This window comes from Amaricoccus sp. B4, from assembly GCF_043226085.1.
In the GTDB taxonomy this organism is placed as follows: domain Bacteria; phylum Pseudomonadota; class Alphaproteobacteria; order Rhodobacterales; family Rhodobacteraceae; genus Amaricoccus.
Genome location: NZ_CP171225.1, coordinates 1162501 through 1274194, shown reverse-complemented (window position 1 = coordinate 1274194; position 111694 = coordinate 1162501). Strand labels below are relative to the sequence as shown.

109 protein-coding genes, 3 tRNA genes, 1 pseudogene and 1 riboswitch (2 of these 114 running past the window's edge) are annotated in these 111694 nt (G+C 68.7%); of the genes and pseudogenes, 66 read left to right on the top strand and 47 right to left on the bottom strand.

Going from position 1 to position 111694, the window contains the following annotated elements:
- Together ACF66B_RS06120 and ACF66B_RS06115 are read left to right on the top strand one after the other, a co-directional pair.
- Positions 1-1264, top strand: partial view of a M10 family metallopeptidase C-terminal domain-containing protein gene (locus ACF66B_RS06120; protein ID WP_111431824.1) — the 3' portion only. 182 nt of this gene lie to the left of the window's left edge; the window shows 1264 of its 1446 coding nt (coding positions 183-1446); its start codon lies beyond the left edge, outside the window; it ends in the stop codon at positions 1262-1264.
- Between the two features lie 311 nt (positions 1265-1575).
- On the top strand, positions 1576-2349 hold the full coding sequence (locus tag ACF66B_RS06115) for an L-iditol 2-dehydrogenase (RefSeq protein WP_111431823.1): 774 nt from the start codon (positions 1576-1578) through the stop codon (positions 2347-2349).
- A 55-nt stretch (positions 2350-2404) separates the two neighbouring features.
- Here the strand turns inward: ACF66B_RS06115 and ACF66B_RS06110 are convergent, their stop codons facing one another.
- Positions 2405-2977, bottom strand: a complete 573-nt coding sequence (locus tag ACF66B_RS06110) for a tyrosine-protein phosphatase (protein WP_392664365.1) — start codon at positions 2975-2977, stop codon at positions 2405-2407.
- A 168-nt stretch (positions 2978-3145) separates the two neighbouring features.
- Here ACF66B_RS06110 and ACF66B_RS06105 point away from each other — a divergent pair, with 168 nt between their 5' ends.
- From ACF66B_RS06105 to ACF66B_RS06095, 3 genes are all read left to right on the top strand, one after another.
- The gene (locus ACF66B_RS06105; protein WP_111431821.1) at positions 3146-3817 is read left to right on the top strand and encodes a response regulator transcription factor; all 672 of its coding nucleotides are present in this window, start codon (positions 3146-3148) and stop codon (positions 3815-3817) included.
- Positions 3817-5223 carry a HAMP domain-containing sensor histidine kinase gene (locus tag ACF66B_RS06100; RefSeq protein WP_111431820.1) on the top strand — a complete coding sequence of 469 codons (1407 nt, stop codon included), beginning with the start codon at positions 3817-3819 and terminating at the stop codon, positions 5221-5223. Before ACF66B_RS06105 ends, ACF66B_RS06100 begins: the two co-directional genes overlap by 1 nt.
- 106 nt (positions 5224-5329) lie before the next feature.
- Positions 5330-5944 (top strand): cytochrome b/b6 domain-containing protein, encoded by a 615-nt coding sequence (locus ACF66B_RS06095; protein WP_162683437.1) that lies wholly within the window; start codon positions 5330-5332, stop codon positions 5942-5944.
- Between the two features lie 100 nt (positions 5945-6044).
- Here ACF66B_RS06095 and ACF66B_RS06090 read toward each other — a convergent pair.
- Positions 6045-6121: transfer RNA gene (locus tag ACF66B_RS06090), tRNA-His, on the bottom strand.
- Between the two features lie 105 nt (positions 6122-6226).
- Between ACF66B_RS06090 and ACF66B_RS06085 the strand changes: the two genes are divergently transcribed.
- The gene (locus tag ACF66B_RS06085; RefSeq protein WP_111431818.1) at positions 6227-6469 is read left to right on the top strand and encodes a DUF6324 family protein; all 243 of its coding nucleotides are present in this window, start codon (positions 6227-6229) and stop codon (positions 6467-6469) included.
- Here ACF66B_RS06085 and ACF66B_RS06080 read toward each other — a convergent pair.
- Positions 6466-6936, bottom strand: coding sequence for an MmcB family DNA repair protein (locus ACF66B_RS06080; protein WP_111431817.1), 471 nt, complete (start codon positions 6934-6936; stop codon positions 6466-6468). The two genes, ACF66B_RS06085 and ACF66B_RS06080, sit on opposite strands and share 4 nt — an antisense overlap.
- Positions 6937-7144: 208 nt before the next feature.
- On the opposite strand from ACF66B_RS06080, the gene ctaD reads away from it, so the two are divergent.
- The 3 genes from ctaD to ACF66B_RS06065 are packed head-to-tail and all read left to right on the top strand — an operon-like array spanning position 7145 to position 10019.
- Positions 7145-8791: a cytochrome c oxidase subunit I gene (gene ctaD, locus ACF66B_RS06075; RefSeq protein ID WP_111431816.1), complete on the top strand. Its 1647-nt coding sequence runs from the start codon at positions 7145-7147 to the stop codon at positions 8789-8791.
- A complete protein-coding gene (locus ACF66B_RS06070; RefSeq protein WP_392664360.1) occupies positions 8788-9399 on the top strand; it encodes a DUF2244 domain-containing protein in 612 nt (203 codons plus the stop codon). Before ctaD ends, ACF66B_RS06070 begins: the two co-directional genes overlap by 4 nt.
- A 59-nt stretch (positions 9400-9458) precedes the next feature.
- Positions 9459-10019, top strand: coding sequence for a hypothetical protein (locus ACF66B_RS06065; RefSeq protein ID WP_162683436.1), 561 nt, complete (start codon positions 9459-9461; stop codon positions 10017-10019).
- A gap of 12 nt (positions 10020-10031) precedes the next feature.
- Here ACF66B_RS06065 and ACF66B_RS06060 read toward each other — a convergent pair whose 3' ends face one another.
- From ACF66B_RS06060 to ACF66B_RS06025, 8 genes are all read right to left on the bottom strand, one after another.
- Positions 10032-12062 carry an EAL domain-containing protein gene (locus ACF66B_RS06060; RefSeq protein ID WP_111431813.1) on the bottom strand — a complete coding sequence of 677 codons (2031 nt, stop codon included), beginning with the start codon at positions 12060-12062 and terminating at the stop codon, positions 10032-10034.
- A 131-nt stretch (positions 12063-12193) separates the two neighbouring features.
- Positions 12194-13135 carry an AEC family transporter gene (locus ACF66B_RS06055; protein ID WP_392664357.1) on the bottom strand — a complete coding sequence of 314 codons (942 nt, stop codon included), beginning with the start codon at positions 13133-13135 and terminating at the stop codon, positions 12194-12196.
- Complete coding sequence (locus ACF66B_RS06050; RefSeq protein ID WP_111431812.1) at positions 13132-13941, bottom strand: MBL fold metallo-hydrolase; 810 nt, start codon at positions 13939-13941, stop codon at positions 13132-13134. Before ACF66B_RS06050 ends, ACF66B_RS06055 begins: the two co-directional genes overlap by 4 nt.
- Entirely contained in the window at positions 13941-14768 is an 828-nt protein-coding gene (locus tag ACF66B_RS06045; protein ID WP_111431811.1) for a TatD family hydrolase, read from the bottom strand. Before ACF66B_RS06045 ends, ACF66B_RS06050 begins: the two co-directional genes overlap by 1 nt.
- A gap of 51 nt (positions 14769-14819) precedes the next feature.
- Positions 14820-15923 carry a DNA polymerase III subunit delta' gene (locus ACF66B_RS06040; RefSeq protein ID WP_111431810.1) on the bottom strand — a complete coding sequence of 368 codons (1104 nt, stop codon included), beginning with the start codon at positions 15921-15923 and terminating at the stop codon, positions 14820-14822.
- Positions 15920-16537 (bottom strand): dTMP kinase, encoded by a 618-nt coding sequence (tmk, locus tag ACF66B_RS06035; protein WP_111431809.1) that lies wholly within the window; start codon positions 16535-16537, stop codon positions 15920-15922. Before tmk ends, ACF66B_RS06040 begins: the two co-directional genes overlap by 4 nt.
- 5 nt (positions 16538-16542) lie before the next feature.
- Positions 16543-17694 (bottom strand): D-alanyl-D-alanine carboxypeptidase family protein, encoded by a 1152-nt coding sequence (locus ACF66B_RS06030; protein ID WP_111431808.1) that lies wholly within the window; start codon positions 17692-17694, stop codon positions 16543-16545.
- 171 nt (positions 17695-17865) lie between these two features.
- A complete protein-coding gene (locus ACF66B_RS06025; protein ID WP_111431807.1) occupies positions 17866-18291 on the bottom strand; it encodes a hypothetical protein in 426 nt (141 codons plus the stop codon).
- A 571-nt stretch (positions 18292-18862) separates the two neighbouring features.
- Here ACF66B_RS06025 and argS point away from each other — a divergent pair.
- From argS to ACF66B_RS05995, 6 genes are all read left to right on the top strand, one after another.
- A complete protein-coding gene (gene argS, locus ACF66B_RS06020; RefSeq protein ID WP_111431806.1) occupies positions 18863-20608 on the top strand; it encodes an arginine--tRNA ligase in 1746 nt (581 codons plus the stop codon).
- Between the two features lie 131 nt (positions 20609-20739).
- On the top strand, positions 20740-21693 hold the full coding sequence (locus ACF66B_RS06015; protein ID WP_111431805.1) for an SPOR domain-containing protein: 954 nt from the start codon (positions 20740-20742) through the stop codon (positions 21691-21693).
- Positions 21693-22706, top strand: coding sequence for a beta-N-acetylhexosaminidase (gene nagZ, locus ACF66B_RS06010; RefSeq protein ID WP_111431804.1), 1014 nt, complete (start codon positions 21693-21695; stop codon positions 22704-22706). The genes ACF66B_RS06015 and nagZ overlap by 1 nt, the downstream gene beginning before the upstream one ends.
- Entirely contained in the window at positions 22672-23493 is an 822-nt protein-coding gene (locus tag ACF66B_RS06005; protein ID WP_111431803.1) for a ScpA family protein, read from the top strand. The genes nagZ and ACF66B_RS06005 overlap by 35 nt, the downstream gene beginning before the upstream one ends.
- Before the next feature lie 68 nt (positions 23494-23561).
- Positions 23562-24155, top strand: coding sequence for an SMC-Scp complex subunit ScpB (gene scpB, locus ACF66B_RS06000; RefSeq protein WP_111431877.1), 594 nt, complete (start codon positions 23562-23564; stop codon positions 24153-24155).
- 22 nt (positions 24156-24177) lie between these two features.
- The gene (locus ACF66B_RS05995; protein ID WP_111431802.1) at positions 24178-24750 is read left to right on the top strand and encodes a GrpB family protein; all 573 of its coding nucleotides are present in this window, start codon (positions 24178-24180) and stop codon (positions 24748-24750) included.
- A gap of 96 nt (positions 24751-24846) precedes the next feature.
- Here ACF66B_RS05995 and ACF66B_RS05990 read toward each other — a convergent pair whose 3' ends face one another.
- Positions 24847-25362, bottom strand: a complete 516-nt coding sequence (locus tag ACF66B_RS05990; protein ID WP_162683435.1) for a hypothetical protein — start codon at positions 25360-25362, stop codon at positions 24847-24849.
- Positions 25363-25477: 115 nt separating this feature from the next.
- On the opposite strand from ACF66B_RS05990, the gene ACF66B_RS05985 reads away from it, so the two are divergent.
- The 3 genes from ACF66B_RS05985 to ACF66B_RS05975 all read left to right on the top strand — a co-directional run bounded on the left by ACF66B_RS05985 (position 25478) and on the right by ACF66B_RS05975 (position 28506).
- Positions 25478-26311 carry an IS5 family transposase gene (locus ACF66B_RS05985; protein ID WP_111432154.1) on the top strand — a complete coding sequence of 278 codons (834 nt, stop codon included), beginning with the start codon at positions 25478-25480 and terminating at the stop codon, positions 26309-26311.
- A gap of 797 nt (positions 26312-27108) precedes the next feature.
- Positions 27109-28335, top strand: a complete 1227-nt coding sequence (locus ACF66B_RS05980; protein WP_111431643.1) for an FAD-dependent monooxygenase — start codon at positions 27109-27111, stop codon at positions 28333-28335.
- Positions 28336-28431: 96 nt separating this feature from the next.
- Positions 28432-28506: transfer RNA gene (locus tag ACF66B_RS05975), tRNA-Phe, on the top strand.
- Between the two features lie 411 nt (positions 28507-28917).
- Here the strand turns inward: ACF66B_RS05975 and ACF66B_RS05970 are convergent.
- From ACF66B_RS05970 to ACF66B_RS05925, 10 genes are all read right to left on the bottom strand, one after another.
- On the bottom strand, positions 28918-29664 hold the full coding sequence (locus tag ACF66B_RS05970; protein ID WP_111431644.1) for a TonB family protein: 747 nt from the start codon (positions 29662-29664) through the stop codon (positions 28918-28920).
- Positions 29661-30038 carry a biopolymer transporter ExbD gene (locus ACF66B_RS05965; protein WP_111431645.1) on the bottom strand — a complete coding sequence of 126 codons (378 nt, stop codon included), beginning with the start codon at positions 30036-30038 and terminating at the stop codon, positions 29661-29663. Before ACF66B_RS05965 ends, ACF66B_RS05970 begins: the two co-directional genes overlap by 4 nt.
- Positions 30035-30430: a biopolymer transporter ExbD gene (locus ACF66B_RS05960; RefSeq protein ID WP_111431646.1), complete on the bottom strand. Its 396-nt coding sequence runs from the start codon at positions 30428-30430 to the stop codon at positions 30035-30037. Before ACF66B_RS05960 ends, ACF66B_RS05965 begins: the two co-directional genes overlap by 4 nt.
- A 12-nt stretch (positions 30431-30442) precedes the next feature.
- On the bottom strand, positions 30443-31120 hold the full coding sequence (locus tag ACF66B_RS05955; protein ID WP_392664346.1) for a MotA/TolQ/ExbB proton channel family protein: 678 nt from the start codon (positions 31118-31120) through the stop codon (positions 30443-30445).
- Between the two features lie 84 nt (positions 31121-31204).
- A complete protein-coding gene (locus tag ACF66B_RS05950; RefSeq protein ID WP_111431648.1) occupies positions 31205-31603 on the bottom strand; it encodes a DUF2237 domain-containing protein in 399 nt (132 codons plus the stop codon).
- A 15-nt stretch (positions 31604-31618) separates the two neighbouring features.
- Complete coding sequence (locus tag ACF66B_RS05945) at positions 31619-32683, bottom strand: lipocalin-like domain-containing protein (protein WP_111431649.1); 1065 nt, start codon at positions 32681-32683, stop codon at positions 31619-31621.
- Positions 32673-35111, bottom strand: coding sequence for an ABC transporter permease (locus ACF66B_RS05940; protein WP_111431650.1), 2439 nt, complete (start codon positions 35109-35111; stop codon positions 32673-32675). The genes ACF66B_RS05945 and ACF66B_RS05940 overlap by 11 nt, the downstream gene beginning before the upstream one ends.
- Positions 35108-35761, bottom strand: a complete 654-nt coding sequence (locus tag ACF66B_RS05935) for an ABC transporter ATP-binding protein (RefSeq protein ID WP_111431651.1) — start codon at positions 35759-35761, stop codon at positions 35108-35110. The genes ACF66B_RS05940 and ACF66B_RS05935 overlap by 4 nt, the downstream gene beginning before the upstream one ends.
- Positions 35762-35946: 185 nt before the next feature.
- Positions 35947-36180, bottom strand: coding sequence for a DUF465 domain-containing protein (locus tag ACF66B_RS05930; RefSeq protein WP_111431652.1), 234 nt, complete (start codon positions 36178-36180; stop codon positions 35947-35949).
- A 105-nt stretch (positions 36181-36285) separates the two neighbouring features.
- Entirely contained in the window at positions 36286-36750 is a 465-nt protein-coding gene (locus ACF66B_RS05925; protein WP_111431653.1) for an Lrp/AsnC family transcriptional regulator, read from the bottom strand.
- Between the two features lie 148 nt (positions 36751-36898).
- On the opposite strand from ACF66B_RS05925, the gene putA reads away from it, so the two are divergent.
- Complete coding sequence (putA, locus tag ACF66B_RS05920) at positions 36899-40534, top strand: bifunctional proline dehydrogenase/L-glutamate gamma-semialdehyde dehydrogenase PutA (RefSeq protein ID WP_111431654.1); 3636 nt, start codon at positions 36899-36901, stop codon at positions 40532-40534.
- Positions 40535-40543: 9 nt separating this feature from the next.
- Entirely contained in the window at positions 40544-41251 is a 708-nt protein-coding gene (locus ACF66B_RS05915) for a rhomboid family intramembrane serine protease (protein ID WP_111431655.1), read from the top strand.
- 48 nt (positions 41252-41299) lie between these two features.
- Here the strand turns inward: ACF66B_RS05915 and ACF66B_RS05910 are convergent, their stop codons facing one another.
- Complete coding sequence (locus ACF66B_RS05910; RefSeq protein WP_162683425.1) at positions 41300-42214, bottom strand: LysR family transcriptional regulator; 915 nt, start codon at positions 42212-42214, stop codon at positions 41300-41302.
- Between the two features lie 101 nt (positions 42215-42315).
- Between ACF66B_RS05910 and ACF66B_RS05905 the strand changes: the two genes are divergently transcribed.
- Entirely contained in the window at positions 42316-42636 is a 321-nt protein-coding gene (locus ACF66B_RS05905) for a nuclear transport factor 2 family protein (RefSeq protein WP_111431657.1), read from the top strand.
- Complete coding sequence (locus ACF66B_RS05900) at positions 42633-43415, top strand: SDR family oxidoreductase (protein WP_392664339.1); 783 nt, start codon at positions 42633-42635, stop codon at positions 43413-43415. Before ACF66B_RS05905 ends, ACF66B_RS05900 begins: the two co-directional genes overlap by 4 nt.
- Before the next feature lie 87 nt (positions 43416-43502).
- Here the strand turns inward: ACF66B_RS05900 and ACF66B_RS05895 are convergent, their stop codons facing one another.
- On the bottom strand, positions 43503-43703 hold the full coding sequence (locus tag ACF66B_RS05895; protein ID WP_111431658.1) for a Stf0 family sulfotransferase: 201 nt from the start codon (positions 43701-43703) through the stop codon (positions 43503-43505).
- Positions 43643-43921 (bottom strand): Stf0 family sulfotransferase, encoded by a 279-nt coding sequence (locus ACF66B_RS05890; RefSeq protein WP_111431716.1) that lies wholly within the window; start codon positions 43919-43921, stop codon positions 43643-43645. Before ACF66B_RS05890 ends, ACF66B_RS05895 begins: the two co-directional genes overlap by 61 nt.
- Positions 43922-44048: 127 nt before the next feature.
- Between ACF66B_RS05890 and ACF66B_RS05885 the strand changes: the two genes are divergently transcribed.
- Entirely contained in the window at positions 44049-44471 is a 423-nt protein-coding gene (locus ACF66B_RS05885) for a VOC family protein (protein ID WP_111431659.1), read from the top strand.
- Positions 44472-44493: 22 nt separating this feature from the next.
- Here the strand turns inward: ACF66B_RS05885 and purD are convergent, their stop codons facing one another.
- Complete coding sequence (purD, locus tag ACF66B_RS05880; protein ID WP_111431660.1) at positions 44494-45741, bottom strand: phosphoribosylamine--glycine ligase; 1248 nt, start codon at positions 45739-45741, stop codon at positions 44494-44496.
- A gap of 131 nt (positions 45742-45872) precedes the next feature.
- Complete coding sequence (locus ACF66B_RS05875; protein WP_111431661.1) at positions 45873-46304, bottom strand: peptidylprolyl isomerase; 432 nt, start codon at positions 46302-46304, stop codon at positions 45873-45875.
- Between the two features lie 222 nt (positions 46305-46526).
- On the opposite strand from ACF66B_RS05875, the gene xseA reads away from it, so the two are divergent.
- Positions 46527-48050 (top strand): exodeoxyribonuclease VII large subunit, encoded by a 1524-nt coding sequence (gene xseA, locus ACF66B_RS05870; RefSeq protein WP_111431662.1) that lies wholly within the window; start codon positions 46527-46529, stop codon positions 48048-48050.
- Positions 48051-48206: 156 nt separating this feature from the next.
- Here xseA and ACF66B_RS05865 read toward each other — a convergent pair whose 3' ends face one another.
- Positions 48207-48728 (bottom strand): isochorismatase family protein, encoded by a 522-nt coding sequence (locus tag ACF66B_RS05865; RefSeq protein WP_111431663.1) that lies wholly within the window; start codon positions 48726-48728, stop codon positions 48207-48209.
- A gap of 110 nt (positions 48729-48838) precedes the next feature.
- Here ACF66B_RS05865 and ACF66B_RS05860 point away from each other — a divergent pair, with 110 nt between their 5' ends.
- The 3 genes and pseudogenes from ACF66B_RS05860 (at position 48839) to ACF66B_RS05850 (ending at position 52297) form a co-directional block, all read left to right on the top strand.
- Complete coding sequence (locus ACF66B_RS05860) at positions 48839-49774, top strand: GlxA family transcriptional regulator (RefSeq protein ID WP_392664332.1); 936 nt, start codon at positions 48839-48841, stop codon at positions 49772-49774.
- Positions 49775-50149: 375 nt separating this feature from the next.
- Positions 50150-51637 (top strand): annotated as a pseudogene (locus ACF66B_RS05855) (arylsulfatase); the annotation flags it as partial.
- Positions 51638-51679: 42 nt separating this feature from the next.
- Complete coding sequence (locus ACF66B_RS05850; protein ID WP_392664817.1) at positions 51680-52297, top strand: LamG-like jellyroll fold domain-containing protein; 618 nt, start codon at positions 51680-51682, stop codon at positions 52295-52297.
- A gap of 182 nt (positions 52298-52479) precedes the next feature.
- Here ACF66B_RS05850 and ACF66B_RS05845 read toward each other — a convergent pair whose 3' ends face one another.
- Together ACF66B_RS05845 and ACF66B_RS05840 are read right to left on the bottom strand one after the other, a co-directional pair.
- Entirely contained in the window at positions 52480-52905 is a 426-nt protein-coding gene (locus ACF66B_RS05845) for a hypothetical protein (protein ID WP_111431664.1), read from the bottom strand.
- Positions 52902-53312, bottom strand: a complete 411-nt coding sequence (locus ACF66B_RS05840) for a metallopeptidase family protein (protein WP_111431665.1) — start codon at positions 53310-53312, stop codon at positions 52902-52904. The genes ACF66B_RS05845 and ACF66B_RS05840 overlap by 4 nt, the downstream gene beginning before the upstream one ends.
- 131 nt (positions 53313-53443) lie before the next feature.
- Between ACF66B_RS05840 and gltX the strand changes: the two genes are divergently transcribed.
- Both gltX and trxC read left to right on the top strand, forming a co-directional pair.
- On the top strand, positions 53444-54760 hold the full coding sequence (gene gltX, locus ACF66B_RS05835; protein ID WP_111431666.1) for a glutamate--tRNA ligase: 1317 nt from the start codon (positions 53444-53446) through the stop codon (positions 54758-54760).
- Positions 54761-54817: 57 nt separating this feature from the next.
- Positions 54818-55270: a thioredoxin TrxC gene (trxC, locus tag ACF66B_RS05830; protein WP_111431667.1), complete on the top strand. Its 453-nt coding sequence runs from the start codon at positions 54818-54820 to the stop codon at positions 55268-55270.
- A 25-nt stretch (positions 55271-55295) separates the two neighbouring features.
- Here trxC and ACF66B_RS05825 read toward each other — a convergent pair whose 3' ends face one another.
- From ACF66B_RS05825 to ACF66B_RS05815, 3 genes are all read right to left on the bottom strand, one after another.
- On the bottom strand, positions 55296-55820 hold the full coding sequence (locus ACF66B_RS05825; RefSeq protein ID WP_111431668.1) for a hypothetical protein: 525 nt from the start codon (positions 55818-55820) through the stop codon (positions 55296-55298).
- A 106-nt stretch (positions 55821-55926) separates the two neighbouring features.
- Entirely contained in the window at positions 55927-56547 is a 621-nt protein-coding gene (locus ACF66B_RS05820; protein WP_111431669.1) for a DsbA family protein, read from the bottom strand.
- A 3-nt stretch (positions 56548-56550) separates the two neighbouring features.
- Complete coding sequence (locus ACF66B_RS05815; protein ID WP_111431670.1) at positions 56551-57096, bottom strand: DUF721 domain-containing protein; 546 nt, start codon at positions 57094-57096, stop codon at positions 56551-56553.
- A gap of 46 nt (positions 57097-57142) precedes the next feature.
- Here ACF66B_RS05815 and mutY point away from each other — a divergent pair, with 46 nt between their 5' ends.
- Positions 57143-58222, top strand: coding sequence for an A/G-specific adenine glycosylase (gene mutY, locus ACF66B_RS05810; RefSeq protein WP_392664327.1), 1080 nt, complete (start codon positions 57143-57145; stop codon positions 58220-58222).
- A gap of 6 nt (positions 58223-58228) precedes the next feature.
- Here the strand turns inward: mutY and ACF66B_RS05805 are convergent, their stop codons facing one another.
- The 5 genes from ACF66B_RS05805 to ACF66B_RS05785 form a co-directional block, all read right to left on the bottom strand.
- On the bottom strand, positions 58229-59185 hold the full coding sequence (locus ACF66B_RS05805) for a bifunctional helix-turn-helix transcriptional regulator/GNAT family N-acetyltransferase (RefSeq protein WP_111431672.1): 957 nt from the start codon (positions 59183-59185) through the stop codon (positions 58229-58231).
- A 524-nt stretch (positions 59186-59709) separates the two neighbouring features.
- Positions 59710-60816, bottom strand: a complete 1107-nt coding sequence (locus ACF66B_RS05800) for a site-specific DNA-methyltransferase (protein ID WP_392664324.1) — start codon at positions 60814-60816, stop codon at positions 59710-59712.
- A gap of 108 nt (positions 60817-60924) precedes the next feature.
- The gene (locus ACF66B_RS05795; RefSeq protein WP_111431674.1) at positions 60925-61551 is read right to left on the bottom strand and encodes a ribonuclease HII; all 627 of its coding nucleotides are present in this window, start codon (positions 61549-61551) and stop codon (positions 60925-60927) included.
- 46 nt (positions 61552-61597) lie between these two features.
- Positions 61598-61673 (bottom strand) — tRNA-Arg (locus ACF66B_RS05790).
- Between the two features lie 307 nt (positions 61674-61980).
- Positions 61981-62421 (bottom strand): VOC family protein, encoded by a 441-nt coding sequence (locus ACF66B_RS05785; protein WP_111431675.1) that lies wholly within the window; start codon positions 62419-62421, stop codon positions 61981-61983.
- A 54-nt stretch (positions 62422-62475) separates the two neighbouring features.
- On the opposite strand from ACF66B_RS05785, the gene ACF66B_RS05780 reads away from it, so the two are divergent.
- Positions 62476-63075, top strand: a complete 600-nt coding sequence (locus tag ACF66B_RS05780; protein ID WP_111431676.1) for a TetR/AcrR family transcriptional regulator — start codon at positions 62476-62478, stop codon at positions 63073-63075.
- Between the two features lie 43 nt (positions 63076-63118).
- On the opposite strand, the gene ACF66B_RS05775 is transcribed toward ACF66B_RS05780, so the two are convergent.
- The 4 genes from ACF66B_RS05775 to ACF66B_RS05760 form a co-directional block, all read right to left on the bottom strand.
- Positions 63119-63769 carry a pyridoxamine 5'-phosphate oxidase family protein gene (locus ACF66B_RS05775; protein ID WP_111431677.1) on the bottom strand — a complete coding sequence of 217 codons (651 nt, stop codon included), beginning with the start codon at positions 63767-63769 and terminating at the stop codon, positions 63119-63121.
- A gap of 264 nt (positions 63770-64033) precedes the next feature.
- Complete coding sequence (locus tag ACF66B_RS05770) at positions 64034-64246, bottom strand: hypothetical protein (protein WP_111431678.1); 213 nt, start codon at positions 64244-64246, stop codon at positions 64034-64036.
- Positions 64243-65031 (bottom strand): DUF2092 domain-containing protein, encoded by a 789-nt coding sequence (locus tag ACF66B_RS05765; RefSeq protein WP_111431679.1) that lies wholly within the window; start codon positions 65029-65031, stop codon positions 64243-64245. Before ACF66B_RS05765 ends, ACF66B_RS05770 begins: the two co-directional genes overlap by 4 nt.
- 196 nt (positions 65032-65227) lie before the next feature.
- Entirely contained in the window at positions 65228-66352 is a 1125-nt protein-coding gene (locus ACF66B_RS05760; RefSeq protein ID WP_111431680.1) for a calcium:proton antiporter, read from the bottom strand.
- A 418-nt stretch (positions 66353-66770) separates the two neighbouring features.
- Between ACF66B_RS05760 and ACF66B_RS05755 the strand changes: the two genes are divergently transcribed.
- The 4 genes from ACF66B_RS05755 (at position 66771) to ACF66B_RS05740 (ending at position 71655) form a co-directional block, all read left to right on the top strand.
- Positions 66771-67028 carry a PepSY domain-containing protein gene (locus ACF66B_RS05755; protein WP_111431681.1) on the top strand — a complete coding sequence of 86 codons (258 nt, stop codon included), beginning with the start codon at positions 66771-66773 and terminating at the stop codon, positions 67026-67028.
- Entirely contained in the window at positions 67021-67569 is a 549-nt protein-coding gene (locus ACF66B_RS05750; RefSeq protein ID WP_111431682.1) for a cytochrome b/b6 domain-containing protein, read from the top strand. Before ACF66B_RS05755 ends, ACF66B_RS05750 begins: the two co-directional genes overlap by 8 nt.
- Before the next feature lie 22 nt (positions 67570-67591).
- Positions 67592-68113, top strand: a complete 522-nt coding sequence (locus tag ACF66B_RS05745; protein WP_111431683.1) for a helix-turn-helix transcriptional regulator — start codon at positions 67592-67594, stop codon at positions 68111-68113.
- 92 nt (positions 68114-68205) lie between these two features.
- Entirely contained in the window at positions 68206-71655 is a 3450-nt protein-coding gene (locus tag ACF66B_RS05740) for a pyruvate carboxylase (RefSeq protein WP_111431684.1), read from the top strand.
- 100 nt (positions 71656-71755) lie between these two features.
- Here ACF66B_RS05740 and ACF66B_RS05735 read toward each other — a convergent pair whose 3' ends face one another.
- Entirely contained in the window at positions 71756-72361 is a 606-nt protein-coding gene (locus ACF66B_RS05735; protein ID WP_111431685.1) for a thermonuclease family protein, read from the bottom strand.
- A 183-nt stretch (positions 72362-72544) separates the two neighbouring features.
- Between ACF66B_RS05735 and ACF66B_RS05730 the strand changes: the two genes are divergently transcribed.
- A complete protein-coding gene (locus ACF66B_RS05730) occupies positions 72545-73672 on the top strand; it encodes a patatin-like phospholipase family protein (RefSeq protein ID WP_392664314.1) in 1128 nt (375 codons plus the stop codon).
- Positions 73673-73698: 26 nt separating this feature from the next.
- Here ACF66B_RS05730 and ACF66B_RS05725 read toward each other — a convergent pair whose 3' ends face one another.
- Together ACF66B_RS05725 and ACF66B_RS05720 are read right to left on the bottom strand one after the other, a co-directional pair.
- Positions 73699-75174 (bottom strand): NAD(P)H-hydrate dehydratase, encoded by a 1476-nt coding sequence (locus tag ACF66B_RS05725; protein WP_392664312.1) that lies wholly within the window; start codon positions 75172-75174, stop codon positions 73699-73701.
- A gap of 1 nt (position 75175) precedes the next feature.
- Positions 75176-76252 (bottom strand): site-2 protease family protein, encoded by a 1077-nt coding sequence (locus ACF66B_RS05720; protein ID WP_111431686.1) that lies wholly within the window; start codon positions 76250-76252, stop codon positions 75176-75178.
- A gap of 213 nt (positions 76253-76465) precedes the next feature.
- Between ACF66B_RS05720 and ACF66B_RS05715 the strand changes: the two genes are divergently transcribed.
- The 27 genes from ACF66B_RS05715 (at position 76466) to ACF66B_RS05585 (ending at position 106124) form a co-directional block, all read left to right on the top strand.
- Entirely contained in the window at positions 76466-79156 is a 2691-nt protein-coding gene (locus ACF66B_RS05715) for a bifunctional acetate--CoA ligase family protein/GNAT family N-acetyltransferase (protein ID WP_111431687.1), read from the top strand.
- 59 nt (positions 79157-79215) lie between these two features.
- Positions 79216-80106, top strand: a complete 891-nt coding sequence (locus tag ACF66B_RS05710) for a cation diffusion facilitator family transporter (RefSeq protein ID WP_111431720.1) — start codon at positions 79216-79218, stop codon at positions 80104-80106.
- A 103-nt stretch (positions 80107-80209) separates the two neighbouring features.
- Entirely contained in the window at positions 80210-81460 is a 1251-nt protein-coding gene (locus ACF66B_RS05705) for a sigma factor (protein ID WP_111431688.1), read from the top strand.
- Positions 81461-81513: 53 nt separating this feature from the next.
- Positions 81514-81601, top strand: a riboswitch (glycine riboswitch).
- A gap of 161 nt (positions 81602-81762) precedes the next feature.
- A complete protein-coding gene (gene gcvT / locus ACF66B_RS05700; protein WP_111431689.1) occupies positions 81763-82893 on the top strand; it encodes a glycine cleavage system aminomethyltransferase GcvT in 1131 nt (376 codons plus the stop codon).
- Positions 82894-82914: 21 nt separating this feature from the next.
- A complete protein-coding gene (gene gcvH / locus ACF66B_RS05695; RefSeq protein ID WP_111431721.1) occupies positions 82915-83274 on the top strand; it encodes a glycine cleavage system protein GcvH in 360 nt (119 codons plus the stop codon).
- Positions 83275-83329: 55 nt separating this feature from the next.
- A complete protein-coding gene (gene gcvP / locus ACF66B_RS05690) occupies positions 83330-86167 on the top strand; it encodes an aminomethyl-transferring glycine dehydrogenase (protein WP_111431690.1) in 2838 nt (945 codons plus the stop codon).
- A gap of 261 nt (positions 86168-86428) precedes the next feature.
- Positions 86429-86794 (top strand): NADH-quinone oxidoreductase subunit A, encoded by a 366-nt coding sequence (locus tag ACF66B_RS05685; RefSeq protein WP_111431691.1) that lies wholly within the window; start codon positions 86429-86431, stop codon positions 86792-86794.
- On the top strand, positions 86785-87399 hold the full coding sequence (locus ACF66B_RS05680) for a NuoB/complex I 20 kDa subunit family protein (RefSeq protein ID WP_392664306.1): 615 nt from the start codon (positions 86785-86787) through the stop codon (positions 87397-87399). The genes ACF66B_RS05685 and ACF66B_RS05680 overlap by 10 nt, the downstream gene beginning before the upstream one ends.
- 17 nt (positions 87400-87416) lie before the next feature.
- Positions 87417-88025 carry an NADH-quinone oxidoreductase subunit C gene (locus ACF66B_RS05675; protein WP_111431693.1) on the top strand — a complete coding sequence of 203 codons (609 nt, stop codon included), beginning with the start codon at positions 87417-87419 and terminating at the stop codon, positions 88023-88025.
- Positions 88022-88210 (top strand): hypothetical protein, encoded by a 189-nt coding sequence (locus ACF66B_RS05670; protein ID WP_111431694.1) that lies wholly within the window; start codon positions 88022-88024, stop codon positions 88208-88210. The genes ACF66B_RS05675 and ACF66B_RS05670 overlap by 4 nt, the downstream gene beginning before the upstream one ends.
- A 3-nt stretch (positions 88211-88213) precedes the next feature.
- Complete coding sequence (locus ACF66B_RS05665) at positions 88214-89425, top strand: NADH-quinone oxidoreductase subunit D (RefSeq protein WP_111431695.1); 1212 nt, start codon at positions 88214-88216, stop codon at positions 89423-89425.
- Positions 89422-89709 carry a hypothetical protein gene (locus tag ACF66B_RS05660; protein WP_162683426.1) on the top strand — a complete coding sequence of 96 codons (288 nt, stop codon included), beginning with the start codon at positions 89422-89424 and terminating at the stop codon, positions 89707-89709. The genes ACF66B_RS05665 and ACF66B_RS05660 overlap by 4 nt, the downstream gene beginning before the upstream one ends.
- Positions 89709-90830 (top strand): NADH-quinone oxidoreductase subunit NuoE, encoded by a 1122-nt coding sequence (gene nuoE, locus ACF66B_RS05655; protein ID WP_111431697.1) that lies wholly within the window; start codon positions 89709-89711, stop codon positions 90828-90830. The genes ACF66B_RS05660 and nuoE overlap by 1 nt, the downstream gene beginning before the upstream one ends.
- Before the next feature lie 116 nt (positions 90831-90946).
- Positions 90947-92242 carry an NADH-quinone oxidoreductase subunit NuoF gene (gene nuoF, locus ACF66B_RS05650; protein WP_111431698.1) on the top strand — a complete coding sequence of 432 codons (1296 nt, stop codon included), beginning with the start codon at positions 90947-90949 and terminating at the stop codon, positions 92240-92242.
- A gap of 163 nt (positions 92243-92405) precedes the next feature.
- Complete coding sequence (locus tag ACF66B_RS05645) at positions 92406-92906, top strand: DUF3291 domain-containing protein (RefSeq protein ID WP_111431699.1); 501 nt, start codon at positions 92406-92408, stop codon at positions 92904-92906.
- A 9-nt stretch (positions 92907-92915) separates the two neighbouring features.
- Positions 92916-93131 (top strand): hypothetical protein, encoded by a 216-nt coding sequence (locus ACF66B_RS05640; protein ID WP_111431700.1) that lies wholly within the window; start codon positions 92916-92918, stop codon positions 93129-93131.
- Between the two features lie 69 nt (positions 93132-93200).
- A complete protein-coding gene (nuoG, locus tag ACF66B_RS05635; protein WP_111431701.1) occupies positions 93201-95216 on the top strand; it encodes an NADH-quinone oxidoreductase subunit NuoG in 2016 nt (671 codons plus the stop codon).
- 3 nt (positions 95217-95219) lie between these two features.
- The gene (gene nuoH, locus ACF66B_RS05630) at positions 95220-96257 is read left to right on the top strand and encodes an NADH-quinone oxidoreductase subunit NuoH (RefSeq protein ID WP_111431722.1); all 1038 of its coding nucleotides are present in this window, start codon (positions 95220-95222) and stop codon (positions 96255-96257) included.
- Between the two features lies 1 nt (position 96258).
- Entirely contained in the window at positions 96259-96750 is a 492-nt protein-coding gene (gene nuoI / locus ACF66B_RS05625) for an NADH-quinone oxidoreductase subunit NuoI (protein WP_111431702.1), read from the top strand.
- A 64-nt stretch (positions 96751-96814) separates the two neighbouring features.
- Entirely contained in the window at positions 96815-97429 is a 615-nt protein-coding gene (locus ACF66B_RS05620; RefSeq protein WP_111431703.1) for an NADH-quinone oxidoreductase subunit J, read from the top strand.
- Complete coding sequence (gene nuoK / locus ACF66B_RS05615) at positions 97426-97731, top strand: NADH-quinone oxidoreductase subunit NuoK (protein ID WP_111431704.1); 306 nt, start codon at positions 97426-97428, stop codon at positions 97729-97731. The genes ACF66B_RS05620 and nuoK overlap by 4 nt, the downstream gene beginning before the upstream one ends.
- A gap of 6 nt (positions 97732-97737) precedes the next feature.
- On the top strand, positions 97738-99867 hold the full coding sequence (nuoL, locus tag ACF66B_RS05610; protein WP_111431705.1) for an NADH-quinone oxidoreductase subunit L: 2130 nt from the start codon (positions 97738-97740) through the stop codon (positions 99865-99867).
- Position 99868: 1 nt separating this feature from the next.
- Entirely contained in the window at positions 99869-101404 is a 1536-nt protein-coding gene (locus ACF66B_RS05605; RefSeq protein ID WP_111431706.1) for an NADH-quinone oxidoreductase subunit M, read from the top strand.
- A gap of 19 nt (positions 101405-101423) precedes the next feature.
- Complete coding sequence (gene nuoN, locus ACF66B_RS05600; protein WP_111431707.1) at positions 101424-102863, top strand: NADH-quinone oxidoreductase subunit NuoN; 1440 nt, start codon at positions 101424-101426, stop codon at positions 102861-102863.
- Positions 102864-102887: 24 nt separating this feature from the next.
- Positions 102888-103685 (top strand): biotin--[acetyl-CoA-carboxylase] ligase, encoded by a 798-nt coding sequence (locus tag ACF66B_RS05595; protein WP_111431708.1) that lies wholly within the window; start codon positions 102888-102890, stop codon positions 103683-103685.
- Positions 103669-104436, top strand: a complete 768-nt coding sequence (locus tag ACF66B_RS05590; protein WP_111431709.1) for a type III pantothenate kinase — start codon at positions 103669-103671, stop codon at positions 104434-104436. The genes ACF66B_RS05595 and ACF66B_RS05590 overlap by 17 nt, the downstream gene beginning before the upstream one ends.
- Positions 104437-104447: 11 nt before the next feature.
- Complete coding sequence (locus ACF66B_RS05585; protein ID WP_111431710.1) at positions 104448-106124, top strand: ribonuclease J; 1677 nt, start codon at positions 104448-104450, stop codon at positions 106122-106124.
- Between the two features lie 100 nt (positions 106125-106224).
- Here the strand turns inward: ACF66B_RS05585 and ACF66B_RS05580 are convergent, their stop codons facing one another.
- Positions 106225-107841, bottom strand: coding sequence for a DEAD/DEAH box helicase (locus ACF66B_RS05580; RefSeq protein ID WP_111431711.1), 1617 nt, complete (start codon positions 107839-107841; stop codon positions 106225-106227).
- A 274-nt stretch (positions 107842-108115) separates the two neighbouring features.
- On the opposite strand from ACF66B_RS05580, the gene ACF66B_RS05575 reads away from it, so the two are divergent.
- The 3 genes from ACF66B_RS05575 (at position 108116) to ACF66B_RS05565 (ending at position 110880) form a co-directional block, all read left to right on the top strand.
- Complete coding sequence (locus tag ACF66B_RS05575; protein WP_162683427.1) at positions 108116-109102, top strand: diacylglycerol kinase family protein; 987 nt, start codon at positions 108116-108118, stop codon at positions 109100-109102.
- The gene (locus ACF66B_RS05570) at positions 109099-109905 is read left to right on the top strand and encodes a metallophosphoesterase (protein ID WP_111431713.1); all 807 of its coding nucleotides are present in this window, start codon (positions 109099-109101) and stop codon (positions 109903-109905) included. The genes ACF66B_RS05575 and ACF66B_RS05570 overlap by 4 nt, the downstream gene beginning before the upstream one ends.
- 183 nt (positions 109906-110088) lie before the next feature.
- Positions 110089-110880, top strand: a complete 792-nt coding sequence (locus ACF66B_RS05565) for a ferredoxin--NADP reductase (protein ID WP_392664294.1) — start codon at positions 110089-110091, stop codon at positions 110878-110880.
- Positions 110881-110949: 69 nt separating this feature from the next.
- Here the strand turns inward: ACF66B_RS05565 and ACF66B_RS05560 are convergent, their stop codons facing one another.
- Positions 110950-111694, bottom strand: the 3' portion of a protein-coding gene (locus tag ACF66B_RS05560) for a cobyric acid synthase (protein ID WP_111431723.1). Its footprint extends 743 nt past the window's final position; the window shows 745 of its 1488 coding nt (coding positions 744-1488); its start codon lies beyond the right edge, outside the window; its stop codon occupies positions 110950-110952.

Sequence of the window (111694 nt, the reverse complement as noted above, 5' to 3'; positions counted from 1 at the left end):
CGAAGCCTGGGAGCGCGTGGCGCAGGTGGACTTCGAGTTCGTCGATCCCCCCGGTCGCACGGCTGCATTCCGGATCGAGATCGGCCCGCGGGAGAACTTCGAGTATCTGGACGACGATACCATCGCGTTTCAGGAGACGCCCTCCCTGCTCGGCTACACCTATCCGGGGCAGGTTTTCGGCGGCTACATTCGCGACAGCTTTGGCTGGAGCGAAGCGGGAACGCGGCCGGGCGGCTATGGCTTTCTAGTGATTCTTCACGAGCTTGGGCACGGCCTGGGCCTTGCGCATCCATTTGACAGTGGCCCGAGCGGGGAGTCCGGCGTTCTTGGCGAAACCTGGGAGATCTCCTCCGCTGCCACGGTGATGGCCTATGCAGACTGGGACTTCGATCCGCGAACCGGCTATCTCGACCTTCGGGCGACATGGGATCGCGCCGGGCCGCCGCCGCAGGATTTCGGACAGTTCCTCACGCCTGATCCGCTCGATATCGCGGCGATACAGCATCTTTATGGCGCCAATACCGCAGGTGCCGTGGCCGATGGTGATGGCGACGGGCGGGCCGAGGATATCTACTGGCTTCCGGCCGTGGACGGGCCCGGCGTGGGCTGGGCGACGCTCTGGGATACCGGCGGCATCGACTGGATCCGGTATTCCGGGCCGCTCGACTGCCAGATCTCGCTCGCGCCCTTCGTCTTCGATCAAGGCGCCGTCCGGATCGGCGGGATCAGCCAGGTCCGGGGCGTTCACGGCGGCTTCATGATTGCCGACGACTTCACCAAGGTACTGTGGCGGGATCAGGAAGGCTTTCGCGGCGTTCTGATCGAGAATGCAGCCGGGGGGAGCGGCGCCGACGGGATCGAGGGCAACAGCATGGCGAACCGTCTGTTCGGCGGTGCGGGGCCGGACGGGGTTTTCGGGCGCGGCGGCGCGGATGCGCTGTTCGGCGGGCGGGGCAACGATGTGCTGGAAGGCGGGCGCGGCCGCGACAGGCTCGACGGCGGGCTGGGCCGCGACCTGCTGACCGGCGGGCACGGGAGCGACCTCTTCGTGTTTTCCTCCGGATCGGGGACGGACCGAATCGCCGATTTCGGCGAGGGGGACCGGATCGATCTCCGGCGCCATGCGGAGGCCACGAGCGTCGAGGCGGTGCTGGCCGCGGCCCGGGACACGGCGGGCGGGGTGCGTCTCGCCCTCGGGGAGGATCGGCTTTTCCTCGACGGGATCGGGCTCGAGGCGCTCGGCGCGGAGGATTTCCTGCTCTGATGGCGGCTGCGGTGCGCGAAGGTGGTCCGGCAGGCCGAGAGGGCCGTGCAATCATCTCGCGCATGGAGTTATCCTGAACCGGACTGAGGGCCGGGCGGCCGGTGCCGCCGCAGCAGGGGCTGCGCTGCAAGGAATGCCGCAATCCGGTCCTTCAGCGCCGGAGGGGGAGGAAATGGAGCGTCGGAAGATCCGCCTTGCGGAAATCCTTGTCCTATGGCCGGCGCGCTCGCGCTCGACCATGGCGATGCGCTCCGGCTCACCCTCTCCGCCGACAGCTTCCACCGTTTCAAAGAAGAAGGACTGCGTATCCAATGAAACGCCTTGACGGAAAATCCACGCTCGTCACCGGTGCCGCCCGCGGCCTCGGAAAGGCCTTCGCCGCGCGTTATGTCGCCGAAGGTGCCACGGTCGCGATCGGCGATATCAATTTCGAGGCCGCAGAGGCCGCCGCTGCCGAGATCGGCGACGGCGCCTATGCCGTGAAAATCGACGTTGCGCGGCAGGAGAGCATAGATGCCGCCATCGCCGCGGTGGTCGAGAAGGCGGGCAAGCTCGACATCCTCATCAACAATGCAGCCCTTTTCGATGCCGACAACATCGTCGACATCACGCGCGAGAGCTATGACCGGCTCTATGCCGTCAATGTTGGCGGCACGCTCTTCACGATGCAGGCGGCGGCGCGGCAGATGATCGCGCAGGGCCACGGTGGCAAGATCATCAACATGGCGAGCCAGGCCGGGCGGCGCGGCGAGAGCCTCGTTGCGGTCTACTGTTCGACCAAGGCGGCGGTGATCTCGCTTACCCAGTCGGCCGGGCTCAACCTCATCCAGCACGGTATCAACGTGAACGCCATCGCGCCGGGCGTGGTGGATGGGGAGCACTGGGATCATGTGGACGCGATGTTTGCGAGGCTCGAGGGCAAGGCACCGGGCCAGAAGAAGGCCGAGGTCGCCGCGGGCGTGCCCTTCGGGCGCTTCGCGAAGCCCGAGGATCTTACCGGCATGGCGGTTTTCCTCGCGAGCAGCGAGGCCGACTACATCCTCGCGCAGACCTACAATGTCGATGGCGGCCAGTGGATGAGCTGAGAAGCCGGGCACGGGGCCGCAGCTCTCTCGCAACCCGGCCCCCGGCTGGCCTTTCTCAACTCCCCTCGAAGCCGAGCGAGGCTTCGAGCCGTTCCCAGGTCTGGTCCATCGGCCAGGCCTGCGAGAACGGCAGTGCGACATGGCCGAAGCGGAAGGAGAGCTGCGCTTCCGCGGTTTCCTCGTCATCGCCGTCGATCGCGGCGAGATAGAGCGCGGCCGCGAGCCCCGTGCGGTCGGACCCCGCGTGGCAGTGGATCAGGATCGGCTTCGGCAGGCTCCGCATCAGCGCGACCAGCTCGGCCAGCCGCTCGGGCGGGGGCACCGCGCTTGCCGACATGGCGAAATCGGCATGGACCGGGCCCTTCTGCCGGGCCATCGCCGTCTCGGCAATCCACCAGTCTTCGGTCTCGCTGCGTCCGCGCAGGTTCAGGATGCTCGCGATGCGCTCGCGGTCGATCACCCTGGCAAGCTGGTCGGGGGCAAGCTGCGCAGAGCGGTAGAGCTCACCCCGGCGGACCTCGTGCACATTGCCGGTGACCTGGAGCCAGGCGGCCCAGCCGAGGGCAGCGACAAGCAGGGCGGCAAGGCCGGTGCCCGCAAGGGCCAGTCTCCAACGCAATCGCTTCACTTGCCTACACTCCCCGGCGGAACCGGGAGCGGCCCCGCGCCAGCCCATAGCGCAGGTGCCGCGCCGCTGCACTTTACAAATCGGCAAGGTTCCGGACAGGCAGACATTGCTTCATCTTGCCGTAAGCTGCGGCGGGCAGGCTGGTGCGAGGCGCCGAGGAGGGCAGACGTGAAGATACTTGTGGTGGAGGATGACCCGGAGACCGGGGACTATCTGCGCAAGGGGTTGCTTGGCGAGGGCCATGCCGTCGATCTCGTTGCCGAGGGGCGCGAGGCGCTGGCGCAGGCGACGCTGCACGGCTACGAGCTCATCATTCTCGACCGGATGATGCCGGGGCTCGACGGGCTCTCGATCCTCCGCGCGCTGCGGGCGGCGCAGATCCGCACGCCGGTGATCCTGCTCACCGCGATGGGGAACGTCGAGGACCGTGTCGCGGGGCTCCGGGCGGGGGCGGACGACTACATGGTCAAGCCCTTCGCCTTCGTCGAGCTGCTGGCGCGGATGGACACGATCTCGCGCCGGCCGGTGCTGAAGGAGGAGGTGACGCAGCTGACGGTTGGCGATCTCACGCTCGATCTGCTCGCCCGCGAGGCCTGGCGCGAGGGGCGTCGGATCGAGCTCCAGCCGCGGGAATTCCTGCTCCTGCGCCACTTCATGGAGCGCCCCGGACGGGTGCAGACCCGGACGATCCTGCTCGAGGCGGTCTGGGGCATCCATTTCGATCCCAGGACCAGCGTGGTCGAGACCCATATCAGCCGGCTCCGGAGCAAGATCGACAAGCCCTTCGCCAAGGCCCATCTCCAGACGCTCCATGGCGTCGGCTACGTGTTTCAGCCGTGATGCGCGCCCGCGGCCGCGCGCTCTCGTCCTCCACGCGCTTCGCGCTCGCCGTCTCCGTCGTCTTCATCGCGACGGCAATTCTCATGGGCGCGGTGATCTATATCCAGCAGTCCTCCGAGGAGAAGCTGCGGCTCCAGCGCGATGTCGAGCGCACTGTCGAGGGGCTGAGCGTGATGGCGGGGCAGGACGACCTCGAGGATCTGCACTACCAGCTCGCCGCCGAGGTCGCGGCGTCGCAGGACGGCGAGGTTCTGGTGGCCTTCATCGACGCCGCCACCGGCCGGCGGGAGGGCAATTTCGAGCCGAAGGAGCCCTTCACCGGACCGCGCGAGCTGCGCCCCGGGGTGGATTTCTCCAGTCCGCATGTCGCGGCAGGGAAGGAAGACGAGCGCTACTTCGCCTATGGGCGCCGGGTGCCGCGCGGCTGGCTGATGGCGGCGCGTGACGACCGGGTGCTCGACGAGAACCGCGCGATCCTCTTCCGCAACCTCGCCACCGGCCTCAGCCTCGCCATCGCGCTGTCTGCGGGGCTCGCGCTCTGGATCGCCTGGCGCAACGACGCGCGCATCGCCCGGATGGAGACGGTGCTTCAGGCGGTGGGGGATGGCGATCCCTCGCTCCGGATCCGCGAGCAGGGCGATGACGATCTCGCCCGGCTGGCCCGCCGGGTGGATGCAACGCTCGACCGGCTCGAAACCGGGGTTGCGGCGCTGCGCCAGGTGACGACCGATGTCGCCCATGACCTGCGGGCGCCGCTCGCCCGCCTGCGCCTGCGCCTCGAGCCGCTCGCGCTCGGGCCGGAGCTGCCCGACGCCGCGCGGCGGGAGATCGGCGATGCGCTCGACGATCTCGACGGCATCTCGGCGAGCTTCGATGCGATCCTCCGGCTTTCCCGGATGCAGGCGGGCATGGTCGAGCCGCACCGGGAGCCGGTCGATCTCGGCGAGCTTGCCGCAGGGCTTCACGAGATGCTCCTGCCGGTGGCGGAGGATCTCGGCGACACGCTCTGCCTCGCAGCGCCGGCGGCGCCGGTCGTCGTGCAGGGCGATCACATGCTGCTCCAGCAGGCGGTGACGAACCTCGTCGAGAATGCGCTCCGGCATTGCCCGGCCCCGGCGCGGATCGAGATCGCGGTGTCCGGCGGGCCGGGTGGGGCGGAGATTTCCGTCCGCGACGACGGGCCGGGCATCCCCGAGGACCAGCGCCACAGGGTGCTCGAGCGCTTCGTGCGGCTCGACCAGAGCCGGCATACGCCGGGCTCGGGGCTGGGGCTCGCGCTCGTCGCGGCGATCGCCGGGCTCCATGACGCCGATCTGCGGCTGGAGGATGCCCGGCCCGGGCTGCGGGCGCGGCTGGTCTTTCCACCGGGAGACGCGCGGCGCGCGAGGGATCTTACGGATTTGTAAGAGCGCCCGAAGGTATTCGGGGGATCGTGGCCCCATATCTTGCGGCAGGCCCGCTTTTGCGCCGGGCACCCCTGTTGTCCCGCCCTTTCCGGAAGGATCACGCACCATGACCGCCTACGCCGACGCCACGACTGCCGAGACCGCTTCGCGCCACACGCGGGTAACGCGGCTTGTCCACATGGGCCTTGCCATCACCATCATCATCCAGCTCGCGACGAGCCTCGTGATGTCGGGGCCGGGCGAGACGCGGCCGGGGGATGCGCTCTTCCAGCTCCACCGGCTGAGCGGTTTCGGCGCGGCGTTCTTCGCGCTGATGTTCTGGCTCGTGCTCCTGCTCCGCCAGCGCGGCACCGCGATCGGCGCGCTCTTTCCCTGGCTCTCGGGGCCGCGGCTCCGGGCGCTGCGCGAGGATGTGGTGGTGCATGTCCGCTCCGCGATGCGCTTCCGCCTGCCGGAGTACGAGCCGGGCTCGCCGCTTGCCTCGGCCGTCCATGGGCTCGGCCTCATGCTGATGAGCGCGATGGCCGGCAGCGGGCTCATCTATGCCATCCAGGTCTGGGCCGGGCAGTCGGCCGAGCCGGACGGGATGTGGGTGATGCAGATCCATTTCGCGCTGGCAAACCTCGTCTGGGTCTACCTTATCGGCCATGCGGGCCTCGGCCTTATCCATCACTACATGCGCACGATGCGCCTGTCGGAAATGTGGTCGTTCCGGGGCTGAGCCGAGGCGCGACGCGGTTGCATCCCGAGGGTGCGGCCGCCTGCGTCGCAAGCGACTCGGGAGGGGCCTGTCTGTCGCCTGGCTGAAATGTCTGGAAGCGTGGTACCGACGCCCCGGCTCGAACGGGGGACCCCCAGATCCACAATCTGGTGCTCTAACCTACTGAGCTACGTCGGCTCCGGCGCACCCGATAGCGGGCATGAACCGCAAATGCAAGTCCCACTTGCCTCTCATGGGCCAGTTTCTCTAGAACAACTCGGCACCGAGCAGAGGAATCCTTCCATGGGCATCGACCGCGAAAGCGACATCGCCGCCAGTCTCCAGATCGGGCCGACATCGCTCGGCATGGTTCGGCTCTATATCGAGACCGATCAGGTCGAACTGCCGCTCGACTTCGATCCCGACGAGGCGGAGGAAATCGCCGAGGAATTCCTTGCCGCCGCCCGACGCGCCCGCGCCATGGCGGCCGAAGGCAAGGGGCAGGCGCCGAAGCCCGGCACCGGCAAGGGCGGCAAGAAGCGCTAGAGCTGCACCGCGGCGGGAAGGCCGGGGTCGGTGAGGCCCTGAAGCCGTGCGGCTGCGGTGCGGGCGAAGCGCTGGGTGAGCGCCTTGCGCCGGGCGCCCGCGAGCGGTGTCGTTTCCGGCCAGCGGGCGATCTCGGCGTCATAGGCATCGGCGAGGATGAGGCCGGTCTCCTCCGGCAGCAGCTCGACGGGAAAGCTCTCCTCCACCGCCCAGAAGAAGCGGTCGCACCAGGGCAGGTAGCCCTGCCACTTGCGGTCGGTGCGGAAATCCTCGCGGCCCGACTTGCATTCCACGATCCAGACCTCGCCCTTCGGGCCGAGCGCGATCACATCGACCCGGAGCCCCGGCGCGGGCACGAATTCGCAGATCGAGGCGAATCCGTGATGCACGAGATGGCGTTGCACGCCGCGGGCGATTCGCTGGCCCGGCAGCAGTTCGGCGAGGTCGGAGAGGGCCGGGCTGTCCATGTTCCCTATTTGTGCGCATCGCGCCTGTCCGGTCAAGCCGCAGATTGAAATGCCTGCATCTGAATGTATCATCGGCAAGCCGCGACGAAGGTGCTGGTGCACGAGACTTGTAGCCTGCGCCGCGGGAGGCTAGACAGATTCCAAACTAGGACAACCCCGCCTCCCTGGGCGGCGAGGGGCGAACCAACAGGGCTGCGAGGAGACACATATGGCTGATGCCGCCATCCACTCCCATCACGATCATGCGAAGCCGGGCTTCTTCACCCGCTGGTTCATGTCGACGAACCACAAGGACATCGGGATCCTCTATCTCGTGACGGCTGCGATCGTCGGCCTGATCTCGGTGGGCTTCACGATGTACATGCGGCTGGAGCTCATGCATCCGGGCGTGCAGTACATGCTCATCGATGGCGAGCCGAACGGCCATATCTGGAACGTGCTCATCACCGCCCATGGCGTGCTGATGATGTTCTTCGTGGTGATTCCCGCGCTCTTCGGCGGGTTCGGCAACTACTTCATGCCGTTGATGATCGGCGCGCCGGACATGGCCTTCCCGCGCATGAACAACCTGAGCTACTGGCTCTACGTCGCGGGCTGCTCGCTCGCGGTGGTCTCGCTCTTCGTGCCCGGCGGCAACGGCCTCCATGGCTCGGGCGTCGGCTGGGTGCTCTATCCGCCGCTTTCGACCACCGAGTCCGGCATGTCGATGGATTTCGCGATCTTCGCCGTCCATCTCTCGGGCGCCTCCTCGATCCTCGGCGCGATCAACATCATCACCACCTTCCTCAACATGCGCGCCCCGGGCATGACGCTGCACAAGGTGCCGCTCTTCCCGTGGTCGATCATGGTCACCGCGTTCATGATCCTGCTCGCCCTTCCGGTGCTGGCGGGCGCGATCACCATGCTGCTCACCGACCGCAACTTCGGCACCGCCTTCTTCGCGCCGGCCGAGGGTGGGGACCCGATCCTCTACCAGCACATCCTGTGGTTCTTCGGCCACCCGGAAGTCTACATCATCATCGTGCCGGGCTTCGGGATCGTCTCCCATGTGATCTCGACCTTCTCGCGCAAGCCGATCTTCGGCTACCTGCCGATGGTCTATGCGATGATCGCGATCGGCGCGCTCGGCTTCGTGGTCTGGGCCCACCACATGTATACGGTCGGCCTCACCACCACGCAGCAGGCCTACTTCATGCTCGCGACCATGGTGATCGCCGTGCCCACCGGCATCAAGATCTTCAGCTGGATCGCGACGATGTGGGGCGGCTCGGTGGAGTTCAAGACGCCGATGCTCTGGGCGATGGGCTTCCTCTTCCTCTTCACCGTGGGCGGCGTGACCGGCGTCGTGCTCTCCCAGGCCGCCGTCGACCGCGCCTATCACGACACCTACTACGTGGTGGCGCATTTCCACTACGTGATGAGCCTTGGCGCCGTCTTCTGCATCTTCGCGGGCATCTACTACTGGTTCTCGAAGATGACCGGGAAAAGCTATCCGGAATGGGCCGGCAAGGTGCATTTCTGGATGATGTTCATCGGCGCGAACCTCACCTTCTTCCCGCAGCACTTCCTCGGCCGTCAGGGCATGCCGCGGCGCTACATGGACTATCCCGAGCAGTTCGCGCTCTGGAACTACGTCTCGTCCCTCGGCGCCTTCCTCTCCGGGCTCTCGTTCCTCTTCTTCTTCGGGGTGATGTTCTACTCGCTCCGCTACGGCAAGAAGGTGACCGACCCGCAGTACTGGGGCCCGCAGCCCGACGCGACGCTGGAATGGACGCTCTCCAACCCGCCGCCCGAGCACACGTTCGAGACCCTACCGACGCCGGACATGTGGGACCATCGGGACACTGCCCATTGAGCCGCACGCGGATCCCGCGGAACGACACCGGAGAGGCAGGCGCGCAAGCGCCTGCCTCTCTCGATTCCGGCCCCGGAAATTTCGCGGGCCGCCCCTATGCCCGGACCGACGCGCCGGTCTTCCGCATCAGCCTCTGGCCGCACCGTTCGCTCGGGGCCAAGGGAGCCGGCATCGTCATCGCGCTCGCCGCGACGGGCCTCTCCCTGCCGCTCTTCGGGCTTCTGGGCAGCCGCGCGGCCTGGGGGATGCTGCCCTTTCTCGTCGCGGTGCTGCTGGCGCTCTACTGGGCCTTCCGGCGCAGCCATGCCGATGCCCGGCTCTCCGAGGAGCTCTGCCTCTGGCCGGATCTCATCACCGTGGAGCGCCACGAGCCGCGGGGCGGCGTGCGGCGCTGGCATGCGAACCCGTTCTGGGTCGAGATCCGCCTCCGGGACGATGGGCCGATCGAAAAATACCTCACGCTGCGCGGCAACGGCCGCGAGATCGAGGTCGGCGCCTTCCTTGCGCCCTGGGAGCGCGAGGCGCTCTACCGCGACCTGCTCGATGCCTTTGCGCGGGCCCGGGCGCTGGATGCCGGGCCGGCACCCGGACCGGCGGGAAATCGCTGACAGCCGCGATCCGGGTCGTTATAGTCCCGCCGCAGTTGCAGATGCGGGAGATTAACGTCTTGAAAACCTTAACGCTTGCTGTGCTGGCCACCTTGGCCATTCAGGGGCCCGCCCATGCGGATGAATTCACCGATGTGATCGACAGCGCGCTTGCGGCCTATGCCGATGGCGATATCGCCGGGGCGAGCGAGGATCTCGACTATGCCACGAAGATCCTGGCCGAGAAGCGCTCCTCGGCGCTGTCGGGCTTCCTGCCGGAGGCGCTGCCGGGCTGGGAGCGCGAGGATGCCGATGGCGAGGGAATGGGCATGGGCATGGCGATGTTTGGCGGCGGCACCTCGGCGGCGGCGACCTATTCCAATGCCGATGGCGATATCACCATCACGCTGGTGACCGATTCGCCGATGGTGGCGAGCCTCGGCGCGATGTTCTCGGGCCTCTCCGCCGCGGCGGGCGCCAAGCCCCTCCGCATCCAGCGGGTGCAGTTCGTCGACAATGACGGCGAGCTTCAGGGCATCATCGACAACCGGATCCTGGTGACGGTGGGCGGCAGCGCCTCGATCGAGAGCAAGAAGGCCTATCTGGAGGCGATGGATTTCAACGCCATCAAGGACTACTGAGGCGTCCCCGGTCTAGCTCGCCGCCTTCTTCAGGCCCTCCTCTTCGGGCGCGTCGTCGGAAAACGCGCCCGGGCGGCCGATCAGGAAGCCCTGCACCTCGTCGCAGGCTTCGGCGCGGAGCAGCGCGAGCTGCTCCGGTGTCTCGATCCCCTCTGCGAGGACAGGGATGCCGAGGCTCTTGCCGAGCGCCAGAACCGCGCGGACGATCGCCATCGAGCGGGGGTCCAGCGCCAGCTCCTCGACGAACGTGCGGTCGAGCTTGATCTTGTCGAACGGGAAGGTCTTGAGCGTGTCGAGTGAGGAATAGCCGGTGCCGAAATCGTCCAGTGCGATGCTGACGCCGAGCGCCTTGATCTCGCCAATCGCTGCCAGGGACCGAGCCTTGTCGCGGATGATCGCCGTCTCGGTGAGCTCGAGCTCGAGCCGCTCCGGCGGCAGGCCGGTGTCGGCCAGGATCGCGGCCACGACCTGCGGCAGGCGCGGATTGGCGAGCTGGACTGGCGAGAGATTGACCGCGACCTTGTAGGGGATGCGCCAGTGCTTCGCGTCGGTACAGGCGCGCCAGAGCACCCATTCCCCAAGCGGCAGGATGAGACCGTTCGATTCGGCAAGCGGGATGAACTCGGCGGGCGAGATCCGGCCGAGCCGCGGATGGTCCCAGCGCAGCAGCGCCTCGAAGCCCGTGGTCTCGCCGGTGACGATGGATTGCTGCACCTGATAGTGCAGGTCCAGCCCGCCGAATTCCACCGCCCGCCGCAGTTCCGTCATCAGCTCGGACCGGTTGCGCATCGTCTCGCCGAGCGCAGCGTCGTAGATGCGGATGTGTTTGATGGGATCGGTTTTTGCCGCATACATCGCCAGATCCGCGTTGGCGATGAGCGTTTCGCGGCTCTCGGCATGCTGCGGAAAGAGCGCCACGCCAATGCTGGCACCGACCGAGACACTGGTCGCCGCGAGCACGATCGGCGCCATGACGCGGTCGCGCAGGATCTCGAGGAAGCGGTGCAGCTCGGCCTCATGCTCGAAGGCGAGAACTGCGTAGAACTCGTCACCGCCGGTCCGGGCGACATAGCCCGCCGGCCGCAGATGCTCCGCCAGCCGCCTGCCGATGACGCAGAGCGCTGCATCGCCGGCGGGGTATCCCCAGATATCATTGATTTCCTTCAAGAAAGTCAGGTCTATCCCGATCACTGCAAACTGCCGGCTCCCGGCCTCGGCGATCACGAGGGTGTCGAGATGGTCGTGGAAATCGGCGCGGTTGGGCAGCCCTGTCAGCGGATCGCGCAGCGCCATGCGCCGCATCTCCTCCCGAGTGTGCGCCCGCGCGCGGACATCGATCAGCGCGGTGGAAACCCCGGTTGCGATCACGATCAGGGATGCCGTGAAGATCGTCACCGCCGTCGCCTGAAACGCCGCGTCGCTTGCTCCGTTCTCCATCCCCTCCATCGGGGAGATATGGAGGGCGGACATGCCGAGAAAATGCATCAGAAGTATGGCGAGGATCATCATGACCTCGGCGAGCCACCACGGTTTGCGGCGATGCCGATCCTGTGCCAGGCAAAGCGCCAGTGTGGAGAAGAGCACCGCCGCCAGCAGGGAGGTGGCGAAATCGCGGATGTGCCAGGAGATGGGCCCTTCCACGTGATAAGCCAACATGCCGATGTAGTGCATCGCCGCGAGCCAGAGGCCGAAGGCACCGCCGCCCAGGATTCTACCGGCACCGCCGCGGACCACCATTGTCAACCAGAAGCTCATGCCGCTGCCGACGATCGCCACCAGCAGCGAAACGGCGGTTAGGCCGGCATCAAACGTGACGGGGATGGGCGCCCGGTAGCCAAGCATTGCGACGAAATGCGAAGTCCAGATCGTCGCCCCCGAAATCAGGGCGGCAAGGAGCAGCCATCCGAGAGACTCGGTCTCCGAGGCACGTGCGGCCCGCCGGTATAGCCTGAGGGTGACAAAGGTACCCGTCACCGCCATGATTGAGGCAAGGAGCACGATGTCCAGCTCATGCCCGTGCCTCACGAAATCCACCAGCGTCATGATTGCCCCCGACTGATCCCGGAGCGACCAGTAAGGGTAAACTGTAAAGAAACCGATGAGGAAAAGGGCGGATGTCGCAGATGCGTCGGCGGCAGGGTCGAGGAGGGGCGTGAAGCCGCGTCCCGGCCGGCTCAGATCCCGCCCAGCACGTAGATCCAGGCCGATGCGGTGACGACCGAGACCGCCGTGCCGAGGAGCACCGCACCCGCAGCCTGGGCCTGACCGCGGGCGTATTGCATCGCGAAGACATAGCTGTTGACCCCCGGCGCCATCGCCGCGGTGACGACGAGCGAGCGCATGAAAGGCTCGGAGAGGTCGAAGACCATGGAGCCGAGCGCCCAGGAGATCGCGGGGTGCACGATGATCGAGAGCCCGGCGATCATCGCCGATTCCCCGACCGAGGACTTGAGCTGGTAGCGGGTGAGGATGCCGCCGAGGCCGAAGAGGGCGGCGGGCAGGGCGGAATTGGCCAGCATGTCCACCGCCGTCCAGATCGTCTCGTGCAACTGGATATGGCCGAGGTTCACGACAAAGCCGATGGCGAGGCCGATCATCAGCGCGTTGCGGAACATCGCCTGCATGACCGCGACGCCGGTCTGGGCAAACCCGCGGCCATCGGCACGGGCGAATTCCATCACCGTGATGCCGAGCAGGTAGCAGAAGGGCGCGTGGATCGAGATGATTGCGAAGTTCGGCGCAAGCGAGTCCGTCCCGTAGGCGCGCTCCATGATCGGCAGGCCGAGGAGGGCGGAGTTCGAGAAGAGCGCCCCGAAGCCGACGGCGACGGCCTCGCCCGGCCTGCGGTGGAAGATCGTGCGCGCCCCGAGGATGCCGAGCGCGAAGGCCACGACCGCACCGGTGTAGAACGAGATCAGCAGGCCCGGATCGAAGACCTCGCCGAGATCGACCGTCGCGATCGCCCGGAAGAGCAGGCAGGGCACGGCGAAGCGCAGCGCATAGGCCATGAGCCCGTCGACGCTCGCGATCGGAAACACCTTGAGCCGCGTCGCGAGGTACCCCGCGCCCGCGATCAGGAAGACCGGCAGGACGACGACGAGGATGTTGCCGATCAAAGCTCGATGTCCAGGGCGAGCCCGTCATGCGCGGGGATGACATTCTCCGGGATCTGGCCGCTCAGGATTTCGTGGTCGAGATCGAGGTGGAGATTGGTGAGAACGGCACGCCGGGGCGCGGCCCGCTCGATCCAGGCGAGGCTCTGCTCGAGATGGGCATGCGTCGGGTGCGGCGTGTAGCGCAGCGCATCGAGGATCCAGACATCGAGCCCGGCGAGCATCGCCCAGCTCTCGTGCGGGATCTCGGAGACATCGGGCAGATAGACCACATCACCGACCCGGAAGCCGAGCGCATCGATCCGCCCGTGCTTCACCTGCACCGGGTGAAGCTCCACCGCGCCGCCCGCTCCCTCGATACTGAAGGGGCCGGTGATCTCGTTGAGGTCGAGAATGGGCGGGTAGGCACTGCCCGGCGGCTGGATGAAGGCGTAGCCGAAGCGGTTGAGCAGCGAATCCGAGGTATCGGCATCGGCCCAGACCGGCAGGCGCGAGCCGCGGTTGTAGACGATCATCCGCAGGTCATCGATGCCGTGCACATGATCGGCATGGGCATGGGTGTAGACCGCCGCGTCGAGATGTCCGACGCCCGCATCGAGCAACTGGGCGCGCATGTCCGGCGAGGTGTCGATGAGCACGCGGGTGACGCCCGCCTCCGGCTCCGCGCCGGCGAAGCGCTCGATCAGCAGCGAGCAGCGGCGCCGCCGGTTCTTGGGGTTCGTCGGGTCGCAGGCGCCCCAGAGGCCGCCGAGCCGCGGCACGCCGCCCGAGGAGCCGCAGCCGAGGATGGTGAACCGGATCCGCGCCATCAGACCGCACTCCCTGCGTCAGCCATCGCCGCCGCGGCGGCCTTTGCCGCCTTGGGGAAGAGGCGGTCGAAATTCGCCGAGGTGAGGGCCGCGAACGCGGCGTAGTCCATCTCGAGATGCGCGGCCATCGCGCGGGCGGTGTCGGCGGTATAGGCGGGCTCGTTGCGGCGTCCGCGATGCGGAACGGGCGCGAGATAGGGGCTGTCGGTCTCGACCAGCAGCCGGTCGCGGGGGGCCGCGGCGAAGATGTCGCGGATCTCGCCCGCGTTGCGGAAGGTCGCGATGCCGGGGATCGAGAGGTAGAAGCCGAGCCCGAGCGCCGTTTCGGCGAGCGCCCGCCCGGCGGTGAAGCAGTGCATCACGCAGGTAAACGGCCCGGCGGCATGGGCCTCGGAGAGCGTCCGGCCGATGTCGGCATCGGCGTCGCGGGCGTGGATGATGAGGGGCAGGCCGGTCTGCCGCGCCGCCTCGATATGGATCTCCAGGCTCTCGGCCTGCCGCGCCGCCGTCTCGACCTGATAGTGGTAATCGAGCCCGGTCTCGCCGATCCCGACCATCTTCGGATGCCGCGCGAGGGCGACGAGCTCCTCGAGGGTCGCGAGCGGCTCCTCTGCCGCGCTGAGCGGATGGGTGCCCGCGGCATAGCAGACCCCGGGATGGGCCTCGGCGATCGCCCGCACCTTCGGCTCCTCGCGGAGCCTGGTGCAGATCGTCACCATCCGTGTCACCCCCGCGGCGGCGGCACGCGCCATCACATCGTCGATCTCGTCCGCGAAATCCGGGAAATCCAGGTGGCAATGGCTGTCGACAAGGGAAGGAAGGGACATGGCAATAGGTACGGGGAGTGCGTCAGGGAAACAGGGGAATGCGGAATGCCGTCACGCCGCCAGCCGGTTGGCTTCGGCCGCCGCCGCGTCGATCTGCAGCAAGGTATCAAGGATCACCTGGGCGGGGTCAAGGTTCACCGCGCGTGCGGTCTCGGCGCGGGCGCGAATCTCGCTCGCCCGCCCGGCCCAGATCCGCGCCTGATCCTGGCTCCGGCCGAGATGTGCGAGCAGCCCGGCCTCGGCCTCCGAGACAGGTTCGGGGGTCGCGCCCGCGCCCGCGCGGCCGAGCCGGGCGAGCACGAGCTCGAGAAGCCGCAGCGTGAGCCGGAAGCGCTCGGCGGCGTCCGGCCCGCTGCAGGCGTCCGCCAGCGCAAGCATCCGCCGCCGGTCGAGCGGGCAGCCACCGGCGAGCAGCGCCACCGCCTCGTTGTAGAGCGCGATGCCCCCGCCCGCGGCGAGATCGAGCGCCTCGCCCGCCGATCCACCCGAAAGGGCCGTGAGCACGCGCGCCTCGGTCTCGCTCACCGGATGGCCGGCGCCTGCGAGCGCCCGGCCGAGATCCTCCGCGCCAAGCGGGCGGCAGCGCAGCTCGCGGCAGCGCGAGCGGATCGTCGGCAGCACGCGGGAGGGCCGGTGGCAGACAAGCAGCAGCATCGCCTCGGCCGGGGGCTCCTCGAGGATCTTGAGCAGGGCATTGGCGGCGGCCACGTTCATCTCGTCCACCGCATCGATGATGGCGACGCGCCAGGCGCCGTCGGGGGCGCTCATCTGGAAGGCCGACTTGAGCCCGCGCGCCTCCTCGACGGTAATCTCGGCGCGAAGCCGCTTCGCCTTCTCGTCCCAGGGCCTGCGGCAGAGCACGAGGCCGGGGGCGGAGAGCCGGGCCGCCTGCCGGAAGACGCGCGTCGCCGGGTCCATCTCGAGGCTCGCGCCGGTTCCGCCTGCGAGCATGTAGCGCGCGATGCGCCAGGCGAGCGTTGCCTTGCCGATCCCCGCCGGGCCGGTGACGAGCCAGGCATGGTGCATCCGCCCGCCATGGGCCGCCTCGAGAAAGGCGGCTTCGGCCGGCGCCTGGCCGTGGAGCGAAACGGTCTCGCGCGGGTGCGGGGCGCCCGGGCGCCGGTCGGGTTCGGGGCGGGTCTCGGTCTCGCTCATGGCGTCTCCATCACCGCCGCGGCGATGCGGGCGGCGACCTCCTCGGCGCTGCCCTCGGCGCGAATCACCCGGCAGCGACCGGGAAACTCCGCGGCGAGCGCGAGGAAGCCCGCGCGCAGCTTCTGCTGGAAATCGAGGCCGAAGCGCTCGAAACGGTCCTCCGCGGTGCCGCGCGCCAGCCCGCGGGAGAGCGCCGCCTCGGGGTCGATGTCGAGAATGAGGGTGAGATCAGGCTCGATGCCGATCGAAAGCTCGTGAAGGCGATCCACCATGCCGCGGAGGCCGGCGCGCGCCACCCCCTGATAGACGCGGGTCGAATCGGCGAAGCGGTCGCAGAGCACGGTTTCCCCGCGGGCGCGGGCGGGCGCGATCGTGCGCTCGACGTGATCGCGGCGCGCGGCGGTGAAGAGCAGGATCTCGGTCTCGGGAGACCAGCGTCCGGGTTCGCCCTCGACGAGCAGCCGCCGGATCGCCTCGGCGCCCGTGGCGCCACCGGGCTCGCGCGTCTCGACGACAGCCTCGCCCGCCGCGCGCAGGGTCGCGGCCAGGCGGCGAAGCTGCGTCGTCTTGCCCGATCCGTCCACCCCCTCGAACGTGATGAAGCGCCCCCCCATGTGCCTCAGTCGTGTCCGGGCAGGAGGCCGACGACGCGGTCGCGGGCGATCATCGCCGCCGCGCCGATGCGCGTCATGAGCCCGCCGCGCGGCACGTCCCGGCCCGCGACGAGATCGAAGCGCATCTGGTCATGGCCGGGAATGTCGACGAAGAGCGCGCCGATCGGCTGGCCTGCGGCGATCGGCGCCTCGACCGGGCTGTCGTAGACCACGCGGGCGGTCATCTTGCTGCGCTCGGTGCGCGGCACGAAGATCTGGATCGTCTCGGGCGCGACGAGCGGCACGGTGGGCGCCTCGCCCAGCCAGACCTTCGCCTCGGCCGCCTGCGCGCCCTTGTCGAGGAATTTCACCGTGTCGAAGGCGTTGTAGGCCCAGTTCACCACCGCCTCGCTCTCGGCCGCCCGCTCGCGGGCATTGGCGAGGCCGGTGAGGACGAAGATGATCCGCTGGTCGTTCTGCACCGCCGAGCCCACGAGCCCGTAGCCCGCCTCCTCGGTATGGCCGGTCTTGAGCCCGTCGGCGCCGATCCCGAGCGTCAGGAGCGGGTTGCGGTTCTGCTGGGTGATGCCGTTCCAGGTGAACTCGGTCTCGTGGAAATAGGCGTAGAACTGCGGGAACTCGGTGATGATGCGGTTGGCGAGGCGCTCGAGATCCTCGGCGCTCATCTCGTGGCCGGGCTCGGGCCAGCCGGAGGCGTTCTTGAGCGTGGTGTGCTCGAGGCCGATTTCCTTGGCCCGGGCCGTCATCTGGCGGGCAAACTCGGCCTCGGTGCCCGCGAGGTTCTCGGCGACGACGACGCAGGCATCGTTGCCGGACTGCACGATGATGCCCTGGATCAGCGCCTCGACCGGCACCACGGTGCCCGCCTCGACGAACATGCGCGAGCCGCCCATCGCCTGGGCCTTGGCGCTCACCCGGAACTCGGTCTCGGGCGTCACGCGCCCGTCGCGGATCGCCTCGAAGAGCATGTAGAGCGTCATGAGCTTTGACATGGAAGCCGTCGGCCGCGGCACTTCGGCATTCTTCTCGAACAGGACCATGCCCGTCGCCTGATCCACCACGATCGCCGAAACCGCCTTGGTCTCGAAGGCGGCCGCGTCGAGCGGCACAAGCAGCGCCGAGAGCGCCAGACCGGCGAGGATGGGTCTAAAGGACATCGTCAATCTCCGCCATTTTCCGCCCCCCGATCGCCTCAAGCGTTAGTCCAAGCCCGCGCGGGTGTCAAAACGATCGTCCCCGCAGGTGTGCCGAAAGGGCCGCACTGTGGCCCTGCGCCTACGGCCGTGGTTCTGACACGCGCGCGTTGCCCACCCATGTGAGGACGCTCGCTATTTCGCGAGGATCTCCGCCTCGCGCCGGAGCGCGGTGATCCGCACCTCGACGGGCGCATCGAGGAGGCCCAGCCGGTCGGCGGCCTCGGGCGAGAGCCGGATCGCCGCGCCGCGCGCCCCCGGCGTGCCGGCATAGAGGGCGACGACGACGCTCGCCCCCGTTGCGGCATTCTCCACCAGCGCGCGCTCGGGATGCGGCAGACGCGACACCACGCCCCAGAGCCCGGCGGCCTCGGTCTCCTTGCCGCGGATCGCCGGGCCGCTCCGCGAGAGCACGTCGGGGCGCGGCTTGTCCTCGAAGGCGAGTGCCACATGGGCGCCCGCGTCCGGCTCGGGCGCGGAGGCGGAAAGCGCCGCGCAGCCGGACAGCGCTGCCAGAAGCGGCAGCGTCAGGATCGCCCGGGAGTGCCTGCCTTGCGCCATGTCTCTGCCGCGTCTCTATCTGCAGTCCGCCCCCGGCCGCAGCGCCGGGGCCTGCGCCGATTTAAGCATTGTCCGCCCGATGCGGAAGGGGGCTTGCGCGGCGGCAGATCCCTCGTGGCGCGAATTCGGGTTGAGATGTCGGCGCAGGAAGATCGCGCATGTCCTTGAAACTGCGGAATTCCCACGCGGAAGCTTGCTGTCACGGGCCGCGCGGCAGGGGTGTGCCCATCGTGAACGATTGCGGGCCGGTGCGTCTGCACGGTCTTTCAGGATCCCGCGCGCGCTTCCCGACATCATGGCCGGGGTGAACCGGACCACCATGATGCCGCTCGCCAGGGTGGTGATCGCCTCGCTGGTCCCGGCGCCGGGCCTCGGCGCGCTGGCGCCGCGCGGCGCCTCCGAACACGGCGCGCGAGAAGGGCTGAGCGCCGCGGCGCGCGACCGTCCTGTCCTCTGCCGCGCCCTTGCCGCCGGTTCCGGCCGGAGCGCCGGCAAAAGGGTGCGGATTGGGCATGGAGGGCCGCGGGAGGCTGTGTTAGGTCCGGGCCCGAACGGACGGAGATTGGGCGCGATGGATCTTTTCGCGGATGTAAAGGCTCTGGTCCTCGAGGGGATCGGACGGATGGTGGCCGAGGGCGCATTGCCCGAGGGCCTGGATTTGGGTGCCGTGACGGTCGAGCCGCCGCGCGATGCGGCGCATGGCGAAATGGCGACGAATGCCGCGATGGTGCTGGCGCGGCCCGCGCGGCAGAAGCCGCGCGACATTGCCGAACGGCTGGCCGAGATCCTCGTCGAGGCGCCGGACATCGCCACCACCGAGGTTGCGGGGCCCGGCTTTCTCAACATCCGCCTCGCTCCCGCCCGCTGGTTCGGGGTGATCCCCGCCGTGCTGGCCGCAGGCCGCGACTTCGGCCGCTCCTCCATGGGGGCGGGCACGCGGGTGAATGTCGAGTTCGTCTCCGCGAACCCGACCGGCCCGATGCATGTCGGCCATACCCGCGGCGCGGTCTTCGGCGATGCGCTTGCGGGCCTGCTCGCCTTCGCAGGCCATGACGTCACCCGGGAATACTACATCAACGACGGCGGCGCGCAGGTCGACGTGCTCGCCCGTTCGGCCTACGAGCGGTATCGCGAGGCGAACGGGCTCGAGCCCAAGATCGCCGAGGGCCTCTATCCCGGCGATTACCTGATCCCGGTGGGCGAGGCGCTCAAGGCGAAATACGGCACCAGCCTGATCGACCAGCCCGAAGAGGTCTGGCTCGCCGACGTGCGCAGCTTCGCCACCGGCATGATGATGGAGATGATCCGCGACGATCTCGCCTTCCTCGGCGTGAAGATGGATCATTTCTTCTCCGAAAAGGCGCTCTACGGCTCCGGCCGGATCGAGGAGGCGCTGGGCGCGCTCGAGGCCCGCGATCTCGTCTACACCGGCGTGCTCGAGCCGCCGAAGGGCAAGACGCCCGAGGACTGGGAGCCCAGGCCCCAGACGCTCTTCCGCTCCACCGCCTATGGCGATGATGTCGACCGGCCGCTCAAGAAGTCCGACGGCAGCTGGACCTATTTCGCGCCCGACATCGCCTATCACTACGACAAGGTGAGCCGCGGCTTCGACATGCTGATCGACGTGCTCGGCGCCGATCACGGTGGCTATGTGAAGCGGATGAAGGCGGCGGTGGCGGCACTGTCGGAAAACCGCGTGCCGCTCGACATCAAGCTCTGCCAGCTCGTGAAGCTCTGGAAGGGCGGCGAGCCCTTCAAGATGAGCAAGCGCGCCGGCACGTTCGTCACCCTGCGCGACGTGGTCGAGCAGGTCGGGCCGGACGTCACCCGCTTCGTGATGCTCACCCGCAAGAACGACGCGCCGCTCGATTTCGATTTCGACAAGGTGCTGGAGCAGTCGAAGGACAACCCGGTCTTCTACGTCCAGTATGCCCATGCCCGCGCCTTCTCGATCGCGGGCCGTGCGGCGGAGGCGGGCTTCACGCTCTCCGATGCCGAGCTGGCCGCCGTCGATCTCGCACCGCTGGGTGCGCCGGGCGAGAAACGGCTCATGCAGAAGCTCGCGGAATGGCCGCGCCAGGTCGAGGTGGCCGCCGCCAGCCACGAGCCGCATCGCATCGCCTTCTACCTCTACGATCTCGCCTCGGAGTTCCACGCGCTCCAGCATCAGGGCAAGCTCGACGGCAACCTGCGCTTCATCCGCGAGGACGCGCCGGAGGTCACGCGGGCCCGTCTTGCACTGGTGCGCGCGACGGCGGTTGTCATATCCGCGGGGCTTGGTATCTTGGGTGTTACCCCGATGGAGGAAATGCGTTAAGACATTCGTAGCCATTTTGGGGTTGGAGCAGAGGCACACACACGATATGGTGTGTCAAAACAGGCAAGAGCCCCATGCACGAAGCGTACAGCGATGACTACGCGTCCCTAGGGGATGCTGACTCGAATCGAATGATCCCTCAGACGGTGCGACGGGTCGCGAGCGCGGTGGTGTTCGTGGCGCTTGTCGGCGGCATGGGGATCTGGGCCTATCGGCTCGGCACCCGGGATGCGAGCGAGGTGCCGATCATCCGGGCGATGCAGGGTCCGACCGGCGTCGAGCCTGCCGATCCCGGCGGCTATCAGGCCGCACATCAGGGCAACGAGATCAACCGCGTGCTCGAGGGCGGCGCCGCGCCCGCGCCGCGCAAGCCCGTTGCGCTCGCCCAGGCCCCCGCCCTCGCCGACGAGGACGCGCCGCAGGACGAGCTCGCCCTCACGCCGCCGCCCGACATCCCGCCGGGCACCGAAGGCGTCGATGCGCCGCTCCCGAACGAGGCCACCGCCGAGGCGCTGATCGCGCCCGCTCCCGACATGGGGGGCGCGGCGCTCGTTCCGCCCAACCGCATCGCCGAGCTTGCCGCCGAGGCCGAGAAGCTCGCCGAGGCCGAGGCTGCGGACGCGACCGAAACCGCCGTCGCGACCTCCTCGCGGCCGCTCAACCGGCCGCACAACCTCCCGAAGCTCCGCGCCGCGCCGCAGAAGGCCGCCGCCGCCCCCAGCACGCCGAAGCCCGCCACCCGCACCGAGATGGTGCAGCAGGCCGCCGCGCGCACGCCGGCGCCCGCCGCCGCTCCGGCCGCCGCCGAGGCGCGGGAGGTCTCCCGGGTGTCCGCCGGTACCCGTCTCGTCCAGCTCGGTGCCTATGACAGCGAGGCGATCACCCGGCAGGCATGGCGCCAGCTCGTCGCCGCCAACAGCGACCTGCTGAGTTCCAAGAGCCTCTATGTCGAGCGCGCCACCAACAACGCGCGCGTGTTCTACCGGCTTCGCGTCGCGGGCTTCCAGAACACCGACCAGACCCGCCAGCTCTGCGAGGCGCTCCGCGCGCGCGGCATCGCCTGCATTCCGGTGACGTTGCAGTAGTGGGCGCGCGGGCGGTCATCTTCGGCTGCCGGGGCACACGCCTGACGGCCGCCGAGCGCGACTTCTTCCGGGAGGCCGACCCCTGGGGGTTCATCCTCTTCGCGCGCAACATCGAGAGCCCGGCCCAGCTCCGGGCGCTCACATCCGAGCTTCGCGAGACCACCGGCCGCGACGCGCCCGTCCTCATCGACCAGGAGGGCGGCCGCGTCGCCCGGATGCGCGGCCCCCAGTGGCGCGAGTGGGTGCCCGCGCTCGAGGAATGCGAACGCCTCCCCGACCGCGCCCTGCGCGCCCGCGCCATGTATCTCCGCTACCGGCTGATCGCCGCTGAGCTGCGCGCCGCCGGCATCGACGTGAACTGTGCCCCCGTCCTCGACGTGGTGAGCCCCGGCACCCACCCGATCCTCCGCAACCGCTGCTACGGCGCCGACCCGGCCGAGGTCGCCGCCATCGGCCGCGCCGTCGCCGAAGGCCTGCTCGCCGGTGGCGTGCTCCCGATCATGAAGCACATGCCGGGCCAGGGCCGCGCCGATCTCGACAGCCACGCGGCTCTTCCGGTGGTGGAGGCCTGCCACACGGCGCTGGCCGCGACCGATTTCGCCCCGTTCCATGCGCTCGCGGACCTGCCGATGGCGATGACCGCCCATGTCGTCTATCCCGCGCTCGACCCGGACGCGCCCGCCACCCTCTCGGCGCGGGTGAACCGCGTGCTGCGCGAGGAGATCGGCTTCGGCGGCCTGCTGATGACCGACGATCTCTCGATGCACGCGCTGAGCGGCCCGTTCGAGACCCGCGTCACCGCCGCCATTGCCGCGGGCTGCGACATGATCCTCCACTGCAACGGCGATCCGGCCGAGATGGCCGCGGTTGCCGCCGCAGCCCCCCGCCTCGAAGCGGCGGCGCGCGCCCGCGCCGAGGCCGCGCTTGCCCTCCGTGCGGCCGCCAGCGACGCCGATGTCGCGGGCATCGCCGCCGAATATGCCGAACTGGGGCAGGGGAGGGTCCGTGCCTGACGATTTCTTCGACAGCGCCGAGACCGAGGCCCGCCTGGCGGCCGAGGCCCTCGTCGTCGATGTCGACGGCTTCGAAGGCCCGCTCGACCTGCTGCTGACGCTCGCCCGCAGCCAGAAGGTGGATCTCCGCCGCGTCTCGATCCTGCACCTCGCCGAGCAGTATCTCGGCTTCGTCGAGGAGGCAAAGCGCCTGCGGATCGAGCTCGCGGCCGATTACCTCGTCATGGCCGCCTGGCTCGCGTTCCTCAAATCGCGCCTGCTGCTGCCGCCCGACCCGGAGGAGGAGGGCCCGTCGGGAGAGGATCTCGCCGCCCATCTCGCCTTCCAGCTCGAGCGGCTCGAGGCGATGCGCGATGCCGCTGCCCGCCTCATGGCCCGCGACCAGCTCGGCCGCGACTTCTTCCCGCGCGGCGCGCCCGAATCCGTCACCCGCGCCGCCCGCGTCGAGCACCAGGCCGGGTTGATGGAGCTGCTGCGGGCCTATTCCCGCATCAAGACCCGCGCCGATTTCCAGCCGCTGCACCTGCAACGCGGCCCGGTCTACACCATGGAGCAGGCGCTCGAACGCATGCGCGGCCTGCTCGGCACCTCGATGGACTGGCTCCACCTCTCCGCCTGGCTTCCGGAGGAATGGCGCCGCGATCCGAAGAAGCGCCGCTCCGCCACCGCGGCAAGCTTTGCCGCCGCCCTCGAACTTGTGAAGGCCGGACGCCTCGATATCCGCCAGGACGGTACCTTCCAGCCGATCCTGCTGCGTCCAAGAGTGAAGAAGGAAGACGAGCAGTGAACGAAACCACCCATGATTTCTACTCCGCGGCCGCCTTCAGCGTGCCCGCACCCCTCGAGCAGCAGCGCATGGTCGAGGCCGTGCTCTTCGCCTCCTCCGGGCCGATGACGAGCCGCCAGATCGCCGAGCGCCTGCCGGAGGGCTGCGACGTCACCGAGGCCCTGCTCGCGCTCCGCGATGCCTATGCCGCCCGCGGCGTCCAGCTTGTGCGCGTCGGCGAGGGCTGGGCCTTCCGCACCGCGGCCGATCTCGGCTTCCTGATGAGCCGCGAGGTCACCGAGACCCGCAAGCTCAGCCGGGCCGCCATCGAGACGCTGGCGATCATCGCCTATCACCAGCCCGTCACCCGCGCCGAGATCGAGGAGATCCGCGGCGTCTCGGTCTCCTCGGGCACGGTGGACCTGCTGATCGACCTCGGCTGGGTGAAGTTCGGCCGCCGGCGCATGAGCCCGGGCCGCCCCGTTACCCTCGTGGTGACGCAGGAGTTCCTCGACCATTTCGGCCTCGCCTCGGAAAAGGACCTCCCCGGCATCGCCGAGCTCAAGGCCGCGGGCATGCTCGACAACCGCCCGGGCCTCTCGCCGGTCGCGGGCGAGCGGGCATCGGAGGACGACGAGGACGACGCCGGGCCCGAGCCCGACGCCCCCGACATGTTCTCCTGACGGCTGGGGAGCGGATCCCTCCATGGTCCGGCTGCCAGCCTTCGTGCGGCGGGCGCGCGCCGAGAAGATCGAGATCGCCGACTACGACCCGGCCTGGCCGCGCCGCTTCGAGGAAGAGGCCGCGCGGCTCCGCGCCAGCCTCGACGGTCTCATCGGCCGGATCGAACACATCGGCAGCACAGCCGTCCCCGGCCTCGCCGCCAAGCCCATTGTCGATCTCATGGTCGAGGTGCCCGACCTCGAAACCGTGCGCAGCCGCATCGCGCCGCGCCTCGCCCGCGACGGCTACGAATTCTTCTGGCGCCCCACCTCGCCCGGCGATCCCGACATCGCCTATGCCTGGTTCATCCGCCGCGATGCCACGGGCAAGCGCACGCATCACATCCACATGACCCCGCCCGGCTCGCCCTACTGGGACCGCGTGACCTTCCGCGATCACCTCCGCAGCCACCCGGAGGATGCCGCCGCCTACGCCGCCCTGAAACGCGAGGCCGCCCGGACCCACACGACGGACCGCGCCGCCTACGCCCGCGCCAAAGGCGCCTTCATCAGGGAAATCCTCGCCCGCACACGGAAGGAAGCGGCCGGGGCGTAGGCTTTGCCTGTGGGTTTCGCTGCCTGCTCCAAGTTTCACGTTGGAACAATGGTCTGTCTTAATTTTTGTTGGCAGAATCCTTGATTATTGCTAATTTTACTCACCGTATTTATCTATGTATTTAATTTTATGGTTCTCAATCTCGCTATTCCTACGATTTTTGTTCTCATGAATTCTTAAAATACTTGAAAAATTTGTGAGGTCGTTGGTGTATGGTTTTTGAAGAAGAAACTCATAAAAACGTGTACATTTTGTTCCAAATACATCTTCATAGAATATACATGTATCAATAAAAGCCACGTATGTGCCAGTGGCTGGGTTTTCGTCCTTAATATGAAGCATGTTTATTATTGGATGATGGTAATCGCTCCCCTCGGTTGTTTCTCCGCTCTGAATATCGGGAAACTCTATCCAAACCCACGCATCCAAGTCGGGGGACTGCACTTTCGGCAGCCAAACGTGCAAGGAAATGCGTACATTCTGTGCAACGCTGGCACCTGTATTCTTGATGGTTATCTTGCCCAATAGATTTATTTTAAACGCGACTTTTATCTCGAATGATTGAATGCTCAGGTATGCTCTGACCTGTTTTTGGCCGATTTCGCGTGTCACCTGCACCGTATCTTGAGTTGCCCGAAGGGTGCCCCTGAGAGCCCACCCGGAAAAGAGTTGAGCGTCTTCAGTTGGTTGTGGTTCCGTTCGGTTTGCACGCTGAATGGAGCCGACAATGCCCTGGACTGAAGCCGCTCGACGGGAGTATCGGCGGGAATGCCCGCGTTATGCAAGCGACCTGTTGGATCGGGAATGGGCGTTGATCGAACCTTTCCTGCCACCGCCGAGCCGCCTCGGTCGCCCGCGCACGACGGATCTGCGCGAAGTGATGAATGCGTTGCTCTACATCGCTTCCACGGGGTGTCAGTGGCGTATGCTGCCGAAGGAGTTTCCTCCGGTCTCGACGGTGCAGGGCTATTTCTACGACTGGCGTGACAGCGGCCTGCTGCAGACGATCCGTTTCGCGCTGACGATGGAGACCCGGGACCTGGAGGGGCGGGAAGCCAGTCCGAGCGCGGGCGTGATCGACTCCCAAACCGTGAAAACCACTGAAAGCGGGGGGATTTCCGGTTTCGATGCCGGCAAGAAGGTCAAGGGGCGCAAGCGCCATATTGTCGTGGACACCTTGGGCCTGCTCTTCGGAGTAGTCGTTCATTCCGCCGATATCCAGGATCGGGACGGGGCGCCGGCGGTGCTCAGGACGATCCGCCATGCCTGTCCCTGGCTCCGTCACATCTTCGCCGACGGGGGCTATGCCGGACCGAAGCTGCGCGGCGCGCTCAGACACATGGGCGAGTGGACGGTCGAGATCATCAAGCGCTCTGACACCGCAGACGGCTTCGAGGTCTTGCCACGCCGCTGGGTCGTTGAACGGACCTTCGCCTGGCTCGGTCGATGCCGCCGTCTCGCCAAAGATTGGGAGAAATCCGTCGCCTCCGCCGAGGCCTGGATCAACATCGCCCATATCCGTCTCACAACCAGGCGCCTCGCAAGGTATTGCTATGTTTGACTGAGTTTTGAATCAGGCTCTGAGAAGATAAAGAGCACGGATACTGACTAAGAGCGCTGCGAACCCGGTAACCGCGCCGATCCAGTTCGCCCACGTGTCCCCGAGGAAGGCGTAGTTCACGGATTCGCCCACTTCCACCGGATCAGTGGGCGTGCCGGATTCTTCAGCCGGACTTGCGGGTCCGTCTAGCTTTGGGGTGTCGTGAGACACCGGGGTATCGGGCAATGAACTCCCATCGGTCTCGAATTGGGGTGTGATCGAGGAAGTTCCATTTAGGTTCGTTGTTTCGTCTTGGTCGGGCAAGCCGGGGTGCTCCGCGGCGGCATGATCCGTCGCCAAGAAAAGGAAGATCACAAAGAGGCATGGCCAACCTCGAAAATGCATTCTTCAAATGGTCCTTGGCGCAATTCTTTTCTCTCTCACATATTACGCACGAAACTCGGGTTGCCGTCCATTTCAGTCGTGCCGAATTGAGTGAAGCATGTTGTGTCCCTGCTCAAGATCTCACGGGGGCGGGTGTCGTTGAGATCGGGATAGACATCCCGCACCCTGCCACAGGTTTCATACTGGCAGAAACCCTATCGGGCAGACTCCGGGCCCCGCCAACAGGCGGGGGAGAGTGCTGTCCGGCCAACGGGCCGGGCAATCGCCGCCGCGCATCCCGCGCGGCGCTCCCGCCCGGCCTCCAAAGACCCATCTCAGATATTTCAATAAGTTGCGCGGATTTTCACCGTGAAGGTTCTCCTGCCGGCGCTCGATGATGGACAAGCCCGCGGCAGCGGAGTAGGTCCGAAGACATGAGAGACGATTGCGACGTTCTGATTGTGGGCGGCGGGCTGAACGGCCCCGCCCTGGCCATCGCGCTGGCCTCGGCAGGCCTCTCGAGCATCGTGCTCGACGCCCAGCCCCGGGCCCCGCGCGAGGCTTCCGATTTCGACGGCCGCGCCTACGCGCTGTCGCTCTCCTCGCGCCGCATGCTGGAGGCCCTCGGGATCTGGGCCACGGTCCGTGACGAGGCCCAGCCGATCGAGGAGATCAAGATCAGCGACGGCCGCGCGGGCGAGGGCGCCTCGCCCCTCTTCCTGCATTTCGACAGTGCCGAGATCGACGAGGGCCCGATGGGCCACATCCTCGAGGATCGCTACCTCCGCCGGGCCCTGATGGCGGCGATGGAGGCAAGCCCGCTGATCGAGGTCCGCGACGCCACCCGCGTCACCGGCCAGACACCCGCCGGCACGGGCGTCTCGGTCACGCTCGAGGACGGATCGAGCCTCTCCGCCCGCGTGCTCGCCGGTTGCGACGGCCGCCAGAGCCAGGTCGCCACCCGCGCGGGCATCGGGCGCATGGGCTGGGATTACCGCCAGACCGCGCTCGTCTGTGCCATCGAACACGAACGCCCGCACCACGGCATCGCCCACCAGTTCTTCATGCCGCCGGGCCCGCTCGCCATCCTGCCGCTGCCCGGCAACCGCTCCTCGATCGTCTGGAGCGAGAACCGCGCGGCCGCCGAGGCGATCTCCGCCCTCGATGCGCCGGGCTATCTCGCCGCGCTCCGCCCCCGCTTCGGCGATTTCCTCGGCGAGATCGCGCTGGCCGGTGCGAGGTTTTCCTACCCGCTCGGCCTCTCGCTCGCCGAAAGCTTCACCGCGCCGCGCATCGTGCTGGTGGGCGATGCGGCGCACGGCATCCACCCGCTCGCCGGGCAGGGGCTCAATCTGGGCCTCCGCGATGTCGCCGCCCTCGCCGAGGTTCTGGCCGAGGCCTTCCGCCGCGGCCAGGATATCGGTGCCGCCGACACGCTCGAGACCTACCAGCGCTGGCGCCGTTTCGACACCGCGCTGCTCGTCGGCGCGACCGACGGCATCAACCGGCTTTTCTCCAACGACAACCCGCTCCTGCGCCTCGGCCGCGACCTCGGGCTCGGCCTCGTGAACCGGCTTCCGGCGCTGCGCCGCGGCCTCATTCGCGAGGCGGCGGGCATCGCGGGAGACCTCCCGCGCCTCCTGCGCGGCCAGCCGCTCTGAGTGCCGGATTTCTGCTTTTTTCCTCTGGACAGCACTGCGCATCTGTCTTACTCACGCCGCCAACGTGACGCACCGGACAGACGCCGGGCGCCACGGGCCCGGGTAGCTCAGGGGTAGAGCAGCGGATTGAAAATCCGCGTGTCGGTGGTTCAAATCCGCCCCCGGGCACCACAATATCAAGATCTTATCAGAGCATTGTGGTGCAGCGCGACTGGTTCGCCTGCGGATCGCCCGTGCAAGGCCTTCCCTTGAACACACGGCCGTTCCGATGCTGCGGGCGCCAGGCTGAATGCCGCACACTCTCCCCCCGACAGGTCGCAGGAGACAAGGAGGGCAGGGCATCCGCCCCCGGATTTCCACCCTGCCGGTCTGGCCATTTCGCGGCCTGCTCACGCCGGTTCGGCCGGAGCGGCTCTTCCCTGGCCTTCTTGGTCAGCGCCTCCGAACCGGCAAGGCGCACCGTCGCGGGAAGCGCGGATAGATGGTCCATACCGACCTCGCTCGGCGTCCGCCCGTCACCTCGCCCCAGGAACTGCGGCGCCTCCGCCCGCGAGGACCGTGCCAGCTTGGCGCTCCGGCCGGTCAGGGCGCGAAGCGGATCGGGAGGGCGAAGGTGAACTGGCTGCCGGCGAGCGCCGCGGGCGCGGGCGGAAAGCGTCCGGCGCGCTCGACCGAGGCAAGCGCCACCCGGTCGTAGGCGGCATTGCCCGAGGAGGTCTGCACCGCGTGCGCGAGCAGCGCGCCGGAGCGGGAGACCGTCAGGCGCACCCAGACCGTGGCGGGGGCGCTCACCCGGCGCGGCACCATGCGCCGCGCCGCAACCCGCGCCCGGATCTCGCCGAACCAGATCTCCGCGGCCCGCGCCTGTTCCGTGGCCGAAGCCGGGGCGCCGTTGCCGGCGCGGCCGCCGGAGCCCTGCGCCGGGGCGGCGGCGGGCGCAGAGGCGGCGCGCGGCGGGGCGGGCTTGCGCGCGGTTTCCGGCGAGGGGGGCTCGGGTCGCGCCTCCGCCTCCGGAGCCTCGGGGCGGTCGGGGCGGCTTGATGGCAGCGGCGGTGCGGCGGGGAGATCCGGCATGGGCTCCGCTGCTGCCGCCGCCGATGGAGCGGCAGGTTCGGCCGCCGGGCCCGTCTCGGGTGCGGGCGGCGTGTCCCAGGCCTCGACGAGCGCGGCGATCTGCGGTGGCGCCGCCGCGAGCGCCACGGGTGCTGCCGCGCCGCCGGTGCCGGCCGCCGGGCTGCCGGGCCGGTCCTGCGTGAGGGCGAGCGCCAGCGCAAGGTGCAGGCCGAGCGCAAGGGCGGCGAAGACCGCCGCTTCCGCAAGACGGTTCATGGCCGGATCACCGTGAGCTCGGCCGGGCCGGCGCCGCGGGCCGCGATCTCGCGCAGGATCCGCGCGAGATCGGCCGCCGCGAGCCCGCCATCGGCGCGGACCCGCACCGGTTCGTCACCCGTCTCGGAAAGCGCGTCGAGCGCCGCCGCGCCGGTCAGCCCGCCAAGGGCCATCCGCCCGTCCTCGGCGATGTGGAGCACGCGCTGGCCCTGCGGCTCGCCGCCCTCCGCGGCCCGGGGCGGGTGGGCCCCGAACGGATCGGGCGGCGCGATCCGCGCCGTCATCAGGAAGAAGATCAGCAGCAGGAAGACGACGTTGATCATCGGCACGATCGCCTCGCGGGGCGTGCGCCGGGGGGGCGGGGAGAAGTTCATTGCGGCGCAGCCTCCACGACGAGCAGCGTGCCGATCCCCGCGGCGCGCAGCGCCCCGGCCACATCCACCAGCCGCTGCACGTCCGCGCCATCGCGCGGCCGCAGCACCACCGGATCGCCGGGGTCCGCCATGAGCGGCGCGAGCCGCCCGGGCAGCGCCGCGAGATCGGTCTCGGCCCCGTTGAGCGCGAGCCCGCCGGGCCGGATGTCGACAAGCCGCGGCGGCCCGGACCAGCCCGCGCCCGCCGCCGTTCCGCCCGGCATCAGCGGCAGCACCGCCTCGGCCCCGAAACGCGCGGCCAGCATGAAGAAGACCATGAGCAGGAACACCACGTCGATCATCGGCGCGAGCGCGAGGCGCCGGTGGCGGCGGGCGGGCGCGGCGATCTTCATCCCGCCCGGCCCCTACTGCGCGGCGTAGGGCCGGTGGATCGGATGGGCCGGCGCGAGGAAGACCTGGGTGGCCGCGTCCTCCATGTCCTGCCGCAGCCGGTCGATCACGCTCTCGAACCAGACGAGCGCGGCCTGGGCGGGGATCGCCACCGTCATGCCCGCCGCGGTGGTCAGCAGCGCCTCCCAGATGCCCCCCGCCAGCACCGCCGGATCGGCGCTCGCCCCGCTTGCCTCGAGCGCACGGAAGGCGGCGATCATGCCGAGAACGGTGCCGAGAAGCCCCAGAAGCGGCGCGACCGTCGCGATGAGCTCGAGCGCGCGCAGGCCCTGCGCCGCGCCTGCGAGCTCGGCCTTGGCGACGCGCTCGGTCTCCTCGCGTGCCGCGGCGTCGCCGAAGCCCTTGCGGGCGCGGAGCGCCGCACAGACCACGCGCGAGCGCAGCCCGCGGCGCCCCGCCACCATCCGCTCGGCCTCGTCGAGCCGCCCGGCGCGGGCGGCATAGACCGCCCGCCGGGCCACGCCCTTCGACCAAGCGCCGACCAGCGCGAGCCGCCAGACCTTCCAGAGAACGAGGGCGAGGGTCACGACGGAAAGCGCCGCGATCGCCCACATCACCGGCCCGCCCGCCGCGATGAAGGCCGCGGCGCGCCCGAGACCGGCAGGGCCGAAACCCGTCAGGCTCTCCTCCATCAGGAACCTCCCCCGCATGACCGGACGGGGCGCCCGCCGGCCCCGCCATTCCGGGCCTTCCTCTGACCGCTCATCGGCCGCGCGTCAATGCCGCGTCGGCCGCCGCGCCGGCATGGCGTGCTGCTCGAGCACATCGAGTGGCACGATGCGCAGCGCCGAAAGATGCGTGCTCGCGAGGATCACCTTCGGCGCGGCCCCCGCCTCCCAGGCCTCCTTCCAGCGCTCGGCGCAGAGGCACCAGCGGTCGCCCTCGCGCAGGCCCTCGAAGCCGAACTCGGGCCGCGGCGTGCTGAGATCGTTGCCGCGGGCGCGCGAGAAGGCGAGGAACTCCGCCGTTATCCGCACGCAGATCACATGCCGCCCGCGATCCTCCGGCCCGGTGTTGCAGCATCCGTCGCGGTAGAAACCCGTCATCGGGTCGAAGGCGCAGGGCTTCAGCCGTTCGCCATAGACGTTGAGGCTTGCCTCCTGGTCGTCTCGCATCGGCCCATCCCCCTCTTAGTCGTAGCCGGTCATCTCCAGATAGCCCCGTCCCGCATGGCTGCCGGAAAGGCGGATCGGGCCCTCCCAGTAGGCGAAGCTCGTGTCCATCCAGCTATGCGCATTGAGGGGCTCCGTGTCCACCGCGAGCTCGAAGCGCGGCACCTCGAGATGCCAGGCGGTGGGGATCTCGCGGCCCGCAACCTGGCTGTATCCCACGGGGCGCATCGAGATGTCGCCGGGCGCGAGCGGGTGCGGCCTGCTCTCCGCGTCGATCCAGGTGCCGGAGACATGCGCGCTGCCGTCGGCATTGCGCATGGCATAGAGCATCACCCGGGCGCCGCTGTCGAGGGCGAGCGAGAACCAGTCCCAGCCCTCCTGCCCGGCGGCGAGCGGCTGGCTCGACCATTCGCGATCGAGCCAGCCGCGGCCGGTGACCGGGATCCTGCGCCCGTCGATCTCGAGCGTGCCCGCAACGCGGTAGAAGGGCTGGCTGTAGTAGTAGGAGGCCTGGCCGACGTCCGACTTCACCGAAAAGCCGTCCTCGCCCTGCGGCACCGGCGGCGCCTCGGTGACGGCATGGAGGCTGTAGCCGAAATCCGCGCCCTGCGCCGTCACCGTGATGTCGGCGAGCGCATCGCCCGGCGCGGGGGCGGCGGCCATCTCCCAGTCGTCGATCCAGGCGCGGAAGGGGCCGAGCGTCACGCCCGCCTGGCCGATGCCGCCGCGGGCATAGGTCTCGGCGGTGCGGTGGGTGTCCGCGCCGGTGACGGCGGCATGGGCGAGCCAGACCTGCGTGCTCTCCCAGCCGCCGGGATCGGGCCCCGGCGCGAGCGACTGGCGGAAGAGCGTCCATTGCGCGCCCCACTCCCGGCCCTCGGCATCCTCGAGCGTCGCGGTCAGATACCACCACTCGATGCGGAAGGCGGGGTGCGGCCCGTGATCGCGCGGAAAGGCGAGCCGGGCCGGGGCGGTGACGGCGGCATAGCCCTCCGCATCGGTCGCAAGCCCGGCATAGCCCTGCGGCGCGGCGGGTGTTGCGGCGAGCAGGGCAAGGGCCGCGAGCCAGATCCTAGCGCTCATTGCTGAACCTCCGCATCAGCGCCAGCGGCGAGGAACGCGCCAGCCGCCAGGCGGGCCAGAGCGCGGCGAGGGCGGCGGTCGCGAGCGCGAGCCCCATGACGCTCGCCCACTGGCCCGGAAAGATCTCCACCGGCAGCCGCCAGCCGAAGGCGCGCACATTGACGACCGCCGTCAGCATCCAGGCCACCGCTTGGCCCAGCGGCAGCGCGGCAAGCGCCGTCAGCCCGCCGAGCGCCACGATCCGCACCGCCTCGATCCGGGCGAGCGCGGCCGGCGTCAGCCCCGCCGCCCAGACCGGCGCGAGCCGCCCGAGGCGGGCATTGGCAAGCGTCAGCAGGTTCGTCAGGAGCGCCACCCCCGCCACCGCCAGCGTGAGCCCGTTGAGCGCCACGGTGACCGCGAAGGTCTTGTCGAAGATCGCGAGCGAGGCGGCCTTCACCGCCGCCTGATCGTAGGCCTGCTCCGGCCCGAGCCCGAAGGTCCCGCGCAGCGCGGCGAGGATCTCCGGCACCGCGGCGGGATCGGCGCGCGCGCCCACCCGTGTGCGGTCCGCCTCCGCCCAGTGCCGCCCGACCTCTTCGCGCGCGGTGATGATCTGGCCTCCGGGATTGCCGTAATCGGGATGGATGCCCGCGACCGCCACCCGCCAGGGGCCGGCGGGCGTCGGGATGTCGATGGTCTCGCCGAGGCCGATGCCGCCGCGCCGGGCGAGCTGTTCGGAGACGAAGACCGCGCGGCCCGCCGCCACGTCGTCCCAGGCGCCCGGACGCGCTTCGAGAAGCGGCCAGTTCTCCCGGTAGGTCGCGTGAGCGTCATAGCCGTTCACCTCCGCGGGCCGCCCTGCCATCCGGGTCTCGGCCTGCCAGAAGGGCAGCACGGCGGTGACGCCGGGCCGCGCCGCGAGCCAGTCCGCCACCGCCTCGGCCTGCGCACCATCCGCGGCGCGGACATAGATCTCCTGCGCCAGCCGCTGATCGAGATAGCGGGTGAAGGTCTCGCGGAAGCTCCCGACCATGGTGCCGACCCCGAGATTGACCGCGAGCGCAAGCAGCAGCGCCATGAGCGCGAGCGAGAGGCCGGGAAGCTCCTGGCGGCTGTCGGCCCAGGCCCATTGCACCACCGGATGCCGCGCCCGCGCCGCGCCATGCCGCAGGATCGCGCCGAGGAGCGGCGGCAGCGCCAGGGCCGCGGCGAGCAGCAGCCCGGCCATCGCGGCGAAACCCGCCAGAAGCCCCGTGCCGAGGAGGAGGAGCCCGAGCGTGCCGAGCGCGAGGAGGGCGGCGGCGCCAAGCTGGAGCCGGTGCCGCCGCCGCTCCGCGCCGAGCCAGGCCTCCGGCCGCGCTGCGGCCAGCAGCGGCAGGCGCCAGGTCCGCCAGAGGCTTGCCGCCGAGGCGCCGAGCGCGCCGAGGACGCTCATGCCGAGCCCCGCGAGCCACCAGGAGGGCGAAAGGCTCAGGCTTCCCGCCACCTGCGCGCCGTAGAGCCCGCCAAGGCTCGCGGCCACATCCGGCAGCAGCGCCGCGGCGATGACATAGCCCACGACCGTTCCCGCAAGCCCCGCGGCGAGGGCGATGACGACGATCTCGGCGAGGAGCGCCGCGCCGAGCAGACGGGCCGGCACCCCGCAGGCCCGGAGCGTGCGGATCATCGGCCGGCGCTCCTCGAAGGCGAGCCCCGCGGCGGAATAGACGATGAAGAGCCCGACGATATAGCTCAGGAACCCGAAGGCGGTGAGGTTGAGATGAAAGCTCTCGGTCAGCCGCTCGGTCTCCGCCGCGCCCTCGCCGGGTGGCTCGACGCGCAGATGCCCCGCCAGATCCGGCGGCAGGCGCCGCCCGGCCGCCTCCGGCGCGAGCGTGAGGCGCGAGAGCGCGCCCTCCGTGCCGAGGAGCGCCTCCGCCGCGCCGATATCGACGAGCAGCGTGCCGGGGGGGAGTGTCGCCGAAACCTCGAGCGGCGGCAGCCCCTCGACACCCTCGAGCCGCGCGACCGTGCTCGCGGCGGCCAGAGCGCGCCAGGGCGGGCGCACGAAGGCCACGAAGTTCTCCGCGCCCTCGAACCCGCCGTCCGTGCCCGCGCTGGCCTGCCGGGGCAGGGTGAGCGGGTCGATCCCGACGATGCGGAGCCGCAGGTCGCCCCGCCGCCAGCTGCCCTCGAGCACCGGCGAGACATCCCAGCCCGCCCGGCGCAACGCGACGTAATCCGCGCGCGGGAAAAGCCCGCCGTCCTGCGCCCGGACCGCCGCCAGCCGGTCGGCGGCGAGCATCGCCCCGGCCTCGGCATAGCTCGCGCGCGCCTCCGCGTTCAGCGCCTGCACCCCGCTCCAGAGCGCGGTCGCCACCGCAAGCCCCACGAAAAGTGCCGCAAGCTCGAGCCGGTGCCGCCGCCAGTGCCCCGCCAGCGCGCCGAGAACCAGAAGCCCCGTCACGCCGCCCGCCCGTGGCGCAGCACCAGATGCCGGTCGAGCAGGGCGGCGAGCCGCGTCTCGTGCGTCACCATCAGGAGCGCGGCACCGCTGGCCGCAACGCAGTCGAGCAGCAGCGCCACCACCCGCTCGCTCGTCTCCTCGTCCAGATTGCCGGTGGGCTCGTCGGCCAGGATCAGCCCCGGCCGGGCCCCGAGCGCGCGGCCGATCGCCACCCGCTGCTGCTGCCCGCCCGAGAGCTGTTCGGGATAGCGCGAAAGCAGCGCCCCGAGCCCCAGCCGCTCGACGAGCTCCGCCTGCCAGGCCGGGTCGTGCCGCCCGGCAAGGCGGGCCTGAAAGGCAAGATTGGCCGCGACATCGAGGCTCGGGATGAGGTTGAACTGCTGGAAGACCAGCCCGATCGTCTCGCGCCGCAACCGGGCCCGCGCGGCGTCGCCCGCGCCGGTAACCTCGGCGCCGCCCACCCGGATCGCGCCGCCATCGGCGCTGTCGAGACCTGCAACCAGATGGAGCAGCGTGCTCTTGCCCGAGCCCGATTCCCCGGTCAGCGCCAGCGAGCGCCCGGCCTCGAGCCTGAGCGAGACGCCGCGCAGCACCGGAAGGGAGCCCCCCGGTGCCGGATAGGATTTCGAGACATCGATGACTTCCAGCATGCGCCGCCCTGCCTGGTCCGGCTCCACATCTAGAGCAAAACCGCTGCGCGAAAAATCACGGTCGCATCAGGTGGTTTGTCGCGAAACGGCCGCTGGAGGCTGACCCGCGTCGCACCGCTCCCGCCGGGCCAAGGCCGCCGCCGGTGAGGGGGCGCCTCCGGGCGCCGCCCAAGGCTGCGGCCGGATCAGGCGAGCATGCGCGCGATCTGGTCCTTGAGCGCGAGCCGCGTCTTGCGCAGCTCGGTCTCGTGCAGGTCGTCCGTCGGCCTGAGATTGGTCTCCGCGCGATGGATCGCGAGGTTCACCTCGTCGTAGTCTCCCATGAGCTTGCGGAAATGCGCGTCCTGCGCCTTGAGCTGCTGGATCCGGTCGGTCTTGTCCGGAAATTCCTCGGCGATCTCGTGCGGTGCGTGGGACATTGTTTCCTCCTTGCTCCTTCTCGTCAGCCCCGAGGTTAGCGGTGTGCGCCGCGCCCTCCTTGATGCAGGTCAAGTTAACCTTCTGCCGCGTCGCGAAAATCCGCGTCACTCCTCCGTCACGACGCCCATGGCGACGAAGGTGGAGGTGTGGGAGACATGCGGCAGCGCCGAGAGCTTCTCGCCCAGCACCTCGCGGAAGGCGGCGATGTCGCGGGTCCGGACCTTCACGAGATAGTCGAAGGAGCTCGCGATCATGTGGCACTGCTCGACCTCCGGGATCTGGCGCACCGCACGGTCGAAGGCTGCGAGCGCGGCGAGCTTGGTGTCCGTGAGGCTCACCTGCACGAAAGCGATATGGCCGCGTCCAAGCCTTGCATGATCGAGCACGGGCCGGTACCCCTTGATGATGCCGGTTTCCTCGAGACGGCGGAGCCGCGCGGCGCAAGGCGTCTTGGAGAGCCCCACGCGCTCGCTGAGCTCGGTGACAGTCATGCGGGCGTTCTCGCTCAGCGCCTCGATGATCGCATGGTCGATTCTGTCAAGATTCACCTCTTGAGGCGCCGATGACATGCCAAATCTCCATCCTGACCCACAAGATCGGAGGATAATGCCGCGAAAATGACATGAACAGCGAAATTCGCCGTGACGTTTGCGCTAGCTTTCACCGCGTGACGAGCCCCGCCTGACGAACCCGCCGCATCCAGCCCGAGAGCCCCAGATGACCCTGACAGACGACGCCCCCGCCGTGACTGCCCCCGACGTCCGCGCCGCCATCCGCGCCGCAACCTTCACCGATGAAGCCGCACTCGTGGAGCGCCTGATGGCACAGACGCGCCTCGATCCCTCGGCGCGCAAGGCGATCGTCAGCGAAGCTGCGGGTCTCGTCGAGAAGGTCCGCGCCAGCTCGTCGCCGACGATGATGGAGGCCTTCCTCGCCGAATACGGCCTCTCGACCGACGAGGGCGTCGGCCTCATGTGCCTCGCCGAGGCGCTGCTGCGCGTGCCCGATGCCGAGACCATCGACGAGCTCATCGCCGACAAGATCGAGCCCTCGAACTGGGGCCTGCACCTCGGCAAGTCCTCCTCCTCGCTGGTCAATGCCGCGACCTGGGGCCTCATGCTCACCGGCCGTGTGCTCGATGACGACCCGAGCCGTCCGGCGGCGGCCCTGCGCGGCATGATCCGCCGCCTCGGCGAGCCGGTGGTGCGCACGGCCGTCGGCCAGGCGATGAAGCTCATGGGCCGCCAGTTCGTGCTCGGCCAGTCGATGGCCGATGCGATGGAGCGTGCCGCGGGCATGGAGGCCAAGGGCTACACCTATTCCTACGACATGCTGGGCGAGGCGGCCCGCACCGATGCGGACGCGCTGCGCTACACCGAGGCCTATGCCCAGGCGATCGCCGCGATCGCTAGGCGCGCCACCGGCGATGTGCGCACCAGCCCCGGCATCTCGGTCAAGCTCTCCGCGCTCCACCCGCGCTACGAATGGACCCACCGCGAAACGGTGATGGCCGAGCTGCTGCCGCGCGCCCGCGAGCTCGCCCGCGCCGCCGCCCGCGCCGGCATCGGCTTCAACATCGACGCCGAGGAGGCCGACCGGCTCGACATCTCGCTCGACGTGATCGAGGCGCTGCTCTCCGATCCGGCGCTGGCCGGCTGGGACGGCTTCGGCGTCGTGGTGCAGGCCTTCGGCCGCCGCGCCGGCGCCGTGCTCGACTGGCTCCATGCGCTCGCAACCCGGCTCGACCGCCGCATCATGGTCCGGCTCGTGAAGGGCGCCTACTGGGATACCGAGATCAAGCGCGCGCAGGAAATGGGCCTGCCGGGCTTCCCGGTCTTCACCCGCAAGGCCAATACCGACGTGAGCTATCTCGCCAACGCCCGCAAGCTCCTCGACATGCGCGACCGGATCTATCCGCAGTTCGCCACGCACAACGCCCATTCCGTCGCCGCGATCCGTCAGATGGCGGGCGACGACGTCGCCTCCTACGAGTTCCAGCGCCTGCACGGCATGGGCGAGGCGCTGCATGACACCTTCCGCGCCTCCGCCGGCACCGCCTGCCGCATCTATGCCCCGGTCGGCGCGCACAAGGATCTGCTGGCCTATCTCGTCCGCCGTCTGCTCGAGAACGGCGCCAACTCCTCCTTCGTGAACCAGATCGTCGACAAGTCCCTCGCCGCCGAAACCGTCGCCGCCGATCCGATGGCCGAGGTCGAGGCGCTGGGCGGCGATGTCGCCAACCCCGCCATCACGCTGCCCGCCGATGTCTTCGCCCCGCGCCGGAACGCGCGCGGCTGGAACGTCAACGAGCCCGCCTCGATCGAGGCGGTGATCGAGCGCCGCGCCCACTGGAAGACCAAGCGCTGGGCGGCCGGCCCGATGATCGCCGGGCATGACGTCAATGGCGGCGGCAGCATCGAGGTGGCCAACCCCGGCCGGCTCTCCGACATCGTCGGCACCGTGCGCGAGGCGACCCGCGAGGATGTCGCCGCGGCGCTCTCCGCCGCGCCCGGCGGCTTCGCCGACTGGTCCGCCCGCCCGGCCGCCGAGCGCGCCGAAATCCTGCGCACCATCGCCCGTCTCTACGAGGAGAACGGCGCCGAGCTCATGGCGCTCGCCACCCGCGAGGCCGGCAAGACGCTCGCCGATTCCATCGCAGAGCTGCGCGAGGCGGTCGACTTCCTGCGCTACTACGCCGATGGCGCGGAGACCCTGGTGGGAACCCCGCGCGGCGTGATGGTCTGCATCTCGCCCTGGAACTTCCCGCTCGCGATCTTCACCGGCCAGGTCGCGGCCTGCCTTGCCGCGGGCAACGCCGTGATCGCGAAACCGGCCGAACAGACCCCGCTCATCGCCGCGCGCGCCGTCGATATCTTCCGCGAGGCGGGCGTGCCCGAGGCCGCGCTCCAGTTCCTGCCGGGCGACGGCGCCGCGGTCGGCGCGCCGCTCACCGAGGCTTCGGGCCTTGCGGGCGTCTGCTTCACCGGCTCGACCGAGGTCGCCCAGATCATCAACCGCGCGCTGGCGAAGGGGGCATCGCCCGATGCCGTGCTGATCGCCGAAACCGGCGGCATCAATGCGATGATCGCGGATTCCACCGCGCTCACCGAGCAGGTCGTGCGCGACGTGCTCGCCTCCGCCTTCCAGTCCGCGGGCCAGCGCTGCTCGGCGCTCCGCGTGCTCTACGTGCAGGACGAGGCCTACGAGCGGATCCGGCACATGCTCTTCGGGGCGATGGAAGCGCTGGTGATCGGCGATCCCTGGGACGGCGCCACCGATGTCGGCCCGGTGATCGACGCCGAGGCGCAGTCGGGCATTGCCTCCTATCTCGCCGACCTGCCCTCGGGCAGCGTGCTCAAGACCCTGCCGCTGCCGCGCGGCGGCCGCTTCGTCTCGCCCGCCGTCGTCGAGGTGAGCGGCATCGCCGCCATCGAGCGCGAGGTCTTCGGCCCGGTGCTGCATCTCGCCCGCTTCAAGGCCCGCGATCTCGACAAGGTCGTCGCGGCGATCAACGCCCGCGGCTTCGGCCTCACCTTCGGCCTCCACAGCCGCATCGACGACCGCGTCGAGCGCATCACCTCGCAGCTCCATGTCGGCAACGCCTATGTGAACCGCAACCAGATCGGCGCCATCGTGGGCTCGCAGCCCTTCGGCGGCGAGGGGCTGTCGGGCACCGGGCCCAAGGCGGGCGGCCCGCACTACCTCGCCCGGCTGGTGAAGCCGCTCACCGCCGCGCCGGAAGGCGCCGAGCCCTCGGGCCGCGTGGTGCCGGAGGCCGAGATCGCCGAGGCCTTCGCGAAGCTCCGGGCCGTCGAGACCCCCGCCCGCGTGCTCGAGGCCGCCCTTCCCGGCGCCACCGGCCTCGTGGCCGAGGCGCTCGCCGCGGTGCGCGCCCATCCCGCAACGGTGCGCGAACTGCCGGGGCCCACGGGCGAGAGCAACCTGCTGAGCAACCACCCCCGCGGCGCCGTGCTCTGCCTCGGCGCAACGCCCGAGCTGCTGCTCGCGCAGGCGGTGCAGGCGCTCGCGGCCGGCAACACCGTGGTCGCCGTCGCCCCCGGCGCAACCGCGACGCTCGCGCCCTTCGCCCGCACCGGCCTGCCGGTGGCGGCCCTCGACGGTCAGGTCGCGCCCGCGACGCTCACCCGCCTCAACCCGCTCGCGATGGTCTCGGCCTCCGGTCCCGGCGACTGGCTCTCCGAGCTGCGCGTGGCGCTTGCCGCCAGAAAAGGCGCAATCCTTCCCCTCGAGATTGCGCCCGTCGCCCCGGAACGCTACATGCTGGAGCGACATCTCTGCATCGACACCACCGCCGCGGGAGGCAATGCCAACCTCCTTGCCGCCAGCGCCTGAGAAGGTTTCTTGACACAGCGAGTTCCGGGCCAGGGGCCCTATACGCCACTTCCCCGGAGCCTCGTCGTCCTCGCGGCGGTGATCGCGCTCATCGAGATCCTCCTGTCCCTCTCGGACCGGGGGATCCTCCTGCCTCCGGGCCTGCGGATGCAGGCCTTCACCTATGGCGCGTTCTGGACCGGGCTGCTCCACGGCACCTACGCCCCGGCCTTCGGCGGCCAGTCGCTGACGATGTTCGTCACCCACGCCTTCCTCCACGGCGGCTTCCTGCACATGGTGATGAACCTCGCGATCCTGCTCGCCATGGGCCGCTTCGTCGAGGGCGCCTACGGGCCCCGGATCATCCTGCCGCTCTTCGTCGCGGGCGCGATCGGCGGCGGCGCGGCCTACGGGCTGCTCACCACCGGGCCCTATCCGATGGTCGGCGCCTCGGGCGCGGTCTTCGCCTTCCTCGGCCTCTGGATCGTCTGGGACTGGCGGCGCCACCGGCGCGCCGGGCTCTCCACCCGGCCGATCACCTCGCGCGTGCTCGTGCTGGCGGGCCTCAACGTGGTGTTCTTCTTCGGCCTCGGCGGCATGCTCGCCTGGCAGAGCCACCTCGGCGGCTTCATCGTCGGCACCCTCGCGGGCTGGTTCCTCGAACGCCGCCTCGATGCCCGCCGCCCCCCGATGCCGCCCTTCAGCCGCCCCCGCCAGGCCCCGCGCGACGGCGAGTAGCCCCGCCGCCTCCGTTCCGCGCCCGGCGGGTCGTCCCGGTGTCGTCCGTTATCGCATTCCGTCTTGTTTCGCCTGCCGCGCCGCGGCCTCGCGGACCATGGAAAGAAAGGCGCTGAACCCCGCGGAGGGGTTTCGCCGGCCGGGGTAATAGAGGCTGAAACCGGGGCGGGGCGGCGTCCAGTCCTCCAGCAGGCGGACCATTCGGCCGGCGGCGATATCCTCGGCAACGTCCTGTTCGATGAAGAAGCCGATGCCGGCGCCGTCGAGGACGGCGGCGCGCGCGATGGCGGCCTCGTCCAGCGTCAGGCGGCCCCTGGCCTCGATCTGGACGGTCTCGCCGTCGCGTTCGAAATGCCAGCGAAACAGCGCGCCGTTGGGCAGGCGGACGCGAAGGCACGCCTCCAGGGGAAGGTCGGCCGGGGTGCGCGGCCGGGGATGGGCCGCGATCCAGCCCGGCGCGGCCACGACGGCATGGCGCTGCGGCCTGCCCAGCGGGAGGGCGATCATGTCGCGCGGCACCAGATCGGCGGGCCGGATCCCGAGGTCGAACCCCTCGGCCACGATGTCGACCAGCCGTCCCTCGGTGACCAGATCGATCCGCATGTCGGGGAAGCGGCGCAGGAAATCCAGCACGAGCGGGGCAATCGCGCGCCCCGCCTGCACCGAGGCGTTGATCCGCAGCAGGCCCGAGGGCGTGCTGCGCTGGGAGTGCGCGGTCTCCATCGCCATGCGGATCTCGGACACCGCCGGGCCGATGCGTTCGACGAACGTGCGGCCGGCATCGCTCAGCGAGACGCTGCGCGTCGTGCGGTTGAAGAGCCGCACGCCGAGATCGGCCTCCAGACGCGCGACGGCATGTGAGAGCGCCGTGGTCGACATGCCGAGATCGAGCGCCGCCGCCCGGAACGATCCGAGCCGCGCAACGGCCAACACGGCCTCAAACCTCTTCAGCTCGGCGTCCATTATCCCGATCTTGTCATCACCAGATGCCGATTTATCCCGATTATCTGCACGGCCGTCCAGCCTTACGTTGTCCCTGAACCCGCAGCGAAAGGATCAGCGCCATGCATCTCCCGTCTCCAATCCACACCTATTTCACCGCCCGCGCGCCGCAGGACCGCGCCGCGTTTGCCGCAGCCTTCGCCGACGATGCCATTGTCCGCGACGAGGCCCGCACCCACCGTGGCCCGCAGGCGATCAGCGACTGGTGGCTCGCGGCAAAGGCGAAGTATCACCATCACGCGGAGCCGATGGACACCACCGAGGTGGCCGGAAAGACCCGGGTCCGGGCGAAGGTGACCGGCGATTTCCCCGGAAGCCCGGCGCTCCTGACCTTCACCTTCGGATTGAACGGCGACCGCATCTCCGACCTGGAGATCGGATGATGCCGGATTTCATGACGCTGGAGGGCAAGCGCGCGCTGATCACCGGCGGAACGCAGGGCGCGGGCGCGGCGACCGTGGCGCTGTTCCGCACGCTGGGGGCAGAGGTCATGACGACGGCGCGCACGCGGCCTGCCGACCTGCCGGAGGATCGCTTCGTTGCCGCCGACCTGACCACGCCGGAGGGCTGCGAAACCGTGGCCACGGCGGTGCAGAGCCGGATGGGTGGCGCCGACATCGTCGTTCACATGCTGGGGGGCTCCTCGGCCCCCGGCGGCGGCTTCGCAGCCCTGGGCGAGGCGGAATGGCAAGCCGAACTGGCGCTGAACCTCCTGCCGGCCGTGCGCCTTGATCGCGCCCTCGTGCCGGGCCTGATCGCACAGGGCGCCGGGGTGGTGATCCACGTCACCTCGATCCAGCGCCTGCTGCCGCTGCCCGAGGCGACCACCGCCTATGCCGCCGCCAAGGCCGCGCTCTCGGTCTACAGCAAGAGCCTCTCCCGGGAGGTCTCGCCGAAGGGCGTCCGCGTGGTCCGCGTCGCCCCCGGCTGGATCGAGACCGAGGCCTCGATCCGCTTCGTCGAACGCGTGGCCGCGGACGCGGGCACCGACCTCGACGGAGGGCGCCGCCTCATCATGCAGAGCCTCGGTGGCATCCCGATCGGGCGCCCGTCGACACCCGGCGAAATCGCGAACCTGATCGCATTCCTAGCCTCGGACCGCGCGGCCTCCATCACCGGCACCGAATACGTCATCGATGGCGGCACGGTGCCGACCGCGTAGGCCCTCGGTGCGCGGGAACGCCGCGCCACCGGAGCCGCGCTACGGCGGAGCCAGCCGAACGCAGGCTTTCCGGTCGTGTCCGGTCCGTCACGCCCCGGCCCCTCGCGCTCGAACCGGCAGCGCGACCGACCGGGCGCGCTCGGGGTCGAGGTCCAGCGCCGAGAGCACCTGCGCCAGAACCCGTTTCGGGTCTTCCGACAGCGCCTCACAGGTGAGGCGCAGGGGCGTCAGCCCCTCCGCCTGAAACCACCGCTCCCAGGCCGCATCGAGGGCCTCCTGCGCTGCCATGTGGCGGCGTCGAAGACGGCGCGAACGGCGTCCCCCTCCGAAGCGTGATCCGTCCGTTTCAGGGCGTAGCCGTTCAGCCAGCCCTTGAGCGACGGTTCGTGAAAATGCGAATCCGGATTGCCCGCACCATCTGTCGCGGCCAGCAACCCGCAGAGCAGCGTGCTGCCGCTGCGCGGGACGGTGCAGATCCTGCAGGATCGAAACGGCTTGCGCGTCATGCCCCGTTGGCCCATGCAGTTCGGCCGTTCCATGGCAGCCTTCCAAGGCGGCGCACCCCGGTTGATCCCGCGGGCGGCGGAATGCCAGACTGCCCGGCGCCAGATGACTTGAAGAAAGGGGAAACCCATGACCGGCACGACACCCGTGCGGATCCTCGAGACCGCGGTCTATGTCGATGATCTCGACGCCGCCGAAAGCTTCTACGGCGGCCTGCTCGGCCTCGAGAAGGTCGGCCGCGTTGGCAACCGCCACATCTTCTACCGCTGCGGGCCGGGCATGCTCCTCGTCTTCAACCCGGAGGAAACCCGCGGGCCGGCCGGCAATCCCGAGCTCCCCGTCCCGCCCCATGGCACCGTCGGCGAGGGCCACATGTGCTTCGCCGCCGACGCCGCCCGCCTCGAGGCGCTGGCCGGGCTCTTCACCGGCGCGGGCATCGCCATCGAGGCCGACTTCCGGTGGCCCAATGGCGCCCGCTCGGTCTATGTCCGCGATCCGGCGGGCAATTCCATCGAGTTCGCCGAACCGGGCCTCTGGGAGTTCGAGAGCTGAGGCCGGGCGCGGGCGGCGCGGCTCAGAGCGCGCGCCAGCCGATGTCCCGGCGCAGGAAGCCGCCCGGCCAGTCGATCCGGTCGGCCGCCTCATAGGCGAGATCGCGCGCCTCGCGCAGCGTCGCGGCGCGCGCGGTCACGTTGAGCACCCGCCCGCCGTTCGAGACGATGCCACCTTCCGCGGCCTTCGTGCCGGCATGGAAGATCTTCAGCCGCGGATCGTCGATGACCGGCAGGCCGATCGGCTCGCCCTTGGCATAGCTGCCGGGATAGCCCTGCGCCGCCATCACCACGGTGATCGCGTGATCCTCGGCAAAGGTCACCTTCGCCTGGCTGAAATCGCCCTCGGCGCAGGCCAGACAGATGTCGAGAAGCTGCCCGCCGAGCCGCATCGCCAGCACCTGCGCTTCCGGATCGCCGAGCCTCACATTGTATTCCACCAGCCGCGGCGCGCCCGCCTCGATCATCAGCCCGACATAGAGCACCCCCTGGAAGGGCGTGCCGCGCCGCGCCATCTCCGCAAGCGTCGGGCGCACGATCTCGGCCAGCGCCCGCTCCGTCACCTCCGGCGTCATCACCGGGGCAGGGGAATAGGCCCCCATCCCGCCGGTATTCGGGCCGGTGTCGCCATCAAAGGCGCGCTTGTGATCCTGAGCGGTGCCGAGGGTGACGAATTCCTCGCCATTGGCAAGCACGAAGAGGCTCGCCTCCTCGCCGGTCATGAACTCCTCGATCACCACGCGCGCGCCCGCGCCCTCGTCGAAGATCGCCTCGAGCGCCGCCTCGGCCGCCTCGAGGGTCTCGGCCACCGTCACACCCTTGCCCGCCGCAAGCCCGTCGGCCTTCACCACGATCGGCGCGCCCTCGGTCCGCACATAGGCCCGCGCGGCCTCGGGGTCGGTGAAGGTCTGGCTCGCCGCCGTCGGCGCGCCGCAGGCCTCGCAGATCTCCTTGGTGAAGGCCTTGGAGGCCTCGAGCTGCGCCGCCGCGCGCCCCGGCCCGAGCGTCAGCATGCCGCCCGCGCGCAGCGCATCGGCCACGCCCTCGGCCAGCGGCGCCTCGGGGCCGATCATCACGAAGCCCACATCGTTCTCGCGGCAGAAGGCGAGGATCCTCTCGCCGCTCAGCACGTCGAGCGAGAGCGTCTCGACATCCTCCGCGATCCCGGCATTGCCGGGGGCGCAGAACACCCGCTCCGCCTTCGGGTTCTGGGCAAAGGCCCAGGCTATGGCGTGCTCGCGTCCGCCGCCGCCGAGGATGAGGATGTTCATTGCTGTCGTCTTTCCGCCTTGGACTCGCCCGCGGCGGGTTCTAGTTCAATCGCGCCCGGGATTGAAATGCAAAGTGACGCCGGCGGCGGGGCGCGGCGAACGCCAGTTGCGCGCGCGCGCCCCGCCCGCCCTCAGGCGATCTCGACGAGGGTGACGTCGAAGGTCAGCGTCTTTCCGGCAAGCGGATGGTTCGCATCGAGCTCGACATGGGTGTCGGTCCGGTCGCTCACCACGACGCCGATGGTCTGGCCGTCCTGGGTCTGCACGCTCAGCGGCGTGCCGGGCTCGGTCGGGATGTCGTCGGGGATCGTCTCGCGCGCGACACTCTGGATCCGCGCCAGATCGCGCGGCCCGTAGGCGTCCTCCGGCGGGATGGTGACCTCGCGCGTCTCGCCCACTTCCATGCCGACGACGCCGCGGTCGAGCCCCGGGATGATCTGGCCGCTCCCGATGGTGAACTCGAGCGGATCCCGTCCTTCGGACTTGTCGAAGACGGTGCCGTCATCCAGTCGGCCCGTATAATGAATACGCAGTGTGTCTCCGGCCTTGGCGCCTTGGGTCATGCTGTCATCCTGTAAGGTTGGTTGGTTTTCCGGGGCCGCCGCACCGCGGGTACCCGAAGCATCGGCCGAGACGCGGATCGCAACGGCCGGGAGATGCGGCGTACCGCTCACCCGAGGCTAGCAGACTCCCGCCCGCATCGCAAATCGCGCCGCCCGCCGCATCTTGGCCCCCGCCGCCCGGGGCTCTATGGTGGCGCGCGCCGGAGCGCAGGCGAGAGGATCATGGAACTCTTCGAGGACAGCGAGACGGGCAGCAACGCCCCCGAATTCACCGTCTCCGAGCTTTCGGGCGCGATCAAGCGGGTGATCGAGGGCGAATTTGCCCATGTCCGGGTGCGCGGCGAGGTCGGCCGGGTCTCGCGCCCCGCCTCGGGCCACATCTATCTCGATCTCAAGGACGACCGCGCCGTGCTGGCGGGCGTGATCTGGAAGGGTGCTGCGCGCAGCCTCGAGATCCGCCCCGAGGAGGGCATGGAGGTGATCGCCACCGGCCGGCTCACCACCTTCCCGGGCAGCTCGCGCTACCAGATCATCATCGAGTCCATCGCACCCGCCGGCATGGGCGCGCTGATGGCCATGCTCGAGAAGCGCAAGGCCGCGCTCGCCGCCGAAGGGCTCTTCGCGCCCGAGCGCAAGCGCCCGCTGCCATTCCTGCCCGAGGTGATCGGCGTCGTCACCTCGCCCTCGGGCGCCGTGATCCGCGACATCCTCCACCGCCTCGCCGACCGCTTCCCGCGCCGCGTGCTGCTCTGGCCGGTGCCGGTGCAGGGCGAGAAATGCGCCGCCTCCGTCGCCGCCGCGATCCGCGGCTTCAACGCGCTTCCCGCGGGCGGCGCGCTGCCCCGGCCCGATGTGCTGATCGTCGCGCGTGGCGGCGGCAGCGTCGAGGATCTCTGGGGCTTCAACGAGGAGATCGTCGTGCGCGCCGCGGCCGAGAGCGCCATCCCGCTCATCTCCGCCGTCGGCCACGAAACCGACACCACGCTGATCGACCTCGCCGCCGACCGCCGCGCGCCGACGCCCACCGCCGCCGCCGAGATCGCCGTGCCGGTCCGCCTCGAGCTTCTGGCCGCCGTCGCGGGCCTCGAGGAGCGGCGGCGCGCGGCGCTCGCCCGCGGCCTCGACCTGCGCCGCCAGCGGCTGCGCGATCTGGCCCGCGCCCTGCCGCGCCCCGAGGCGCTGGTGGCCGAACGCGCCCAGCGCCTCGACGGGCTCGGCCTGCGCCTGCCGCGCGCGCTGGTGGCCTTCACCCGCGACCGCCACCTCGAGCTCAGCCGCGGCGCCGCGGGCCGCTTCGGGCCGGCGCTCCTCGCCCGGAGCCTCGAGCGCCGCCGCGAACAGCTCCTGCGCGCGGGCCTCGGCCTCCGCCCGCAGACGATGGCGCTGCCGATCCGCCACCGGGGCGAACGGCTCGCCGCGCTGGGCGACCGCCTCGCCCGCGCCGGCGCCCAGCGCCTCCAGGCCGGCCGCGGCCGCTTCGAGATCCTCGCCCGCACCCTCGGAAGCCTCGGCCCCGAGGCCGTGCTCGCCCGCGGCTTTGCCATCGTGCGCGACGGGGCAGGGGCGGTGCTCCAGCGCGCCGAACGCGCCCGCGCCGCCACCAGCCTCGAGATCGAATTCGCCGACGGCCGCCTCACCGCCACCCCGGCCGACGCCCCGCCGCCGTCAGAGCCGCCCGCGGCCCCGAAAGCCAAACCCCGACGCCCCCGCAAACCCAAGCCCCCCGAACAGGGCTCGCTCTTCTGACCTCTGCCGGTGGCGCGCGCAGGGCCGCGCGAAAAGCCCGGCCCGCCGCTTGGCTTCGGAAGCGCCCGGATCGTCCCGCCCCGCCCCGCGCAGCGCCAGACGGGACGCGTGGCCCCCTCAGGGGCCCGCTTGCGCGAAGCAGACCCCCCGCGGGCCTCAGGCCCCGGCGGCTTCCTCGGCCCAGACCTCGCCCGCCTCGGTGAGGGTGAGCTTCGAGCCCAGCGAGGTCAGCGCAATCCGATGCACCATCTCGGTCGGTGCGGCGCAGAGATCGGCGATCACCCGGACCCGGAACGGCCGCGCATCCTCCGACATCGCGCTGAAGATGATGCAGTTCTGCGTCATCATGCCCGCAACCAGCAGCTCCCGCGTGCCCGCGAGATGGTCGAGCAGCCCCGTGTCCTGAAACGCATCCGCATTGCGCTTGGTGACGACCGGTGCATCGCCCGCCGCCTCGCGGATCGCCGGGCGGATCTCCGCGCCCTCGCTGCCCTCGGCGAGAAAGCCCGAGCCCGCCGGCGTCACATGGCGCACCAGGATCACCCGGTCGCCGCTCCGCCGCGCCGCGCCGATCGCCGCCACGAGACGCGCCTCGGTCTCCTCCGCCTGCCAGAGCGGCAGCGCCCCGCCGGGGAAATAGTCGTTCTGGATGTCGATCACGAGCAGGCAGCGTGCCATGGGTGTTTCTCCTTGCCGTAGTGAAGCTTGTCTTGTCGAGATCCCCTGATAGCCGCCTGCACCCGCAGGTTGCACTGGCCGGATGGACAAGTTTCCCCTATATCGGGCCAATGCGCCTCGCCGTCCTCGCCTACGACCAGATCAGCCCCTTCATGCTCTCGACGCCGCTCGCGGTCTTCGGCGAGCCGTTCCTCGACTGCGGCCACGAGGTCGATGTCTGCGCCGCGGTGCCGCGGATCTCCGCGCCGGGCGGGCTCGTCATCGAGGTGCCCCATCCGCTCGAGGCGGCGCGCAAGGCCGATGTGGTGATCCTGCCCGGCTGGCGCGATCCCGAGGAGCCGGTGGGGGCGGCGATCACCGCCGAGCTGCGCGCCGCGGCGGAGCGGGGCGCCATCGTCGCGGGCCTCTGCCTCGGCGCCTTCGGCCTCGCCGAGGCCGGGCTGCTCGACGGCCGCCGCGCCACCACCCACTGGTCCCATGCCGCGCGGTTCGCCGAGCTCTATCCGCAGGTCGCGGTGGATCCGGGCGCGATCTTCATCGACGAGGGCCCGGTGCTCACCTCCGCCGGCATCGCCTCGGGGCTCGATTGCTGCCTCCACGTGCTCGCCCGGCTCTCCGGGGCGGGGGAGGCCAACCGCATCGCCCGCCAGCTCGTCGTCGCCCCGCAGCGCTCGGGCGCGCAGCCCCAGCTCATCGAACGCCCCGCGCTCCACAGCTCGGCCGATCTCCGGCTCGAGGGCATCCTCGATGGCCTCCGCGCCGATCCGGGCCAGACCCCCTCGCTCGAGGATCTCGCCCGCCGCGCCGGGATGAGCCGCCGCAGCCTCACGCGGCACATCCGGGCGCGGACCGGCGGCAGCCTGGGCGAATGGCTGCGCCGCCTGCGGCTCGCCCGCGCGCAGGATCTCCTCGCCGCCGGCGCCCAGGGCCTCGAGGATGTCGCCGCGCGCAGCGGCTTCCCCGACAGCCAGGCGCTGCGCAGCGCCTTCCGCGCCGAGCTCGGCCTCACGCCGCGCCAGTGGCTCGCCCGCCAGCGCCTCGACTAGCCCCCGACCCGGCCGATCCCCTGTCGCTCCGGCGGATGTGAAGGCCACGCGCGCGGGAATCGTTCGGTCGAACCGCGCGTGCGTGTTCTCCTTCGGGACGGGGTCATTTCACGTCGAGCGAAACCACAGGGAGCTTCGATGATGGTCACGCGCCGATCTCTGGCAGGCCTCTGTGCCGTCCCGCTCCTCACGGCCGGCCTCGCGCTGCCCGCGCTCTCCCAGCAACCGGCCCCCACGCCGCGCGCCGCCGCGGACGGCCAGCCCGTGCTGCCCTAGGCCGAACAGAAGTTCCGCGGCTCTGTCGGCACGACCTATCTCGATTCCGACCCGCCAGAGTTCCCGGCCCCGATCACCGCCCCCGAAGGCGCGCCGAACGTGCTCCTCGTGCTGCTCGACGACGTGGGCTTCGGCCAGTTCGACGTGACCGGCGGCGGCGTGCCCTCGCCCGCGATGGACGCGCTCGCCCGCGAAGGCCTCACCTTCACCCGCTTTCACACCACGGCGCTCTGCTCGCCGACCCGGGCGGCGCTGCTGACCGGGCGCAACCACAATGTCGTGGGCACCGGCGTCATCACCGAGCTCGCCACCGGCTAGGACGGCTACACCGGCATCATCCCGAAGGACACGGCAACGGTCGCCGAGATCCTGCGCCAGAACGGCTACGTCACCGCCTGGATCGGCAAGAACCACAACACGCCGATCTACGAGACGAGCGCGGTGGGGCCCTTCGATCACTGGCCGAACGGCCTCGGCTTCGACTATTTCTACGGCTTCATGGCGGGCGACACCAACCAGATCCGCCCCTATCTCTTCGAGAACCAGACCCCCGTCGGCACGCCCGGGGCGGAGGGCTACTACCTCAGCACCGACCTCGCCGATCACACCATCGAGTGGCTGGAAAGCCTCGAGGCGATCCAGCCCGAGAAGCCATGGTTTGCCTATCTCGCGCCCGCCGCCACCCATGCGCCGCATCAGGCGCCGAAGGAGCTCATCGAGAGCTTCAAGGGCCAGTTCGACATGGGCTGGGACGCCTATCGCGAGCAGACCTTCGCGCGCCAGAAGGAGCGGGGCATCATCCCGACGGAAACCAGGCTCACCGAACGGCCCGCGAGCCTCGCCGCCTGGGAGAGCCTCGACGAGGACCAGAAGCGGCTCCATGCCCGGATGATGGAGGTCTTCGCCGCCTATGGCGCGCAGGTCGATCAGGAAGTCGGCCGCGTGCTCGACCATGTCGCGGGCCTGCCCGATGCCGCGAACACGCTGATCCTCTACATCGTCGGCGACAACGGCGCCTCGGCCGAGGGCGGCTTCGACGGCACGCTCAACGAGAACGCCTTCTTCAACGCCTATCTCATGACGCCCGAGGACATGCTCGCGCGCATCGACGAGATCGGCACCGAGCGGCACTTCAACCATTTCCCCGCCGGCTGGGCCTGGGCCATGGACACGCCCTTCCAGTGGACGAAACAGGTCGCAAGCCATCTCGGCGGCGTGCGCAACCCGATGATCGTGAAATGGCCCGCCCGCTTCGATGCGGCGGGCGAGGTCCGCACCCAGTTCCTGCACGTGATCGACATCGCGCCGACGATCCTCGCGGCCGCCGGCATCGCCGAGCCGCGCAGCGTCAACGGCACCGCCCAGACCCCGATCCAGGGCCGGAGCTTCCTCGCCGCCCTCGACGAGGCCGAGGCGCCCGAGATCCGCACCAGCCAGTATTTCGAGATGTTCGTGAACCGCGCGATCTATCAGGACGGCTGGTGGGCGGGCTCGCTCGCCTTCGAACCCTGGGATCCGGTCCGCGGCGCCTTCGACCCGCTGAGCGCCGAATGGGAGCTCTACAATCTCGACGAGGATTTCAGCCAGGCCGAGGATCTCGCCGCCGAGCATCCGGAACGGCTCGAGGCGCTGAAGGCGCTCTGGTGGGCGCAGGCCGCGGCCAACAACGCCCTGCCGCTCGACTGGCGCGGGGCCGAGCGCTTCAGCGCCGAGGCGACCGGCAAGCCCAATCTCGCCGGCAGCCGCACCCGCTTCGTCTACGCGGGCGCGCTCGCCGGCCTGCCGGAATCCTCGGCGCCGGATCTCAAGAACAAGTCCTTCACGGTCTCGGCGCGCGTGGACATCCCGGAAAACGCCAGCGGCATGATCTTCACCCAGGGCGGCAACACCGGCGGCTGGGCCTTCTATCTCAAGGACGGCAGGCTCAAGGCCGCGCACAACTACATCGACGTGGAGGTCTACACGGTGGAAAGCGCCGAGGCGCTGCCGGCGGGCGAGCATGAGGTGATGATGGCCTTCGCCTATGACGGCGGCGAGCAGATGGGCCAGAGCGGCACCGTGACGCTCTCCGTCGGCGGCGCGGAGGCCGGAACCGGCCGGATCGAGCGGACCACCCCCTTCAAGTATTCCCTGTCGGAAAACCAGGACATCGGCACCGACACCGGCACCCCGGTCACCTACGACTACCAGGCGCCCTTCGACTTCGAGGGCAGTCTCGAGGAAGTGGTGGTCGATCTCGCGCCCTGAGCCTCGCGCGGCCTCCCGTGAGGGCCGGGCCGCGCGCCCGGCCACCCGGCAGGAGCGTGGCCCGCTCCTGCCCGCAAGGGAGCGCCATTCATGATATGTTAACTACGAAAATTCAATGAAATCAAAGGCGATTTTCGATTTTCACGGTGAAACGCCCGATTTCACGGTGTCGGGTCCGCCCTTCAGATCCCCGGAGACGGCGCCGGACAGGGCAGCGGAATGTCATCGGCGTGGCTCATTTCGAGCGTCATCCCCAGGGCGGTTCCGCCGCTCGACTGCTGGGCCCGGAGCTTCCCGCCCGCCTCCGTCACCTTCCAGCACTGCTCGCCGGGGGCATTGTCATAGGCAAAGCAGATCAGCCCCTCCACCTCTCGCCACTGCCCCCAGCCACAGGTTTTCTCGCCTTCGAAATGCCAGAGCGTCCGGTGGCCGTGCAGGAACTGCTCCGAGCCGTAGGGCAGGCCCTCGAAGGTGAAATGCACCGTCTTCCCGGCCGTGAAGGCCTCGAACTCCTCCGCCGAAAGCCCCGGCGAGGCCGCCATGCCGGGCGCACCCGCCGCCAGCAGCAGGGCAAGGCCCGCGACGGCGGCGGCGGCGGCCCGGCTCACTTCGTCCAGTCGTCGACGGCGCGGATCTCGTCGTCCGACCAGCCGAGGTGATGGGCAATCTCGTGGACAAGCACATGCGAGACGAGCCGGGCGAGCCCGACATCGCCGCGCGCGATCCATTCCTCGAGGATCGGACGGCGGAACAGCCAGATCACATCCGGTTGGAGCGGCTGGTCCATCACCGATTTCGTGGTGATCGGCTCGCCTTCGTACAGCCCGGTAAGCTCAAAGGGGTCCTCGATGCCGAGATCGACCAGAAGCCCCTCTTCGGCAAAGTCCTCGACCCGGATCGCAAGCCCTTCGCAGGCTTTCCGGACATGGACGGGCAGGTTCAGGTAGGCCCATTCGGCGAGCGACTCGAAGTCCTCGATGCTGGGCGCGTCAACTGTCAATCGGTTCGGGATCATGTTGCGGGTCTCCGCGGATCCACCTATGCGGGTTTAATGCGGTTGAAAAGGACTTCTTGCGCGAGAGGGCTTCAGGGCGCGCGACGGAGGCGTTAAGGACACAGCCGCGCCCGCCCGGAGGAGCCCTGTCCATGACCATCACCCGTTTCGCCCCCTCGCCGACCGGATTCCTGCATGTCGGGAACCTGCGAACGGCGCTTCTGAACTGGCTCGTCGCGCACAAGGCGGGTGGCCGCTTCCTACTCCGCCTCGACGACACCGACCCCGATCGCTCCCGGCCCGAATGCGCCATCGCGATCGAGGAGGATCTGGCCTGGCTCGGCCTCGTCTGGGACGGCTTCCTGCGCCAGTCCGACCGCATCGCGCGCTACGAGGCCGCGGCGGAACAGCTGCGGGTGGCGGGGCGGCTCTACGAGTGTTTCGAGACCCCCTCCGAGCTCGAGGTCAGGCGCCGCACCCAGCTCGCCGCGGGCCGCCCGCCGGTCTACGACCGCGCCGCGCTCAGGCTCACCGAGGCGGAAAAGGCCCGTCTCCGCGCCGAACGGCCCGGCCACTGGCGTTTCCGGCTCGATCACACCCGCATCTCCTGGGCTGACGGCATTCTGGGCGAGGTCTCGATCGATGCGGCGAGCGTCTCCGACCCGGTTCTGATTCGCGGTGACGGACAGATGCTCTACACGCTCGCAAGTGTGGTGGACGATCTCGAAACCGGTGTGACCGACATCGTCCGCGGCGCCGATCACGTCACCAACACCGCGACGCAGATCCAGATCTTCGAGGCCCTCGGCGGCAGGAGCCCCCGCTTCGCCCATCACTCGCTCCTGACCGGCGCCGGCGGCGAGGCGCTCTCGAAGCGGCTCGGAACCCTCTCGCTCCGCGACCTGCGCGCCCAGGGCACCGAACCCATGGCGCTCCTGTCGCTGCTCGCAAGGCTCGGTTCGAGCGCGCCGGTCGAGCTCTGCCGCACGCTCGGGGAGATCACCGAAGGTTTCGACCTTGCAAGCTTCGGCGCCGCCCCGACCCGCCTCGATCCAGCCGATCTCGTCCCTCTCGGCGCCAGATACCTCCACGGCATGCCCTACGAGGAGATCCGCGAGGATCTCGCCGCGCTGGGCGTGCCGGGCGAGATCGCACCACGTTTCTGGGCCGCCGTGGCCGGCAATCTCGAGACGCGGAGGGACATCGCGGCCTGGTGGGCGATATGCCGCGGCGAGGTCGCGCCGGTCATCACCCCCGAAGATGCCGCCTTCGTGGCCGAGGCCATCTCGATGCTGCCGCCGCGCCCCTGGGACGAGAGCACCTGGAAAGCCTGGACCGGCGCGGTGAAGGACGCGACCGGCCGCAAGGGCAAGGCGCTCTTCCTGCCGCTCCGCCGCGCACTCACCGGCCGCGATGCCGGCCCCGACATGAGTGCGCTCCTGCCGCTCCTTGACGCCGCAGGGCGTTGAACGCGCGCGGCGGCTCCTTATATTCGCCTCGTGGAATGTAATGCTCCGGGGGAAACGATGGGCAAGGTGAAGATGGTCTGCCACGCCTGCGGCGCCGCGAACCGGCTGCCGGAGGAAAAGCTGGCCGACGGGCCGAAATGCGGTGTCTGTGGCGCAGCACTTGTCGGCCCCAGGGTCCATGATCTGGATCTCGCAACGCTCGAGAAGAGCGCGCGGACCGACGAGGTGCCGCTCGTGGTGGATTTCTGGGCCTCGTGGTGCGGGCCCTGCCGGATGATGGCGCCCGAATTCGCCAAGGCCGCACAGGCAATGGCCCCGGACGTGCGCTTTGCCAAGATCAACACTGAGAGCCACCCGGATGCCTCGATCCGCTACCAGATCCGCGGCATTCCGGCCCTCATCCTGTTTCATCGCGGCCGGGAAGTCGCACGCCATGCCGGCGCCATGCGCGCCGGACAGATCGAGGCCTGGATCCGCTCCAGTGTCGCTCCGGCCCGCCGGACGGGCTGACGGCCGGCGGCGATCCGGCCGGCGGCTAGCGGCGGCTTTCTTCCCGGGCGTTGCCGAGCGCGCTCGACCAGCCGTTGGCCCAGGCGACGTGATCGGCGCTGTCGGGCGGGAAGGGGTTCTCGCTCTGCGCGATCGCCATCCGGAAAGCATCCGCCCCGAGATCGAAGGCCGAGGCATGGGGATCTGACGTCGCGTGGCTGCGGCCTTCTTCCCGCACGAATACGGCGTATTCCGGGTAGACCATGAGATCGGCGGTGGCGAAGCCCTCGGGGGATTTCTCGAGCGCCGCGCGTCCGCGGTCGGTCAGCGTGTATCTCTCGCTGCTGCCTTCGATGAGCTTCGCCTTCGAGAGATGCAGGACGAGGCGCTCGAAGCGCTCGCGGATTTCCTCGCGCGGCAGGCTGGCCGACTGGTCCGAGCGTTCGAGCAGCGCGTCAAGCCGGGCCATGCCGCTGTCCACACTGCCCTCACCACTGCGCGCGCCGCGCAGGATGAGGCCGACCAGATGCGGCGAGTTCAGCAGAGGGTGCTCGACAAAGACCGATTCCATCGTGCGGGGATCTCCTGGCTGCTAGCTGGGCGGGCCCGATTAGAGGCCCATCCGGCGCGGCCGTAAAGCACGAGATTGCGCGATGGCGGGAATTTCTGCCGCTGCCTCAGCCGCCGAGCGCGGCGTCGAGCTTCTGGGCAAATTCGGCATAGCCCATGTTGCTTTCCTTCTGGCCGTTGATGAAGAAGGTGGGCGTTGCTTCGACCTCATCGGCGGCGATGTTCTTCTGGAACGTCTCGACGAGCTCCTTGGCATACGCCTCGTCGGACATGCAGGATTCCATCTCCGCGTCGGTCAGGCCGGCCTGCCGTCCGATGCCGAAGAGCTTCTGCATCATCTCCTCGGGCGTCGAGGCCACGGCCCAGTCGCGCTGGCGCTGGAAGAGCAGGTCGGAGATGCCGAAGTAGCGGTCTTCCGGGGCGCAGCGGGCGATCATGCTGGCCCAGAGACCGGCACGGTCGAAGTAGACTTCGCGGAACACCAGCCGGACCTTGCCGGTGTCGATGTAGTTTTCCTTGATCTGCGGCATCACGTCCGCGGCGAAAGCGGCGCAATGCGGGCAGGTGAAGGAGGCGTATTCAACCAGCGTGACCGGGGCGTCGGGGCTGCCAAGGCTCATCTCGTTCACGTCGTGGACCTCCTGAGCGAAGGAGATCGCCGGCGCGAGGGACGCGGCAAGGGCGAGGCCGAGGCCGAGGGTCCGGCGGCGGGTGAGCGAAAGGGTCATGCGTCAATCTTCCGGAGTTCTGGAACGTCGGGAGCGAGATAGCACATTCTCGGCGAGAGTCTGCAAGGCATCGCGCAATTCCAGGTCACCAATGCTTGAGAGGTTTTCCTGCATCGGCTCGGGGATCGGCTCGACCGGGCGGGTCCGGGTCGCCGCCCCGCCGCGGCCGCTGCCGCGCTGGACGACGGGAAGGGCAGCCTGGACGAGCTGGATGCGCCCCACGGTGCCGGGACCGAGGGCCGCGTTGATGCGGTCGGAGATCGTCGGCACCATCATCTGGATCTGCGGCGCATGGGGGCCCGAGACCGCTAGCTTGAGCAGCCCGCCCGCGGGGCCGCGTGTCGGGGTGAGCTTGAGGGGGGCGCAGAGGGCGGCGAGATCGGCGCCGACGATGTCGGGCCAGAGCGACTGGAGCCGGGCCTGGGCGAAACCGCGCCGGGCCTGGGCCGTGCGCATCTGCTGGCCGATCAGGCCGCCGGCCTGCAGGAAGCCGCGCGCCTTCCGCTTCGGCAAGGCTTGCTTGTTGCGTGTGCGCGTGTCCTGGGCCATGGCTTGCGTTCCGGAATTGGGCGAGCGCGGAGGCTAGCGGGTCGGCATGGGGATGTCATCGGAAAAGCGGCGGGAGCCGGCTGCGGCCTGCCCTGAGACGCTGCTCGCCTGGTATGACCGCATGGCCCGGCGGCTGCCCTGGCGCGTGCCGCCGGGATCGGGGGGCGTGGCCGATCCCTACCGGATCTGGCTCTCCGAGGTCATGTTGCAGCAGACCACCGTCGCGGCGGTGAAGACCTATTTCGAGACCTTCACCACACGGTGGCCGCGGGTGGAGGATCTGGCCGCTGCCCCGGATGCCGAGGTCATGGCCGCCTGGGCAGGGCTCGGCTACTACGCCCGCGCCCGGAACCTGCTCAAGTGTGCCCGGGTTGTCGCGGGCGAGCTCGGCGGGCGGTTTCCGGAGACGGAGGAGGGGCTGCGCGCGCTGCCGGGCATCGGCCCCTATACCGCCGCGGCGATTGCCGCGATCGCCTTCGACCGGCCCGCGGTGGTGATGGATGGCAATGTCGAGCGTGTCGTGGCGCGGATCTTTGCGGTGGAGGCGCCGCTGCCCGGGGTGAAGGAGCATCTGCGCGGGCTTGCGGCCGAGCTCACACCCGCGCATCGGCCCGGCGATTATGCGCAGGCGATGATGGATCTCGGCGCGACGGTCTGCACGCCGCGCTCGCCGGCCTGTGGCATCTGTCCCTGGCGCGAGGCCTGTCTCGGCCGCCGGGAGGGGATCGCCGCCGAGCTGCCGCGCAAGAGCCCGAAGGCGGCAAAGCCGGTGCGCCGCGGCATCGCCTATCTCGCCATGCGGCCGGATGGCACGGTGCTGCTGGAACGGCGGCCGGGCAAGGGGCTTCTGGGCGGCATGCTCGGGCTGCCGGGGACGGACTGGGCCGAGGAACTGCCGCCGCCGCGCCCGCCGCTCGCCGCCGACTGGCGCGATGCGGGCGCCGAGGTGCGCCACACCTTCACCCATTTCCACCTGCTGCTCCGCGTCGAGACCGCGCGGCTCGCGCCCGGCGCCCCGGCACCCGAAGGTCTTCTCTTCGAGCCGGCATCGGAGGCCGGGGCCGCGCTTCCCACGGTCATGCGCAAGGCTTTCCGGCTCGGGCTCTCCGCACTGGAGGAGGGCTGAGCCGGTTCAGAGATCGCGCGACCAGATCTGGCCCACGAGTTCGGGGCCGAAGGTCCGGTGCCGTTCCTCCGAGACGAGCGTGAAGCCTGCCGCCTGATAGATCCGGCGTGCGGCCACGAGCACGTCGTTGGTCCAGAGCACCATGCGGCTGTAGCCACGGGCGCGGGCGAAGCGCAGCGCCTCGTCGACCAGCCGCCGGCCGATGCCCATGCCGCGGCAGGCCGGCTCGACATAGAGGAGGCGCAGCTTCGCCGTCGCCTCGTCCTCCTGCACGACGAAGACCGAGCCCGCGATCCGGCCATCCACCTCGGCAATCCAGCAGCGTTCGCGGCCGGGCCTGAAGGCCTCGACGAAGCGCGCGACGATGCGGGCGACCTCTGCCTCGAAGGCGCGTTCGAAGCCGTATTCCTCGGCGTAGAGCTTGCCGTGTCGGTGCACGATCCAGCCGAGATCGCCCGGCTCGGGATCGCGCAGCACGACGAGGCCCGTGTCCCCGCCACCATCCCCGAGAAGCTGCCGGATGCTCTCCATGCCGCCAACGAGCCGGGCGCGGGCGCGCGGGTCGAGAGGCCCGAGCAGGGACGCGACTTCGGCACGGGCGGCGGCGGCGAGCGCATCGGCCGCTGCGCGACCCTTGTCCGTCAGCGCGAGCGTGAGCTTCTTGGCGTTCTCCGGTGCCGGTGTTCGGGCGATCACGCCGTCCTTCTCCAAGGCCGCAATCAGGCGGCTGAGATAGCCCGGATCCATGCCGAGCTCGCGGGCAAGCGCGGCGGCCGAGGGGGGCTTCTGCGGCGGGGAGTTCGCGATCTCGTAGAGGACGCGGGCCTGCGGCAGGGCGTAGTCGGTCGCATGCATTCGGTCGTTGAGCGCGCCGACCAGCCGGGTGTGGAAGCGGTTGAAGCGGCGGACCGCGTCGATCTCGTCCGGGGAGGCCGGGGGCAGGAGGGCGTCGGCGGGCTGCATGGGTGATCTCAGCATCTATATGTTGCTTTAGGCAACACATATCTCGAAATCTTTTCATCGGCAAGTGCTGGCCCGTGGGAGCATCCGCCTCCGGCAAGACGGTCCTGGTATCCGGGAGAGGGCTTCCCTCAGGGGCCGATCCAGCGCGGGGGCAGGTGGTCAATGATAAGCGGATGCCGGTGCGCGGCGCCGCGCCCGCCAAGATGCGGATGGCCCGGAGGGAGGTCCGGGTGCCGAAGCGCGACGGTATCCGGTCGACCGGGCGGCCAGAGCCCGAGCGCCACGGTCATGAGCCGGTGCTCACCAGCGCGATCACCGGGGCCGCGAAGAGATGGCGGCAGGTGCGGTTGCGGAGAATGTCGATCATGGCGGCGTCGCGGCGGCGTTGCCGTTGACGACATTCTCTCCGGGATGCCTGCGCCATCCTGGTTCGGACTGTGATCGGTGTTACCGTCAAGGACGGCGCGCTTGCACGCCGCCGTCGATGTCGGACCGCCACCGACGGCTGGGCGGCGAGCGTGTTGCTACTCGCCCATCTCCGCCCGGATCTGCTGGCGCCAGTAATCGATCGGCACGGCCGCGCCATCCTTCTTGAAGTGCCAGAAGGTCCAGCCGTTGCAGGAGGGGGCGCCCTGTACGGCGGCGCCCACCTGATGGATGGAGCCGCGGTTCTCGCTCGAAATCAGCGTGCCGTCGGCGCGGATGCGGGCACTGTGCCGCCCGTTCGGCGAGATGAGCACCTCGCCCGGTGCCAGCATCCCGCGTTCGACCAGCAGCCCGAAGGCCACGCGCGGTTCGGCGCGTTTGGCGGGCGTGATGGCGGCAACATCCTTGTCGAGCGGGCGGACGGCGCCGATGCGCTTTTCCGCAACCCGGCGATAGGCCGCCTCGCGCTCGATGCCGATCCAGCGCCGGCCGAGCCGCTTGGCGACCGCGCCCGTGGTGCCGGTGCCGAAGAACGGATCGAGCACCACGCCGTTCTGCCGGGTCGAGGCGACCAGAACCCGGTGAAGCAGCGCCTCGGGCTTCTGCGTCGGATGCGCCTTCTCGCCCTCCTCGTTCTTCAGCCGCTCGCCGCCGGTGCAGAGCGGGATCACCCAGTCCGAGCGCATCTGCACGCCGTCATTCAGCGCCTTCATCGCCTCGTAGTTGAAGGTGTATTTCGAACGGTCCGATTTCGCGGCCCAGATCATCGTCTCGTGTGCATTGGTAAGCCGCTTGCCGCGGAAGTTCGGCATCGGATTGGTCTTGCGCCAGACCACGTCGTTGAGGATCCAGTAGCCCGCGTCCTGGATCGCGGTGCCGAGGCGGAAGATGTTATGGTACGAACCGATCACCCAGATCGCCCCGTCGGGCTTGAGAAGCCGGCGGGCGGCTGCGAGCCAGTTGCGCGAGAACTCGTCATAGGCGGCGAAGGAGGCGAAGCGATCCCATTCGTCATCGACCGCATCGACGCGACTGTTGTCGGGCCGGTGCAGATCGCCGCGCAGCTGAAGGTTGTAGGGCGGGTCCGCAAAAATCAGGTCGACGCTGCCCGCGGGCAGGCTCCGCATGACCTCGATGCAGTCTCCCGCATGGATGACGCCGGTCTCGAGAGACCTCGCTTCTGGTGCAGTTTTTGGTCTTGCCACGACGGGATCTCCGGTTAGCGTCTCGCTTTGCGGAGAAGATGATTCATTTGCGATTCGCCGTCAATTCTTATTCGAATCAACGGCTTATATGTGATTCTCTCGACAACATCATGCGTGTCGACGCAAGATGTTGTGGATGGGTCGGAATGTCGGGCGATGATGTGGGGTCACCCCGCGCTCGGCGAGGCCCGCGATATGGGCCTTTGTCCCGTATCCCATGTTCGTTTCCCAGCCGTAGCCCGGGAACTGTTGCGCCAGGGCCACCATGGTGCGGTCCCGCGTGACTTTCGCGACGATCGAGGCGGCCGCGATCGAGAGGGAGCGGGCGTCGCCGCCGATGATGGCGCGGGCGTGGCAGGACAGGCCGGGGGGGAGGTGGCGGCCGTCGACCAGGGCGAGGTCGGGAGGGGCGGGGAGGAGGGCGAGGGCGCGGCGCATGGCGAGGAAGCCGGCCTGGCTGATGTTGAGGCGGGTGATCTCGTCGACGCTGGCCTCGCCGATGCCCACCAGGGCGGTCTCCATCAGGATTTCGTGGAGGGCCTCGCGGCGGCGGGCGGTCAGGAGCTTGCTGTCGTTCAGGCCCTCGGGGATGGCGTCGGGGTCGAGGATGACGGCGGCGGCGACGATGGGGCCGGCCCAGGGGCCGCGGCCGACCTCGTCGATGCCGCAGACGCGACGGGCGCCGTGGTCGAGGGCGGAGGCTTCGAGGGCGAAGTCGGGCTGCGAGGCGGGCATGGGGTGGGGCGGTCGTCCGGCTGGAGCCGGAAAGGACCGGCTGTCATGGTGACCCCGGATGGATTCGAACCATCGACCTACCGCTTAGGAGGCGGTCGCTCTATCCCCTGAGCTACGAGGCCACGCGCCCCCTAGTAGCCTTCGGACGCTGGCAGGGTCAATCGCTTCGGCACGCCCGGCGGAGATGGCGCCCGGGCTGTGAAACGAGGGCTTTTCACCGTGAAAATCAAAAAACGCCTTTGATTTCATTGAATTTTCGTAGTTAACATATCATGAATCGCCTCGTTGCACGCTGCGGCCCCGGCCGAGGGCGTGCCGATGTTTTCCGGCGGTGAAGCCATGTGCTGCGCCGCCATTGCGGATCAGCGGCGCGGTATCCGGATCTCCATGTCGCCATTGCCGCTTCCAGCCCGGCCCTGACGGGCGGGGTCATGCCGACGTCGCGTCGTTCCAGCGTCTTTGCATCTCCTCGGGAGACACCACTTCGATCGTCTGGGACAGCATCCAGCGATGACCGAAGGGATCGAGCAGGACGGCCGAGCGTTCGCCGAAGGACTGATCCGCAGGCCCGCGCAAAAGCAGGGCGCCCGCAGCGACGGCCCTTTCGACATCGGCATCGACCGTTCCGGTCGATAGGTGCTGGGTCACGGGCGTGCCCCCGAGCGTGTCGGGGCTGACGGCCCCGAAATCGGGATACTCATCGCTCAGCATGATCCGTGAGCCCCCGATCAGCAGTTCGGCGTGACCGATGCGCCCGTCGCCGGGATCGGTCATCCTGAAATCCTCGATTGCCGCGAAGGCCTTGACGTAAAAGGCGATCGCCTGTTCGGCACCCCTGGCAACCAGATACGGAGCGATGGACTGAGGCATCGGGACATTCCTTGCTTGCCTTGAGATTATAATTACGTTACGGACCGTAAATAAATGAGTCAAGATGCAAAGAAACCCCGGGGTCGCCCGCCCAGCCAGGCCGCCAGAAGCAAGGCGCTGGCTGCTGCTGCGGAAATACTGAAAACCGATGGCTTTGGCCGGCTGACGATCGAGGCGGTCTCGGCGAGATCAGGCGTCGGAAAGCCGACGATCTACCGGCACTGGGCGAACGCAAGCGAACTGGCCATGGCTGCGTTGATGGAGCGGCATCCCGAGAACGCTTCCGAATTGACCGGAAGCCTGCATGAGCGTCTGGAGCAGCAGGTCAGCGCGATCGTCATGGCGTTCGCGACAACGCGCGGGCGGCAGATCGCATTGGCGCTCGCCGCCGCGGATCAAGAGAGCGAGATGACCAGGGCCTTCCGCAATCGGATCATCCTGTCCGGTCGAGAGGCCGGTCGGCGCATGATCGAGGATGCTGTCGAGATGCGGGAAATTCCGGCGCCGGACCATATCGAGGTGTGCCTCGACATGATCTATGCGCCGATCTTCTATCGGGTGCTTCTGGGGCATATGCCGCTGGACGCATCCTTTGCCGCGTCTCTCGTCTCCAAGGCCGTCATGCTCCTGAAAACACGGGAACAGTCGCGATGAAGCTGGTTTCCGGGCCGCTGGTATCGCGGCCGGGCCACGACAGCTAATAGAGCGTGCGGCGGTAGTCGGTTTCGAGGGCGTCGTCCAGTTTGCGGAGCTCGTCACGATCCTCGGGCGCGCCGGTGGTTTCATCGAGGATGATCTTCACGAGCGAGGGCATGTCGGCGCGGTTCTGGAAGCGGGACGGATCCCAGAGATGCGAGCGCCGGAAGGCCTTGGCGCAGTGTATGAAGACCTCGGTGACCCGGACCACGATCGCGAGTTTCGGCGTGCGGTCGTTGACGCGCATCCCGGCGAGCAGATCGGGGTCGTTCACGAGCATGGCCCGCCCGTTCACCCGGAGGGTGTCGTCGAACCCCGGCACGATGAAGAGGAGCCCGACGGCCGGATCGGCGAGAATGTTGACCAGCGTGTCGAGCCGGTTGTTGCCCGGCCGGTCCGGTATGGCCAGCGTGCGGTCGTCGAGCACCCGGACGAAGCCGGGAGGGTCGCCGCGCGGGCTGACATCGGCCTTTCCCTCGGCGTTCCGGGTGCCGATGCAGAGAAACGGCGACCGGCCGATGAACTCCCGCGCGTGTTCGCCAAGGCTTTCCCGGCTTTTCAGCACCGCGAGATCATGCGGGGCGCCGAAGAGCTCCCGCAGGGCGGTCTCGCTTTCGATGACGAACTGCGGGTCGGGCTGGAATTCCTTCATGGCGGGGCCTTCCGGTTTGCTGCGCGCAACAGTCGCCCGAGCCGGCAGAATGGCGCCTCCGCCGGACCGGGCCGGAAGATGATATACGTCTCTCAACGATGATTTGCCAGCACGACGACGCGCCGCCGCGCGGGGCGGGGCGGAGGGTGCAGGCCTATGGTGCGGGGGGAGATGCGTGCCTGCCGGGGCGGGCAGGCACGCTTTCCGGAGAGCGGCGGGGTGAGGCGAGGTGAACCGCGCGCCGTCCGAAACCGGGGGAAGAATTCAGCAGACGTAGACGCCGACCGCGCAGCGCCGCACGGTGCGGCGGCCCACGCCGGCGATGCTGATCGGGGTCAGGGGCCGGCCGACGATGGCGAAGGCCTCGCCCGAGAAGCTGTGGACGCCGGGCACGCCGAGCTGGTCGCCGACTTCAAGGGCACCGAGGCCAAGGGCGAGCGCGAGCGCGCAGGCCGCGATCTGTTTTCCGAGGGTCATTGTGCCGCTCCTGTGTTGAAGGCTTCGGGCAGTTCCTGGGTGAGGCGGGTCAGGGCGCCGGCATCGACCTTTTCGGCCCCGTCGGGAATGGTCACCGCGAGGGCTGCATCCGTGGCGCTGTCGGTCCAGTTGCGGACGACGACGGTGTATTCCGGCTGCTGCGCGACGGTGCGGGCGGCGATGCTGTAGCGGCAGGGATGGGGCGCGTCGCCCTGGGCGATCCAGAGCTGGATGTCGAGCTCGTCGCTGCGGAGCGCGATGTGATCGCATTCCTGCCCGCCGATCACCCCGGAGCCCAGATCCTTCACGTCCGTTACGCCTTCGAGGAGGATCGCGGCGGGGTCGGTTTCCAGCAGGTCGGCGGCGGGGAGCACCACGCCCTGGTCGCTGCGCAGGGTCTCGATCATCGCCTCGATCGCGCCCTCGGCCGGGATCTCGGTGTAGACGCCGGCATTGTGGCCGATGAGGGTCACGGTCTGGCCGTCATAGCCCAGTTCGATGTCGGCGAACCCGCCCTTGCGGGTGGCGTGCAGCTTGTCCGGGCGGGCGACGGCGACGGTGCCGGAGCTCGCGAGGCCGATCTTCTGGTCCTCGGTGGTCACGACCTCGAGGATCGAGTCGAAGTCGAAGGCGAAGCTCTGCTGGGCGGTCATGTAGTCGGACATCGCGGCGAGGATGTTGCGCGCATCCGTCTCGTCCGCCGCGCCGGGCCCGGCCATCACGCCCAGCGCAAGCGTGCCGGCGAGGGCTGTCAGGCTTTTGCGGTGCCAGGTGGTTTTCAGCATGTGACATCAGTCCTTTGGCTTGGGCCCCCAACCCTGTCAGGCGCGTCGGGGCTTATAGCGCTGCATAGACCAGCCAGAAAGCGACGGCTTACCTTTACGCGCCACTTTGTGCGGGCATTCTGCGCGCCGGCGCGTTTCGTGCGGATCCCGGGCCGGGGGAGGGGCGACGGGGGCGTCGCGGGGGGCGCGTGGCGGCTCAGCCCTCGAAGGCCAGCACGAGGAAGGCGAGGAAGATCAGGATGTGCACGACCCCCTGCAGCAGGTGCGTGCGCCCGCTCGAGAAGGTGATGACGCAGACCGCGAGCATGGTGCCGAGCAGCACCATGTCCTCGGCGGAGAGGCCGAGGGTGAGCTCGAGCCCGGCGACGGCGGAGAAGATCAGCATCACCGGCACGGTGAGGCCGATGGTCGCCAGCACCGAGCCGAGGAAGATGTTGACCGATTGCTGGAGCCGGTTGCGCAGCGCGGCCTTCACGCCGCCGATCGCCTCCGGGGTGGCGACGAGCACGGCCATGACGATGCCGCCGACGATCTGCGGGCCGTTGAGGGTCTCGATGATGTAGTCGATCGGGCGGGCGAGCTGCTCGACGAGAAAGACCACCGGCGACATGAAGGCGAGCAGGAGGAGCAGGTGCGGGAGCAGCGGCGGCTTGTGGCCCTCGACCTCGGAGAGCAGGTCCTCGCTCTCGGGCTGGGCGAAATAGGCGCGGTGGCGGCTGGTCTGGATCAGCAGGAAGGTCGCGAAACAGGCCGCGGCCATGCCGCCCACCATGATCTGCTGGGTGAGCGAGAGCGTCGGGCCCGCGGTGCTTGTGGTGACGTTCGGCAGCACGAGGCTGAAGATCGCGAGCGGCACGATCACGCCGAGATAGGCGTTGGCGCCCTGGAGGTTGAAGGTCTGCTCGCGGTGGCGGATCGCGCCGAGGAGCAGGGAGGTGCCGACCATGCCGCCGAGCACGATCATCACCACGGAGAACAGCGTGTCGCGCACCAGCGTCGGGTTGTTGTCGCTGTGGAGCATCACCGCGGAGATGCTCATGACCTCGATCGCGGTGATCGAGAGGGTGAGGACGAGGGTGCCGAAGGGCTCGCCCAGCCGTTCGGAGAGGCATTCGGCATGGCGGACGACGCCGAGCGCGCAGCCGAGCACGACGGCGAAGAGCCAGACGAGCAGGACGGTGAGCCAGAGCGGATTCGCGATGCCGCGGAAGAGCGCCTCGGGCCAGATCTCGAAGATGACGGAGGTGGCGATGCCGACGGCGAGGAACCACTCGCGCCGCACGATCGCGAGGCGGCCCGGGGCGCTGTCGCGGGGGGTCATCGCGCGGCCCTCCCCGGTGCGGCCCGGAGGCGGGCGGAGATGGGCCTGGAGGGCGCGCGGCCCTGCGGCAGCGCGGCGGCGGTCGTTCCGGACATGGCGTCTTCCCTTGCGGTTTCGTTCCGGGCCGGATCCGGATGGCCCGCGACGGTCCCGACCGCTCTGGCGCAAAACAGTTTAGGATTACTTGCGGACGGGCGGAAGCCGCCCCGGCAGGCGGCTTGCCGGCCGGGGCGGCGGGAAGGGATTCGTTAAGACTTTTGGGTAAGTTCGCCTGATCGCGCGGAATCCTGCCGTAAACCCTGGTTTATGCGGGCCTGCATAAGCCTCCGGGCAATGGATGGGCCGGCATGCGGCGGGCTAGGCCGGCGACACGTTCCGGGCCGTTTGCCCCGGGCAAAACATACGGAGTCAGCACGACATGAAATCCTTTGCCTTTCTCGCCCTTCCCCTCGCCCTCGCCGCAGCGCCGGCCTTCGCGGGGCCGAAGTGCACGCTCGACGAGGGCCACATGCAGATGTGGCAGATCGCCAAGCCCTTCGAGGAAGCCGGCGGGGTCATCCGCCAGATGAAGGTGAGCGACAACTGCTACGAGATCTACGGCACCGAAGGCGACAAGAAGGTCGAGATCTACTACGACCCCAACACCGGGGAAGTTCTCGAGCGCGAGGATGACTGAGGCAACGGGCCCCGTCGACGTGGACGGGGCGCAGGGCGTGCGGGTCTGGGACCCGCTCGTCCGGCTCTTCCACTGGGTGACGGTGCTCTGTTTCACCGGCGCCTTCCTCTTCGAGAAGCCGCGCGATCTGCACGAGGCGCTGGGCTACACCGTCGCCGGCGCGCTCGCGATTCGGGTGATCTGGGGCTTCATCGGCACCCGCCATGCCCGGTTCGGCGATTTCGTGCCGAAGCCCTCGACCTTCTTCGGCTATATCGGCGCAGCCCTTCGCGGCCGCGAAGGGCGCTATCTCGGGCACAATCCGGCGGGCGGCGCGATGGTCGTGGCCCTCATGGTGATGCTCGCGACGGTGACCCTCACCGGCTGGCTCCAGACCACGGATGCCTTCTGGGGCGTCGACTGGGTCGAGGAGGTTCACGAGGCCGCGGCGAACCTGACCCTCGGGCTTGTCTGCCTCCACATTGCCGGCGTAGTCTTGGAAAGCCTGCGCCACGGGGAAAATCTCGTGAAGGCAATGATCACGGGCGTGAAGCGCAGCTGACTCCCGCCCGGCGGGAGACCAGATGCCGCGCATCGCCCCTGACTTCCTGCTCCGTCATCGCGGCCTTGTGGCGGTGACGGCGATACAGGCGTTCTGTACGCTCTATTTCGCCATCGATGTGGCGTTCGAGCTGCCCGAGCTCTCGACCGAGCCGATGCATCCGCTGATCGAACTTCTCGTGGTGCTGGCCCTGCTGGGCGGCACCTGGCTCGGGCTGCGCGAGATCCGGCGCTTCCTGAGCGAGGCCGAGCGGCTCGAGCACAGCCTCATGGCGGCGCGGGGCGCCTTTCTCGATCTGCTCGACGAGCATTTCACGCGCTGGGCGCTGACGCCGGCCGAGCGCGATGTCGCGCTCCTCGCCATCAAGGGGCTCTCGATCGCCGAGATCGCGGCACTGCGAAACACCCGCGAGGGCACGGTCAAGGCGCAGTCGGCGGCGGTCTACCGCAAGGCCGGCGTGAGCGGGCGCGCCCAGCTTCTCAGCCTGTTTGTCGAGGACCTGATGGCCGGGCCGGTCGGCGGCGCGACGCGGAGTTCCGCGTAAAGCGGAATATGAAATGAGACAAATTTTCTTTGTGTGTTGCACTGCGGTGGTCTAGGAAAACGCGATGCGCAGGTGAGAGGGAACTGGGGCCCATGCAAGAATTCAAGAAGATCCTCATCGCAAACCGCGGGGAGATTGCCATTCGTGTCATGCGGGCGGCAAACGAGATGGGCAAGAAGACTGTCGCGGTCTTTGCAGAAGAGGACAAGCTGTGTCTCCACCGGTTCAAGGCTGACGAAGCCTACCGGATCGGCGAGGGGATGGGGCCGGTTGCCGCCTATCTCTCGATCCCCGAGATCATCCGCGTGGCGAAGATGTCGGGCGCGGACGCGATCCATCCGGGCTACGGGCTCCTGAGCGAGAACCCGGACCTGGTGGATGCCTGCACCGAGGCGGGGATCACCTTCATCGGGCCCAAGGCCGACACGATGCGGATGCTCGGCGACAAGGCGAGCGCGCGGCGCGTGGCGATCAAGGCGGGTGTGCCGGTGGTGCCGGCGACGGAAGTGCTGCCCAACGACATGGCCGAGGTGCGCCGCATGGCGGACGAGGTCGGCTATCCCTTCATGCTCAAGGCCTCCTGGGGCGGCGGCGGCAGGGGCATGCGGCCGATCATGGGCCCCGACGAGCTCGAGGAGAAGGTGAAGGAAGGCCGGCGCGAGGCGCAGGCGGCCTTCGGCAACGGCGAGGGCTATCTCGAGAAGCTGATTCTCAATGCGCGCCATGTCGAGGTGCAGATCCTCGGCGACAAGTTCGGCCAGCTCTACCATCTCTGGGAGCGTGACTGCTCGGTGCAGCGCCGCAACCAGAAGGTCGTGGAGCGCGCGCCCGCGCCCTATCTCAGCCAGGAGCAGCGGGAATACGTCTGTGCGCTGGCGCTCAAGATCTGCCAGGCGGCGAACTACGAATGCGCCGGCACGGTCGAGTTCCTCATGGACCGGGACTCGGGCAATTTCTACTTCATCGAGGTGAACCCGCGGGTGCAGGTCGAGCACACGGTGACCGAAGAGATCACCGGGATCGACATCGTGCGGGCGCAGATCATGCTCGCCGAGGGCGCGACGATCGCCGAGGCGACGGGCGCGCCGAGCCAGGCCGACGTGACCTTCTCGGGCCATGCGCTCCAGTGCCGCATCACCACCGAGGACCCGCAGAACAACTTCATCCCCGACTACGGCCGCATCACCGCCTATCGGGGTGCCACCGGCATGGGGATCCGGCTCGACGGCGGCACGGCCTATTCCGGCGCGGTCATCACCCGCTACTACGACAGCCTGCTCGAGAAGGTGACGGCCTGGGCGCCGACGCCCGAGGCGGCGATCGCGCGCATGGACCGCGCGCTCCGCGAGTTCCGCATCCGCGGCGTCTCGACGAACATCGCCTTCGTCGAGAACCTGCTGAAGCACCCGACCTTCCTCGACAACACCTACACCACGAAGTTCATCGACACGACGCCGGAGCTCTTCCACTTCTCCGCGCGGCGTGACCGGGCGACGAAGATCCTCACCTATGTCGCCGACATCACGGTGAACGGGCATCCCGAGACCGCGGGCCGGGCGAAGCCGCCGGCCGCGCCGCGTCTGCCGCGCCCGCCGGTGGTGGGCCTCGATGCGGTGCCGGACGGCACGCGCCAGCTGCTGGAGCGGGACGGCGCCAAGGCGGTGGCCGACTGGATGCTCGAGCAGAAGCGCGTGCTCATCACCGACACGACGATGCGCGACGGGCACCAGAGCCTGCTTGCCACGCGCATGCGCTCCTTCGACATGATCAAGGCGGCGCCGGCCTATGCCACCAAGCTGCCGCAGCTCTTCTCGGTCGAGTGCTGGGGCGGTGCGACCTTTGACGTGGCCTACCGCTTCCTGCAGGAATGCCCCTGGCAGCGGCTGCGCGACCTGCGCAAGGCGATGCCGAACCTGATGACCCAGATGCTGCTCCGCGCCTCGAACGGGGTGGGTTACACCAACTATCCCGACAATGTGGTCGAGGCCTTCGTCGGTCAGGCGGCGTCCTCGGGGGTCGATGTCTTCCGCGTCTTCGACAGCCTCAACTGGGTCGAGAACATGCGGGTCGCGATGGATGCGGTGATCGCGAGCGGCAAGATCTGCGAGGGGACGATCTGCTACACCGGCGATCTCTTCGATCCGGACCGGGCGAAATACGACCTCAAGTATTATGTCGCGATGGGCAAGGAGCTGCGCGACGCCGGGGCGCATGTGCTGGGCCTGAAGGACATGGCCGGGCTGCTCAAGCCCGCCGCGGCGCGGGTGCTGGTCAAGACGCTCAAGGAGGAGATCGGGCTGCCGGTCCATCTCCACACCCATGACACCAGCGGGATCGCGGGCGCCACGCTCCTCGCGGCGGCCGAGGCGGGTGTCGATGCGGTGGATGCCGCGATGGACAGCTTCTCGGGCAACACCTCGCAGCCGACGCTCGGCTCCATCGTCGAGGCGCTGCGCTTCACCGAGCGCGACACCGGGCTCGACATCGCCGCGATCCGCGAGATCTCGGACTATTTCGAGGCGGTGCGCGGCCAGTATGCCGCCTTCGAGGCGGGGCTGCAGGCGCCGGCCTCCGAGGTCTATCTCCACGAGATGCCGGGCGGGCAGTTCACCAACCTCAAGGCGCAGGCCCGGTCCATGGGGCTGGAGGAGCGCTGGCACGAGGTTGCCGAGATGTATGCCGAGGTGAACCAGATGTTCGGCGACATCGTGAAGGTGACGCCCTCCTCCAAGGTCGTGGGCGACATGGCGCTGATGATGGTGGCCCAGGGGCTCACCCGCGCGCAGGTCGAGGATCCGGCCGTCGACGTGGCCTTCCCCGACAGCGTCGTGGACATGATGCGCGGCAATCTCGGCCAGCCGCCGGGCGGGTGGCCGAAGGCGCTGCAGGCCAAGATCCTGAAGGGCGAGACGCCGCTCACCGTGCGGCCGGGCGCTGTGATGAAGCCCGCCGATCTCGACGCGCTCAAGGCCAAGCTCCGCGAGGAAGCGGGCGATGTGGAGATCGACAACGAGGATTTCTGCGGATACCTGATGTATCCCAAGGTCTTCACCGATTACCTGCACCGCCACCAGGACTACGGCCCCGTCCGCACCCTGCCGACGCCGGTCTTCTTCTACGGCATGGAGCCGGGGCAGCAGATCTCGGCCGAGATCGATCCGGGCAAGACGCTCGAGGTGCGGCTCTCGGCGGTGGGCGAGACCAACGAGGAGGGCGATGTGCGCGTCTTCTTCGAGCTCAACGGCCAGCCGCGCACCATCCGCGTGCCGAACCGCAAGGCCCAGGCCGCGGCGCCGAAGCGGCCGAAGGCCGATGTGGGCAATCCGGGCCATGTGGCCGCGCCGATGCCGGGGGTTGTCGCGAGCATCGCGGTCGAGCCGGGGCAGGCGGTGAAGCCGGGCGATCTCATCCTCGCCATCGAGGCGATGAAGATGGAGACCGGGCTCTATGCCGATCGCAAGGGCGTGGTGAAGGCGGTGCATGTCACGCCCGGCGCACAGGTCGAGGCGAAGGATCTGCTCGTCGAGCTTGCGGACGGCTAGACCGGACCGGGCGGCTGACCCGCTCAGGGCGCCGAAGTGACATCGCGGGTTCGGACCGTTTCGGTCCGGACCCGTTTTCGTTCCGGGACGGGGGGATGGCTCAGGCCGGCCCCCCGCCCGGGCCGCCGCTCTGCCGCTGGCGCTGCCGCGCCTGCCAGCGGCGGTGGGCGGCGGGATCGCGGATGCCGTTGCGCGGATCGGCCTGCCAGAGGCCGCGGCGTTCGCGCCGGGCCGCCTCTTCGTCGGGAACATAGTCGAGATCCCAGCGCACGGTTGCTACCGCGTAGCCGTCGCGCACCATCCGGCGGGAGAGATCGGTCTCGCCCAGCCACACCCGCGCGACCGTTCGGCCGTGAATGTCGATGGTCACCGGCTCCACCCTGACCTGCCGGCCTCCGGCGAGGCGGATCAAGTGGCTTCTGGCAGGATAGCCGCCGCGCTGGCCGATTTCCGGGGCATCCATGCCGAAAAGGCGCACGCGGGCGCGGTTGACGCGGAGGGTGTCGCCATCGACGACCCAGGCCTTGCCGGAAAATGGCGCGGGACAGGGCGGCGGCGGGGCGGGGGCCTTCGGCTGCGCGGGCGTCTCGTGGATCTCAGCCCGCGGGCCCCTGCGGCGGCCGGGCCGGAGACGCCGGTGAAGAAGGACGGCGAGAGCCGCCGCCACGAGGATGAGCGTCAGAAGCAACTCGGGATCGTTGGACATGATCAAGGGCCCCCCAGCCCCTTGAGCCGGGAGCTTCGCGCCGATGTCTTGAGATTCGGTTGCGGCGGCGAAGCGGGAGGGACGATCTCCGCGTATCCCGCAGTTGTGATGTGCATCCGGCCATGTTGCGGTGCAGCATACGCGAGCCCCGCCGCATGCGGGGCGTTGGATTCAGGAGTGATCATGGCCACCGAAATGGATGTGGACACAGTCACGAACCCCCGACCCCTGCGCCTTGCACTGCAGGGCGGCGGGGCGCACGGGGCCTTTACCTGGGGGGTGCTCGACCGGCTGCTCGAGGAACCCGGCCTGCCGATCGAGGCGGTGAGCGGGACGAGTGCGGGTGCGATGAACGCGGTCGTTCTGGCCGACGGGCTGCTGCGCGGCGGGCGGCAGGGGGCGCGGGATGCGCTCGCCGCCTTCTGGCAGGGGGTGGGCAAGGCCGCGGCGCTCTCGCCCTTCCGCCGCGGGGTCGTCGACCGGCTGAGTGGGCGGGCGAGCCTCGACCGTTCGCCGGGGTTTCTCTTCTTCGACGGGCTGTCGCGCTATGTCTCGCCCTATGATCTCAACCCGCTCGGGCTCAATCCGCTGCGCAATCTCGTGGAGCAGCAGGTCGATTTCGAGGCGCTGAACGGAAGCGAGGCGATTGCGGTGCATGTGACGGCGACGCATGTGCACACCGGCCTGCCGCGGATCTTCTCCAACGGGGCGCTGAGCGTCGATGCGGTGATGGCCTCGGCCTGTCTGCCGCAGCTCTTTCCGGCGGTGGAAATCGAGGGCGAGGCCTACTGGGATGGCGGCTACACCGGCAACCCCTCGCTCTTTCCGCTGGTGGAGGGGGCCGAGGAGACCGATCTCTTCATCGTGCAGATCAATCCGATCCGGCGCGACGGCGTGCCGCATTCCGCGCGCGACATCATCAACCGGGTGAACGAGATCACCTTCAACGCGAGCCTCGTGAAGGAGCTTGCGGCGATCCAGGGCGCGCGCCGGAAGGATTGCGACGCGGCGGGGGCGGGGGTCCGGCTCCACCGTATCCATGGCGGCCCGGCGGCGGAGGCGCAGAGCGCGTCGAGCAAGCTCGATGCCGACGAGCGCCAGCTTGCCCGGCTCTGCGAGCTGGGGCGCGGGCGGACGGAGATGTGGCTTCGCGACCATCGCGACCAGATCGGGGCCGCCTCGACGCTCGATCTCGACCGGCTCTTCGGGGTGCGCCCCGCGGCGGGCTTGCCCGCGCTCCGGCCGCAGCGGCCACGGCCCGGCCTCCTCGCCGGGTTCTTCCGGCGGATGCGGCGGGTGCACGGCGGCTGAGCCGGCGCGCGCCCGCTCCGGCGGCCTCAGGCGAGCAGGCGGGCGAGGGGCCGGCGGAGTGCGGGGGCGAGGTCTTCGGCGATGAGGCCGGGGCCGGCCTCCGTGCCGGCCGCGCCATGGAGCCAGACGGCGGCGGCGGCCGCCTCGAACCCCGGCATGCCCTGGGCGGCAAGGCCGGTGGCGATGCCGGTGAGCACGTCGCCCGAGCCCGCGGTTGCGAGCCAGGGCGGAGCGTTGGCGTTGATCGCGGCGCGGCCGTCGGGGGCGGCAATGACGGTGTCGGAGCCCTTCAGCACCAGTGTGGCGCCGCTCCGGGCGCTGGCCCGCCGCGCCTGTTCGGTTTTCGGCGTATCGCGTTCGGCGGCGATGTCGGGAAAGAGGCGGGCGAATTCGCCGCCATGGGGGGTGAGGATCACCGGGGCCTCGCGGGCGGCGATCGCGGCGAAGAGCCGGGCGGGGTCGTCGGCGAAGGCGGTGAGCGCGTCGGCATCCAGCACGGCGGCGGGCGGGGCGGCGAGGGCGGCCTGGACCAGCGCCCGTTCGCGCGCGTCGGTGCCGAGCGCCGGGCCGAGACCGATCGCCGTGAAGCGGCGGTCGGCGAGCAGGCCCGAGAGGGCGGCGGCATCGTCGGTGCGGCGGAGCATGACGGCGGTGAGATGGGCGGCGTTGACGGCGAGCGCATCGCCGGGGCTTGCAAGCGTGACGAGGCCCGCGCCGGCGCGGAGGGCCGCGCCCGCGGCGAGGCGGGCGGCCCCGGTGCGGGTCATCGGCCCGGAGAGGATGACGGCATGGCCGCGGGCGTATTTGTGTGCGCTGCGGCCGGGACGCGGCAGGGCGGCGCCCCAGAGCGCCGGGCCATTCTCGAAGAGGCGCGGGGCGATGTCGGCGATCACGCTGGCGGGGATGCCGATCTGGGCCAGGGTGACGGGGCCGCAGAGGCCGCGGCCGGGTTCGAGCAGGTGGCCGGGCTTCAGGCGGAAGAAGGTCGTGGTGGCGGCCGCCTCGACCGCGGTGCCGAGCACGCGGCCCGAGGCGCCGTCGAGGCCGCTCGGCACGTCGACGGCAAGGACCGGGGCGGGGCTCGCGTTCATCGCGCGGACGAGGTCTGCCGGCGTGCCGGTGATGGCGCGGTCGAGGCCTGCGCCGAAGAGCGCGTCGATGATGAGGGCGGCGGCGGGCAGAGGTGCGGCGGCGGCGCTCTCCGGCCCCTCCCAGCGGGCGCGCGCGAGGGCCGCGTCGCCGCGGATCCGGGCCGGATCGCCCCAGAGGGCGAGGCGCACCTCGCGGCCTCGTGCGCGCAGGAGACGGGCGGCGACATAGCCGTCGCCGCCGTTGTTGCCGGGGCCCGCGACGACGAGCACCGGCCCTTCGGGCACGAGCGCCATGGCGGTCTCGGCGACGGCGCGGCCTGCGGCCTCCATCAGGTCGATGCCGGGAATGCCGCCCGCGATGGCGGCGGCATCGGCCCGGCCCATCTCGGCGGGGGTCAGCAGCTCGTGCATCTCAGCCGCGCCCCAGGGCGGCCTGGATGCGGAGGTATTCGGCGATGTTCTCGAGATCGACGATGCCGGCGAGCGCGCCGGCGCGGGTGATGCAGACGATGCGCGCGCCCTCGGCCTGGAGTTCCTGGAGCAGGACATCGAGCGCGGTGCCGACCTCGGCGGTGCGGACCGGCACCATCACCTCCGAGACACGGCCCTCCAGCCCGTGGTCGCGCAGGCCCCGGAGGATCCCCGCCTGGGTGAGCGCGCCGGCGATGCGCGGGCCGTCGAGGACGGGGAAATCCTTCTGGGTGCCGGAGAGCGTGAGTTCGACGGCATGGGAAAGCGGGTCGTCCGGCGCGACGGTGTGGAACTCTGTGATCATCGCGAGCCCGGCGGGCTTGCGGCTGAGCCGGGCGTCGAGCTCGGCTGATTCGGCCTCCGCGCCGGCACCGATCCAGACGAAGACAGCGATGAGGATCAGGAACGGGTTGCCGATGAGGCCGAGGAAGCCGAAGACCAGTGCCAGCAGCCGCCCGACCGAAGCGGCGATCCGCGTGGCCTGCACCCGGTCGGTGCGCATGGCGAGCAGGGCGCGCAGCACCCGGCCGCCATCCATCGGAAAGGCCGGCACCAGGTTGAAGGCGGCGAGGACGAGGTTCGTCGCGAGCAGCGTCGGCAGGATGCCGCCCTGGCCGATCCCGACATCAAGGAGCGTGCCGGTCTCGTGGAAAACCGCCATGACGAGCCAGAGCCCGGCGGCGATCACGAGGTTCACCGCCGGCCCGGCGAGCGCGACGACCACCTCCTGGCGGGGATCCTCGGGCATCTTCTCGAGCATGGCGACGCCGCCGATCGGCAGCAGCGTGATGTGTTTGGTTGCAATGCCGTAGCGCCGCGCGGTGAGTGCATGGCCGTATTCGTGCAGCACGACGCAGAGGAAGAGCAGCAGGATGAGGGTGAGCCCGGTGACGACGCCGGCAAGCGTGCCGGTCTGGGCCCAGTAGACATAGCCGAACCAGACGAGCAGCAGGAAGAACGTCGCGTGGACATAGACGTCGATCCCGGCGAAACGCCCGAGCTTCATCGACCATTTCATCACCGCTCTCCCTCCGGTTTCCGGGGCCGCATCGTGCATCCGTTCGCGCGGGCGATGCAAGCCCGCGGCGCCGGCCCGCCACTGCATCCCGCGGGTTGCACTGTTGCAGCGTTCTGCCAGAGCCCGCCCGCGAGCCCGTGACTTTAACGTCTTGCCCGCGTATGGGATGCGACTAGTGTTAGTGTGCAGTTGCGAAGAGTACCCGGAGGCACCATGACGGTCCGCAATCTCGACAAGGTCCTGCATCCCGAATCCGTGGTCGTGGTCGGGTCCGGCGATATCGCAGACACCTATGGCGCCATGGTGATGGGCAACATCCTCGAGGGGGGCTTCGAGGGGCCGGTCTGGTCGGTCGATCCGGGGCGCGCGACATTCGTTGGCAAGGACTGTTTCGCCCGCGTCGCGGATCTGCCCGCCGTGCCGGATCTCGCCGTGGTGGCGGTGGTGCCGGAGGATGTGCCGGGCGTGATTGCCGATCTCGGGGCGAAGGGCTGCCGGATCGCGGTGGTCCTGACGCCGGGCGTGAAGGCGGAGGGCGGGCTGCGCCAGCGGATGCTCGATGCCGCGAAGCCCTATCTGCTGCGCATCATCGGGCCGGACACGCTCGGGGTGATCGCGCCCGCCGCGAAGCTCAACGCCAGTGTCGCGCATCGCGCGCCGCGCCCGGGCAAGCTCGCGCTGCTCTCGCAATCGGCGGCGATCGCGACGACGCTGATCGACTGGGCCGAGGATCGCGAGATCGGTTTCTCGCATATCGTCTCGATGGGCGACATGGCCGATGTCGACATGTCGGACTATCTCGACCTGCTGTCCTCGGACCGCGATACGCGCGCGGTGCTGATGTATCTCGCGCATGTGAAGAGCGCGCGGAAGTTCCTCTCCGCGGCGCGGGCGCTGGCGCGCATGAAGCCGGTGATCGCGATCAAGGCCGGCCGCACGCCGCAGGCGGCGCAGGCGGCGGCGACGCATACCGGGGCGATGGCGGCGGAGGATGCGGTGATGGACGCCGCCCTGCGCCGGGCCGGTGTGCTGCGCGTCAAGGGGCTCTCGGAGATGTTCGCGGCGGCCGAGACCGTGGCGCGCTTCCGCCCGCTCGACCGGGCGCGGCTCGCGATCGTGACCAACGGCGGCGGCGCCGGCGTGCTTGCGGTCGACCGGCTGATGGAGGGATCGGGCGTGCTCGCCGATCTCGCGCCCGAGACGCTGGAGCGGCTCGACGGCTTCCTGCCCGATGCCTGGAGCCATGCGAACCCGGTCGACATTCTCGGCGATGCCAACAGCGCGCGGTTCGAGGCGGCGATCGATGCGGTGGCGGCCGACCGCAATGTCGATGTGGTGATGGTGCTCAACTGTCCGAGCATCTTCGGCGGCTCGGATGAAATCGCCGAGGCGGTTGCGGGCAAGACGCGGCGGAGCATGATCGGCCGGAAGCCGGTGCTCACCTGCTGGCTTGGCGGCGCGACGGCGCGGTCGGGGTCGCGCATCCTGCGGCGCAACGAGATCGCGACCTACAACACACCGGCGAGCGCCGCGGCGGCGGTGGGGCATCTCACGGACTGGGGCCGTGCGCAGGCCGCCCTGCTCCGTGTGCCGGACCGTGCCGTCGAGGAGGCGCTGCGCGCGACGCCGCATGACGCGGCGGCGAAGGCGCGGGCGATCTTTGCCGCCGTTGCCGCCGAGGGGCGCTCGGTGCTGACGGAGCCGGAGGCCAAGGCCGCGATTGCGGCCTATGGCGTGCCGGTGCCGGATGTGCGCGTTGCGACCAGCGTCGAGGAGGCCGGCGTGCTCGCGGGCGAGCTGCTCGAGACGACGGAGCGCGTCGTCATCAAGCTCGTCTCGCGCCAGATCCTGCACAAGACGGATGTCGGCGGCGTGGTGCTCAACATCGAGACGGCCCGCCAGGCCGAGGAAGCGGCGCGCGCCATTGCCGAGCGGGTCCAGCATGCCGGGATCCGCGATCAGGTGATCGGCTTCTCGGTCGAGCCGATGATCTTCCGCCCCGGCGCCCAGGAGGTGATCCTCGGGGTGAGCATCGACCGGGTGTTCGGGCCGACCATCCTTTTCGGCGCGGGCGGGATCGATGTCGAGGTGATGCGCGACACCGCCGTGGCGCTGCCGCCGCTCGATGCGAGCCTCGCCGCCGATCTGGTGAGCCGGACACGGATGGGCAAGGTGCTGAACGGCTACCGCGGCCGCCCGCCCGCCGATGCCGTGGCCCTGCAGGGCGCGATCGTCGCGCTGTCGCACATGGTCGAGGACTTTCCCTGCCTGCGGGCGGTCGACATCAACCCGATCCTCGCCGGCACCGACGGGGTGATCGCGCTCGACGCCGCGATCGAGATCGACCCGGCGCGTGTGGCCCAGACCGGGCCGAACCCCGCGCTCGCGATCCGGCCCTATCCTTTCGAATTGCGCCGGGAGGTCGTGCTCAAGGGCGAGACCTACGTGTTCCGGGCCGTGCGCCCGGCGGATGCGCTGCTCTATCCGGATTTTCTCGCCAATGTCTCGCCCGAAGACATCCGCATGCGCTTCATGGCGCCGCGGGCGCATTTTCCCGAGGAAATGGCGCTCAAGTTCACCCAGCTCGACTACGACCGCGACATGGCATTCGTCGCCATCGCGCCCGACGGGACGCTTGCGGGCGTCTCGCGGCTCGCTTCGGAGCCAGACCTGAAGCATGCGGAATACGCGCTGCTGGTGCGGAGCGATCTCAAGGGGCGGGGACTGGGCTCGACCCTGATGCGCCATCTCATCGACTATGCGCGCAGTGCCGGTGTCGAGTCGCTCGACGGGGTGATCCTTGCGGAGAACCACGGCATGTTGCACCTGGTCGAACGGCTCGGCTTCGTGAACCGCCATGATCCCGATGAGGCCGGGGTCATGGTTTCCAGATTGAAACTCTGAGGCAGGCTCGGCCGTTTCATCGGGAGAGCATGAACAAGGACGTGACCGGGGGAAACTATATGGATCGGTCCCAGAAGGCTGCGCTCGCGAGTGTCGGCGTCGGGCTTGTCGTGCTCGGGCTCAAGTTCTTGGCCTATTCCCTCACCGGCTCGGTGGCGCTCTTCTCGGATGCGCTGGAGAGCACGATCAATGTGGTGGCGGCGGGGGCGGCCTTCTTCGCGTTGCGTGTTTCGGCGCTGCCGCCGGATTCGAACCATCCCTACGGCCATCACAAGGCGGAGTATTTCTCCGCGGTGTTCGAGGGCGTTCTGGTGGTGCTCGCGGCGGGGATGATCTTCCGCGAGGCCTATTACGGCTTCGTCGACCCGCAGCCGCTCGATGCACCGGTCGCGGGCCTCGCGATCAACGGTGTGGCGACGGTCATCAACGCGGTCTGGGGCTGGACGCTGCTGCGCTGGGGGCGGACCTGGCGCTCGCCGGCGCTGGTGGCGGACGGGCGGCATGTGCTCACCGATGTCTGGACCTCCGGCGGGGTGATCGCGGGCGTCGCGATCGTGGCGGTCACCGGGCAGTCCGTGCTCGACCCGCTGCTGGCGGGGTTCGTGGCGCTCAACATCCTCTGGAGCGGCTGGCAGATGGTGCGCGAGGCGACCGGCGGGCTGATGGACGAGGCGCCGGGCGGCGATGTGGTCGATCGGCTCAAATCGGTGATCGCGGGCGAGGCCACCGGCGCGATCGAGGCCCATGACCTGCGGGTGCGCCATGCCGGGCGGATGAGCTTCGTCGAGTTTCACCTGATCGTCGATGGCGAGATGCGGGTGGCCGAGGCGCATGTCATCTGCGACCGGATCGAGGCGGGCCTCCGGCAGGAGCTCGGCGGGCACGCTGTCATCAACATTCATGTCGAGCCGGAAGAAAAGGCCAAGCTCGAGGGTATTCCGGTGCTCTGAGCGCGCGTGACCCGGCGGGCGGCCGCGTGGCGGGCCAGGCGTTGCTCGACAGGGGGGCGATTGCCGCTATCTCTCCTCACAGCTTCGCGAACGGAGGGGGGATATGGGACGGCAGAAGGCCCCGGAGGTTCAGGACCCGTTGCGGTCGGCCCTGCTGGCCTGCCGGGCCGGCGAGCACGCCGGGATCGAGGCGATTCTCCACAGCGAGGGCGCGCGCCTGTTCGGCGTGGTGTGCCGGATGTTCGGGCGGACGGCGATCGCGGAGGATGTGCTCGAGGACGCGGTGCTGCGGATCTGGCGGACCTGCGGCCGGTTCCGCCCGGATGCCGGTTCGGCGCAGGGCTGGATCCATGCGGCACTTCACCGGAGCTGCGTCGAGATCCTGCGCGACGGGGCGCGGCTGGAAGGGCTTTCGCCCGAGGAACTTGCCGCATTGGAGGAGGCGCGCCGGCAGGCGGTGCCGCGCGAGGGCTGGGAGGATCTCCTGCCCGGAGAGTCGCGGGTGCGGGAGCGTCTCGCCGGGCTCGACGGGCCCGCGCGCCAGGCGATCCTGCTTGCCCAGGTGGCGGGCCGCGGCCTCGGCGAGATCGGGGCGGCGCAGAGCCTGCCGCCCGGCGTGGTGGCCGCCGCGCTCCGGCGCGGGCTGGCTGCCCTGCGGGACGGGGCTCTTCCCGACGCCAGGGGGCTGGATCTCGACGAGCGGGCGGATTTCTATGTGATCGGGTTGCTCGAGCCCGCCGAGGCGGCGGCGCTCGAGGCGAGGCTCGGCTGGGATGCCGGGCCGGACCATGCGGTGGCGGAGGCGGCCGACCGGATGCTGCCGCTCGATCTCGGCGCGCCGGAGGTGGCGCTTCCCGAGGGGTTCGCGGAACGGGGCACGGCGGCGATCGGCCGCACGCTCCCGTCCCCGGTGCTCAGGCCGCGCATCAAGCGGAACTGGACGCGGCCGCTGGTGGCGGGGCTCGTCGGCCTCGTCCTCGGCGTCGTGCTGGGCTGGCAGCGCCCCGACCCGGATCCGCTGGCCGTGGCGGTGCTGGTCAGCGCGGCAGGCGTGCCGCAGGCGGTGGTGGAGGCCTATGGCGGGGACCTGACCGAGGTGCGCTTCGTCACGCCGGTCGTTGTGCCCGAGGGGCAGGAGATGGTGCTCTGGACGCAGCCCCGGCCCGGGGCCGCGCCGGTTCCGATCGGGCAGATCGGACGGGTGCGGCCTGCGCACATCCGGGGGCCGGAGCTGCCGGCGCCGGGACGGGGCCAGCCCTACGAGATCACCTTCGAGCCGACGGAGCGCGGGGCGGAGGCGCGGCCGAGCGGGGATGTGCTGGCCAGCGGGGCCGCCGCGCCACAGGGCCGCTGACGGCGCGGGCGCGATCGGCGCTTGCGGGTGGCGGAGCTTGCCCATAGGATCGCGCGCGAAGGCCGGGAGAACGGGCGCAGCGCCCGTGCCGAAGGAGCAACCGCCCCGGAAACTCTCAGGCGAGTGGACCGGTCTTCGACAACGGACTCTGGAGAGAGGCGCATTGCGCCCGCCGAAGGGATAGCGATCTCAGGCAGAAGGACAGAGGGGGCGCCGGGCCGTCGAGGCCGTTTGCGGAAGCGAGGGGGCTTTCGCGGACCGTGCGCTTGATGGCTCCACCGCTAGGACAAGGGAGTGGAGGCATGACCGAGGACATCCTGCAGACGCCGCTGAGCGCGATGCACCGATCGAAAGGCGCCCGAATGGTCGCCTTCGCGGGCTACGACATGCCGCTCAACTTTCCTCTCGGCATTCTCAAGGAGCACCTGCATACGCGCGAGGCCGCCGGGCTCTTCGACGTGAGCCACATGGGGCAGGTGGAGATCCGGCCGAAATCGGGCAATCTCGAGGACGCCGCGCGGGCGTTCGAGGCGCTGGTGCCCGTCGATGTGGTGGGTCTGGCGGAGGGGCGTCAGCGCTATGCCTTCTTCACCAACGATGCGGGCGGCATTCTCGACGATCTCATGGTGGCAAACCGCGGCGATCATCTCTTCGTGGTGGTGAACGCGGCCTGCAAGGCGGCGGATCTCGCGCTGATGCGCGAGGCGCTGGGCGAGAGCTGCACGGTGGAGCCGCTCGAGCGCGCGCTCGTCGCGCTCCAGGGGCCGCGGTCCGAGGCCGTGCTGGCCGATCTTCACCCCGATGTCGCGCTGATGCGCTTCATGGAGGTGCGCGAGATCGACTTTCACGGCATTCCGGGCGTGGTCTCGCGATCCGGCTACACCGGCGAGGACGGCTACGAGATCTCTCTTCCCGCAGGGTCGGCGGTGGATGTGGTGGAGCGCATCCTCGGGCATGAGGAGGTCGAGCCGATCGGGCTCGGGGCGCGCGACTCGCTGCGTCTGGAGGCGGGGCTCTGCCTCTATGGCCACGATATCGACGAGACGACGACGCCGGTGGAGGCCGCGCTCGGCTGGGCGATCCAGGATGTCCGGCGCAATGGCGGGCGGCGCGCGGGCGGATTTCCGGGCGCGGGCGTGATCCTCTCGCAGCTTTCGGGCGGGGCGCCGCGGCGGCGCGTCGGGCTGCTGCCCGAGGGGCGGGCGCCGATGCGCGAGGGCACCGAGCTCTTCGCCGCAGAGGCGGGCGAGCCGGTGGGCCGGATCACTTCGGGCGGCTTCGGGCCGAGCGTCGGGGCGCCTGTCGCGATGGGATATGTGCCGAGCGAACTCGCGGCGCCGGGCACGCAACTGCTTGCCAAGCTCCGTGGAAAAATGCTGCCTGTAACGGTGGCGAAACTGCCCTTCATTGAACCGGGCTACAAGCGCGGCTGAGGCGTGGAGAAAGAGCGAATGCTGAAATTTACCGAGGAACACGAGTGGCTGAGGCAGGATGGGGACGAGGTGATCGTCGGCATCACCGAGCATGCCGCCGAGCAGCTGGGGGACCTCGTCTTCGTGGAACTGCCCGAGGAGGGCGTCACGGTCGCCAAGGGTGACGAGATCGTCACCATCGAATCGGTGAAGGCCGCGAGCGACATCCTCGCGCCGCTCGACGGCACGATCACGGAAGTGAACACCGCGATCGTCGAGACGCCGGGCCTCGTGAACGAGGATCCGATGGAGGCGGGCTGGTTCTTCAAGATGACGCTCGCGAACCCCGCCGATCTCGACGAGCTGATGGACGAGACGGCCTACGCCGAGTTCATCGCCTGAGCCTGCGGGCCCGGTTCGACCGGGCCCGGCAGAAGATCCCGAACAAGGAAACGACATGGCCTTCGAGGAAACCGATTATCACCCCTATGACTTCGCCAACCGGCGCCATATCGGGCCGTCGCCGGCGGAGATGGAGCAGATGCTCGCGGTGGTGGGTGCCGAGAGCCTCGATGACCTGATCGACGAAACGGTGCCGAAGGCGATCCGTCAGGCCGAGCCGCTCGGCTGGGGGCTCGCGCTCTCCGAGCAGGCGGTGCTCCACCGCCTGCGTCAGGTCGCGGCGAAGAACCGCGTGATGACGAGCCTGATCGGGCAGGGCTACCACGGCACTGTGACACCGCCCGTCATCCAGCGGAATATCCTGGAAAATCCGGCGTGGTACACGGCCTATACGCCCTATCAGCCGGAGATCAGCCAGGGCCGGCTCGAGGCGCTGCTGAATTTCCAGACCATGATCTGCGATCTCACCGGGCTCGACGTCGCCAATGCCTCGCTGCTCGACGAGGGCAGCGCGGCGGCGGAGGCGATGGCGCTGGCGCAGCGCGCGGCGAAATCGAAGGCCAAGGCCTTCTTTGTCGACCGGGGCTGTCATCCGCAGACCATCGCGGTGATCGAGACGCGGGCCGCCCCCCTCGGCTGGACGGTGATCGTGGGCGACCCCTTCACCGAGCTCGAACCGGAAGAGGTCTTCGGGGCGCTCTTCCAGTATCCCGGCACCCATGGCGAACTGCACGATTTCTCCGGGCCGATCGCCGCACTCCACGGCGCGAAGGCGCTGGCCTGCATGGCGGCCGATCCGCTGGCGCTGACGTTGCTGACGCCGCCGGGCGAGATGGGGGCCGACATCGCCATCGGCACGACCCAGCGCTTCGGGGTGCCCCTGGGCTTTGGCGGGCCGCATGCGGCCTACATGGCGGTGAAGGATCCGCTCAAGCGCTCGATGCCGGGGCGGATCGTCGGGGTCTCGATCGACGCGCGCGGCAACCGGGCCTACCGCCTCAGCCTGCAGACCCGCGAGCAGCACATCCGGCGCGAGAAGGCGACCTCGAACATCTGCACCGCGCAGGCGCTGCTCGCGGTCATGGCCTCGATGTATGCGGTCTTCCACGGGCCGATGGGGCTCAAGGCGATCGCGCAGCGCATTCACCGCAAGACGGTGCGGCTGGTGAAGGGGCTCGAGAGCCTCGGCTTCGAAGTGGAGACGAAGCACTTCTTCGACACGGTGCTGGTGAAGGTCGGCGCGGTGCAGGGCGTGATCCTGAAGGCGGCCGAGGCGGAGGGGATCAATCTCCGCAAGGTGGGGGCCACCCATATCGGCATCAGTCTCGACGAGACCACCCGGCGCGAGCACACCCAGAAGGTCTGGCGCGCCTTTGGCGGCGACATGCTCGACCGCGATCTGGACCACGAATACCGGCTGCCGGAAAATCTTGTCCGCACAAGCACATATCTGACGCACCCGATCTTCCACATGAACCGGGCCGAGGCGGAGATGACCCGCTACATGCGGCGGCTGGCCGACCGCGATCTGGCGCTCGATCGGGCGATGATCCCGCTCGGCTCCTGCACCATGAAGCTCAACGCCACCGCCGAGATGATGGCGATCACCTGGCCCGAATTCGCCGACATCCATCCCTTTGCGCCGGACACGCAGACGGCGGGCTACCAGGAGCTCATCGGCGATTTCTCCGAGAAGCTCTGCGCCATCACCGGCTATGACGCGTTCTCGATGCAGCCGAACTCCGGCGCGCAGGGCGAGTTTGCCGGGCTGATGACGATCCGGGCCTATCACGCGAGCCGGGGCGAGGCGCATCGCGACGTCTGCCTGATCCCGGTTTCGGCGCACGGGACGAATCCGGCCAGCGCGCAGATGGCGGGCATGAAGGTCGTGGTGGTGAAGTCGGCCGAGAACGGCGACATCGACCTCGAGGATTTCCGCGCCAAGGCCGAGCAGCATTCGGACACGCTGTCGGCCTGCATGATCACCTATCCCTCGACGCATGGCGTCTTCGAGGAGACCGTGCGCGCGGTCTGCGACATCACCCATGCCCATGGCGGGCAGGTCTATCTCGACGGGGCGAACATGAACGCGCTGGTGGGGCTGGCGCGGCCCGGCGACATCGGCTCGGACGTGAGCCATCTGAACCTGCACAAGACCTTCTGCATCCCCCATGGCGGCGGCGGACCCGGCGTGGGGCCGATCGGGGTGAAGACCCATCTGGCGCCGTTCCTGCCCGGCATCGAGGGCGGTGCGGGAATGGTCGCGTCGGCGGGCTCGGCCTCGATCCTGCCGATCTCCTGGGCCTACTGCCTGCTGATGGGCGGCGCGGGGCTGACCCAGGCGACGAAGGTGGCGATTCTCAACGCCAACTACATCGCGGCGCGGCTGAAGCAGGCCTATCCGATCCTCTATGCCTCGAAGACCGGACGGGTGGCGCATGAGTGCATCGTGGATACGCGGGTGCTGAAGGAGAGCGCGGGGGTGACGGTCGATGACGTCGCCAAGCGGCTCATCGACTGCGGCTTTCACGCGCCGACCATGAGCTGGCCGGTGGCGGGCACGCTGATGATCGAGCCGACCGAGTCGGAGCCCAAGGCCGAGCTCGACCGCTTCTGCACCGCGATGCTCGCCATCGCGGCAGAGGCGACGGCGATCGCCGAGGGCCTGATGGACCCGGAAAACAATCCGCTGAAGCGCGCACCGCATACGGTCGAGGATCTCGTGGGGGTCTGGGACCGGCCGTATGACCGCGAGGCCGCCTGCTATCCGCCCGGCGCCTTCCGGGTGGACAAGTACTGGCCGCCGGTCAACCGGGTGGACAATGTCTGGGGCGACCGCAACCTCGTCTGCGCCTGCCCGCCGCTCGAAAGCTACGCCGCGGCGGCGGAGTAGGGGCGAAACCCCGATGCCGCTTGCTGGCAGGCGGCGGCAGAAGGGCGGGTGATCGGCTTCCGGCGAGATTTCACAACTGTGGGTGTAGTATCTTTCAGGTGCTGTCGCGTGCTGCGCCGCACGCGGCAGCTTTCTTGACCAATCCGCAGGAATGACCCGTGCGGGCTCAGTTGACCTCCGCTCCGGGCGTCGTTATGCCAGCGTATAGCGAGGGTGCGCCGCGGTGCACCGAAGTTAACTGACATTGGTCGGAGGTGAGAAATGGATGATCTCTTGCGCGAGTATCTTCCGATCCTGATCTTCCTCGGACTGGCGGTCGCCCTGGGCCTTGTGCTTCTGCTCTCGGCCGTGATCGTCGCGATCAGCAATCCCGATCCCGAGAAGGTTTCCGCGTATGAATGCGGGTTCAACGCATTCGACGACGCGCGCATGAAGTTCGACGTCCGGTTCTATCTGGTCTCGATCCTGTTCATCATCTTCGACCTCGAGGTCGCCTTCCTGTTCCCCTGGGCGGTGAGTTTCCAGAACCTCGGCGATCTCGGGTTCTGGTCGATGATGGTCTTCCTCGCCGTGCTGACGATCGGCTTTGCCTACGAATGGAAGAAGGGAGCCCTGGAATGGGAGTGACACCGACCGGACAGGCCACCGAGTCGAAGACCGACACCGGCTCCGGCGCGTTCGTCCCGGCTGCGGGGTCCGGCACCTATGCCGCCGGGCTCAACGCGGCGGGTGCCGACAAGGAAGTCGCGGCGCGCGCGCTTTCCGACGAGCTTGCCGACAAGGGCTTCCTGGTGACCTCGACCGCGGGCATGATCAACTGGGCCCGCACCGGTTCGCTGCACTGGATGACCTTCGGGCTTGCCTGCTGCGCCGTCGAGATGATGCAGACATCGATGCCGCGCTACGACCTCGAGCGCTTCGGCACCGCCCCGCGCGCCTCGCCGCGCCAGTCGGACCTGATGATCGTCGCGGGCACGCTCACCAACAAGATGGCGCCGGCGCTCCGCAAGGTCTACGACCAGATGCCCGAGCCGCGCTACGTGATCTCGATGGGGTCCTGCGCCAACGGCGGCGGCTACTATCACTACAGCTATTCGGTGGTGCGCGGCTGTGACCGGGTGGTGCCGGTCGATGTCTATGTGCCGGGCTGCCCGCCGACCGCGGAGGCGCTGCTCTACGGGATCCTGCAGCTTCAGCGCAAGATCCGCCGCACCGGCACGATCGTGCGCTGAGGACGGGGGAGAACGCCATGGAACTTGCCGCCTTCCAGGATCTTCAGGAGACGATCACCGCCCGCCAGGAGGCTGCGGTCGTCGGTTCGGAGATCCGTCACGGGGAGCTGACCATCACCGTCACGCCCGCCTCGCTCGTCGATTTCATCTCCTACCTCAAGATGGACGGGGCCTGCCGCTTCACCACGCTCATCGACATCACGGCGGTGGACTGGCCGGAGCGCGAGAAGCGTTTCGAGCTGGTCTATCACTTCCTGTCGATGCACCTGAACCAGCGCATCCGGATCAAGGCCGACGTGCGCGAGGACGAGCTCGTGCCCTCGATCGTCGAGGTGCATCCCGGTGCGAACTGGTATGAGCGCGAAGTCTTCGACATGTACGGGATCCTGTTCTCGGGCCATCCCGACCTGCGCCGGATCCTCACCGACTACGGGTTCCGCGGCTATCCGCTCCGCAAGGATTTCCCGACCACGGGCTATGTCGAGGTCCGCTACGACGAGGAACAGAAGCGCGTGGTCTACGAGCCGGTCCAGCTCGTGCAGGAATACCGGCAGTTCGACTTCATGAGCCCGTGGGAGGGCGCGGAATACATCCTTCCCGGCGACGAAAAGAAGGGCGGGGCGTGACGGGACTGCTGATCTGGGCCATCGGTACGGCGCTGGTGATCCTTCCGCTCTGGAAGCTCTGCGCCCGCGCCGGTCTTCCGCCGGCCCTGTCTCTGATCAGTGTGATGCCGGTGTTCGGCGTCATCCTTCTTTGGATTCTCGCGCTCAGGCCATGGCCCGGAGATCCCGGCTACGAGGGGAACTAGACGATGGACGGAAACGTGACCGACGTCATGACCGGAGAGCAGAGCATCCGGAATTTCAACATCAACTTCGGCCCGCAGCATCCGGCTGCGCACGGGGTGCTGCGGCTGGTGCTCGAGCTCGACGGTGAGGTTGTTGAGCGGGTCGACCCGCATATCGGGCTCCTGCACCGCGGCACCGAGAAGCTGATGGAGAGCCGCACCTATCTCCAGAACCTGCCCTATCTCGACCGGCTCGACTACGTGGCGCCGATGAACCAGGAGCATGCCTGGTGCCTTGCGATCGAGCGGATGACGGGCACCGAGATCTCCCGGCGCGCCTCTCTCATCCGCGTGCTCTATTCCGAGATCGGGCGGATCCTGAACCACCTCCTCAACGTCACCACGCAGGCGATGGACGTGGGCGCGCTCACCCCGCCACTCTGGGGCTTCGAGGAGCGCGAGAAGCTCATGGTCTTCTACGAGCGGGCCTGCGGCGCGCGGCTCCACTCGGCCTATTTCCGGCCCGGCGGCGTGCATCAGGACCTGCCGCAGGATCTGCTCGACGACATCGCCACCTGGGCGGGCGAATTCCCGGAGATCATCGACGATATCGAGGGGCTTCTCACCGAGAACCGGATCTTCAAGCAGCGCAACGTCGACATCGGCATCGTGAGCCAGCAGGACTGCCAGGACTGGGGCATGTCGGGCGTCATGGTGCGCGGCTCGGGGCTCAAGTGGGACCTGCGCCGTTCGCAGCCCTACGAGTGCTATGACGAGTTCGACTTCCTGATCCCGGTCGGCAGGAACGGCGACTGCTATGACCGCTATCTCTGCCGCATGCACGAGATGCGCGAGAGCACGAAGATCATCAACCAGGCGATCGCCAAGCTCGAGAAGTGCAAGGGCGAGGATGTGCTGGTGCGCGGCAAGCTCTCGCCGCCGAGCCGGGCGACGATGAAGAGCTCGATGGAAGCGCTGATCCATCACTTCAAGCTCTACACCGAGGGCTTCCACGTGCCGGCGGGCGAGATCTATGCCGCGGTCGAGGCGCCGAAGGGCGAGTTCGGCGTCTATCTCGTGTCCGATGGCACCAACAAGCCCTGGAAGGTCAAGCTTCGCGCGCCGGGCTATCCGCATCTGCAGGCGATGGATCACATCTGCCGCGGCCACATGCTCGCGGATGTCTCCGCCGCCCTCGGCTCGCTCGATATCGTGTTCGGGGAGGTGGACCGGTGAGGATTTCCCGCTCCGCAGCCCTGTTTTCGGGCGGGGTGGCTGCGGCTCTTGCCGCGGCCCCTGTGCTTGCCGAAGAGGCTGTCGATCCGGCGCCGCTGGCCGAGGCTTTCGTGAAGATCGGCTGTCACGGCACGGAAAAGGATATCTTTCCCTATGTCGGGAGCAATGGGCTGGAGGCGTCGAGTTTCGGGGCCCAGTTCAAGGCGCTCGCCGCATCCGGCCATCTGGTTTCGGATGACCATGGCGAGACGTTCCGACTGACCAACTGGGGGCCTTGCGAATAATGCTGCGCAGACTTTACGACGAACAACCCGAGAGCTTCGCCTTTACCCCCGCCAATCTGGAGTGGGCGAAGGGGCAGATCGCGAAATACCCCGAGGGCCGTCAGGCGAGCGCGGTGATCCCGCTGCTCTGGCGGGCGCAGGAGCAGGAAGGCTGGGTGTCGAGGCCGGCGATCGAGGAGATCGCGAAGATGCTCGGCATGGCCTCGATCCGCGTGCTCGAGGTCGCGACCTTCTATTTCATGTTCCAGCTCCGCCCGGTGGGCACGGTGGCGCATGTGCAGGTCTGCGGCACGACCTCCTGCATGATCTGCGGGGCGGAAGACCTCATGGCGGTCTGCAAGGAAAAGATCGCGGCGCATCCGCACGAGCTTTCCGCCGATGGCAAGTTCTCCTGGGAAGAGGTCGAATGCCTCGGGTCCTGCGCGAACGCGCCGATGGCGCAGATCGGCAAGGACTATTACGAGGATCTGACCGCCGAGAGCTTCGGGGCGCTGCTCGATGCGCTGGCGCGCGGCGAGGTGCCGGTGCCCGGATCGCAGACCGGGCGGTTTTCCTCCGAGCCCGCCGGCGGGCGGACCTCGCTCAAGGACGGCGATCCGGCCTATGAGGGCAATTCCTCGGTGAGCCTCGCGGTCTTCGGTCAGGATACGGTGAAGCGGATCACCGGCGACGAGCCCGCGCTCCGGATGCCCGAAGCGGAAGGCGCGGTGGCCGAAGCGGAACCGGAAGCGGCACCGGAACCGGAAGCGGCGCCGGCGGCTCCCGCCCCGGCGATGGACGAGCCGGTTGCGGCCGCCGAGGGCGAGCCGACCGATCCCGAGCCGGTCGAGGAGGGCAGCAAGCCGCCGACGCTGGTGGAGCCGCGGGACGGACAGCCGGATGACCTCAAGAAGATCAAGGGCATCGGGCCGAAGCTCGAGCAGCTGCTGCATTCGCTCGGCTACTATCATTTCGATCAGATCGCGGCCTGGACAGGGGCCGAGGTTGCATGGGTGGACGCCAATCTCGAGGGCTTCCGGGGCCGGGTCACGCGCGACGAATGGGTCGCGCAGGCCAAGGTGCTTGCCGGCGGTGGCGACACCGAGTTTTCCGAGCGCGTCGACAAGGGCGACGTCTACTGAACGCGAGGGGTGTCCCGAGGGGCGCCCGCAAGAGCGGTCCGCGCAGTGGCGCGCGCGGGCCTGAACCAGACCAAGCAGCCCGACCCCCGCGGGCCGGCAGATAGGGACAGATACGGATGCTGGCGGACAAGGACCGGATCTTCACCAATCTCTACGGCATGTATGACCGTAGCCTGAAGGGTGCGCAGGCGCGCGGCCACTGGGACGGCACCGCCGAGATCCTGGGCCGTGGCCGTGACAAGATCATCGAGGAGGTGAAGGCCAGCGGGCTCCGGGGCCGCGGCGGCGCGGGCTTCCCGACCGGGCTCAAGTGGTCCTTCATGCCGAAGGGCGATGACGGGCGGCCGCATTACCTCGTGGTCAACGCCGACGAATCCGAGCCCGCGACCTGCAAGGACCGCGAGATCATGCGCCACGATCCGCACACGCTGATCGAGGGCTGCCTGATCGCGAGCTTCGCGATGGGCGCGCATGCCTGCTACATCTACATCCGTGGCGAATACATCCGCGAGCGCGAGGCGCTGCAGATTGCCATCGACGAATGCTATGACGCGGGGCTGCTCGGCAAGAACGCCTGCGGCTCGGGCTGGGATTTCGACCTCTATGTGCATCATGGCGCCGGGGCCTATATCTGCGGCGAGGAGACGGCGCTGCTCGAGAGCCTCGAGGGGCGCAAGGGCATGCCGCGGCTGAAGCCGCCTTTCCCTGCGAACACAGGTCTTTATGGCGCGCCGACCACGGTCAACAACGTGGAATCGATCGCCGTCGTGCCGACGATCCTGCGCCGGGGGGCGGGGTGGTATGCGAGCTTCGGGCGGCCCAACAACGCCGGGGTGAAGCTCTACGGTCTGACGGGGCATGTGAACACGCCCTGCGTCGTCGAGGAATCGATGTCGATCTCGCTCAAGGAGCTGATCGAGAAGCACGGCGGCGGCGTGCGCGGCGGCTGGAAGAACCTCAAGGCGGTGATCCCCGGCGGGGCTTCCTGCCCGGTGATCCCGGCCAGCCATTGCGACGACGCGATCATGGATTACGACGGCATGCGGGAGCTGAAATCCTCCTTCGGCACCGCCTGCGCCATCGTGATCGACCAGCAAACCGATGTCATCAAGGCCGTCTGGCGGCTCTCGAAGTTCTTCAAGCACGAGAGCTGCGGCCAGTGCACGCCCTGCCGCGAGGGCACGGGCTGGATGATGCGGGTGATGGACCGGCTGGTGACGGGGGATGCGGAGCCGCACGAGATCGACATGCTGCTCGACGTGACCAAGCAGGTCGAGGGCCACACGATCTGCGCGCTCGGCGATGCGGCGGCCTGGCCGATCCAGGGCCTGATCCGGCATTTCCGCAACGAGATCGAGGACCGGATCAAGGCGAAGAAGACCGGCCGCGTGAGCGCGGTGGCGGCGGAATGAGAAAAATGCCGGAACATCAAGGGTTAACGGCGCAAACGGCGATCTGGAACCCGTATGGAATGCATATGGAATCCGTATTGCGAGAAGAACAGTCGGAATTGAGAGGTTAACGGCGCCCCCCGTGCGGGAGCCGTCAGGCATCGGACCACGAACTGGAGCGGTCATGACACCGGAAGGACATCACCTCGCGGAGCTCAACGTCGGGCGGCTCCTGGCCGAGCCGGGCGATCCGCGCGTGGCCGAGTTCATGGCGGCGCTCGATCGGGTGAACGGGCTCGGCAAGCGGATGCCGGGGTTCGTCTGGATGATGGAGGGCTCGGGCGAGCCGGGCACGGGGAACACCGAGACGAAGATCGGCGGCGATGCGCGGTTCGTCTCGAACCTCACGGTCTGGGAGAGCGTCGAGACGCTGGAGAGCTTCGTCTGGAACACGGTGCACCGGCAGTTCTACGAGCGCCGGGCGGAGTGGTTCGAGGTCTTGGGCGAGATGCATTTCGTCATGTGGTGGGTGCCCGCGGGGCACAGGCCGACGCTCGAGGAGGCGCTCGGGCGGCTCGAGCACAAGCGGGCCCATGGCGACAGCGATCAGGCCTTCGGCTGGTCGTATCTGAAGGAAGCGCGGCTGTGGCGGGAGCGGAACTGCAGCGCCGTCGCGGCGGAATAGGAGCGGGACATGAACGAAGAGGTCATCATCTCCGAGGGCAATCCGATCATGAGCATGGTCATGTTCCTGCTCTTCGCGGCGCTCGCGGTCATTCCCTTCTGGAAGCTCTGGTCGCGGACCGGGCATTCCGGGTTCTGGGGGCTGCTGGCGCTCATCCCGCTCGTCAACGTGGTCGCGCTCTGGATCCTCGCGTTCAAGCGCTGGCCGATGGATCGCGGGGAGTGAGCGCATGAGCGATGCAGCTGGGCGGATCGCCGCCCCGGAACACGAAGCAGGATTTGTTGGAGCGTTGAGATGAGCGACCTACGCAAAGTCATCATCGACGGGATGGAGATAGAGGTCGATCCTCGCATGACGCTGCTCCAGGCCTGCGAGGAAGCCGGCGTCGAGGTGCCGCGCTTCTGTTACCATGAGCGGCTCTCGATCGCCGGGAACTGCCGGATGTGCCTCGTCGAGGTGGTGGGCGGCCCGCCGAAGCCGGCGGCCTCCTGCGCGATGCAGGTGAAGGATCTGCGGCCCGGCCCGGAAGGCGCCCCGCCGGAAATCAAGACCAAGAGCCCGATGGTCAAGAAGGCGCGCGAAGGGGTGATGGAGTTCCTGCTCATCAACCACCCGCTCGACTGCCCGATCTGCGACCAGGGCGGCGAATGCGACCTGCAGGACCAGGCGATGGCCTATGGCGTCGATTTCTCCCGCTACCGCGAGCCGAAGCGCGCGGCGGTGGACATGGATCTCGGCCCGCTCGTCGGCACCTGCATGACGCGCTGCATCTCCTGCACCCGCTGCGTGCGCTTCATCACCGAGGTCGCGGGCGTGCCGGAAATGGGCCAGACCGGCCGCGGTGAGGACAGCGAGATCACCTCCTATCTCGGCGCGATGCTGACCTCCGAGATGCAGGGCAACGTGATCGATCTCTGCCCGGTGGGCGCGCTCACCTCCAAGCCCTATGCCTTCACCGCCCGGCCCTGGGAGCTGAAGAAGACCGAGTCCATCGACGTGATGGACGCGCTCGGCTCCAACATCCGGGTCGACGTGAAGGGCCGCGAGGTGATGCGGATCGTGCCGCGCAACCATGACGGCGTGAACGAGGAATGGCTCGCGGACCGCTCGCGCTTCATCTGGGATGGGCTGCGGCGCCAGCGCCTCGACAAGCCCTATGTGCGGGTGGACGGCAAGCTCAAGCCCGCAACCTGGGGCGAGGCCTTCAAGGCGATCGCGGCGGCGACGAAGGGCCGGAAGGTCGCGGCACTGGCCGGGGATCTGGCCTCGACCGAGGCGGTCTACGCGCTCGGCGCGCTGGCGAAATCGCTGGGCTGGAGCACGGAATGCCGGGTCGACGGCGCGAAGCTGCCCGCGGGCAACCGCTCGGGCTATGTCGGCACCGCGACGATCGAGGATCTGGAACATGCGCAGATGATCCAGCTCGTCGGGGTCAACCCGCGGCTGGAAGCGCCGGTTCTCAATGCGCGCATCCGCAAGGCCTGGCTGCGCGGCGCGACGGTCGGCCATGTCGGCCAGCCCACGGATCTCAGCTATGACGTGGTGAACGTCGGGCCCGGCCGGGCGGCGCTTGCCGATCTCGCCGACAAGGAGATCGGCCGCGCGAAGGAGCTGGAAACGGTCGTCGTGATCGGGCAGGGCGCCCTCACCGGCGCGGATGGCGAGGCCTGTCTCGCGGCCGCGATGCGGCTCGTGGAGAATTCGCGCAGCAAGTTCCTCGTGCTCCACACCGCGGCGGCGCGGGTCGGCGCGATGGATCTGGGCTTCACGACCGAGGGCGGGCTCGACGCGGCGCTCGACGGGGCCGAGGTGATCTACAATCTCGGCGTAGACGAGATCGACCTGCCGGACGGCGCCTTCGTGATCTATCAGGGCAGCCACGGCGATCGTGGCGCGCACCGGGCGGACGTGATCCTGCCGGGCGCGGCCTACACGGAAGAGGCGGGGATCTTCGTCAACACCGAGGGCCGGCCGCAGATGGCGAACCGGGCGGGCTTCCCGCCGGGCGACGCGCGCGAGAACTGGGCGATCCTGCGGGCGCTTTCGGCCGAGCTCGGCGCGACGCTGCCCTTCGATACGCTGGGCGCGCTGCGGGCGGCGATGACCGAGGCGGTGCCGCATCTCGGCGCGCTCGATGTTGTCCCGGAAAACGCATGGACGCCGGTGGCCTCGGGCGATATGTCCGAAGGCGATTTCGTTTCGCCGGTCACGGCACACTACCTCGCGAACCCGATCATGCGGGCCAGCCAGGTGATGGCGGAGCTGGCGAAGCTGGCGAGCGACCGGGCCCGGCCCCTGGCAGCGGAGTGAATGATGGACGGCTTTTTCGATACCGGTCTGGGCATCTTCGTCATCATTCTCGCCCAGTGTCTGCTCGTGACGGTGCTCATCCTCGTGAGCCTCGCGTTCCTGATGTATGCCGACCGCAAGATCTGGGCGGCGGTGCAGATCCGGCGCGGGCCGAACGTGGTGGGTCCCTGGGGGCTCATGCAGAGCTTCGCCGACTTCCTGAAGTATATCGTCAAGGAAGTGGTGGTGCCCTCGGGCGCCGACAAGTTCGTCTTCTTCATGGCGCCGATGATCAGCTTCATCACCTCGCTGATCGTCTGGGCGGTGGTGCCCTTCGGTGACGGCTGGGTGATCTCCGACCTCAATGTCGGGATCCTCTTCATCTTCGCCATCTCCTCGCTCGAGGTCTATGGCGTCATCATGGGCGGCTGGGCGTCGAACTCGAAGTATCCCTTCCTCGGCAGCCTCCGCTCGGCGGCGCAGATGATCTCCTACGAGGTCTCGATCGGCCTCATCATCGTCGGCGTGCTGATCTCGACGGGCTCGCTCAACCTCAGCCAGATCGTGCGGGCGCAGGACGGGGATTTCGGCTTCTTCTCCTGGTACTGGCTGCCGCATCTGCCGATGGTGTTCCTGTTCTTCATCTCGGCGCTGGCGGAGACGAACCGGCCGCCCTTCGACCTTCCGGAAGCGGAATCGGAGCTCGTGGCGGGCTATCAGGTGGAATATTCCTCGACGCCCTTCCTGCTCTTCATGATCGGCGAGCTGATGGCGGTCGTGTTCATGTGCGCGCTGATGTCGATCCTCTTCTTCGGCGGCTGGCTCTCGCCCATTCCGGGGCTGCCCGACGGGCTCTTCTGGATGGTCCTCAAGATGGGCTTCTTCTTCTTCATCTTCTCGATGGTGAAGGCGATCGTGCCGCGCTACCGCTACGACCAGCTCATGCGGATCGGCTGGAAGTTCTTCCTGCCCTTCTCGCTTGCCTGGGTGGTGATCGTGGGGCTCATGGCGCATTACGGCTGGTTCTGGGGTGCCTACCAGCGCTGGGCAATCGGAGGCTGACATGGCATTCACCTACGCAAAGGCGGCACGTTACTTCCTGCTCGCGGACTTCTTCGCAGGCTTCAAGCTGGGCATGAAGTATTTCGTCAAGCCGCGCCCGACGCTCAACTATCCGCACGAGAAGGGGCCGCTTTCCCCGCGCTTCCGCGGCGAGCACGCGCTCCGGCGCTATGCGAACGGCGAGGAACGCTGCATCGCCTGCAAGCTCTGCGAGGCGATCTGCCCGGCGCAGGCGATCACCATCGATGCCGAGCCGCGCGACGACGGCAGCCGCCGGACGACGCGCTACGACATCGACATGACGAAATGCATCTACTGCGGCTTCTGCCAGGAAGCCTGCCCGGTGGATGCGATCGTCGAGGGGCCGAATTTCGAGTTCGCGACCGAAAGCCGCGAGGAGCTGTTCTACGACAAGGCAAAGCTCCTCGAGAACGGTGATCGCTGGGAGGCCGAAATCGCCCGCAACCTCGAGCTGGACGCGCCTTACAGATGACCGATACGCCGCCGATCGTGACCAGGGCCCGCGGAACGGGCCGCAGCCAGGAGGGGGGTCTCTCATGAGCTTCGCCGTCTTCGCCTTCTACCTCTTCGCCGTGATCGCGGTCGTGGCAGGCGCCTTCGTTGTCTTCGCCCGGAACCCGGTCCATTCGGTGCTCTGGCTCATCCTGGCCTTCCTGTCGGCGGGCGGGCTCTTCGTGCTGCTCGGGGCCGAGTTCGTCGCGATGCTGATGCTCATCGTCTACGTGGGCGCGGTCGCGGTGCTCTTCCTCTTCGTGGTGATGATGCTCGACGTCGACTTCGCCGAGCTCAAGTCGGGCATGGCGCGCTATCTGCCGGTCGGGCTGCTGATCGCGGTGGTGCTGCTGGTGCAGCTGGGCTTCGCCTTCGGCGGCTGGCAGGTGGACGAGACGGCGATGTCGCTCCGCGCCGCGGTCACGCCCGACCCGGCGGAGGTGTCGAACACCGTCGCGCTCGGCAACCTGCTCTACACGAAATATGTCTTCCTCTTCGAGGCGGCGGGCCTCGTGCTCCTGGTCGCGATGATCGGGGCGATCGTGCTCACCCACCGCAGGCGGGCCGGCGTGAAGCGCCAGGACGTCATCTCGCAGATGTACCGCGATCCGGCGACCGCGGTCGATCTTCTCGACATCAAACCGGGGCAGGGCGCATGATCGGACTGAGCCATTATCTTGCCGTCGCGGCGATCCTCTTCGTGACCGGCATCTTCGGGATCTTCGTGAACCGGAAGAACGTCATCATCATCCTGATGTCGATCGAGCTCATGCTGCTCGCGGTCAACATCAACATGGTGGCCTTCTCGGCCTACCTCGGCGACCTCGTCGGGCAGGTCTTCACACTCTTCATCCTGACGGTCGCGGCGGCCGAGGCGGCCATCGGGCTCGCCATTCTCGTCTGCTTCTTCCGTAACCGCGGCACCATCGCGGTCGAAGACATCAACATGATGAAGGGCTAGGAAAAGATGGTCTCGCTCATTCTGCTTCTGCCCTTCTTCGGCGCCCTCATCTGCGGCTTCGGCCACCGGATGATCGGCGAGAAGGCCGCGACCTATGTCGCGACGGGCATTCTCTTCTTCGTCTGCTTCCTGTCCTGGATCGTCTTCTTCTCCTTCAACGGCCAGACCGAGAGCGTGCCGCTCTTCCGCTGGATCGCCTCGGGGACGCTTTCGGCCGACTGGGGCGTCCGGGTCGACCGGCTCACCTGCATCATGCTGGTGGTGGTGACGACGGTCTCCTCGCTCGTGCATCTCTACAGCCTCGGCTACATGGGGCATGACGAGAACTGGAAGGAGGGCGAGAGCTACCTGCCGCGCTTCTTCGCCTATCTCTCCTTCTTCACCTTCGCGATGCTCGCGCTGGTGACCGCCGACAACCTGCTGCAGATGTTCTTCGGCTGGGAAGGCGTGGGCGTCGCCTCCTACCTGCTGATCGGGTTCTACTATCGCAAGGCGAGCGCCAACAACGCGGCGATGAAGGCCTTCATCGTCAACCGCGTCGGTGACTTCGGCTTCCTGATGGGGATCTTCTCGCTCTACTTCCTCGTCGACTCGATCCATTTCAACGACATCTTCGCCGCCGCGCCGGAGATCGCGCAGACGCAGTTCACCTTCCTCTGGCGGGAATGGAACGCGGCCGAGATCGCGGCGTTCCTGCTCTTCATCGGGGCGATGGGCAAATCGGCGCAGCTGTTCCTTCACACCTGGCTGCCGGACGCGATGGAAGGCCCGACCCCGGTTTCGGCGCTGATCCATGCCGCGACCATGGTGACGGCGGGCGTCTTCCTCGTCTGCCGCATGTCGCCGGTGCTGGAATTCGCGCCGGGCACGCTCACCTTCATCACCTTCATCGGTGCGATGACGGCGTTCTTCGCGGCGACCGTGGGTCTCGTGCAGAACGACATCAAGCGGGTGATCGCCTATTCGACCTGTTCGCAGCTCGGCTACATGTTCGTGGCCGCCGGCGTCGGCGCCTATCCGGTCGCGATGTTCCACCTCTTCACGCACGCCTTCTTCAAGGCGCTCCTGTTCCTCGGCGCGGGCTCGGTCATCACCGCGATGCACCACGAGCAGGACATGCGGAATTACGGCGGGCTGAAATCCAAGGTGCCCTTCACCTACTGGACGATGATGGCGGGCACGCTCGCGATCACCGGCGTCGGCATTCCGCTCACCTCGATCGGCTTCGCGGGCTTCCTCTCGAAGGATGCGATCATCGAGAGCGCGCATGCGGGCTCCAACGCCATGGCGGGCTTCGCCTTCTGGTCCCTGGTCATCGCGGCGGCCTTCACCTCGTTCTATTCCTGGCGGCTGGTGTTCATGACCTTCCACGGGAAGCCGCGGGGCGATCATCACGCCCATGACCATGCCCACGAGAGCCCGCGGGTGATGCTGATCCCGCTCGGCGTCCTGGCGGCCGGCGCGATCTTCGCGGGCATGATCTGGTATGGCCCGTTCTTCGGCAATCACGAGCGGATGAACGCCTTCTTCGGCCTTCCGGTCCACCACGAGGAGACGGTTGCCGAGGGCGAGGGCCACGGCGCGGCGCCGGCTGAGGCCGGGCACGACGCGGCGGCGACGGCGGATCACGGCGACGTGGTGGCTTCGGAGACCGGCGCGGATGCGGTTCATGCCGGCGAGACGGCGCCCCAGGGCGCGGTCTTCTTCGGGCCGGACAACCACACCATCGAGATGGCGCATGAATCGCCCGTCTGGGTGAAGGTCTCGCCCTTTGTCGCCATGCTGATCGGTTTCGCGATCGCCTACTGGTTCTACATTCTCGACCCGAGCCGCCCGAAGGCGCTCGCCGAGACCCAGCCGATCCTCTACCGGTTCCTGCTCAACAAGTGGTATTTCGACGAGATCTACGACGTGATCTTCGTCCGGCCTGTCCGCTGGCTCAGCACCTTCCTCTGGAAGAAGGGGGACGGGGCGACCATCGACGGGACCATCAACGGCGTCGCCATGGGGTTCGTGCCCTTCGTCACGCGGCTCGCGGGCCGGGCGCAGTCGGGATACCTGTTCCATTACGCGCTCGCCATGGTGGTCGGACTGATCCTGCTCACCCTCTGGCTCAGCATCGGGAGTGCCGGGTAAGATGAACAGCCTGCTTTCGCTCATCACGTTCCTGCCGCTGATCGGCGCCGTCGTCCTGCTCGTCTTCCTCAAGGGCGAGGACGAGATGGCGCAGCGCAACGCCAAGCTGCTCGCGCTCTTCACCACCGCCGCGACCTTCATCCTCTCGCTCTTCGTGCTGCTGGGCTTCGATCCGACCGATACCGGGTTCCAGTTCGTCGAGGAGGGGGCCTGGCTCGGCGGGCTGACCTACAAGATGGGCGTGGACGGAATCTCCGTGCTCTTCGTGATGCTGACCACCTTCCTCATGCCCATCGTCATCGGCGCGAGCTGGCACGTGACGAGCCGGGTGAAGGAATACATGGTCGCCTTCCTCGTGCTCGAGACGCTGATGATCGGCGTGTTCTGTGCGCTCGATCTCATCCTCTTCTACGTCTTCTTCGAGGCGGGCCTCATTCCGATGTTCCTCATCATCGGGATCTGGGGCGGCAAGGACCGGATCTACGCCTCGTTCAAGTTCTTCCTCTACACGCTGCTCGGCTCGGTGCTCATGCTCGTCGCGATGATCGCGATGTACTATCAGGCCGGGACGACGGACATTCCGACGCTGCTCACGCACCAGTTCGACTCCGAGACGATGCATGTGCTCGGGTTCACCATCGCGGGCGGCGCGCAGACGCTGATGTTCCTCGCCTTCTTCGCCAGCTTCGCGGTGAAGATGCCGATGTGGCCGGTGCACACCTGGCTGCCTGACGCGCATGTGCAGGCGCCGACGGCCGGGTCGGTGGTGCTGGCGGCGATCCTCCTGAAGATGGGCGGCTACGGCTTCCTGCGCTTCTCGCTGCCGATGTTTCCGGTGGGCTCGGAGGTGATGCAGGATTTCATCTTCACGATTTCGGTGATCGCCATCGTCTACACGAGCCTCGTCGCGATCATGCAGGAAGACATGAAGAAGCTGATCGCCTATTCCTCGGTCGCCCACATGGGCTTCGTGACGATGGGGATCTTTGCCTTCAACCAGCAGGGGCTCGACGGCGCGATCTTCCAGATGCTGAGCCACGGCTTCGTCTCCGGCGCGCTCTTCCTCATCGTCGGCGTGATCTACGACCGGATGCACACCCGCGAGATCGCCGCCTATGGCGGGCTCGTGATCCGCATGCCCGTCTACGCGCTGATCTTCCTGCTCTTCACCATGGGCAATGTGGGGCTGCCGGGCACGTCGGGCTTCGTCGGCGAATTCCTGACGCTCTCAGGCGTCTTCCAGGTGAGCACCTGGGTCGCCTTCTTCGCGGCCTTCGGCGTGATCCTCTCGGCCTGCTACGCGCTCTGGCTCTACCGCAAGGTGATGTTCGGGGATCTCATCAAGGAGAGCCTCAAGACCATCGCCGATCTCTCGGGCCGGGAGAAGCTGCTCTTCGCGCCGCTGGTTGCCGCGACGCTGCTGCTCGGGATCTACCCCTCGCTCATTCTCGACGTGATCGGACCTTCGGTCACCGCTCTCGTCCATCACACCGACTCGGCGCTCGCGGCGGCGGCCACGACGCTCGCGCAGAACTGACGCTCCCGGGAGACAACAGATGCTCGGCCAAGACCTTTCCGTGATCGCACCGGAACTCGTGCTCGCGCTCTATGCCATGGGGGCGCTGATGTGGGGCGCCTATGCGGGACGGGACGCAAGCCGCATGATCCTCTGGGTCTCGACGGGGGTGCTCGTCGCGGTCGGGCTCTGGGTCGGCGTTCACGCCGGCGGCACGCAGACCGCCTTCGACGGCTCCTTCGTGTCCGACGGCTATGCGCGCTTTGCCAAGGTGATGGTGCTCTTCGGGGCGGCGGCCACGCTCGCGCTCAGCGCCGATTTCCTGTCGCGCAACGAGCTGATGAAGTTCGAGTATCCGGTGCTGATCGTGCTGGCGACCGTCGGCATGCTCATCATGGTCTCGGCCGCCGACCTGATCGTGCTCTATCTCGGGCTCGAGCTTCAGTCGCTTGCACTCTACGTGGTGGCGGCATTCCGGCGCGACTCGCTGCGCTCGACCGAGGCGGGGCTCAAGTATTTCGTGCTGGGCGCGCTCTCCTCGGGGCTGCTGCTCTATGGCGCGAGCCTCACCTACGGCTTCTCCGGCACGACGATGTTCGCGGGCATCGCCATGGTCGCCGGTGGCGGCGAGCCGATGTCGGTGGGCCTCGTCTTCGGCCTCGTCTTCCTCATCGCGGGCATGGCCTTCAAGATCTCGGCGGTGCCGTTCCACATGTGGACGCCCGATGTCTATGAAGGCTCGCCCACCCCGGTGACGGCGTTCTTCTCCACCGCGCCCAAGGTCGCGGCGGCGGCGATGCTGGCGCGCGTGCTCTTCGATGCCTTCGGCAATGCGGTGGCGGACTGGCAGCAGGTGCTGGCGCTGCTCTCGCTCTTCTCGATGTTCCTCGGCTCCTTCGCGGCGATCGGGCAGACCAACATCAAGCGCCTGATGGCCTATTCCTCGATCGGGCACATGGGCTACGCGCTGCTCGGCCTCGCGGCCGGCACGCAGGAGGGCGCGCAGTCGCTGCTCATCTATCTCGCCATCTACGTGACGATGAACGTCGGCGTCTTTGCCTTCATCCTCAACATGCGCCGCGACGGGCAGCAGGTGACCGATATCGCCTCGCTCGGCCTCTACTCGCGAGTCGATCCGGCGCGGGCGGCGGCGCTGGCCGTGCTCATGTTCAGCCTCGCCGGAATTCCGCCGCTCGTCGGGTTCTTCGGGAAGTTCTACGTGCTGAAGGCGGCGGTGGATGCGGGCCTCGTGTGGCTGGCGGTGGCCGGTGTCGTCGCGAGCGTGATCGGCGCCTATTACTATCTGCGCATCGTCTACCTCATGTATTTCGGCCAGGAGGTGGAACCCCTCGATGGCCGGATGCCGTCGATCCACTGGGGGCTGCTCGGGGCATCGGCGCTCGCGATGGTGCTCGGCATCATCAACCTCTTCGGTGTCGAATCCCTCGCCGCTTCGGCCGCCGCCACGCTGGTCCAGTGACCGGCGGATGACGGACCGGCCGTGATGGATTGGCCTGCCAGCGTCGGGCGCAGCGTACACGAGGCGCTCGACAGCACGAATGCCGAGGCTCTGAGGCGGATCGCCGGGGGAGAGACCGGCCCGTTCTGGATCCTTGCCGGCCGTCAGACCATGGGGCGCGGCCGGCGCGGGCGGGGCTGGTCCTCCCTTCCCGGCAATTTCTACGCGAGCTACGCCTTCACGCCGCCGGGCGGACCGGCCGAGGCGGCGCTGCGCTCCTTCACCGCCGCACTTGCGCTCCATGACGCGCTGGTCGATGCGACCGGGCGGCCGCAGCTTTTCGCGCTCAAGTGGCCGAACGACGTGCTGCTTTCCGGGCACAAGCTTGCCGGCATCCTGCTCGAGACCGGAGCCGGCCCGCGCCATGCGCCGGTGGCGCTGGTGATCGGCATTGGCGTCAATCTCGCGGCGAGCCCCGATGCCGCGGCGCTCGAGGCCGGGGCGGTGCCGCCGATCAGTCTGGCGGAAGCGACGGGGATTTCCGTCCCGCCGGCAGAGTTTCTCGATCTTCTCGCGCCGCGGTTCGAGCACTGGGAAGCGCGGCTGCGCCGGGAGGGCTTCGGGCCGATCCGTGCGGCCTGGCTCGCGCGGGCGGCGCGGATCGGCGAGGAGGTGACGGCGCGGCTGCCGGGGCGCGAGATCCGCGGCATCTTCCGCAGCCTCGACGAGAGCGGCGCGATCCTGCTCGATACGGCATCCGGGCGCGTCGCGCTCCCGGCGGCGGAGATCTTCTTCACGCCGCAGATCCTGTCCGGGGAGACCCACCATGCTGCTCGCGATTGACGTCGGCAACACCAACACCGTCTTTGCGATCCATGACGGGCGCGAGATCATCGCCGAGTGGCGCTGCGCCACGGAGCATCAGCGGACGGCGGACGAGTATTTCGTCTGGCTCCAGCAGCTGCGGGAATTTCACGGCATCACCGGCGAGATCCTCTCGGTCGTGATCTCCTCCGTGGTGCCGCGGGTGGTGTTCAATCTGCGGGTGCTCTCGGACCGGTATTACCGCTGCCGCCCGCTGGTCGTCGGCAAGCCCGACGTCCGGCTCGGGGTGCCGGTGCGGGTGGATCCGACGACGACGGTGGGGGCGGACCGGCTGGTCAACACGGTCGGGGCGCATGATCGCTATGGTGGCAATCTCATCGTGGTGGATTTCGGCACCGCCACGACATTCGATGTTGTCGGTGCGGATGGCGCCTATGAGGGCGGGGTGATCTCGCCGGGCGTCAACCTCTCGCTCAAGGCGCTGCATGACGCCGCCGCCGCCCTTCCGCATATCGATGTGACGAAACCCGCGCAGGTTGTCGGCACGAATACGCTTGCCTGCATGCAGTCGGGTGTGTTCTGGGGATATGTGGGTCTGATCGAGGGCATCTGTGCCCGGATCCGGGAAGAACGCGGCATCCCGATGACCGTCATCGGAACCGGCGGCCTGTCGACCCTTTTCGCCCAGGGTACGGATGTCCTGGAGATCATCGATACAAAACTGACGATCCACGGCCTCGTGTTGATCGACCGACTGAACAGAGAGTGAGACCGCCCCGTATGCCCGAAAAGAAGAACCGGCTCATCTACCTCCCGCTCGGCGGGGCAGGTGAAATCGGCATGAACATGTATGTCTACGGCTACGGTCCCGAAGGGCAGGAGCGGCTGATCCTTGTCGATGTCGGCGTGACCTTCGGCGACATGGAAAGCTCGCCGGGCATCGATCTCATCATGGCGGACCCCTCCTGGGTGCAGGCCCGCGCCGACCGGCTCGAGGGGATCTTCATCACCCATGGCCATGAGGATCATGTGGGTGCGCTCGGCCATCTCTGGCCGCGGCTGAAGGCGCCGGTTCACGCGCGCCGCTTCACCGCCGCGCTGGCGCAGGACAAGATGGAACGCGCGGGGCTCGATGTGCTGGAGGTGCGGCAGGAGGCGCCCTGGCCACACATGGTGCAGGCCGGGCCGTTCCGCGTCGGCTTCGTGCCGGTGTCGCATTCGATCCCGGAATCCTCGAGCCTGCTGATCGAGACGCCGGCGGGGCGCATCCTGCACACGGGCGATTTCAAGGTCGATGCCGATCCGGTGGTGGGCGAGCCCTTCTCGCCGGAGACCTTCCGCGCGATCGGGGACCAGGGGGTTCGCGCGCTGATCTGCGATTCGACCAATGTCTTCAACACGCATCCGGGGCGTTCGGAATCGCTTCTGGCGCAGCCGATCCGTGATCTGATCGCCTCGGCGGAGGGCATGGTGGTCGCGACGACCTTTGCCTCGAACGTCGCACGGCTCAAGACGCTGGCGGAGGCCGGGCGCGCGGCGGGCCGGCAGGTCGTCGTGGTCGGGCGCGCCATGTCGACGATGCTGCGCAATGCGCAGGTCACCGAGATTCTCGAGAGCTTCCCGCCGCTCCTCGATCCGATCGACGCGGCCGACCGGCCGCGGAGCGAGCTTCTGGTGCTGGCAACCGGCAGCCAGGGCGAGCGGCGCGCGGCGACGGCGCAGCTCGCGAACGGCCGCTACATGGGAATGGAGCTCAAGGCCGGGGACATGTTCCTGTTCTCGTCGAAGACGATTCCCGGCAACGAGGTCGCGGTGGCGCGGATTCTCAACCAGCTCAGCGAAAAGGGCGTGAAGGTGGTGGACGAGAGCGGCGGGCTCTATCACGTCTCCGGCCATCCCAACCGACCCGATCTCGAAACGATGCACGATCTCGTCCGGCCCGACGTGCTGGTGCCGATGCATGGCGAGCACCGTCATCTCTCGACCCATGCCGAGCTTGGCGAGAGCCGGGGGCTGAAGGCCATCGTGGCGCCGAACGGGACGATGCTGGATCTGGCGGCGGAAACGCCGATGGTTGTCGAGCATGTCGAGACCGGGCGGGTCTATCTTGACGGCACGCAGCTCATCGGGGCGCTCGACGGCGTGGTGCGCGAGCGCCTGCGGATGGCGATGCGCGGCGCGGTGGTCGTGAGCATCATCATCGACGAAAGCGGGCGGCCGCTCGGCGGCGTCTGGGTCGAGGGCATGGGGCTGCCGGATGATCCCAAGCTGCGGGACGGGCTCGAAGGAACGCTGGAGGCCGAGATCGAGGCGGTGCTTTCGCGCGCGAACCGTTCGGTGATCGGGGACGACGATGCGCTCGAGGAGCTGGTGCAGCGCACCTGCTCGCGTCTCTGCAATACCACGATCGGCAAGAAGCCGGTCTGCCGGGTGATGATCAGCCGTCTCGAAGCCTGAGACGGCGGCCCTTCAGGGGCGGGACGACCCTTGATGTTTCAAAGAAAAAACGGTCCGGACTGAAACAGTCCGGACCGTTTTTCCTGATTCCCTGAATGGATCAGGCCGCGGCGGAGGGAGATGCGTCCGCGGATTCGGCTTCCGTGGCCGGAGCCGGCTCCGTGGCAACCTTCTTGCGGCGCGATTGCGTGCTGCGGCGGGGCTTGCGGGCCGCCGGTTTCTTCTCTTCGGCGGCAGTTTCCACCACGGCTTCTTCCGGCGCTTCGGCCGTTGCGACCTCGTCGGCCTCGGCCGGGGCGCCGCGGAAATCGCGAAGCAGGAAGGCGGGGACATGATCGCCCATGCCGACGATCCGGCCCCCGGAGTCGCGGCCACCATCGCGGCCCCTCGAGCGGCCTTCGCCGCGGGGGGCGCGCTGCTGCTGCGGCGCCGGTGTGGCGGCGGCGGCCGGAGCCGCGGCGGTGCTGCTTTCGCCTTCGGAGCGGCGGCGGCTGCGCGATGCGGAGCGGCGCTCCCGGACAGGGGCCTCCGTATCCTGCGCGTCCGCGGCCTCGGCCCGGGCAGAGCCCGCAAGCGGGCTTTCGGTGCGCGGGATGGTCTTTTTCACCAGCTCCTCGATCTTCGCGAGGTATTTTTCCTCATGCGGCAGGCAGAGGGTGATGGACTTGCCGGCGCGGCCGGCGCGGCCCGTCCGGCCGATGCGGTGGACATAGTCTTCCGAATGGATCGGCACGTCGTAGTTGAAGACGTGGCTCACATTCGGGATGTCGAGGCCGCGTGCGGCAACGTCGGAGGCGATGAGGAGCTTGAGGCCGCCATCGCGGAAGCTGCCGAGGATCTGCATCCGGAGCTTCTGGTCTAGGTCGCCGTGCAGGGCGGAGGCGTCGAAGCCGTGCCGCTTGAGCGATTTCGCGACGATATCAACGTCGCGCTTGCGGTTGCAGAAGATGATGCCGTTGGTCAGCGCATCGCCCTCGGCGGAGATGAGGCGGCGAAGCACGTCGCGCTTCTCGCTGTCGGCGCGATCCTTGCGGGACGGCTTGTGTTCGCAGACCGACTGCTCGATCGTCTCGGAGGTGGTTGCCTGGCGGGCCACCTCGACGCGGACCGGATTGTGGAGAAACTCCTCGGTGATCCGGGTGATCTCCGGGGCCATGGTGGCCGAGAAGAAGAGCGTCTGGCGGGTGAAGGGCACCAACTTGAAGATGCGCTCGATGTCGGGGATGAAGCCCATGTCGAGCATGCGGTCGGCTTCATCGACGACCATGATCTGCACGCCGGTGAGCATGAGCTTGCCCCGCTCGAAATGGTCGAGCAGGCGGCCGGGCGTCGCGATCAGCACATCGACGCCGCGGTCGATCAGCCGGTCCTGATCCTTGAAGGAGACGCCACCGATCAGCAGGGCCATGGAGAGCTTGAGGTGGGCCGAGTATTTCTCGAAATTCTCGGCAACCTGGGCCGCGAGCTCGCGCGTCGGGGCGAGGACGAGGCTCCGCGGCATCCGGGCCCGGGCGCGCCCCTGCGAGAGGGAGCAGAGCATGGGCAGAACGAACGAGGCCGTCTTGCCGGTGCCGGTCTGGGCGATGCCGAGCACGTCGCGCCCTTCGAGGGCATGCGGAATGGCCTGGGCCTGAATCGGCGTGGGGATGGTGTAACCGGATTCGGTTACGGCCTGAAGAACTCGAGGATCGAGCGAAAGGTCTTCGAAACTTGTCATCAAGACTCGCGTGTTTGAGATTGCGGTCGATACGGCCGCAGATCACCACGCGGCCCGGCCTCCGTATTGAGGCCCTACATTGATATGAGCCCAATATCGCACTTGCGGAAAAAAGTCAATCCTCGCCCGGAGAACGCCCATGCGACGCTATTTCCGGGAGGAAATAATGGATCCGAAGCGGCCCCGATTCCGTTGTATCCGGAGTGACCAGCACGAGCTTTGCCGAGACGGGATCGGCGCGCCAGGCAAATTTCCGTGCGTGACAAGGAGACCCATGGTGGACAGTTCAGTTTCGGTGACGGCTTCTGCGGCACAGGCGGCCGTGACGCCACGCCGGGAGGACGATATCTGCGTGATCCTCAACACGCGATCCGGCAAGAAGCGCCAGGAAGTCGCGCGGGAGCTCGAACGGCTTTTCGCCGCGCATTCCGGGCGGGTCGACATCCGGTCGCTCAACTCGGGCCGCGAGGTGGATGGGGCGGCGCGCGCGGCGGTGGAGGAAGGCTTCGGCACCATCGTTGCCGCCGGCGGCGATGGCACGATCTGCGGCATCGCGGCGCGCGTTGCCGGGTCGGACAGCCGGTTCGGGGTCCTGCCGCTCGGCACGTTCAACTATTTCGCCCGCTCGCTCGATCTGCCCGAAGAGCTCGAGGCGGCCGTCGATGTCGTGCGGCGGGGGGACGAACGCGGGATGGGGCTCGGCGAGGTGAATGGCGCCGCCTTCCTCAACAATGCCAGCATCGGCGCCTATGCGATGATCCTGCAGCGACGCGAGCGGATCTATCAGCGCTGGGGCCGGAGCCGGATTGCCGCCTACTGGTCGGTGGTGACGACCCTGCTGCGGCTGCGCTCGTCGCAGCGGATGCAGGTGAGCGTGGACGGCGAGACCCGGACGCTGCGCTCGCCGCTCATCTTCATTGCGGCCAATGCCTTCCAGCTCGAGGTCTTCAACCTGCCCGGTGGGGATTGCGTCGAGGAGGGCAAGTTCGCGCTCTTCGTTGCTCCGGACCGGACCGGACCGGCGCTGCTTGCCTATGCCTTCCGGCTGGCCTTCCGCGGCATGCAGGAGGGACGGGATTTCACCCTGCTCCGCGGGCAGGAGATCGTGATCGACACCGCCCGCAAGCGGATGCTCGTTGCGCGCGATGGCGAGAAGGCGCGGATGACGGGGCCCTTCACCTTCCGGTATCACCGCGACGCGTTGCGCGTGATCGTGCCGCGGGCCACCGGTGAGGGCGAGGGCGAGGGCGAGGCGGAATGAGGCGGATCATTCATCTTTCCGACCTGCATTTCGGGCGGACCCGGCCGGAGCTTCTCGAGCCGCTGCTCGCAGTGATCCGCGATCTCGAGCCGGATCTCGTCGCGCTGTCGGGCGATCTGACCCAGCGGGCGCGGCGCAGCCAGTTCGGTGCGGCGCGCGCGTTCCTCGACCGGCTCGATCTGCACTGGCTGGCCGTGCCGGGAAATCATGACGTGCCGCTCTATAATGTGCCGCTGCGGCTGACCGATCCGTTCTCGGGCTACCGCCGCCGGATCTCGCGCGATCTCGAACCGGTCTATGTGGATGAGGAGATCGCCGTCGTCGGGCTCAACACGGTCGATCCGTTGGCCTGGCAGCGGGGCAGGGTGACGCCGGGCGACATTGCCCGCGCCGCGGAGCGGGCGGGACGGGCGCCGGTGAAGATCCTCATGGCGCACCATCCGTTCAAGCATGTGCCGGACGAGCCGAAGGCCCTGATGAAGGGGGCGCCGGAGGGGCTCGAGGCGCTCGCGCGCACCGGGTTCGATGTGGTGCTTGCCGGGCATCTGCATGCCTGGCGGGTCGAGCCGGTGACAGCCCGGCTCGAGGACGCACGCACGCTTCAGGTGCAGGCGGGCACCGGGCTTTCGACCCGGTTGCGCGGGGAAGAGAACGATTTCAATCTCCTGACGATCGATGGCGAGACCCTCACCGTGTTGCGCTATGCAACAGAGGAAGGCGCGGAGGGATTCGAGCCCGTCGCCAGCCGGTGCTTCGAACGCGCGGGGGAGCGCTGGAAGATCTGTGACGGCGCGCAAAAATAGGGAAAACTTCATCCAGTTTTTACGCAGCTTGGATCGGATGCCTGGAGAATGGCTTCCGAAGCAGGCGGATTTTCCAAGGGGCGCGGGCGCGGCTGGAACCCGCGTTCAGCCTGTTCGCGGCGGCAGGGTTTTCGTGTGCGCCGCAGCGGTGTATAGGCGGTGCCATTCGAGGAGAGTATCGAGATGAATCAGGAAGTATCGAAGGCGCTGCGTGGTGTTGCCCTGTTGAAGGTGCGCAACATTCATCACTGGACTGACCGGACCTTCTCGTTCAACTGCGAGCGGCCGCAGAGTTTCCGCTTCCGCTCCGGCGAATTCGCCATGATCGGCCTGATCGTGGACGGCAAACCGCTTCTGCGCGCGTATTCGATTGCCTCGCCCTCCTGGGACGAAGATCTGGAATTCTATTCCATCAAGGTCGACGACGGCCCGCTGACCTCGCGGCTGCAGCACCTCAAGGAAGGCGACGAGATCGTGATGCGGCCGAAGCCCGTCGGCACGCTTGTCCATGACGCGCTGCTGCCCGGCAAGCGGCTCTTCCTCTTCTCGACCGGCACCGGCATCGCGCCGTTTGCCAGCGTCATCCGCGACCCGGAGACCTACGAGAAATTCGATCACGTCATCCTCACGCAGACCTGCCGCGAGGCGCATGAGCTCGACTACGGCAAGCATCTCTGCGAGTCGATCGTGACGCACGAGCTGCTGAGCGAGATCGTCGGCGACAAGCTCACGCATATCGGCACGACGACGCGCGAGGAGACGCCCTTCATGGGCCGGATGACGGACTGGATCCGCGATGGCCGTCTGGCCGCGGCCGTGGGCGGTCAGCTCGATCCGGCGACGGACCGGGTGATGATCTGCGGCTCGATGGCGATGCTGCAGGATCACAAGGCGATCTGCGAGGAGATGGGCTTCATCGAGGGGTCGAATTCCGAGCCGGGCCAGTTCGTGATCGAGAAGGCCTTCGTGGACTGAAGCATGCGGGCTCCCGCAACGGATGTGGCGCCGGCCGAGTGGCCGGCGTCTTGCGTTTCGGATCGGGTTTCAGGGGGCTGTCGGCCCCTCCGCGAGCGCGAGCAGGCCCGCGACATCGAGGTGGTCTTCCATGTGGCGGGCGAGGGCGTCGAGCGTTTCCTCGACCACGGCGCCATGGCTGATGGCCGAGCCGCCCCCGCCCATCTCCCGCAGGAAGGCCGCGCGGAAGGCATCCGAGCCGAAAAGCCCGTGCACATAGGTGCCGCGAATCCGGCCGGATGACGATTGCGCGCCATCGGCATGCCCCGCGATCTCGAGAAGCGGCCGGGCGCAATCGGGCCCGGTGGTGCGGCCGATATGGATCTCGTAGCCCGTGACGGGAAGCCCGGAGGCGAGGTGGCGGCCGCGCACCTCGACGAGGCGTTTCTCCGCCGTCATCTCGGTCCGGATGTCGAGGAGGCCAAGGCCCGCATCGGAGCCGGGAGGCCCCTCGATGCCGTGCGGGTCCGCGATGTCGTGGCCGAGCATCTGGTAGCCGCCACAGATCCCGAGAACCCGGCCGCCGCGCCGGACATGGGCCTGCAGGTCGATGTCCCAGCCCTGCGCCCGCAGGAAGGCGAGATCGCCCCGGGTCGATTTCGTGCCGGGAAGGATGACGAGATCGGCATCCCCCGGGAGCGGCTGGCCCGACGGGATCATGGCGAGCGACACCTCGGGTTCGAGCTTCAGCGGATCGAGGTCATCGAAATTCGCGATGCGCGAGAGCATCGGGCAGACGATGCGGATCCGGCCGTCCCGCCGGCCGCTGGTGATG

Coding starts and splice junctions, on each gene's coding strand:
- ACF66B_RS06115 (WP_111431823.1), top strand. CDS start 1,576: ATGAAACGCCTTGACGGAAAATCCACGCTCGTCACCGGTGCCGCCCGC.
- ACF66B_RS06100 (WP_111431820.1), top strand. CDS start 3,817: ATGCGCGCCCGCGGCCGCGCGCTCTCGTCCTCCACGCGCTTCGCGCTC.
- ACF66B_RS06095 (WP_162683437.1), top strand. CDS start 5,330: ATGACCGCCTACGCCGACGCCACGACTGCCGAGACCGCTTCGCGCCAC.
- ACF66B_RS06085 (WP_111431818.1), top strand. CDS start 6,227: ATGGGCATCGACCGCGAAAGCGACATCGCCGCCAGTCTCCAGATCGGG.
- ACF66B_RS06080 (WP_111431817.1), bottom strand. CDS start 6,936: ATGGACAGCCCGGCCCTCTCCGACCTCGCCGAACTGCTGCCGGGCCAG.
- ctaD (WP_111431816.1), top strand. CDS start 7,145: ATGGCTGATGCCGCCATCCACTCCCATCACGATCATGCGAAGCCGGGC.
- ACF66B_RS06060 (WP_111431813.1), bottom strand. CDS start 12,062: ATGACGCTGGTGGATTTCGTGAGGCACGGGCATGAGCTGGACATCGTG.
- ACF66B_RS06050 (WP_111431812.1), bottom strand. CDS start 13,941: ATGGCGCGGATCCGGTTCACCATCCTCGGCTGCGGCTCCTCGGGCGGC.
- ACF66B_RS06045 (WP_111431811.1), bottom strand. CDS start 14,768: ATGTCCCTTCCTTCCCTTGTCGACAGCCATTGCCACCTGGATTTCCCG.
- ACF66B_RS06040 (WP_111431810.1), bottom strand. CDS start 15,923: ATGAGCGAGACCGAGACCCGCCCCGAACCCGACCGGCGCCCGGGCGCC.
- tmk (WP_111431809.1), bottom strand. CDS start 16,537: ATGGGGGGGCGCTTCATCACGTTCGAGGGGGTGGACGGATCGGGCAAG.
- ACF66B_RS06030 (WP_111431808.1), bottom strand. CDS start 17,694: ATGTCCTTTAGACCCATCCTCGCCGGTCTGGCGCTCTCGGCGCTGCTT.
- ACF66B_RS06025 (WP_111431807.1), bottom strand. CDS start 18,291: ATGGCGCAAGGCAGGCACTCCCGGGCGATCCTGACGCTGCCGCTTCTG.
- argS (WP_111431806.1), top strand. CDS start 18,863: ATGGATCTTTTCGCGGATGTAAAGGCTCTGGTCCTCGAGGGGATCGGA.
- ACF66B_RS06015 (WP_111431805.1), top strand. CDS start 20,740: ATGATCCCTCAGACGGTGCGACGGGTCGCGAGCGCGGTGGTGTTCGTG.
- ACF66B_RS06005 (WP_111431803.1), top strand. CDS start 22,672: ATGCCGAACTGGGGCAGGGGAGGGTCCGTGCCTGACGATTTCTTCGAC.
- scpB (WP_111431877.1), top strand. CDS start 23,562: ATGGTCGAGGCCGTGCTCTTCGCCTCCTCCGGGCCGATGACGAGCCGC.
- ACF66B_RS05995 (WP_111431802.1), top strand. CDS start 24,178: ATGGTCCGGCTGCCAGCCTTCGTGCGGCGGGCGCGCGCCGAGAAGATC.
- ACF66B_RS05985 (WP_111432154.1), top strand. CDS start 25,478: ATGCCCTGGACTGAAGCCGCTCGACGGGAGTATCGGCGGGAATGCCCG.
- ACF66B_RS05980 (WP_111431643.1), top strand. CDS start 27,109: ATGAGAGACGATTGCGACGTTCTGATTGTGGGCGGCGGGCTGAACGGC.
- ACF66B_RS05970 (WP_111431644.1), bottom strand. CDS start 29,664: ATGAACCGTCTTGCGGAAGCGGCGGTCTTCGCCGCCCTTGCGCTCGGC.
- ACF66B_RS05965 (WP_111431645.1), bottom strand. CDS start 30,038: ATGAACTTCTCCCCGCCCCCCCGGCGCACGCCCCGCGAGGCGATCGTG.
- ACF66B_RS05960 (WP_111431646.1), bottom strand. CDS start 30,430: ATGAAGATCGCCGCGCCCGCCCGCCGCCACCGGCGCCTCGCGCTCGCG.
- ACF66B_RS05955 (WP_392664346.1), bottom strand. CDS start 31,120: ATGGAGGAGAGCCTGACGGGTTTCGGCCCTGCCGGTCTCGGGCGCGCC.
- ACF66B_RS05950 (WP_111431648.1), bottom strand. CDS start 31,603: ATGCGAGACGACCAGGAGGCAAGCCTCAACGTCTATGGCGAACGGCTG.
- ACF66B_RS05945 (WP_111431649.1), bottom strand. CDS start 32,683: ATGAGCGCTAGGATCTGGCTCGCGGCCCTTGCCCTGCTCGCCGCAACA.
- ACF66B_RS05935 (WP_111431651.1), bottom strand. CDS start 35,761: ATGCTGGAAGTCATCGATGTCTCGAAATCCTATCCGGCACCGGGGGGC.
- ACF66B_RS05930 (WP_111431652.1), bottom strand. CDS start 36,180: ATGTCCCACGCACCGCACGAGATCGCCGAGGAATTTCCGGACAAGACC.
- ACF66B_RS05925 (WP_111431653.1), bottom strand. CDS start 36,750: ATGTCATCGGCGCCTCAAGAGGTGAATCTTGACAGAATCGACCATGCG.
- putA (WP_111431654.1), top strand. CDS start 36,899: ATGACCCTGACAGACGACGCCCCCGCCGTGACTGCCCCCGACGTCCGC.
- ACF66B_RS05910 (WP_162683425.1), bottom strand. CDS start 42,214: ATGGACGCCGAGCTGAAGAGGTTTGAGGCCGTGTTGGCCGTTGCGCGG.
- ACF66B_RS05905 (WP_111431657.1), top strand. CDS start 42,316: ATGCATCTCCCGTCTCCAATCCACACCTATTTCACCGCCCGCGCGCCG.
- ACF66B_RS05900 (WP_392664339.1), top strand. CDS start 42,633: ATGATGCCGGATTTCATGACGCTGGAGGGCAAGCGCGCGCTGATCACC.
- ACF66B_RS05895 (WP_111431658.1), bottom strand. CDS start 43,703: ATGGCAGCGCAGGAGGCCCTCGATGCGGCCTGGGAGCGGTGGTTTCAG.
- ACF66B_RS05890 (WP_111431716.1), bottom strand. CDS start 43,921: ATGACGCGCAAGCCGTTTCGATCCTGCAGGATCTGCACCGTCCCGCGC.
- ACF66B_RS05885 (WP_111431659.1), top strand. CDS start 44,049: ATGACCGGCACGACACCCGTGCGGATCCTCGAGACCGCGGTCTATGTC.
- purD (WP_111431660.1), bottom strand. CDS start 45,741: ATGAACATCCTCATCCTCGGCGGCGGCGGACGCGAGCACGCCATAGCC.
- ACF66B_RS05875 (WP_111431661.1), bottom strand. CDS start 46,304: ATGACCCAAGGCGCCAAGGCCGGAGACACACTGCGTATTCATTATACG.
- xseA (WP_111431662.1), top strand. CDS start 46,527: ATGGAACTCTTCGAGGACAGCGAGACGGGCAGCAACGCCCCCGAATTC.
- ACF66B_RS05865 (WP_111431663.1), bottom strand. CDS start 48,728: ATGGCACGCTGCCTGCTCGTGATCGACATCCAGAACGACTATTTCCCC.
- ACF66B_RS05860 (WP_392664332.1), top strand. CDS start 48,839: ATGCGCCTCGCCGTCCTCGCCTACGACCAGATCAGCCCCTTCATGCTC.
- ACF66B_RS05840 (WP_111431665.1), bottom strand. CDS start 53,312: ATGATCCCGAACCGATTGACAGTTGACGCGCCCAGCATCGAGGACTTC.
- gltX (WP_111431666.1), top strand. CDS start 53,444: ATGACCATCACCCGTTTCGCCCCCTCGCCGACCGGATTCCTGCATGTC.
- trxC (WP_111431667.1), top strand. CDS start 54,818: ATGGGCAAGGTGAAGATGGTCTGCCACGCCTGCGGCGCCGCGAACCGG.
- ACF66B_RS05825 (WP_111431668.1), bottom strand. CDS start 55,820: ATGGAATCGGTCTTTGTCGAGCACCCTCTGCTGAACTCGCCGCATCTG.
- ACF66B_RS05820 (WP_111431669.1), bottom strand. CDS start 56,547: ATGACCCTTTCGCTCACCCGCCGCCGGACCCTCGGCCTCGGCCTCGCC.
- ACF66B_RS05815 (WP_111431670.1), bottom strand. CDS start 57,096: ATGGCCCAGGACACGCGCACACGCAACAAGCAAGCCTTGCCGAAGCGG.
- mutY (WP_392664327.1), top strand. CDS start 57,143: ATGGGGATGTCATCGGAAAAGCGGCGGGAGCCGGCTGCGGCCTGCCCT.
- ACF66B_RS05805 (WP_111431672.1), bottom strand. CDS start 59,185: ATGCAGCCCGCCGACGCCCTCCTGCCCCCGGCCTCCCCGGACGAGATC.
- ACF66B_RS05795 (WP_111431674.1), bottom strand. CDS start 61,551: ATGCCCGCCTCGCAGCCCGACTTCGCCCTCGAAGCCTCCGCCCTCGAC.
- ACF66B_RS05785 (WP_111431675.1), bottom strand. CDS start 62,421: ATGCCTCAGTCCATCGCTCCGTATCTGGTTGCCAGGGGTGCCGAACAG.
- ACF66B_RS05780 (WP_111431676.1), top strand. CDS start 62,476: ATGAGTCAAGATGCAAAGAAACCCCGGGGTCGCCCGCCCAGCCAGGCC.
- ACF66B_RS05775 (WP_111431677.1), bottom strand. CDS start 63,769: ATGAAGGAATTCCAGCCCGACCCGCAGTTCGTCATCGAAAGCGAGACC.
- ACF66B_RS05770 (WP_111431678.1), bottom strand. CDS start 64,246: ATGACCCTCGGAAAACAGATCGCGGCCTGCGCGCTCGCGCTCGCCCTT.
- ACF66B_RS05765 (WP_111431679.1), bottom strand. CDS start 65,031: ATGCTGAAAACCACCTGGCACCGCAAAAGCCTGACAGCCCTCGCCGGC.
- ACF66B_RS05760 (WP_111431680.1), bottom strand. CDS start 66,352: ATGACCCCCCGCGACAGCGCCCCGGGCCGCCTCGCGATCGTGCGGCGC.
- ACF66B_RS05755 (WP_111431681.1), top strand. CDS start 66,771: ATGAAATCCTTTGCCTTTCTCGCCCTTCCCCTCGCCCTCGCCGCAGCG.
- ACF66B_RS05750 (WP_111431682.1), top strand. CDS start 67,021: ATGACTGAGGCAACGGGCCCCGTCGACGTGGACGGGGCGCAGGGCGTG.
- ACF66B_RS05745 (WP_111431683.1), top strand. CDS start 67,592: ATGCCGCGCATCGCCCCTGACTTCCTGCTCCGTCATCGCGGCCTTGTG.
- ACF66B_RS05740 (WP_111431684.1), top strand. CDS start 68,206: ATGCAAGAATTCAAGAAGATCCTCATCGCAAACCGCGGGGAGATTGCC.
- ACF66B_RS05735 (WP_111431685.1), bottom strand. CDS start 72,361: ATGTCCAACGATCCCGAGTTGCTTCTGACGCTCATCCTCGTGGCGGCG.
- ACF66B_RS05730 (WP_392664314.1), top strand. CDS start 72,545: ATGGCCACCGAAATGGATGTGGACACAGTCACGAACCCCCGACCCCTG.
- ACF66B_RS05725 (WP_392664312.1), bottom strand. CDS start 75,174: ATGCACGAGCTGCTGACCCCCGCCGAGATGGGCCGGGCCGATGCCGCC.
- ACF66B_RS05720 (WP_111431686.1), bottom strand. CDS start 76,252: ATGAAATGGTCGATGAAGCTCGGGCGTTTCGCCGGGATCGACGTCTAT.
- ACF66B_RS05715 (WP_111431687.1), top strand. CDS start 76,466: ATGACGGTCCGCAATCTCGACAAGGTCCTGCATCCCGAATCCGTGGTC.
- ACF66B_RS05710 (WP_111431720.1), top strand. CDS start 79,216: ATGGATCGGTCCCAGAAGGCTGCGCTCGCGAGTGTCGGCGTCGGGCTT.
- ACF66B_RS05705 (WP_111431688.1), top strand. CDS start 80,210: ATGGGACGGCAGAAGGCCCCGGAGGTTCAGGACCCGTTGCGGTCGGCC.
- gcvT (WP_111431689.1), top strand. CDS start 81,763: ATGACCGAGGACATCCTGCAGACGCCGCTGAGCGCGATGCACCGATCG.
- gcvP (WP_111431690.1), top strand. CDS start 83,330: ATGGCCTTCGAGGAAACCGATTATCACCCCTATGACTTCGCCAACCGG.
- ACF66B_RS05685 (WP_111431691.1), top strand. CDS start 86,429: ATGGATGATCTCTTGCGCGAGTATCTTCCGATCCTGATCTTCCTCGGA.
- ACF66B_RS05680 (WP_392664306.1), top strand. CDS start 86,785: ATGGGAGTGACACCGACCGGACAGGCCACCGAGTCGAAGACCGACACC.
- ACF66B_RS05675 (WP_111431693.1), top strand. CDS start 87,417: ATGGAACTTGCCGCCTTCCAGGATCTTCAGGAGACGATCACCGCCCGC.
- ACF66B_RS05665 (WP_111431695.1), top strand. CDS start 88,214: ATGGACGGAAACGTGACCGACGTCATGACCGGAGAGCAGAGCATCCGG.
- nuoE (WP_111431697.1), top strand. CDS start 89,709: ATGCTGCGCAGACTTTACGACGAACAACCCGAGAGCTTCGCCTTTACC.
- nuoF (WP_111431698.1), top strand. CDS start 90,947: ATGCTGGCGGACAAGGACCGGATCTTCACCAATCTCTACGGCATGTAT.
- ACF66B_RS05645 (WP_111431699.1), top strand. CDS start 92,406: ATGACACCGGAAGGACATCACCTCGCGGAGCTCAACGTCGGGCGGCTC.
- ACF66B_RS05640 (WP_111431700.1), top strand. CDS start 92,916: ATGAACGAAGAGGTCATCATCTCCGAGGGCAATCCGATCATGAGCATG.
- nuoG (WP_111431701.1), top strand. CDS start 93,201: ATGAGCGACCTACGCAAAGTCATCATCGACGGGATGGAGATAGAGGTC.
- nuoH (WP_111431722.1), top strand. CDS start 95,220: ATGGACGGCTTTTTCGATACCGGTCTGGGCATCTTCGTCATCATTCTC.
- nuoI (WP_111431702.1), top strand. CDS start 96,259: ATGGCATTCACCTACGCAAAGGCGGCACGTTACTTCCTGCTCGCGGAC.
- ACF66B_RS05620 (WP_111431703.1), top strand. CDS start 96,815: ATGAGCTTCGCCGTCTTCGCCTTCTACCTCTTCGCCGTGATCGCGGTC.
- nuoK (WP_111431704.1), top strand. CDS start 97,426: ATGATCGGACTGAGCCATTATCTTGCCGTCGCGGCGATCCTCTTCGTG.
- nuoL (WP_111431705.1), top strand. CDS start 97,738: ATGGTCTCGCTCATTCTGCTTCTGCCCTTCTTCGGCGCCCTCATCTGC.
- ACF66B_RS05605 (WP_111431706.1), top strand. CDS start 99,869: ATGAACAGCCTGCTTTCGCTCATCACGTTCCTGCCGCTGATCGGCGCC.
- nuoN (WP_111431707.1), top strand. CDS start 101,424: ATGCTCGGCCAAGACCTTTCCGTGATCGCACCGGAACTCGTGCTCGCG.
- ACF66B_RS05595 (WP_111431708.1), top strand. CDS start 102,888: ATGGATTGGCCTGCCAGCGTCGGGCGCAGCGTACACGAGGCGCTCGAC.
- ACF66B_RS05590 (WP_111431709.1), top strand. CDS start 103,669: ATGCTGCTCGCGATTGACGTCGGCAACACCAACACCGTCTTTGCGATC.
- ACF66B_RS05585 (WP_111431710.1), top strand. CDS start 104,448: ATGCCCGAAAAGAAGAACCGGCTCATCTACCTCCCGCTCGGCGGGGCA.
- ACF66B_RS05580 (WP_111431711.1), bottom strand. CDS start 107,841: ATGACAAGTTTCGAAGACCTTTCGCTCGATCCTCGAGTTCTTCAGGCC.
- ACF66B_RS05575 (WP_162683427.1), top strand. CDS start 108,116: ATGGTGGACAGTTCAGTTTCGGTGACGGCTTCTGCGGCACAGGCGGCC.
- ACF66B_RS05570 (WP_111431713.1), top strand. CDS start 109,099: ATGAGGCGGATCATTCATCTTTCCGACCTGCATTTCGGGCGGACCCGG.
- ACF66B_RS05565 (WP_392664294.1), top strand. CDS start 110,089: ATGAATCAGGAAGTATCGAAGGCGCTGCGTGGTGTTGCCCTGTTGAAG.